This is a genomic window from Proteus sp. fly-1013, from assembly GCF_040140245.1.
GTDB lineage: Bacteria > Pseudomonadota > Gammaproteobacteria > Enterobacterales > Enterobacteriaceae > Proteus > Proteus mirabilis_B.
This window is the reverse complement of the sequence record NZ_JBEEWD010000001.1, coordinates 257177-372519: the sequence shown is the minus strand read 5'-3', so window position 1 is coordinate 372519 and position 115343 is coordinate 257177. Positions and strand designations below refer to the sequence as shown.

Below are 115343 nucleotides of genomic sequence, written 5' to 3'. Positions count from 1 at the left end.
GAAGGAATTCGCAACGAAGAGGTATCAGGGATAACGCTAAACGGTGAACTACTTAAAACTGCACTAACATAAATAGGTCTGTACTTCCAAACCAGTGACGCTATTAAGTCATATAATTCGTTTTATAGCAAATTATTTTCATCTTTATTTTAAAAAAATTTTTCACGCACCAAATTAGAAAATAATTATAAGTTAAAAATAATTATCTATTTTACCTATCTCATTATTTTAATTTAAAAACATGAATAAAAAAGTAGATACTGTTATTTTTTAAGATAACCAGTATCTACTCTATCATTAATGTACTACATCACCTTAATCAACTAGTTCTAATAAAATTTCTTCTGTTTTCGTCCACAGAAGTGAACCACCTTCTTCTGGCCATAAATGCCGCTCAGCGTTAGGAAAACGTTGAAATAATAAATCTCCAAAGTCCGGAGAATGAACGGTACTAGTATCCTTCATTCCGTACCATAAAGTTGTTGGTGTCTTTATTTCTTCAGGTGAAAATCCCCAAGGTTGCATCGCAATCAGCAAATCTTGAGTGTATCCATCATTGCCCTGTTTAAAAGCTTCTGCCATACATTCTTGATAAACAGGGAGAAAATCAACTGATTTATAAATAGCCAAATCAACATCAGCACTGTAATTTAAAATAAAATCTATTAGCCATTTAGCTGTTATATTTTGCTTAATCCAACTGGTTAACAGTTCTGGTGCTCCAACAGCTTGACGTTGCATATTAACAACATCATCTGTTAGCTTATTTTGTGTATCAGGATAATCAAATTGATCTTGCCCTGCGACAATCAGTAATTTATCAACATGACAGTAAACACAAAGAGCCATCGCAAAAACAGCCCCCTGTGAAAATCCCATTACATTAATATTTTTGATATGAAGATGATCTAATAAAAATAAAATATCTTCAGAAAAAGATTTTAACGATTTTTTAGAATCAAAAGTAGAATCGCCCAATCCTGGGCGAGTTGGCGTAATCAGCCGAATATTAAGTTTACTTAAGAGGTCAACGTCTACACCTAATAAACCACTCATACCTGCACCAGTGCAAAATAAGACTGGCTTACCTTGCTCTGGACCCGATTCATACCACGTTAAAATTCTATTATCTGGTAATGATACATTATATTTTCTTGAGTTTTTAATTTTCATTAGATTTTGTCTTTTATTAATTTTTGATAACACATTACCTGCCATATTGGATAGCAATGCCTATTTTAAAGTTCTTCTTTTAAAAATTAATATTGAGACTAGCTAAGGGTAAGACTTCATATAAACTCACAATAAATATTGTTTAGTTGCAGATAAGTGGATAAACCAAAAATTTATTTTTTGTTTTTTTTAAAATAAAAAAGAGTAGATTTCATACTACTCCTTATTAGTATAACCAAATTAGCTGTAATAAGTAAGGGCTCTACCACTGAGCACCACTACGAAAATCACAATATAACGATGAAGTTAAATCAATTTCATTTATAGTACTCAATGCCATAATTCCTTCATCATCACCCTCTGTTTGTTTATAAACACCTTGGTTTAATTCAAAGAGCTTACCTGTCCATTTACGCCATCCTAACAAAGAATATAACTGTATACCTTTCTCAGAAGCAGAGAGTAGTCCAAGCTGATAACAAGACTTGATAATATCATTCGCTTGAGTCATTAATTCTTTACCTATTCCTTGTCGACGATAATCCTTTAAAACAGCCATTGCCTCAACATATCCTACCGAAATAGGATTATTATCAATCGCCATATTTCTTTGAACAATAGCAACATGCCCTACCATCTTTTCTTGATAATAAGCAAAAATATGCATACCACCTAATGCATGCTGAAAGTCATCTAATGAAAAGTCATCACCAAAACTTTCTATTAACAAAAAATACAGTATTTCTTTCTCTATTTTGGATAAGTGACAAGTATGCTTGGATGTATATTTAATAATCATAAAAAACCATTTAGCAATCATAATAAGACTATCTTTATAACTGATTTGTTTTTTATGACCAACTTATTTGTGTGATAAAAAATGCGTTATTACTTTTCTATACTTATTTTTTTATTTTTAATTATTATATTTACTTAATCTTTTTCTTATAAAAAAAGAGGACAATAAATTGCCCTCTTTTTTATTTATAACTAGTTTCTACGTTATTTTACTAATTTACAGGTACGGCCCTTATCTTCAGCAATTCGCCCATTAACTGCATCATCTTCTGAAATCGTTGCTAAATTAAATTCACCTTTACCTTTGCCCCAAATTTGGAAGTTCTCACCAACATAACGAGCACCACTAGCCGCAACAGCCTCTTTTAAAACAATAATTTCATCGCTGTAATACATAACAGCTAACTGTTCAGTAGGGAAAGAAACTCTGATTTTTTGGCCTTCACAGTTATAAGTATCCGTTTTAGCTGCCAAAGCAGGAGCTGTTATTAATGAAGAAACTAAAGCAATAGCAGAAATAGAAAGTAACTTATTCATTTACATCTCCTAAAATAACTAAGTAAGATATTACTAATAAATTTAGACTAGGATTTATCTTTTAAAGATAAAATAGGATATCTCCGCATTTTATTAAAACCCCCAAATATATATGAATATTTTAATTTAAGATTAATTTTAATAAAAAATCATCAATCATTGATGACTGAGTTAAAATACAATTTTTTAATTAATGTCAATTTTGATTCAAATAAATTGCAATACATAACTTTACATTATTACCCGCCTATTTTACTTTATTCAATGTAACTATCACTATACGATATGCTATTATCCTAACACCTATAAATTTATTGTAGTTCAATAAATTAAGTCGATCTTGTTGAAAAATATCGATAGAAAAAAATAATAGGAATATTCATGCTACAAGAGAATGTTGTTAAAGATATCATCGTTTGGATTGAGCAAAATCTCGATTCACGTTTATCGTTAGATATTGTTGCTGAGAAATCAGGCTATACAAAATGGCATTTTCAGCGCTTATTTAAAGCGTATACAGGAATATCTTTAGGAAAATACATACTCGCTCGTCGTTTATCTTGCGGCGCCTACGCGTTAAGAGTAACACGTTGTAGCCTCTTAGATATTTCGTTGAAGTATCGCTTTGATTCCCAACAAACATTTTGCCGGGCCTTTAAAAAACAGTTTAATATTACGCCTTCGGAATATAGAAAAAAACCCGGTTGGGATATTAGTGAACTGATTTTTCCTGCATTAGAAACCGTTGAACTGAGTGCTAAATATGAGGTAGTTACATTCCCATCTCAAAAGTTAGTTGGCATGTCACATCATTACAATAAGCCTATTTCAACATGGGATTCAGACAAGAAAAAATTCAGAAAAGAATTTTGGCGTAAATTTTTAAAAGATGTACATACAATCCCTACAGAGTTATATGCAATGCACCGAGCATCTGCAAGTACATTAGAAGATACTATGTATATTTATAGCACTGCCGTTGATAAAGAAAAATTAGCAAAAACATCGAATGTTTCTGCCATGTCACAATTAGAATTGCCGAGTGGCAACTATCTGGCCATTACATTTCATATGAATGAAATCTTAGATTCATTAACGGGTTATGATGACATTATTTATACCGTCTATACCAAAGTGCTACCGAAAATGAATTTATTGCGCAGACCGGGTCCTGACATCGAACGATATACACTAAAAGAATCTGTAGATTACGATAAATTACTTGATCAAAGTAGCCATTACCTACAAAAAATTAGCTACTATATTCCTGTTCTTTAATGAGTTTTATCCACAAAAAAGATCCCAATTAAATTGGGATCTTTCTATTCAAATAAATATCTAAAATACTTCTTTTCTATCAATCCTTCTTAGACTTATTAGCAAAGAAAATATCGTCTTGAATGTCTTTTGTTCTTACTGTAAACAATTCATTCATTAAGTTTTCAGTTAATTTTTCAGCATCAGCCATGACTCGCAAATTAAATTCATTGAGCATTTTATCCGCACCGGCTTTATCCGTTTTCACCATAGTGAGATATTTAGCTTCCATTTCTTTTTGCTCTAATGCAGTTTTTGCTTCCCATTCTTGGTAAGCTTTTTTCACAATTGGTGCAAGTTTTGGATAATCTGTCATTACTAATGTTTGTAACTTACGATATTTCCAGTAAATAGAATCACTGTCTGCTTGATTTGTTCCTATTCCATAATGTTGTGGATAAGCTTTTAATCCACTGTAATACGGAACAAATGCAGTTAAATCCGCCATACCTAAACCGACATAAGTCACTTCACCTATTTCTTGAGGAAGTTCAGGGCGGACTTGCATAACATGCGCTTCATAAGTTCTAAATACACTAATTGGACGCCAAGATTCTTGACCATTTAATCCATTAGTATATGGGTCGTGCTCTGTTCCTTCAAAGTGATTACGTAACATCGCTTTAGCTTCTTCAACAGATACTTTTTTCTCTGGTGTTAATAAAGGTGCGAAATTACGACCATCATCCACCGCTTGTTTTAATGATGGATTAAATTGTTGCTGAATAACCCACACACGCGGATCATTATAAGTACGATCTCGTTCATCATCTCGTGTATAAGCTTTTGAAAAATTAAACGCCCCTTCTTTTTCAGGATTATAAAGCCCTTTCTCAACAGCAAATTCCACTAGATTTTTAGAGCCTAAAACATCATCACTGTTAATATCGTACTGTTGTAATCGGCCTTGGTTTCCTGTCGCAAAGTACTTATCTTTAGGTAATTTTTGTGCGATCCAATGATGCCCTGTTCCAGTTTCTAAATACCAAAGCTCATTTTTATCAACAACAGCAACACCAAATCCTTCACCAGCACCTTGTTTTTCAATAATACTTCCTAATAATTCCACTGCTTCACGAGCTGTTTTTGCTCTTGAGAGTAAGACATCTGGAATATCATCTTCAGTTATCCCAGTATCTTCAACATAGGGATCAAAAGAGAGCGCTTTAGGTGAAGCAAAAATAGATTCTGTACCACTAACCCCCACACCCAGTTCATTAAATCCGGTTGCACCATGGAGTTGTGTTTTCCAATTCGGTACAGTGGTATAACGTAATGAATTCTTAGGTAATGGATAAGTGAAATTATTAGCACCATTATGCTCTTTGGTACTGTAAATTCCCGTTTGATTCGTTTTAGCCGGATGAATAACAAAATGTTGTGCTTTTAATGCATCGCTATCTGCGCTACGAGCAATAATCAACGAACCATCATTTGTCGCTTCGCTTCCCGCTAATAGCGTTGTACAGGCTAAAGCTGAAGAAACTAATGCAATATTAACGGATAAAGCAATAATACCTTTTTTGAATAAAGACATAAAACTCCCCATTTGCTTGTTATTTATAATTTATAGATCAATTAAGTATCTTTTTAGAATCAAAATAAAAAACCAGATAGATAATTTGATGCGAAATATTAGCAATGAAAAAGCTTGAGTTTCCGTGATTTATATCTCAATGATCATTATATTTCGAAATAAAAATATTAATTTTACGCATCATATTAATATCAGAGCGCTTTATTGAAAGGTATATTTCGTATACAAATAAAACCAGATGAGTTTTGTTATTAACATTATTTTAATGTAATTGATAACAGTGTTATTTATATAAATAACCATTGATATTAAAGACGATAGCAATACATTAAATCTGATAATAACTTATGTTAATATTGTTGTGTTAACCTAAAAAAAGAGCTCCAATTTTATTTTTTGAAGCTCTTTTATTGAAATCTATTTTCTACTTTTTTCTTGTATAAATTCAAATAGTTGATTAAATTCTTTTATTGTTCCGACGGCTCTTATTGGAATTATTATATAATTATATCTTTCTAAATCTATAAAAATATATTTTTTATAGACAAAAGTATCTATAGCAGCAGACCAATAAGTTTTATAAGAAATATTTTCATATCTTTGCTCTATAAACTTTCTATTTATTCTTAAGTCAAAATTATGGCCAATTCCTTCAATTTCTCTTTTTTCATTTCTTTTGGTTAAATACTCATCTAGATAGGAAAAAAGTCCTAACATAATTAATAAAGAAGCAAAAATAATAAGAATATAAAGATTAAGATCTTTCAGTCTCTGTAACTCATCACTTACAATATCATTATTTAAATAAATATTAATCGCGTTTAAAATCAAGAAAAAAATAGACAAACCAGATAATATTAATAATAGAATTAATAAATTAGAAAGAAAAGCATAGCCTTTAATATATTTTTTCTCTCTTGATTTCATTTTTTTTTGGAGTTTTTTTAATTCATTTACTGATAATGAATATTTTAAAGAAAATCGGTTTTTCATATAATTAATCCTTTAATAACATTACTTTACAGGTTTTATAATATCACACCACCCACTTTATAATGAAAGTTATAAATCCTAAATAACATTTATAATCTACGTCTTTACTCTTAAAATATTCCTTATAAAAACCGTTTAAAATTTCCATCATCACTATTATTCAATAATCAATTCATTAACGGTATAATCGGACACAAGATAAACTGACTAAAATAAAAAACATAATGGCAATTAATATAAAAAGAACTTCTTGGTCAGGAGGATGGGCGACTTTGCGTGACCTTGAAATCATACAAACCGTGATCGATCAGGGAAGTGTCACTAATGCCGCAGAGCAGCTGGGTATTTCTCAACCAGCGGTAAGCCAGACATTAAATCAGATCGAGAAACGTTGTGGTAAAAAGCTATTCACTCGTGAAAATAATAAATTAATACCAAACTCTGATGCTTTATTGCTTTATGAAGAAATCGCCAATATCGCTGAATCTTTCAGCCGATTAAGCCATTTTCACCATCAAGAAAAAAAACGGAGTCTACGAATTCTAGTTCCACCAACATTAGCTTATGGTTTTATCAATCATGCCACCACTCTATTTATCAAAAAATATCAAGTTAATGTCCATTTAGAAATATCTAGAAGTGAACAGCTACTTTCTTTAATTGCAAAAGAACAAGCTGATATTGTTATTACTGATAATATGACTATTAATAGCAATTATAATTTGACTCAAATTCCGATGAGAGAAACTCAAATTATTTGTGCGATCCCTAAAATACATGAGTTATGTACAAAAAACACCATTACACCTGATGATTTACATGAACAACCTTTTATTGCTTTAGTTAAAAGTAATATTGGCCGTACTATTATTGATCGAGCACTCAATAAATCAAAATCTAAACCTAATATTATTGCTGAAGTTTCTGATCAAGATACAGCTATGACATTTGTAAAAAATGGGTTAGGAGTCAGTTTAATTAATTCATTTCCTATTATTGAAACAGATGATATTGTTTATAGAGAATTTACACCGACGATTATGAGTAATATCTGTTTTTTCACCTCGAAAAAAACAGAGCATGAAACACAACTCTATATCGAGTTTATTAAAGATCATCAACCGGATACTTCTTTATTTTCAACTCCAATCAAATAGCTATTAAGGTCTCATTCTATGAAATATCGATAAATAGAAGAGACCTTTCTCTTATTTATGCATATCAAGAATAGAGAGAATACCTTCAGTAAAAAGTGTTAAGCCAATAGAAAGCGCCTCTTCATCGATATCAAATTTTTCTTTATGATGTCCATCACGTTGATCTGCGCCGACTAAGAAGAATATCGCTTTCCCTTTTTTCTCTTGTACTCTTCTTACCATTAATGAGACATCCTCACTTCCTCCTAAAGGTAATACGACATTTAATAAATCTGGATGTGCATCAACAACACCTTGCATGATATCTATCATTTCTCGATCATTTCTAAAATTTGTCGCTTCACCCGTAATATCTATTTTTGTTTCTAGTTGGTAAGAAGTTGCAATACCATCGACATATTTTTTTATACTATTAAATAAGTATTGTGTTATTTCAGCATTCTGCCCACGAACTTCTAATTGCATTTTTGCAGAGCTAGGAATAAGGCTACGATTTTCGCCTACAATTAAGGTTCCAATGTTTACTCGTGTCATACCTTTACCATGCCTTGGTGTTGCTAATATCTCATTAGCTAAAAAACATGCTCCTGCTAATGCGTTATTTCCCTTTTCTGGTTCATCAATAGCATTAGCGGATTTTCCTTTTAAAAAAATATCTAATTTAGTGGTACAAAGAAAATCAAAAGGATCGAGTGCAATTTCACCTTTTTTCAAATTACATCCGATATGCATCCCCATAAAATAATCAGTATCATCTAATACTCCACTATCGCTTATTGCTCTTGCACCTCTCACTCCTTCTTCTGCGGGTTGGAATATTAATTTATATTTCCCACGTAAAGCGTGAATGTTTTGTTTTAACCAGTGAGCAAGACCAAGCCCTATTGCAGTGTGCCCATCATGACCACAAGCATGCATTAATCCAGAACGGCATGAAGCAAATCCCTGTTTATTAGGCAGATGAGTATCATCATTTGACTCTTGGACATAAACACAATCAATATCAAAACGAAAGGTAAAGGTAGGACCAGGAATTTCTGTATCAATAATAGCCATACACCCTGTTAAACCATCCATTTCAGCCAATAACTCAGCACTGATCCCTTTCTCTTCAGCTATTTGAATTGCCTCATTAACTAATTTTTCATCTCGACCTAAAATGCTTTCTCGACAAATAATATAAGGGCCTGTTTTCACTTCAATATTCATCTCTCGCAATATGTTTATTATCGTCCCTGTTGTCACAAATTCTGTCCAGCCAATTTCTGGAAACTGGTGAAACGTTCTACGCCATTCTATTAATTTATTGATTTGGATTGGCTTCATTATTTTTCCCTTACAAAAAATAAATCTCTTATTACTAAAAGAGAGAAATTGATAAATATAATATTATGGTTATCATAACTTAATACTTATGACTGTAGATGTGATCTCAACGCCATTTTGCTTATTTTTAAAGCAGGCATTTTAATCATGGAAATCAAGGAGAGTGATGAAAAATAATGTTTAAAATCAAGTAATAATAAATATAGAAATTTAAAGTATTAATAAAATTTAGGCATAAAAATAGCCACTAAAGTGTTTACTCTTATAGTAGCTATTTTATTAATGATTATTCATTTATAAATCGCATTAACTGCTGACGTAGTTGCTTATTTTCTTGTTTTAACTGTTCATTTTCATCTAATAAAGTCAGTGCTATAGCGATACCGTGCCAATCTAATGCTAGCTCTTTATGAAGTTTTAATGCACGATGTGTCACCACGATAGCATTATCATCGAAAAACCACTCCTGAGTTTCAATTTCTAACGGTTCAATCACACCAAGAGCTACAAATTCTTTGAGCTCATCATTTGATATTCCAGTGTGATGACAAAATTCAGTAACAGTAAATACAGTTGTTGTTAATTGACCCATTATTTATTCTCCCAGTCTTTACGTGGATTATAATCGGTCTGGCTATCTGCAATTTGTTGCCATAATTCGCGTGTCTTTTCATCAGGTTTAGGTGGCATAACAATTTTTAAAATTGCATATAAATCACCACTAACCTTTTTACTAACTAACCCTTTTCCTTTAATACGTAGTTTTTGTCCTGCCTGACTTCCCGCCGGAATAGTTAACAAGATTTTTTCTTTTATTGTAGGAATAGGAATTTTTGCACCTAATGCAGCTTCCCAAGGAGCCACAGGAACAACTATTTCTAAATCATGGCCTTTAATATCAAATAGAGGATGAGGTGCAATACGAATGGTTAACCATAAATCACCATTTTCGCCTCCATTCTCACCTATTGTACCCTGACCTTTTAAACGAATACGTTGTCCATCAATAACACCGGCTGGAATTTTAACATTTAAAGTTTTAGGGATCTCTTTTTCCAAAATTCCAAAAACATTATAAACAGGCAAGTGATAACTAATTGTACGCTTATGCTCTTCCTGCGATTCTTCCAGAAAAACAGCTAGTTCTATTTCTAAATCGTGTCCACGCTGTTTAGGTGCTTGTTGAGTTCGGCGACCTTCAAATGGAGAGTGTTGACCAAAAAATGAAGCGTAAAAATCATCAAAATCTTCTTGGCTAAAGCTTTCTTGATCCTTATTTGAATGTTGTTGTGTAAATTGCCTAAATTTAGGATCGTTACGATGAGCCCAAAGTTCATCATATTCGGCTCTACGTTGTTCATCACCTAATATTTCCCATGCTTGAGCAATTTCTTTAAAACGCTCTTCTGCATTTGGCTCTTTACTTACATCGGGATGATATTTTTTCGCTAAACGGCGATAAGCTGTTTTAATCGTTTTAGTATCATCAGTGGGTTTGACACCCATTATGGCGTAGTAATCCTTTAATTCCATAGTGACATCTCAATTATGTTAAATAATGAATTAAATATTAATACCCTAGACTTGATTAATTATAGAACAAACAAATTATGTTGATGAGTAAAAACCCTATAATAACACCAACCAAACGTCTAAAAAACGACCAGCACTTAAAAAATAATTTAACTTTTAAAAAATAATTTAATTAAGGAAAACAAGATATTAATTAACCCAGCATGACATTATTATTTTTTTCTTCAAAATTGCATTTGAAATACCTTATTAGAAGAGGTAGATTTTATTCGATAGCACAATAGTTTATTGCATTATTAACAATAATTTTTTTCTTAAATAAGATGAAAATAGAAAAATGAGACACTCATTTTTAGGGAGGTAAAATGGAACGAATTATAATTCCCACTCACTATATTCATGTGCGATCAACGCCACTTTGGACTAAAGATACTGCGCCTAAATCTATTTGGGAAAGACATTTAGATAAAGGAACTCGTCAAGGGGTTTATCCAAAGCTATCTGTTATGCAAGGAGTGATTGTTTATTACGCATATGCAGATGAATTTAGCCCAGAGCCTACGGAAACGTTAGTGATCCATGCCGGTGAATTTGGTGTATTTCCACCAGAGACATGGCACAAAATAGAAGCCCGAACTGAAGATACTGTTTTTAATGTCGATTTTTATGTCGATCCTAAAATACTTGCCGAAGGTTAAATAATAATATGGAAAATGAAAATAAAGGCTACTTATTAGAACTGATTAATACTCATGGCAAAGAGAAATCTCAAAAAATATTTCTAAATCCTAAAATTCTATATATTCCAGAAGTCGCTACTAAAGAAGTTTTATTTTTGGTTAATGAGCTGAAAAATAAGGTAAATATTGACTCACAAGAACTTACCTTAGTATTAACAAACAAAAATAACGGTGTTTCTGTTGATAAAGATAGCTTTTTAGCTGATTTATTAGACGCCGATATATCTAGTTTAATGGTAAAAGATCTTATCAATATTGTACGTGGCTATGATATGGATGAAGAAACCAATGTTTGTGGCTGGTGAAGTAGCACTGTCAAAAAATATAAATCACCTTCACTATGCCTACTAGTCATGAAGGTGATTTATTTTCTGTGCCTAAATAGGATGTGGAATATTATTTTTCAAAAGTTTATCAATCATCCAATATCCCGCTTTTCCGGGTGGATTGTTTCTTGACCATACTAAATCGATATCTATTTTTTTCGGAAACTGATCGTAATTTAGGCTAACCAATAATTTATGCCCAAATTGCTCGACTAGCCAAGTGGGTAATATTGCCCATCCCATTTCTTGCTCTGCCATTTCAAGCAATAACAAATAATTAGGGGCAAGCCAATTCTTTTCACTATTAATAATAAATTGAGCTCGACTACTTAGCCTTAATTGGCGATACATCGTTAAATGCTGATAGCTAATTTTATTTTCTTTCGCAAGAGGATGATTTTTATGTGCATATAATCCTAACTTACCACTTATCGGTAAACGAGCAAAAGCGATATCAGCGGGATATTCTATTCGTGATTCCATCATACCTATATGTGCCTGATTATTTTGTAGCATATCGATGACATCATCGTTTTCAGCAACAAGAAATTCAAACTCAATGTGAGGAAATTCTTTATCTAGAACCTTTAAAAGTTGTTCAGAATGAGGGGGTTGATACATATCAGAAAAAACACAGCTTAGCCGTGGCTCCATTTCTGGAGATAGTTCTATTCTTAATGCTTGTAAGCGTTCATCCGCTGCTAATATGTCTTCAACTAAACTTAATACCTTTTGCCCTGCAAAAGTCAGCGTTGATTCTCTTCCTTTACGTTCAAATAGCTCAAAGCCCATATCATCTTCAAATCCACTGATCGTACTACTGACGGTAGATTGACTTTTATTTAATTTTCGCGCAGCCGCAGAAAATGATTTTAACGAAGCTGCTTCAATGAATGTACGCAAGGTTTCTATGGAATAGTTCATTATGGTATCGGTTTTTTCGATGGCTCCTATTTTGTATATATACAAAATATCACCAATAATTGCACTCGTTTTTTGTTAAATAATTAATTTGAGGTGGGATATGAGCCAATATCAAAAAACATTTACTGAGCGCGTTTTTCACGCTGTTTCATTTGAAGTGATAGCCATCGCAATAACAGCGCCACTTAGTGCATGGATTTTGGGTCGCTCAATTTTTCAAATGGGAACGGTTGCTATTGTTTTATCAACATTAGCTATGTTATTGAATTTATTTTATAACATGATTTTTGACCGCTATTGGCCTTTAATCAAAGGGCCAAGACCAACAAAAATACGAGTCATGCATGCTATTGGTTTTGAATTAAGTTTTGTGATTATTGGTTTACCAATATTGGCATTTTTATTAAATATGTCGTTGTGGAGTGCATTCTTATTAGAAGTCGGCTTCTTTGCCTTTTTCCTTTTCTATACTTATGCATTTAATCTTAGTTACGACAAATTACGTGAAAATTGGTTTGATCGTAAAGAAAAACGGATAATTGCACGTAATTAACATGTAGCGACTAAATTTTTAAGCACCTAATAATGACTTATTAAGTGCTTTTTTATTAATAGTGATAATAAAAATAAATTAATCTCATTAGGTATTTCTACTCATCATCGAATAAATGAGTCAGTGTTTTTCTATACTGCGTTTTTGCCGTTAATATTTTAATACCACCAGCAGGCTGTAGTTGTTCTTTATCCCCTATTATTTTTCTCATTTCATCAACCCTTAATTCATCGTTAAGGAGATGTTCTAAAGTGCTCATATTAACGATTCTGTATATCGTTTGATAAATTCCTTGGGTTGTTCCTAACTTATCAAAATAATAATAGCTATTCCCTTTTTGCCACACTTCACCATAACGATGATAAGTAACATCTCCTAGCTTTTTCCACTCACCTACCGTATTTTCATCTAGAAGATAAAGGTGTGTACTACGAGAAATTAATCCTAGTGATTTATTTCCTCCCCAATTTTCTGATGTTTGTAAAAAATAAGTTTTACTATTATAAGAAAAAACTAACGGTGCTATCTCTTTCCAATGGCCTTTTAAGAACGGATTATCTCCAGCTCTACGAATTTTCTGTTGTTGAGTATCGTAGAAATAAACACCTTGATTAGACAAAAATAAGCCATGATAAACATGCCCACCATGATGACTTATTACTTTATAAGGTGCATTGTCTAAGGGGAAATCGATGTTGTTCATCGATATTTGCCCGGTGTTAGGCTCAAATAAGTAAGCATTTTGATATAAATTACCAATATAGAAACTATATAAATCAGGGCTATTATTTATACCTAACTTGTACTGTTTATAATAAACATTAAGTTTATCATGATGATAAAGATGACTTTTTCTTAAAGGCCCATCGTTATACAATATGTTAATTGCTTTTAACTGTTCAACGGATACATCAGGCATCAAGTTTCCTTCATAAAAAACTTGCTCTCCATTGCTGATTAAATCGGCATCAAGTATGGGTTGATAAGGTATTTTTGATAAAGGAAGCATTCTTATTGGATAGTAAAACGTCTGAGGCTTTTCGCCAAATGACCAACCATATAACCATGTTTGATATAATTCCTTAAGGTTAGATAATTCGACATTTTGTAACGTAAAAGGCGCACAATAAAGGGTGTGTTTGCCATCTGAAAAATAGCTGTGTCCTAATGCATCTACTTTATTAGGATCAAGATCAGGAATAATACGGTTACCGCAGTAACTATTATTCTTATCTATCGCAAATTGACGTTCTCGGTAATTAAACTTTTTTGATAGGGTTCTGAAACTGCTAGGGTCCGCAGATACAATGACATACTCTCCATTACTAGGCACAGTAGCATAAATTTTATCGTTATAAAGCGTAAAAATACTGTTTCCAATTTTTTTACCATTATTAATATCACTTCCGGATACTTTATAAAAAGAGAGTATTAAGCCTGACAAAAATACAATCGATGTCAGAATAATACCAATACTAATCATGACAATAAGTTTAGATATCTTCATAAAATGATATAAAGTCTCTTAAGATTCAGATAATAACGATAAATTTTAATACTGCATTTATGCTAACATGACTTAATAAATCTCAATAGTAAATTAAATTTATAATACTATGGTAATGCTCTGATAAACAATCATTTTTAGATTGAAGAATTAAATATATAACATTTAACAAGAAAGGAATTTAAGTATGATGCTTTTTATTAGCTATATGATTTTTGCTATATTTCTAATTGCAGCATTAGCATATTGGAGCTTTTCTGCATTATTTCCTAAAGCTCCACCAACCACGCTTTCATGCCTTTTTATAAGAGTACTTATTGGCGTATTACTTGTTATCGCTGATATTTTTTTTATTTTTATCCTACTAAGTCAATTACTTTGATTTGATTAAATTTTATATGAAAATACTATCGATATTATTTCTCTTTATCTTATATTAATTCTGAACTGAATATTTTTAATTTCAGGTAACGAATAGATGTTAGGCAATGGCGATAACACTAATATATCTTTATTGGTATTCTTTTTACGTTTTAGTGGATACCAAAAGCTATCAATTTCCTATCCATTCTCAGATATCCAATCATTTCAATGATGACAAAATCAAAAATCAGTAAATAATTTTTAATTATTTCATTACGATTTTAGATAATCAGCCAACGGTAAATAAACTGCGTTATCCACATATTTTTCTTAAAATTTATCTAAATGGACAGATAATTGTCCAATTACGAGCAAAAAACGTGACTACTCAAGCAGAATAAACTTAATTAACCTCTATTATCTTAACAAATGGTAAAACATTTTTTAACAAACGAGGGTGATATGAAAAAAAAGAGTAGTATTGCATTTATCAGAAAAAAATTAGTGAAAGATAATTCTATCTATGTAAAAGAGCTCAGTGCTCTACTTCATGTATCGGAAAGAACCGTAAGAAGATACATAGATGAATTACAGTTATTAGGTATAGCAACTAAATTTCATGGTGGAGTGAGATTACAAAAAATTGAATTAGAACCAATAATAAATAGAACCATTGATGAAACCAGAGTGCTTCAAATTGATTGCGAAGAACAAGGTAGAGATAAAAAAATTGCAGATAAATGCTCATTATATATTTTAGGATCTTTCAATTTAGATGTTGTCACAGAAGTTGAAAGATTTCCTTTTGTTGGAGAGACAATCAAAGCAATCTCTACAAACTTTTTCCCTGGTGGAAAAGGTGCTAATCAAGCGGTTGCGGCAGCTGAATTAAATGATCATGTGCATTTTTTTGTTAAAGTAGGCGACGATTCATTTGGCGCTACCGCAGAAAAATATTTTGGTACTACAAAGATAAATTCATATACCTTAATTAAGGATGCCAATGCAAAGACAGGAAATGCATTAGTTATGGTTGAGAACACCACGGGTAACAATAGTATTATTATTGATCTAGGGGCTAATGCAACAATCACTAAAGCTGAAATTCTTTCAGATATTAATAATCTACAATCTGCAAAGATTTTTCTTACTCAATTAGAAAATAATATAGATGCGACCAAGTTTGCGATTGAAATAGCAAAAAAATCGGGATGTTATGTCATTCTTAACCCAGCGCCCTATTCAGATCAAATTGTCTCACATTTGTCATCTATTGATTTATTAATACCAAATGGAACAGAAGCAGAATTAATATCAAACATTAAAATTGATAGCGTTATTTCAGCACAGGAAGCCATAAAAGCAATACACAACTTAGGTGTTAAAGAAATAGTAATGACACTTGGTGACAGTGGTGCACTTTATTTCAATGGCACCACAATGAAATATTACAAAGCAATGAGTGCTTCTGTTGTTGATACAAGCGGCGCTGGTGATGCATTCACAGGTGCTTTAGCTGCAAAATTAATAGAAGGTAAAAATATGGATGAAGCAATTAAGTTTTCTATTGCTTATGCATCATTGGCCGTTGAAAAAAAAGGGGCATCATCAATGCCATCTAAAACAAGTGTTGATGTCAGATTAAAAAAAGAGCGTATGTAAGGGAAGTGCATAAATAACCACCCCGTTAATAAATTATATAATCGAGGTCATTATGAAATATTTAATTTTCATTATTAGCCTTCTCTTAATTTTTATAGTGGCATCTTCAATTAGTTTCAATGCTAATAAAATAAAAAGAAAATTTATTCCTATTTTTATTCTTTTATTAATAGAGGCCACCGTTGCTTTTATACTTCTACACACATCTATTGGGATCACAATTCTTAATACGACGAATATAGGTATAGAATATTTAGTACATCATGCAAATAAAGGAATTGATTTTGTATTTGGAGATATAAGCACAAAAACACCTATTGTGTTCGTTATTGTTGCTCTAATGCCTTTAGTGTTTATTTGCTCAATTATTGGGATATTAAAATATTTTGGCATTCTCCGGCTGATTATTCTAACCATCGGATACCTTATTAATAAAGTTGCAAAAGTTGGTAAACTTGAATCTTTTTCAGCGGTTAGTGCTGTCGTTGTGGGTATGATGGCAGTGTATGTATCAATTAAAGAATACATACCCAATTTAACAAAACCACAAATGTACACAATAGCTGCATGCTCATTATCTACTGTCGATATCGCAATATTGGGTGCTTACACTCAAATGTTATCACCTCAATTTGTCTTTATCGGTGTTTGCCTAAACTTTTTTAGTACTTTCGTTATTGTTTCCATTATAAACCCTAACGATCCTATTGAGATATCTAACAATTTTTCTGGCCCTAAAAATGAACATCATAGTTTTTTTGAAATACTAACAGAGCATATGCTCGATGGTTTTAAATTAATTCTAGCGATAGTTCCAATGCTTCTTGGCTTTATTGCTCTAATTAGCATGTTGAATGATATTTTTTTACACCTCATAGGAATAAGTTTCCAAGGTCTTCTTGGTTATATTTTCTCTCCTATTGCATTTGTGCTTGGCGTCCCTTGGCAGGACAGTATTGAATTCGGGAAAATTATTGCCACAAAAATTTTAACGAATGAATTTGTTGCAATGATTGATTATATAAAATTAGAGGATCTGAGCCCAAGAACAGAAGCCATTATCTCTGTATTCCTAATTTCGTTCGCAAATTTTGGTTCAGTCGGAATGATTATTGCTTGTGTCGCCAGTATCAGTAAAGAACATGGAAAAATGATAGCGGCGAATAGTTTTAGACTGATCGTGGGTTCAACGTTGGTGAGTTGCTTATCTGCAACGATGGTCGGTATTTTTATTAACTGATATTTATTTCATGAGTATTTTTTAATTCTACTTTTTATTCAATGCGTTATGTAAGTTATCAAAGGAGAAGTATATGACTAAAATTATTATAGATTGTGATCCGGGTGTAGATGACGCTATTGCAATTTTACTCGCATTGGCATCACCTGAAATTAAAGTTATGGGAATTACAACCGTCGCAGGAAATGTTGAACTTGATAAAGTTCATGAGAATGCCCGCAATATTCTTTCGTTTGTGTCTCGCCCCGACATCCCTTTAGCCAGAGGGTGTGAACGGCCTTTGATTGCGCGTCGAGGGAGTAAAACTCAAGTGCACGGTAATAACGGTCTTGCGGGTGTAACGTTACCGAGATCCAATTACACTTATCCCGACATACATGCAGTGGATTTCATTATTGATACTGTGATGTCTAATCCTAAAGAAGTCACCCTTTGCCCGACAGCACCACTGACCAATATTGCCATGGCAATGCTAAAAGAACCAAGGCTTAAGGATAATGTGAAAGATATTGTTTTAATGGGAGGGGCTGCATTTTGTAATGGGAATATAACACCAGCAGCCGAATTCAATTTTTATGTCGATCCACACGCGGCACATATCGTCTTTGATACTGCAGAACACATTACTATGCTGGGGCTAGATGTCACCCATAAGGCTGATATTAGAGCAGGTTTATGCCAATCGTTAGACCAAGGTAACATTATTGCTAGAACAGCCGCAAAAATGTCTCGTGGATATGCCGCATTTGATCCTTTTTTACATGATCCTTGTGTAATCGGTTATTTAATCCGCCCAGATATTTTCACTGGTATAAATGGCCATATTGATATTGAATACGAATCACGCAAACTCGTTGGTTTAAGTTTTGCAACAATCCATGATGATTCAATGCCCCCTAAAAACAATAGCAATTCAAATGAATGTCGTATGAACACAATGATAATCACCGATGTTCAATCTGAAAAATTAATGTCTCTGATATCTGAACGAATTTTATCTTTGTAAACGGGAACAAATAGAAAACAATACAGAGAAGTATAACTTCTCTGTATCAAACTTTATTATATTACTTTTGAAACTTATTTTTATTTGGAAGTTAATATTATTCTTCCTCTCAATAATTGACAATATCTTGCCAAGAAAAAAACAAGAAATATCCTAATAATAATCCTGTACTCTATTTAAAAATAAATAAATCCATTATGATGACTAATGTCATATTAATGAAATTTTTTTACACAATTATTTATATAACAATATATTAGGATAAATAAACATGGCTAGTTATAAAAAGTTAATGGCTTTAATCGTTATATTATTTACCTGCATAATAGGGAGCGCACACGCAGAACAACGCCCTGATGTGGCAGATAATGTCATTGCCTATAAAGGTCAACAAGGAGTGATTGTTTGGACCCTACGTATTGGTGATCGTAATGCTAATGAAGCATTAGTGCAGCTTGAAGGTATTGACCATGACTGGAATTTAAAAATTCAGAAGATGCAAGTTGAAAAAACAAGTAAAGATACTCGATACTCAATAAATATTAATGGAAATAAATTTGTTGCTCTAATTATTGAGAATAAATGCTGCGGTAACCTTTATATCCCAGGAGAACCTCAGCCTATATCAGTAAATTACTCTGAAGGGATATCCCATGAAGGTAATGCACAAGCATTTCTTACTGATTATCTTCAAGCTAAAAATAATGAAAAATAATATTAGTGTCGATTTTGCTATAGTGTTGCATATAAAGAACGATAAAATATGCAAGTCATTATACGACAACACCTTATATATTTTTTTATTGGTGTGAATTCAATCAGATAATTATTGTTTTACATTATCCTTAGTCTTATCCCTTACTATTATCTAGCTTGAATCAGGAAATGCAAAAAACTCGCCCCCTTAAAATAAACTCCGTCCACTCCCCGCCATTCCCACCTCCAGCATAAGGTATTTTTATACCAATGCTGCTTATTCCCTTCCCAGCTGGTATTTTTACAACAAACTCATTGCAAACATATTCATCTTTTCTGGAATTTGATAGATTACTGTACTGAATTTCAGTTTTTAACGTATCACTGGTGTTTTCGCCAAATCCCCAACCTAACTTAATGCCGAATACTAATGGCGAGGCTCTAAAGTTAACTGGTTTTTGTGGGTTATCTGGTAATTTGAACAGTGATGAATAATAAAAACTGAACTTAGCGCTTTCAGAAAACAACAAAGGGCACGGATGCCCTTGTTTATGAATTAAGCTATATGAGTATGAACTGTACGATTAATAAGACAATTAACGCTTATTGACCAAGGCTACTAACGTACCTATCACTCGTACTCTGCTCCTGATAATATTCTATTGCCATCAATGCATTTAGTCATTACCACACCATCGTATGTCCATACTTTTATGGCGTATGTATCTGTACCATTTCCTGTTATCTCAACTGGGTATTCTCCATGCACTTTTTTATAAATGTTATTAATAGCTAATTTACAGGTTGGAAATGGTGCTGGTTTTATTTTATCAACTTGCTCAGGCATTTCTTTCGGTGGCGTTCCCGACTCTACAAGCCTATTTAATTCTTCATTTGTATAGGTTGTTCCTGCATAAGCACTAAAACCAATGCAAGACAGGACAATTACAATTATTGATTTATTCACGATCTCATTATTCCTTTAATTAGTTTTGTTAATGTTATCTTAATTGGAATGAGAGTTGAAGTTTAAATATATGAATCAATACACTATGAGTTTCTGATAATAAAAGACCCACCAGAGTGTTTTTTTGCGAACATCACAATAGAATATATTAAGCATGAGCGATACCTATTAAAGTTTAATAATTTAGCATTTACCCATCAAGCACCATTAGATTTATTGAAACTAAAAATTAATTTTCACTTTTCGTCTTATTTATTTATTTTTGAACTCTCAATTTTTTTAAAAATAGACTTTATAGTTTGACCTTCTGTTTTAAGGTCTAGAGATTCACTTTTTATTTTTTCATAAATTAAGTTTGCTTTTGATTCTTTGATAGCCCTTTCGATATTTTTTTTCATATCCTTTTCCATCATGGAAATTTTCTTACTTTCCCATGTTTCACTATTATGACCATAAACCATGATAAGCATCATATTCACCACAAAGAAAGAAAGTAAGGCTGATGACATATCAAAATCAATAGACTTGTCATTACTCAGTACTTCAATGCTTATTAAAACTATGGCACAAAGATCCATGAGTATCGTGAAAAAAAGCCACAAATCCCTTTTTTCTTTTGGCTTTTTATTATATATGATATTAAATATTTTAGATAAAATAAAAGAAGCACATCCAGCTACAGCAAAAATCAAATCAAACGTACACATTTTAATTTTATCTGGTGTCCATCCAAGTGCGACAGCAAAGCCAATACCAGCAGCTATAATAAGTGAATAAAGAGGAATAAGAAAAATAACAGCTAAATGAGAAAAAAAAGAAGAAAGAGATAATTTTATTTTACACTTTTTCATAATAATTCCATTTCATCTAAAATGATGTACCAATTAAGATACATTAACATTATTTATAATTCCACTTACTTTCCATTGTGTTAAATTCTTATTTTTATTAGCAACTAATCTACTACAACCTCTTATGCATCACCTCTAACGCCTTAACCTCCATGATGCGTAGATCACTAAACTCGGTCGCTCTATCTTTGATGTTGAGTAGGTCCATCACTTGGTTTAATGGGCTGTAATCCAAACCAGTGATACCATTCATGCCTACACGCCACTGTGTATTCATGGCTGAAAATACTTGATAAGAATCCCAAACATCAGGCCATATTTCAACATCATCAATATCTGGCGGAAATCCAAAAGCGCGCTCGAACTCAGCCGATTCTTTGGAACTCATTCCGCCATACATTGCTTCGGCGACCGTTAAGAGTTTTTTTCGCGATTGCCTAATAGTTCGTTGTAATACGTGGAAGCAATAGCACGAGATGCCGATGGATAGTTATCTAACAATAGATTTAAGTTTTCTTTGTTATATGGCTCTTCAATCGCCCAATCTTCAATAATTTGCTCAAAGAACTCTGTAGTTAGCTTTTCTCGCATCTCATCAAGCTGGCTCATTGGTTGATGCTTAAAGGTAAATGTCACCACTTCTAGCGTTTCTTTACCGACAAACCAGGAAATGGCTAGACCAAAGTGACCAAGACCGATACACGACGGAAGTGGTAGTTAATATTGGCGGTTCTATGCAGATGTTAGGTGGTAACGGTGATAATCAGGCAGGAAGCCAGAAGCCAGCGCAACAACCTCAGCAGACGCAGCAACACCGACAGCAACAGCCGCAAACTCATCAACCTGAGCCACCATTAGATTTTAATAATGACATTCCTTTTTAAATCAAGGTAATATAATGAATAATTTAATGCTAGATCTAGAAACGATGGCTAATACCCCTAACTCGCCAGTAATTTCAATTGGAGCTGTATTTTTTGACCACAAAACTGGTGATTTAGGCGCAAGTACCGAAATTAACATTTCTCTAGAATCATCCATGCAATATGGAGAAGAGCCTGATGCAAGCACAATCATGTGGTGGATGAAGCAAAGTAATGATGCTCAGACGGATCGGTTCCATTTGCAACTAATCTTCTAGCGTCATCTCTTTTTTCTCTGGCTTCATTTAATGTAATGACAGGGTATATACCAAGCGATATCATCTTTGATTTGCCATTGAACTGATATCTGAATCTCCACCCTTTTGATCCTTTAGGTTCAACAATTAAAGACAGTCCGTTGCCATCACCCAGTGAATAGACTTTTTCTCGTGGCTTGGCTTTTTTAATCACCATGTCCGTTAGCTTCATAAAATCACCAATATTGTATAGGAAAATTGTAGAGGGAATTTCTATACAAAAAACTATACAACAAATGATAGAGCTTTCAAGAGACGTTAAGAGACTTCAGGAGACAATGATTTTGTTGGAATGCTTGATTTACTTGGGATTAGGAGACTTCAGGAGACGCTAGGAGATAATGAAATGGCGGAGGAGGAGAGATTCGAACTCTCGGATGGTTTCCCATCGGCGGTTTTCAAGACCGCTGCCTTCAGCCGCTCGGCCACCCCTCCGCAATGGGGAGCAATATAAACACCTAAGCTTATGTTGTAAAGCCCTTATTGTACTGTTTGCCGTAAAATTAAACGCATTACAAGTCAATGGCTTAATTTATCAACGATTTATGGGTTCTACTTGGGTATTTTCCTTATTTTTGCTAAATTAGCGGTATTATTTTTGATTGGTTGCTACGCACATGTTTGTATTTAACGGAAAAGAAATCGAGACAGATAGTCACGGTTATTTAAAAAATAGCAATGAGTGGAATGAAGATATGGTTCCAACATTAGCTGAACTAGAAGAAATTGAGCTTACAGAACAACATTGGGAGATTATTCGTTTTGTTCGCCAGTTTTATTTAGAATTTAATACCTCCCCTGCTATTCGCATGCTAGTAAAAGCACTTGCACAAAAATATGGCGATGAAAAAGGAAATAGCCGTTATCTTTATCGTTTGTTTCCTAAAGGCCCGGCAAAACAAGCTACAAAGCTTGCCGGTTTACCAAAACCCGTCAAATGTATTTAATCTTATCTTTCGATAAAGATAATTAAAAATCATTAAAATAATATTACTCATAATGGTGGATTGAAAAATCTGCCATTTGTTCATATTCGCAAGATGTTGCAGACCAAAATGTAATTTTGGCACTTCTTGGGCCACCAGCTTCTAACCAATCCTCAAATTCTTTTAACGCATTTTCTTTCGCGAAAGCCTTTACTCCCACACTACCATCATCACGATTCCAAACATATCCTGTTATTGGTTGTTTTCTCATCCATTGATAAGTGAAAAAACGAAAACCAACACCTTGAACTCGCCCTTGAATAATATATTCTCTACCGATTTTCATATGCCCTTCTAATAGTGTTCTTCAAATAAAAATTCTGTCTTGGTTATTGTCTTTTCTTTATACAATAGATAATCTGATTTTGTGAGGTTCTTTATTCATAATGAAAGCAAAGGATTATATTTTTTTGAAATCCTTGAAATTTCACTTTATGCCCTCATATATATAACCAATAAGCAAGGCTCTATGGAGGTGATACTATGATGACCGCCAGCAAATTTGGGATAGGACAGCAAGTTAGACATAAATTACTCGGCTACTTAGGCGTTGTTGTCGATGTGGATGCTGAATATTCCCTTGATCAACCTAATGAGGATGATATTGCATCTAATGTGACCTTGCGAGCAGCACCTTGGTACCATGTTGTGATGGAAGATGATGAAGGACAACCCGTTCATACTTATCTTGCTGAAGCGCAGATAACCTATGAAGTTTCAGATGAACACTTAGATAATGACTCATTGGATGAGTTATCACAGTCAATTCGTAGCCAATTACAGGCACCACGATTAAGAAATTAACCCAATTAATCTACATAAGCAGTGATCTGAATGAAATGATAATCGCCGATTTGTTTTCGGCGATTTTATTTTGGTGTATTACCAAGGAAGACCATGTGCTTCAATTTCTTTTTTAGGGCAACGATCCATTACCACACGTAACCCTGCATCTTCAGCTAAATCTTTAGCATCTTCATTAATAACACCAATTTGCAACCATAATACTTTGGCATTAATTTCAATTGCTTCTTGTGCAATTTCTAATGCAACGTCAGATTGACGAAAAACATCAACCATATCAATAGCAACAGGGATATCTTTTAATGAAGCATAACATTGTTGCCCCAGTAAGGTTTGCCCTGACATACCTGGATTAACAGGAATAACATCATAGCCTTGTTCTAATAGGAATTTCATGACTTTATAGCTTGGGCGATCTTCTTTATTACTCGCACCAACAAGCGCAATGGTCTTAACGCTTCTTAAAATGTCATAAATGTCTGAATCCACCATTTATCTACTCCGTTCATCATGAAGATTGAAAATATTATGATACATCATAGTATCTTGATCTGTTCATAGCTTATAAGATAAAAAAAAGGTATTTTGAAAACTGGAACAATTACTATATTTATTTTTAAAGGTATCAAATGGAACAAATTGACCGCACGCTCTTAAAAGAAAAAAATATCGCGCTTGTTGCCCATGATCACTGTAAAAGCTCATTACTGGAATGGGTTGAAAATAATCGTGAACAACTGTCTCTACACAAGTTATTTGCAACAGGAACTACCGGTAATTTAATTAACCACCACACAGGTCTTACTGTTACTCAAATGCTAAGTGGCCCAATGGGTGGTGACCAACAAATTGGTGCAATGATCGCTGAAAAGAAAATTGATATTATGATTTTCTTTTGGGACCCATTAAATGCCGTTCCGCACGACCCAGATGTTAAAGCTCTTCTACGCTTAGCTACGGTCTGGAACATCCCAGTTGCAACAAATCGTGCAACTGCGAACTTTTTAATTTCATCACCTCTCTTTTCACAAGAATCTACAATTAAAATTCCAGATTATGAAGGTTATTTAAAAGAGAGATTAAAATAATCTAAGGTTTTCGTTGTATAGGAACACCTTGAGATTTTAGCTCTGAAACAAAACAGGATGGCTGTTGTTTATTAAATAATAGCCATACTTGTTTTTTTGCTCTTGTTAAAGCGACATACATTAAGCGTCGTTCTTCTGCATTAGGATAATCTTCAACACTAGGCAGTAATGCCAATTCAATAATCGATTCTCTTGCCGGCGCTGGAAAACCATCTTTACCTTCTTGTAAACCTAAAATAATAACGTAATCCGCTTGTTGTCCTTTTGAAGCGTGAAAAGTCATAAATTGTAGGTCTAATTTAGGCCAGCGTGTTTTTGCTTTTTTTAATAATTCTGGTTTTAAATAGTGATAACGAGCAAGTAAAAGAATAGTTTCATTTTCTTCTACATAACCACTCATTTTATTTAGTAAATTTTCAAGTTGATCGTCAGATAACAGTACAACTGACTTTTTATTACCTTTCACTAAACTATTTAAAGGCTTAGATAATTGAGTTGGGTTTTGCTGAATAAACGTATTGGCAACATTTCCTATCGTGTCATTAAAACGATAAGTCGTATCTAGTGCACATTCAGCCCCTTCGCCAAAAGAGTGATGGAAAGAAGTCGTTAATAATAATTCTGCACCACTAAAACGATAAATGGCTTGCCAATCATCGCCCACTGCAAATAGAGATGTTTGTTTATTCTGCTGTTTTAATGCAGTTAATAATGAAGCTCTTAATGGTGAAATATCTTGGAATTCATCAACAAGAATATGTTTCCATGGGCTAATAAAACGCCCTTTTTCAATCAGATTAATAGCTTGATGTAATAAGCCCGAAAAGTCGATCGCATCTTCTTCTTTTAATGCCGTTTTCCAAGCTTTTAATAATGGTGATAATAATTTTAAATACTTTTTAAAGGCTTCTGTATATTCAGGCTGTACACTTTCAATTAGAGATTTTTGGCTACCCCCTTGCATTCTTAATAAACCAACCCAGCGCTCTAATCTTACAGCAACTTGATTTTCTAATTTTTTATCATGCCAAAACTCACCATCAGGAATATCCCATTCAAATTCTTGAGATAACCACTCCCGCCACCCTTTTGCTTGTGCTTTTTTCTGTTGGCATTGCTCTCGCCATTCGCCTAATAATAGAGCTCTTCTTTTTTCACTGTTTATTTCAAGCTCACTAATTTTAGGTTGTTTTTTTGTCGCTTGTTGAATAATAGATAATGCCAGAGCATGAAATGTTTTTGCCATAATATCGGCATTTAAACGACTAGAAAGTCTTTCATTCATTTCTTGTGCGGCTTTACGCCCAAAAGCAAGTAATAAAATTTGATCGGGCTGCGCTAACTGACGGCGTAATAACCAACCCGCTCTCGCAACTAATACCGATGTTTTACCACTTCCCGCCCCCGCGAGAACAAGAATATTGTCTTCGCCATTAATTACGGCACGACATTGTGATTCATTTAATGGCGATGATTCAATCGTATTAAAAAACTCCTCATGCTCACTTAATATTTGAGTTACCCATGCAGAGTTTTCTTTATTAATAAGTGTTTCACCTTGCTTTAACCACTCTAAGCATTGAAGATAGAGCGCTTGGCAATTATCAAATTGAATAAGACGTTCGAGAGGAAGAGGAATAGCAGAAAAGCTTTCTTTGATAGACTGTTGAATTTCAATAAGTTTAGACTGTTTTATCCATCTATTTGATTGAGTGATTTCATTAATATTATGGAGTTGTTTCTCAAGAACCTGAGCACTTATTTCGCTCATTTCTTTGCTCCAGTTTTGCCATGTCTGATAAAGATAACGATAAAACTGCTGAGTTTCTTCCCAATCAGTTCCATGTAATCTAACAACTTTATCTTCAGGCAATAAAAATTCTAATTCCCCCCACACAATCCCTTTTTTACAAAAAATATTAATCAATTCGTTAAAAGGAATTAAATACTGATGTTTTTCACCACTGACCTCAATACCTGCATTTAACAATTTGACTCTATTATAAGGATGCTGTGCTAAACGTTGTCCCATCGGGGTGGATTTCAGTTCCATACGTAATTCCTGCAATAAATAACAAATAGTCTGTTGTTAAGCTCTTTTTAATCGGTGATAAACCCTATATTCTAAGAGGTAATTATCTTCATCTTGTTTATTTAAGGGCTTTTTGTGTTCACTTTGCTAAATGGCGCCCGCCGATTTATCTATAATAGCCACTTTTTATATTATATTCGCATAATAATCGCGCTTACAGGAACGACTTTGTTTCCTTGGATTTTAGGGCAAGAGCCTAAATATACAATTCCTCTAACTTTAGGCGTGGTAGCGGCTGCATTAACTGACTTAGATGATAGGCTTGTTGGTCGTTTAAAAAACCTCGTTATCACCTTATGCTGTTTTCTTCTTGCTTCAGCATCAATAGGGCTGCTTTATCCATATCCTATTTTATTCTTTTGTGGTTTAGCCATTTCCACTTGGGGATTTATTTTATTAGGTGCTTTAGGTCAACGTTACGCGACCATTGCCTTTGGCGCTTTATTAATCGCAATTTATACTATGCTGGGTATGCCTATTTTCCCTGAATGGTATGAACAACCCGTTTTATTACTGTTAGGAGCTATCTGGTATAACTCTTTAACATTAGTTGGTCACTTATTATTCCCAATTCGCCCAGTTCAGGACAATTTAACACGCTGCTACCAACAACTTGCAACTTACCTCGAAGCTAAAGCAACATTATTTGATCCTGATATCGAAGATGACTATCAACATTCGCTTTATAATTTAGCAATGGCAAATAGCCAATTAATTGACACGATGAACCAAACTAAAGTTACATTATTAAGTCGATTAAAAGGTGACAGGGGCCAACGTAGTAGTCGTTTCACACTTCACTACTATTTTGTTGCTCAAGATATTCATGAGCGAGCAAGTTCGTCGCATGTTCAATACCAACTATTAAGTAATGAATTGCGACATAGCGATGTGTTATTTCGTTTTCAACGCTTACTTTCTATGCAAGCACGAGCTTGCGAACAAGTTGCACAATCTATTCTTTGGCATAAAAAATATCAGCATAATCCTTCATTAGAACGCGCGATAAATTATTTAGAGAATGCATTAAGTCATTTAAAAAACACGACTTCAGAACCTCAATTAATAACACCTTTAAATAACTTACTGCAAAATCTTCAAGGTATTGATGCGCTTTTACGAAGTATTAGTACAGAGCAATACCAAATATCCCATGACCAAAAGGAAGAAACACAACTTTCTGATGATGGTTTAACTGGGTGGCGCGATATTGCTCTAAGAATAAAAGAACATCTCACGCCTAAATCAGCACTTTTTAGACATGCCGTTAGGATGTCACTCGTGTTATGTATTGGTTATGCCATTATTCAATTTTTCCAATTGGATAGAGGCTATTGGATATTATTGACCAGCCTATTTGTTTGCCAACCCAACTACAATGCCACTCGACGACGTCTTACCTTACGTGTGAGTGGTACTATTATTGGTATTTTAATCGGTTTCCCTATTTTATATTTTGTTCCTTCAATCGAAGGGCAGTTAGTTTTAATTGTGATAACTGGTACGCTCTTTTTCGCATTTAGAACCATACAATATGCACATGCCACACTATTTATTACTTTATTGGTTTTATTAAGCTTCAATTTACTGGGTGAAGGTTATGATGTTGCCCTCCCCCGTATTATTGATACCTTAATTGGCTGTGCCATAGCGTGGTTTGCTGTCAGCTTTATTTGGCCTGATTGGAAATTCCGCCAATTGCCTGTTGTTATTCAAAAAACAATGACAAATAACTGCTATTATCTTGATGCCATTCTTATTCAGTATTACCAAGGAAAAGATAATAGCTTGAGTTATCGAATTGCTCGTCGAAATGCCCATAGCAGTGATGGTGAGTTAGCATCACTGATCTCCAATATGTCATCAGAGCCAAAAAGTTATCAAGCCTCCCAAGAAGTAGCTTTCCAGTTGCTTTGCTTAAACCATACTTTACTCAGTTATATTTCTGCACTTGGCGTTCATCGTTCAAAAATAGAAGATGAGAATGTACTCACTTTGCTTAATGATACTGTTTGTTATATCGATTCTGCTTTACGTCGAAAAACGCCTCAAGATGAAGGATTTAAGCAATCTCATGTAGAATTAATTGAAAGGATCAATCTATTACCTAATGCAGATAATCCTCGCATTCAATTGGTACTCACTCAAATCCGATTACTATTAGATTTACTGCCACAAATTATTAGTTGTATCCAAATTATTGAGCAAAGCGAATCAAATAGCCTACCTCAACCCCATGCCTAATCTCTTATTGGCGTTATTTTCTCTAATTCCCATAAGCACATTAGAGAAAATAACGGTCATTACTTTTATCTTATTGAAAAGATAATTCGTTGTACCAATTTAATAACTCCATTTTAAGTTGACTAGGTAATACTGAACGATGACACCCAACGATTGCTCCTGCCAATGAAAGTAAAAGTTCACTATTTCTCAAATTGTGGCTATGCATTAGTTTTAGATAACACGCTTTAGCACCGATTAAGCGCAGCTCTTCAACTTGATTAATACCAATTTGATTCAATCTTTTTTCTAATATCACACCTAGATTAGGTAAGTCTTTTATTCTGCAAGGCTTCTTTCGTTGCCCCAAATATTCTTGAATGCTGTAGTGATATGACATATCAATATATTGATCTAATTTTTGCTGATTTTCCCATAACGAATCTGTTATGTGGTAATAACGCAATATGATAGGAATTCCTTTTTTCAAATAGGTATAGGAACTCATTTTTGTTGCCTTATAGAGAGTTTCTAAAAAGCCACTTCCTTTTAAATAAAACTCATTGTCAGACGTGATAGCAAACATAACATCATCAATCATTAAGCTAACACCACCAAATTGAGACTTTGTTGTTAACTCCCCATATTGCGCAATACGCGATAACAAATGAGCCTTCCTTTGCTCAGGTAAAAATAACATTGAAACTCCAACACAAATTTTAAGATTAAATTTTATCTTTGAATTCAAAAACATGCATAAGACATAACAAAAAAGACAATAAAGAATTTCCTTTTTATTGCCAATAGTTAACGACTTAAAAATAGAGATTTACATGAAATTTGAGAGGAACTTTCAAAAAAATGAGCTTGATTTAAGCGAAATATAGAGATACTGTATATTCATACAGTACACATGGAACGAGGTAAATATGAAACTCTCAACATCATCTCCGACAAGACAGAACGCCATTCTCCAAGAGATCTCAAATGAGGTATTGCCTCTATCTATCCCTTCAACAGTGGCGACTTACGATAGTAATAATAAACAAGGTATGGTGAGTGAACTTCTCTACCAAAATCCGCTCGTCATTAATCACATTCTTTTGCCACTACTAAAACAGTATAGCCATGAATCACGTTGGTTATTGTGGTTAAACCCACAACAAAAGCTAAATCGTACTTGGTTAAAAAATGCAGGATTACCACTTAACAAAATAATCCAATTAAATCATATAAATATGATAACCACTGTTGATTTAATGGAAAAAGCACTGGTGAGTGGTAATTACAGTGTAGTGCTCGGTTGGTTACCAGAAATATCGTCAGAAGAGATGAAACGGTTAGAATCTGCTGCCAGTAAAGGAAAAACCCTCGGGTTTATTATGCGACAGCAAATTAATGCAAATATCCATTTAGAAAGTAGTAATGCATCTAAACGACATTTGAATTCCGTAAAAATTCATTCAATTCACTACCATTAGTGAAATTTAAGAGTTTTCCTAATACTCAAAACACCCTGATATCATTTAAGATAAGTCAAATGTATTTATAACCTAAATCATATAGTTACAGTAAATTTAACAAAAATACAGAATCTTCCCCATTGTGGAATAAGGCGGATTTTTTTAAAATTTTAAGTCGAATTTTAAAGGATTACTTGTAACTTTTTAAGTTCATTGTAGACTTTATGTCGTTAAGGTTATGCTTTAAATCCCATTTTTGGGATCATCATTTGATGAAAGCATTGGATTCCTAACAATAATTTAACCAAGGGCAAATAATAAGGCTTAAAGCCAAATGCCTAACTTGGATGATAACGAGGCGTAAAATGAAAAAGACAGCTATCGCATTAGCAGTGGCAGTGGCAGCTTTCGCAACTGCAGCGCAAGCAGCTCCAAAAGACAATACCTGGTATACCGGTGGTAAATTAGGTTGGTCTCAATACCAAGGTACTAGTAACCATTTCGGTGAAACTTCTATCGGTAACGGTAACACTCACCGTGATCAGTTAGGTGCAGGTGCATTTGCTGGTTATCAGTACAACCAATACTTAGGTTTTGAACTGGGTTATGATTGGTTAGGTCGTATGACTTACAAAGGTTCATATGACAACGGTGCATTCCGTGCTCAAGGTATCCAATTAACCACTAAATTAAGCTATCCAGTAATGGAAGACTTAGACGTTTATACACGTTTAGGTGGTATGGTATGGCGTGCAGATTCTTCTGCAACAGTTGCAGCTACTTCTCCAGCTCCAACTCAGAAGAACTTCTCTAATAACGACACTGGTGTTTCTCCAGTATTCGCATTAGGTACTGAATACGCGATCACTCCAAACATCGCTACCCGTGTTGAATATCAGTGGATCAACAACATCGGTGATAAAGGTACTCTGAATGCACGTCCAGACAACGGCATGCTGAGTGTTGGTGTTGCTTACCGCTTCAACCAAGAAACTCCAGCTCCAGTTGTAGCTCCAGCTCCAGTTGTAGCTCCAGCTCCAGTTGTTGAGAACAAAACCTTTACTCTGCGTTCAGACGTTCTGTTCAACTTCAACAAATCTACTCTGAAAGCTGAAGGTCAAGAAGCTCTGAATGGTCTGTACGCTGAACTGGCTAACATCGACCCAACTCAAGGTCGTGTAGTAGTTATCGGTTACACTGACCGTATCGGTTCACAAAACTACAACCTGCCTCTGTCAGAAAAACGTGCTCAATCTGTAGTTGATTACCTGGTTTCTAAAGGTATCCCTGCAAACAGCATCTCTGCAGAAGGTCGTGGTAAAGAAAATCCAGTTACTGGCAACACATGTGACAACGTTAAAGCTCGTTCAGCTCTGATCGATTGCTTAGCGCCAGACCGTCGTGTTGAGATCGAAATCCAAGGTACAACTGAAGTTGTTGTTCCTGCTAAATAATTCAGATAGTAGAATAATCTACTGTTGATGAATTCAAAACCCTGCCAATGGCAGGGTTTTTCTTTATGAAGATAAAATAAGGTAGAAATATAAAGACAAAACGCTTTCGGGCAGGTATGAAATATCACAAGAAAAACAGAGAACGAAAATAGCTATAAAAATAAATTATTGAAGCCAGTAAGCCAAAATTAATGTAACTTATTTTTCTTTATCGCGTTCTAATAACTCAATCAGTCCATCTTTTAAACTATGCACTTTTAATGCGTATTGTTCTTTTCGCTCAGCGTCTTCAATTAATTGCACTATCGTTTCTGATAATGTTATTCCTCTTCGCTGTGACAATGCAGATAAGCGTTGCCAAACTTTAAACGTTAAATCGATTGATTTTTTACGTGTGTGTTGATGCTCAGCATTAAAATAACGTTTTCTACGAGCTCTAATAGTTTGCTTCATCCTATTAGATAAATCAGGATTCATATGCAAATCTATCCACTCTAAAACTTTTAATGGTTGTGATTCAAGAAGCAACAATTGCTCGACAACTTCATCAGCGGCACTTTTTTCTATATAACGGGTAATTAATTCACCTTCACGGTGTTTTTTTACTAGATATGCCCATTTCCAGCCACATTCTAGGTTCTCTAATTGTTGATATTTCATACAAAATCCCGTGACAACGTAACTATATAGTAGCATATCAACAATTTTACAAAAATACTGCCACTGAACCGAAATTTTTTGACTATTTTATAGGCGAAGTTATTTTAGATAATCTTTCTTATCAATTAATAACAAGCCTTGATAAGGGATAGTTTTCTGAGCACGTTATGATAGAATCGAGCGTCGCTATCATAAAACCTTGATGACCACTTATTAGCTCGTCATTATAAGGTCGTAGCGGTACATATTCCCTGCCTATGCAGTTGATGACAGTTAAAGAACCGTCTTATTGCAGGATAGATATCAACTTATACGATATCTAATTATCTCTTTTCACTAATCAATAATAAAAACGGTAACCTTGAAAAACAACGAATTAGAATGGCAGGCGTTACGTCCTGATTACGCCTCCTACCAAACTTTCTTTCAAACAGCATCTCAATTACCTGCATCTCTACTTCGTGAGGTTCAACCTCGCCTGTATGAAAGCCTGCAATGGTTAAATAATGCAGATTCAGGGCAGTTTATGCTGTTAAAAGTGGATGATTCTGCTGCTTACTTTGATATGCTGACAGACACGTTAACGCAATCAGGGATCAAAACTGATCCCGTTGTTGGCAGTTATCAAGCAGAAACCAATAAAATCGATTGGCAAGAAAATGTACACGGCGCATTTTCATCATCAGAATCTATTACTTGTTGCCAATGGATAGAGCCAGAACAACTCTTTGGTTCATTCTATTGCCATAAAGACGAAGTTACTCTTAGCCCAGGCTTATTGCATAAAGTAAATGGAGGCATCTTAGTCCTCTCTATAAAATCTTTACTTGCACAACCACTAATGTGGTTCCGCCTTAAAAAAATGGTTGAAGAGCAACGTTTTGAGTGGCTTGTCTGGAATGACAATCAATCTCTGCCTTTACCTATTGAGAGTATGCCGCTCAATCTTCGGGTGATTTTAGTTGGTGATAGGCTAAGCCTTGAAGAGCTTGAATTTATGGAGCCTGAGCTAAGTAGCACGGCTTTATATGGTGAATATGAATACGACATGTATTTAGAAGATGAAACCGCTCTTTCTCAATGGTGTGGCTTTGTAAATTCACTGTGCCAAAAATATCGCCTCCCTTCTCTATCTGCGGATGCTTGGGAAGTCTTGCTAACACAAGCCGCAAGACAACATGAAGATCAGCTAATGCTGAGCCTAGATTTAGAATGGATTTTACGCCAACTTCGTTATGCAATACGTTTTAATCATGAGGCTTCTCTAACTGCTGATGCATTGAAAAAAGCAGAAGAAAATCGCCTATGGCGACATAGTTATTTATTAGAGCGTAGTCGTGATGAGATTTTGCAAGACCAAGTCATGATACAAACAGAAGGTGAAGCTATTGGTCAAATCAATGGACTTTCTGTCTTAGATTACCCGGGATATCCTGATTTAATTGGAGAACCGACTCGCATTACCTGCGTTGCACATATAGGTGATGGTGAGTTTACGGATGTTGAGCGAAAAGCGGAGCTTGGTGGCAATCTTCATGCTAAAGGAATGATGATTATGCAAGCTTACTTAAACTCAGAATTACGTTTAGACCAACCACAGCCATTTAGCACCTCGATTGTTTTTGAGCAATCATATGGTGAGGTTGATGGTGATAGCGCTTCTTTGGCTGAATTGTGTGCATTTATTAGTACACTGGCACAACAACCTATTGATCAGCAAATTGCAGTTACAGGTGCTGTCGATCAATTTGGTCAAGTTCAACCGATTGGTGGCGTAAACCAGAAAATCGAAGGCTTCTTTGATATCTGCCAACAACGAGGATTAACAGGTACGCAAGGCGTGATTATTCCTCTTGCTAATATTCGTCATCTTGTACTTAACGAAAATGTGCAACAAGCGGTAAAAGAAGAGAAATTTCATATTTGGCCTGTCACTCATGTAGCAGAAGCAATAACATTACTGACTCGTCAGCCATATTATGAAGAGCAATGTGAACCAGAACAATCAGACTCACACTTGTTAGCTGTTATTCATGATCGTATAACACTCGCAAATAATCAGGATAGACCTAAATTACCTTGGTTCTTACGTCTATTCAGATAATTCTGTTTCAAGTGATCGGAGTTGTTCAGCGTACAAGTGTAAGCTATTCTGTTGTCTTACACTTGATAAAGGCTATATAGACAATGGTTGATAAACGCGAATCTTATTCTAAAGAAGACCTCATTGCTTCAGGCCGTGGTGAATTATTTGGCCAAGATGGCCCACCACTGCCATCTGGTAATATGCTAATGATGGATCGCATCATTAAAATGACAGAAGATGGCGGCACCCATAATAAAGGCTTTATCGAAGCAGAATTCGATATCAAGCCAGATTTATGGTTCTTTGATTGCCACTTCGTCAATGATCCTGTTATGCCAGGTTGCTTAGGCCTAGATGCCATGTGGCAACTTGTTGGCTTCTATCTTGGCTGGCTTGGTGGTGAAGGTAAAGGCCGTGCGCTTGGCGTTGGTGAAGTTAAATTTACCGGACAAATATTACCAACAGCAAAAAAAGTTACCTATAAAATTGATTTCAAACGTGTTATCAATCGTAAACTGATTATGGGTATTGCCGATGGTGAAGTGTATGTTGATGGTAAGCTGATTTATGAAGCAAAAGACTTAAAAGTTGGCTTATTTAAAGATACAACTGCATTCTAAGTTCGATAATAATCCGAATCTATTATAAAAATACCGTGTAACATAAAGTACACGGTATTTTTTTATCTACACTAACAGGGTATTTATTTTCTTTATAAAAAACAGATCATATTCAATTCAGTTTTTATCAACACATATCGTCGATTGCTTATCTTTTAGACACTGAAAATGATGCTTAATTTTAGCAGAGAAAAATAAGCTATATGTGAGATAAACAAATAAACCGGCTAAAAATAAAACACCTAATACTTCACCTGAATTTTCTGCTTGATTACTACCATTTGTATTATCAAATGCATTTTGAATTCCAATTACTATTGCGATAGTGATCGGAAACATTGATATACTCCAGAATATTTTCAGCATCATTGGTGCTATTTCTTTCTTCATAAAAACAACAAAAAGTGTAATAACATATAAAGTAGGGAGTGAAAAAGTTTGTATCATACTCCACAATATAGAAAGAGAAGCTATTAAATTAAAATTCGCACTATTTTTTATAAATACGCTCAATAAAGTCGAAACACTAGTAAATGAAGACATTAATTGCCCTAGTGTGAAAAAAGTAAAAGCAATTAATATTATCCATAATGAGATTGGTTTTTTCATTGAAGTCTTCCTTGTAAATAAAAGTCGCTATAATAAATTAATCTATGTATAGTGTCATTAAATTAGTAAATAAACTTTATATATAAAGATAAGTTTAAGTTAAGTGAGCTTTCTTATCCTAAATAAATATGACACTAGAAATTTATATCAACTTAGTACAAGTAGATTACGTTAAGGAATAATCGTATGGATATGATTATAAGCGCAATTGTAGAACTCTTTAGCTTTCTTATTGAACTTACTTTTTTTCTTTGTAAAGCAATTGGCTATCGTCTCACAATTTTATTGATTATATTTATTTGTATGTATGCTAGTCAATTCGATATAAAATGGATCTTAGGCTTTTCTATAACCTCATTATATTTATATAGCCCAAACTTATATAAATTATTTAAAAAATCAAAAGAAAACCTTTAAGTTAAATTAGTTTTTTATAAAAAGAAAATTTAAGGAAAATAAGTGATTAACAAAGGAAAAGTACCTAAAAAACAGGCAGACTTTATGTTTTATGGTGGCATATTTCTGATATTTACATCTTTTATAACTTGGTTTACTTCAGAAAAAATTGATTGGCTATATAATTCCATCAATACAATGCTTGCTATTTTTCTTACTGTTTATGGTTTTCGCTTACGCAAAAAATTTTCATGAAATAAAATTAAAAAAGTAATGATAATATAACGTAAAAAGGCTTACAAAATATGTAAGCCTTTTTTATATCCAAATTAATCGTTGTTATTTATACTCAAATTGTCCTATGCTCAATATGTACATAGGAATGTATATAAATAACCCTCGTTTTGATTGTCGGTAAAATCTTAGTGATAATATTTAATATAGCTAAAAATAAGCTATTATCTATTTCACTACGACGGGTTATTTATTTTACCAGACTCGGGCGATCTTCCATCGCCTGTCGCCAACCTCCAAGCCAATGTGAACGCGCATCAATGGCGAAATAAGGGCAAAGTTCTTTTGAACGACCTTGCATACCAGCTTGATAACCTTTCGATAATGCTCTTGCTAAACGATCTCGTTTCTGTCTTTTCATATCTAGACAACCCTCACGTTCTAAGTTTAAGCGGAAAGATAATGATTGTTTTTTCAACAACCACTATAAATTGATACGCTTTATTGAGCATTTAAGCAAGTAAAGAAGTTAATACAAATGTCATATTTGTGATGTTGAGCCAACCGCAAGTTTAATAACCACTGTTATCATTTATTTTATTTAATGTTTTTATTAAAACATTATCTAATTCTTTTAATAAGTTATATTGTAGATAAATATAACTTATTGATATTTTAAAACAATAAAGAAAAGAAAAAATAAATTTTTTATTTTTATCTCATAAAACAAATAAATCAAGTAAGACAAAATGATGTTTTTATTTAAATTTATGTCAATATAAGACTTGGTTTATAAATATAACTTTTTACTCTATTTTTATTTTTTTGTAGAAAACTCTTTTTAATTACCTTTGTTTTATTAAGGAATTAGCCATTATTGAAAATAAAATAGGCTATTAACACCTCTTACATACTTCTATTAATTCAAACTCTTCAAATACCAACTCCATATCTTCTGAAAAATGACCTTCTCGATTAAAGAAAGCTTTATGTCCTTCCTGCCAATATGCCAAACTTAAATCCCCTTCACCTTCTCTCTTAGCCAATTCTTCGGTGACTTCATTAAATCGGATTAGTTGCAAAGAACGTGTTCGAATAACACAAATAGGCTCATTTTTACTATTTAGAATAATGCTAAAGCCCCCAATAACAGGAATAACGCTGTCACTAAAAAAACCATTTAATGAGCTACACGTTGCCGTTTTTTTTCCTTCTACCACCAGCATAGCAAGCTCATCCGCTAACTGAGCATTATCCCCAAATGACCAACTGATCGCAGTGGGATATTTCTTTTTAAGGCTTTCTAACATTTTGTTTCCTTTTTTTGTTTTTTAAATAAACAAAACCCAATATTCAACTTAAATACAATTTAAGAGAATACTGGGTTTGAATAAACGTAATGCTAAGTCAGTTAGTATTGAGCTTGAATTGCTTTCGCTATATCAGAAACAACTTGCTCCCATCCCTGTCCTAATGTACGCACTAAAGCTGGATAACCATCTTCTGTTTGCGTTAAAACTAAAGAGAATGGCTGATTAATCACTTTATTGTTTTCAGTATAAATCCAGTCACCTGAGATAATTACCTGTCCATCATAACGACCTTGAAAGTAATTAACGGTGACCGTTAACTTTGCCAAGTTATCTTCAACAGGTTGATTAGCAACCACTGTACCCGGTAATGCTTTTGTTAAACCTGAAATAAGGTTCTGTTGTAATTGCTGATCAAGCGGATTAATCCATAAGTGCTGATTAGCCACGGTATAGTTAATATCCGTCGTTTGATAAACAATTCCAGCATTAACTAACATATTGGATAAACGGATCGGTTGAACCCAAATTTGAGGCTTCTTAGCTGACTGTGTTGCCGAGACTTGTTCTGGTACGCTACCTTGATAAACATCAGGTAACTGATAATACGTTTTATTAGTCTGGCTTGAACATGCCGTTAACATCAGTACAAATATCCCAATGATGTATTTCTTCATTTTTCAGCCCTCTTTGGTTCTGGATCTTTACCTTCCTTCGCTTCGAAAATCAATGCGTTGCTCTTATTGTTCAATGTTTTCAATAAAGGCTGCATCTCTCTTAACACCTGATCAAGCTGTTGCATATTATCAATCATTTTTCCGTATGCAGGAGAGCCCGGTTGGAAGCCTTGCATACTACGATTGATCTCTTTTAATGACTGCTGAATATCATTAGGAAGGTTTCTAAATTCATCACTACCAATCATGGCATTCAATGCTTTCAGTGTTTCTTTAGCCTCGCTGACTGCTTTTTGACTTTCAGATAATGTTGCTGTCATCTCTTTAAGCATTGGTTCAACAGGCAGATTGTTGATCTTATCCAGCGAAGTCATTACTTTTTGCTGAATTTGCGCTAAACCAGAGCCAACCGTTGGAATTTGTTGGAAACCCGCAACCTCTTGAGGACCTTCCCATTTAGCTTCATCAGGGTAGAAATCAAGGTCAATATAAAGTGCACCAGTTAATAGGTTACCTGATTTCAGTGATGCTCTTAATCCATTATTGGAAGCAAAAGTAATTTCTTTAACGAAGTCGAAACTCTCACCGACATCATTAGCAAAACGTTCTGGTTCAACATGAATAAGTACGGGAATACGAAAATCTTTATCCAGCGATTGTTGCATACCTTTAGTGTAATAAGGCACTTGTACAACCGTTCCCATGCGAATTCCACGGAATTCTACAGGAGCTCCGGCTTGCAATCCTCTTACAGAATCAGAGAAAAACATGATGTAGCTACGATAGTCAGTATATAGTGAGTTTTGAATACTCTTTTCATTATCGTAGAGCTTAAATTCTGTTTTAGGTGCAATAGGATCACCTGGGACCCATCCCGCTGGGACATCAAAACTAACACCACCACTAAAGAGTGTAGAAAGTGATGCCATTTCAACACGTACACCCGATGAAGACATATCAAAAGCGATACCGGAATCTTTCCAGAACCGAACATTTGATGTCACCATTTTGTCATAAGGTGCTTTGATAAAGAGTTGATAATGCATATCTCGGCTATCAATATTGAATTCACTCGTTTCAACAGAGCCGACTTGGTAACCTCTAAATAAAACAGGATCACCCGCATTTAATTGGCCAGCTGCTTCACTTACCAAATTGATGCGAATACCTTTTGCATCTGGCGAAGCTAACGGTGGCGAGTCAAGAAGATTAAATTCATCTTCTTCTTTGCCTTTCAATCCCGGCTGTAACTCTATGTAGGCACCAGAAAGCAAGGTTCCTAAACCCGTTACACCTTCTTTACCGACTTGAGGTCTTACAACCCAAAATGCAGTATCTGCGCGTAATAACTCTTTCATGTCTTTATCAAGGCGAGCCGTAATAATAACGCGACTAAAATTACTATCGAGTGTGACACTTTCAACTAGACCGATATCTACACTACGACTTTTAATTTTAGTTTTACCTGCTTCAATGCCATCCGCATTATAGGTAATTAATGTAACTTCTGGACCCTGATGGCTGAAATGATAATAAAGTATCCACGCACCAATCAGTAAGGTGACAAGTGGTATGATCCAAACTGGAGACCAGCTTTTTAGCTTGTTAATTTTTGCTTCAGTTAAAGCAGTTTCATTCTTTTCAGTCACCCTTAGGCTCCTTAATCGTGGGTTTATCATCATCAGTTGTACACTTATCCCACGTCAACCGAGGATCAAACATCATTGCAGAGAACATAGTTAACACTACAACCAATGCAAATAGCACCACACCAAAATCAGGATAGATGCTCATCAGACGTCCCATTCTGACTAATGAAGCTAAAACAGCAATGACGAAGACGTCAATCATCGACCAACGCCCTACATATTCAACAACTTCATAGAGAAAATGCATTCTAGCAGGATCTCTTTTTCCATTAGATTTGTGTGCATCCCAACACAACCAAGCAATTGCGAGCATTTTTAAACTTGGCACCATAATACTGGCAATAAATATCACCATTGCAACGGGGTAAGAGCCATCTTCCCATAGCAAAATAACCCCAGCCATAATGGTCGAATAAATGTTATTACCTAAAGATTCAGTGACCATAATGGGTAATAAATTAGCGGGGATATAAAGAATTAACGACGTAATCAACAAAGAGACCGTCCATTGTAAGCTTTTAGGTCTTCTTGCATGTCCTGTCACTTCACAACGGCTACATTCGTATTGATCTACTGGTAAAATTGCCGTACATGAACGACATAATCTAACTCCTTGTTTTAACCCAGACTTACCTGATTCGATATCAGGATAATTCGGGCGACGTTCTAATTTTTCCCATAAAGTATGTCTATCAAGGCACTGGAATGCTCGAATTTGAAACAAGCAATAAAGCACATAAGGCAGGAAACTAAGCCCTAGTCCAATATCACCATAAGCCATTAATTTTACAAAGCTAACTAAAATTCCCGCAAGAAAAATCTCTGCCATACACCACGATTTTAATTGGAATAAAATACGTGATAACCAAATTTGTAGCTTTCTAGGTAATTGAATAGGTGTGCAAAGAAGTAAGATTGCCACCATACAAAAAGCGGGCACTATTTGGACAAAGAGTAGGAAAAATGCGCCTAATTCAACGTAATTTTCGCTAAACATAACGGTTGGAATTTGCATCAGTGTGACATTGTTGGCGATACCCGCCACTTCCATACTCACGAAGGTAAACTGGCTTGCCATCAGCAACATAAATAATGCACTGATTGCTAATGCAACAGGTTGATAAAAAGGTTGACGCCAACGTGCAGTTAATACTGTATGGCAGCGAGGGCACGTTGCTTTTGTTCCTTGTGCTAATTGAGGAACACTGACCACCAGATCGCACTGCGGACATAATATTTGCTCATGTTTATGTTCATGTTCATGCCGATGTTGTTGACCAGAGCACACTGCGACACCTCTTATTTAGAATAATCAATAAAAGAATATTTAATCCAGAAAGTAAAACGGGGCGTGATGCCCCGTTTTCGGTTGGCTATTCGCCGTTTTGCATCAATTCTAGCTCTTGCCATCTATCAAAAGCAGTTTCAAGCTCTTGTTCTTTATCTGCAAGCGCCTTTAAAACTTTTTCTGTCTCTTCATGAGGACGAGTAAAGAAATCTGCCCCACTCACTTCTTCTTGTAACGCGCTTAACTGAGTTTCTAAGCTTTCTAATTTTGCAGGAAGTTGCTCGAGTTCTCGCGTCAAATGATAACTTAATTTGTTAGTGCGAGTGTTCTTTTTAGAGCTATCTTTCGCTTTTGCTTCTTTTTCAGCTTTTTCTGGTGCGTTACGTGATTTGTTTGCTTCACTTTTTAGTGAAACCGACTGTGCTCTTTGTTGCTGAGCATCGAAATATCCACCAACGTAGCTGTTAATAACACCATCGCCTTCAAAGATCCAACACTCTGTAACACTATTATCAACAAATTCACGATCATGGCTAACTAGTAAAACAGTGCCTTGGTAAGCATCAACTAGCTCTTCTAACAATTCCAATGTTTCAACATCGAGATCGTTGGTTGGTTCATCGAGAATAAGCAAGTTACTTGGTTTTAAGAATAAACGCGCCAGTAATAGACGATTTCTCTCACCTCCTGAAAGTGCACGAACGGGAGTCATTGCACGTTTAGGTGGGAATAAAAAGTCTTGCAAATAACCAAGTACGTGACGAGGGCGGCCATTTACCATGACTTCTTGCTTACCTTCAGCAAGGTTATCCATCACTGTTTTATCAGGATCAAGTGCCGCACGATGCTGATCAAAGTAAGCAACTTCAAGCTTAGTACCACAATGAACTCGCCCGCTGTCTGCTTTTAAATCGCCTAGCATAAGTTTCAATAAAGTGGTTTTACCGCAACCATTTGGCCCCACCAGCGCAATTTTATCGCCACGTTGTACTTTGGCGGAAAAATCACGAACTAACTTACGCATTCCAATGCTGTAATTAACATCTTCAAGTTCAAAAACAATTTTGCCTGAACGCGTAGCTTCTTCGACCTGCATACGAGCACTGCCTAACACTTCACGACGTTCACTGCGTTCAACACGCAATGCTTTTAATGCTCTTACGCGGCCTTCGTTACGAGTGCGTCGTGCTTTAATACCTTGGCGTATCCACGCTTCTTCTTGCGCTAATTTGCGATCAAACTCTGCGTTTTGTTGCTCTTCAACACGCAGTGCTTCTTCTTTACTTTCAAGATACTTATCGTAATTTCCCGGCCATGAAGAAAGTTTTCCACGATCAAGATCGATAATACGCGTTGCCATATTACGGATAAATGAACGGTCATGGGAAATAAACACGATACTTCCTTGGAAATCTTTTAAGAATTTCTCAAGCCAAAGGATCGTCTCAATATCAAGGTGGTTTGTTGGTTCATCTAAAAATAGCACTCTAGGTGCGCTGACTAATGCACGCCCTAAGGCTGCCTTTCTTAACCAACCACCCGATAAAGAAGAAAGCTCTGCTTCACCATCTAAACCAAGTTTTTCTAGCACTTCTGCAATTCGGCTATCAAGCAACCACAAGTTACGGCTATCAAGTACTTCTTGTAGCTCTGCCATTTTATTGAGATTTTTATCAGAAGGATCTGTCTCAATCAGTTTAGAAATATGGTGATAATCTGTTAGGTATTTAGCATCTTCTTCAACACCTTCTGCAACAAAGTCAAAGATAGTGCCTTCAATATCTCTAGGGGGATCTTGCTGTAAGCGAGCTGTCACAAGATCTTGTTCATAAACAACTTGACCATCATCTAAAGGTTGCTCTTTAGATAACACTCTTAATAATGTTGATTTACCCGCACCATTGCGCCCAACTAAACAAACGCGTTCATTTTCTTCAATAAATAAATCGGTGCTATCTAATAGTGGAGCATCACTGAAAGATAAATAAGCCCCAGTCAAACTAATTAACGGCATTGTAAATTATTCCTCACCAGCATGAGTTAGCAGCCAGCAATTGTGAATTTGGCGGTTACGTGCAAAGTCTTGTGATAATGTTTTCTGTGTTATCTCTTTTGCACACAACCCAATTTTTGCTAACTCGTCATGTTCCATTTTGAATCCACGTTTGTTATTTGAGAACATAATTGTTCCGCCTTTTCTCAACAAACGTTTCAGATGTTTCATTAATTCAATGTGATCACGCTGTACATCAAAGGTGTTTTCCATTCGTTTTGAGTTAGAAAACGTAGGCGGATCGATAAAAATCACATCAAATTGTTCATTGCTCTGCATTAGCCATTGAATACAATCTGCTTGCATTAAACGGTGTTGTCTACCTGACAGGCCATTCGCTTGGAAATTTTTCTCAGCCCATTCAAGATAAGTACGAGACATATCAACTGTTGTTGTGCTTTTCGCACCACCAATTCCCGCATGAACAGAAGCCGTACCGGTATAAGCAAAAAGATTTAAGAAGTCTTTTCCATTGCTCATTTCACCCAGCATTTTTCGTGCAATACGGTGATCTAAGAACAACCCTGTATCAAGATAATCTGTTAAATTTACCCAGAATTTTGCACCAAACTCGTCAACTAAGAAAAAATCACCCTTTTCGGCCATTTTTTCATACTGCTGTTTACCTTTTTGACGTTGGCGAGTTTTTAAAATCAGTTGATCAGAACGTAATGCCAGTACTTCCATTGTTGCACTAATCACATCGAATAAACGCTGACGAGCTTTGTGCTCATTAACTGTTTTAGGTGGTGCATACTCTTGGATAACCACCTTATCGCCATAGCGATCTACAGCAACATTATATTCAGGTAAATCAGCATCGTATAAGCGATAACATTCAATTTGCTGTTGTTTTGCCCATTTCGCGAGCTTTTTCTCATTTTTACGTAAACGGTTTGCAAAATCTTCAGCAAGTCCAGTGTTAATCGTTGACGGTGTATCAGAAAGCAAATAGTTCTTTTGTACACAATCTAGAGGACCATTTTTTGCTTTGAACTCTCGTTCAGCTCGCAATTGAATGCAGCTTAACAACTCAGGTGATGCACTAAATAGTGACAATCTCCAACCTGGGAAGTGTGCTTTTACTGCTCTTCCTAATTGGCTGTGAAGTGCAATTAATGCTGGTTCACTTTCCAAGCGTTCACCATACGGTGGGTTGCTGATAATTGTCCCTTTGATTTCCGCTGAAACAGGGTTTGTCAGTTTAGCCGCATCACCGTGAGCAAAGGTGATCAGTTCAGCAACATCAGCTCTGCGTGCGTTGGCTCTTGCCATATCCAACACGCGTTTATCAACATCAAAACCATAGAAACGCGCAGTAGTGTTCTTTTTACCTTCACGGAAACGGGTAAAAGCTTCATGGGTCACTTCTTTCCATAACGCTTCATCGTGACCTAACCAATGACGGAATCCCCAATGCACACGATTTAATGCTGGAGCACAATCAGTCGCCATCATGGCTGCTTCAATTAATAATGTACCGGAGCCACACATTGGGTCGATCAATGGTGTGTCAATTTTCCAGCCTGAACGCATGATAATAGCGGCAGCTAAGTTCTCTTTTAAAGGTGCTTGCCCTGTTAAATCACGGTAGCCACGTTGATGTAAACCATCACCACTTAAATCTAAAGATAGCGAAGCTTTTTCTTTATGAAGGTGAATGGTTAAGCGGATATCAGGGGACTGTTTAGCGACATCTGGACGTTGCCCTATTTTACGTTGGAAGGAGTCAACGATGGCATCTTTCGCTTTTAATGCACCATATTGGCTATTACGAATAACATCATTCGTGCCATTAAAATGGATAGCAAAAGTCTGATCAACAGTAAAAATCTCACTCCAATCAATTGCCTGCACACCAAGGTATAAGTCTAGATCACTATAAACATTGAATTCATTTAACGGCAACATAATGCGCGACGCTAAACGACTCCAGAGTAAAGACTGATACATGGTTTTATCATCAGCACGAAAATAAACACCGCCTTGAGTTATCTGGCAAGCCTGAGCACCAAGGTGTTCAAGTTCAGATTTTAATAGTTCTTCCAGACCTCGGCCTGTGCTGGCAAACAGAGAGCGCATAATATTGTTACCACCTAAAATAAAATTGTTGGGCATTATAGCTAATTGTATTACGTTGTCATAAAGTTACTGGCTATAAAAAATAATAATGTCTTTTGGGAGCACTGATGATCAACGTTTCACGCCTTTATATACACCCAGTTAAATCAATGAAGGGAATTCGACTTTCTCATGCATTTGCTCGTGAGAGCGGATTCACGTTTGATCGCGATTTTATGATAACCACCCCAGAAGGGACTTTTATCACGGCACGAAAATTTCCCGTTTTGCTGTGTTTTATTCCCACTGTCATGGCAAATGGTATCTATATTCAAGCACCTGATGGTGAAGGTATTGCTATCACCTATCAAGATTTTGAGACCACATTGCAACCGACAGAAGTTTGGGGCAACCATTTTACCGCGTATGTGGCTCCAGATGAAATAAATCAGTGGTTCAGTCGTTATTTAAAAATGGATGTTCAACTTCGTTGGACTGGCGAAAAATCGACACGCCGAGTGAAAAAAAATCCAGAAACCGCTGTTTCTTTCGCTGATGGCTACCCTTACTTATTAATTAATGAAGCCTCATTTCAATACTTACAACAGCGTTGCCCTGCTTCAATTAATATTGAGCAATTTCGAGGGAATATCCTCATAACAGGTGCAAAGCCTTTTGAAGAAGATACTTGGCAGACTATTCGTGTTGGCTCTGTTGTGATGGATCTGATGAAACCTTGTAGCCGTTGTATCATGACCACAATTAGTATCGATAAAGGCGTGAAACATCCTAACACAGAACCACTCGCAACACTGCAAACATTCCGTAGTGATGAAACGGGTGATGTCGATTTTGGTCAAAATGTCATCATTCGTCAAACTGGTATTATTCGTGTAGGAGATACTGTTGAAGTATTAGCTTATAAAGAAGCAAAACAGTATCTTGTAACAGCACCTGTTGAAACACAATCAGCACCTATCATTGAAAACACACAAGAACGGACTGTCAGCATTGAATTTAATGGCGAGGTTTTCGAAGGTAATAACCAAGAAGTTCTGTTAGAACAACTTGAAAATAATGGTTATACCATTCCTTATAGTTGCCGAGCTGGCCTTTGTGGCTCTTGTGTTATCCAATTAGATGAAGGTGATGTTAATGCATTAAAAGCTGGCGCAATTAAACGCTCAGGTAAAATCTTAGCCTGTAGCTGTGTTCCTAGCGGGAATGTGAAACTTTCGCTTAATAGAAAATAAAAATCAAATTGATATGAACAAATAAATTAAATAAAAAACTAAATATAAACACAGTTATGTATGATATATATCGTTATCGGTAAACATTAAATTGATTAATTGTACCTCACTCATATATAACTGAGTTTATTGAATTCTTAGGCCAAGTAAGCTTCCCCAATATTCATTGCATTGTCAGTCGTTATGGTTTGCCAGAAAAGCATTACCTTATTAAGTATAAAGATAATGGAAAGGATTTTATTGGGGATGAGTGAGTTAAACTCATTTCTTGCTAGGACGGGTCAGGCACAATAAAAAAGCCTCTGTTAAGAGGCTTTTAAAATGATGTAAGTGAATATTGTATATATTTACCATTTATCACGATAAGCAAAACTAATAAAATAGTCATATTTATCTTGTTCAATTTTATGAGTTATATATTTTTGAATATTGTTAACCCACTCTGTTTCCAAATCAAACTCACCATTATTGATAATATTTTCATCTTGGGGGTTAATAGTTTCATCAATTAGGAAGTCATCATCACCAAAATCTTTGGAATACTCTTCACCAATAAAATCATCAGTTTTTTTATCAAACCAATAAACTCTCAATTTTAATCCCATTATATTGCCCTTACAGATATTTTTTGATACTACGTTTTGGATCAGCAGGCTTTAATTGATTACCCGTTTTTGGATCAAATGCACCAATATGCTGTCCATCACTAGCGCGGTAACCTTCTATTTCCCCATGCTGATAATCCCATTCATAAATTTTACGCCCTTTGTCTCCAATCCAGCGAGTTCGTCTACCTGCACCGCCCTGTTTCGGTGTTTTAGGTTTACTTTCTTTTAATTCACCTAACCCTTTAATATCTTGAGTTTTAGGAGGTTCATGATAACTATGACCACGTTCTTTTACGCCTTGGCGGGGTTTATCCTTTTTCCCCGTTGATAAATAAATTGGTTTTATCCCTAATTCCCATGGAAACACCAAAATTATAGGCTCTTTCAGCGTGGACTGCTTTTTCTCACTTTCAGTAAAGAATGTTGGTTGCTGTAAAGGTAAGTTATTAAATCTAGGTATATCGAATACCTTACCTGATAGATATTTATGCCTTTCAGGTTGAGGTAAAGCCGTACCCGTTAATATCGCTACACTACCGATCTGAACTATTCTTTCTTGTTTCTCATTTGGTAAAGTATAAGCAAAAATACCTTTTTCAACTGTTTTTCTCGCTTCAACTACACGAGTTTTAACAGGTGCATCCGTTCTCACTAATTCAATTTGCTTCGTCCCATTAACTACCTGTTCGATTACAGTAGCTGAGGTATTAATTATCCCTTTTTGCTTTGCAATATCTCTCAACTGTGCTTCTTTAGGGATGTTTAATTTCAGCCCTGCCACAGTAAGTGCGGTTTCTTGGTTTTTAGGATACTCTTGGTAAATAACGGCAGGATATCTATCACTCCCTACCCCAACAGGAGGAGAATACAGCATAAGGCCAGCACCTAAACCTAATGCACGCCCTAAAATAGCCCCTAAAGTTTCTGTCACGGACGTTGCACTTGTCGTTGTTATTGCAGGAGTGAATATAGCGACTGGAGCTAATGTGGCTTTATTGATACTCTTTCCTGGTATTAACGTAGACTGTGCAGATATTATTGCTGTATTTAACTCAGCAGGAATACTGATTTGCTGTTTAGATGTCGATGTAAACATTTGAACAATAGAATCATATGATTCAACTGCTTTCTTTAGACTACCACTCATCAGCCCTGCATACGGTAAATAACGCTGAGAATAAATTTTTATTGCTTTGGGTATATCACCTTCCCTGAAAGCATCCATCATCTCTTTGCAATGCTTATCCTTTGTTAAAAATGGACAGTCCATTTTTGCGCATACAGGGCAAATGTTACGTCTCATTACTTCGATCGGTTTGACTCGTTCACTCATATAAATTCCTTTTTATATTCAATCATGCAATGACAATAGCGATCTAATATGAGCAACACACTATTATTTGACCATTCTGTTTTTTGATACGAGATTTATAAACCGCTTTATTCATAGTTCACATTCAACATTAAGCACGCCATAAGAAAATTTCTCTTATTCAAAGTGTCATATTAATAACCACACAAATTCTTGACCAATCATGTCCCCTTTCCATGAAAGAGTATTTTTAATAAAAAAGGGTTATCTTGGCTCAGCCATAACGCTCAGGGAAAATCTTAGCCTGTAGCTGTATTCCTAACGGTAATGTGAAACTTTCGCTTAATAGAAAATAACACTTATCTTTATCGCAAATTAAAAGAAGGTAATTTGTCCTTACCTTCTTTTTTATTTTAAATAAAACAGTTTGTTTAATAAGAATTATCTTATTAAAAACTTAATAATGAATTATCAATAAACCTATTTATTTGTTTCTAGGAAAAAGATACAGAAAAAAAGTAATGAAGATTTGATTTTGGGGAGTGTTGTTTAGGGTGAATTTGTTTTTAGAATGTTATAAATGATGAGTAACGATAAAAAGAGTAAGTCCTTTTTACTCTTTTTGTTAAATAACTTTCTCGTACAAAAATGATCCTGGCTCTGACTCTTTATGATAATCGCTTAACCTGTCATTCATAATTTTTATTGGGTCACAAAAATTAAGTGTTCTATCAAATAATGTTAACTGCGGTTGAGCTAATAAACATAAACAAGCTTGAGCCCCCACTTCAGTCACTAAAAAAAGAGCTGTTTCGCCTTCTTCTTTTAATGAAGCTTCTACCACTTGAGATAAATAAGGGTTGATTTGATTATTGTTAACTTCAAAATACCAACTCTTAGGCATCAGCGGCTTTAAAAAGCGATGGGCTATTAATGCATTTAAAGCTAATTCAGCTCTTGATTCTGATGGCATATCTATTTGTCGAATTTGCTCATCGTATCCATAATAAAGAGCCGCATCATCGACGGTAAAAGATGCTGATTGTCGAGCACTCTCACTCAACATTTTGCTTGGAAAGCGGGAACGAAAAACCATACCATTTGCTAAATCAAGCATTAATTTTTGTTGCTCAACATCAAAATACCAACGCCAGCGATCATCGGGTTTTATTATCACTAATTAATCCCCCTTCGATTCATTCCCTGTTTTATACTCTGATAAAAAATCAAAATTAAATGACCTAAATAAAATATTTAATATCACCTAACAAAAACAGGATTCATTTTACTATTAATTAAGCACAATCAGTGCAATTTAATAAAAAATAACCAACTAGGGGCAATATAAACGAGTTAGGGGCAGAAGAAAAGCCCCTAACTCATTATTAAATGTATTTAGATATGATTAATTATAGATTTGATAAGTGCAGGACCTTGATAAATGAATCCTGAATAGACTTGAATAAGAGAAGCGCCAGCGTCCATTTTTTCTCTTGCTGCTGTTAATGAATCAATTCCACCCACACCAATAATAGGTAATGCACCTTTTAATTCTTCATTTAATTGGCGAATTATTTGTGTACTTTTTGATTGTACCGGGCGACCACTTAATCCCCCAGCTTCATTACAGTGATCTAACCCGCTAACTAATGATTTATCTAATGTGGTATTTGTCGCAATAACACCATCAATATGATGACGGACTAAGCTATCTGCAACTTGAATTAATTCTTCATGAGTTAAATCAGGTGCAATTTTAACAGCGACAGGAACATATTTTTGATATTTTCCCTGCAACTCTAATTGTTTATTTTTAATTGCTGATAGTAGATCGTCTAATGCTTCACCGTATTGTAGAGTACGCAAACCTGGGGTATTTGGTGATGAAATGTTGATTGCGATATAACCGGCATGAGCATAGACTTTTTCCATACAAATCAGATAATCATCTTTACCTTGCTCTACTGGGGTATCTTTATTTTTACCGATATTAATACCCAGTACGCCACCATAACGAGATTGTTTTACATTTTCAATTAAGTTATCGACGCCAAGGTTATTAAAGCCCATTCGGTTAATTAAGCCTTCAGCTTCCACTAAGCGGAATAAACGAGGTTTATCATTTCCCACTTGAGGACGTGGCGTCACTGTACCTACTTCAATAAAGCCAAATCCCATTGCACCCAATGCATCTATACAATCACCGTTCTTATCAAGACCAGCGGCAAGACCAAGTGGATTTTTAAATGAGAGTCCCATACAGGAAACGGGTTTTGAAGGAAGTGACTGCTGAATAAGAAATTGAAATGGGGAATGAGATAAACGTTTTAACTGACGGAAGGTAAAATCATGGGCACGTTCAGGATCTAGCCGAAACAATGCCTTCCTTACTAAGGAATAATACATACGATCTCCATTGAGAATATCGGGTATTAGGAATGATATGTCTACGACAATTTAAGCGTCGAGCATCATATAGATAAAAGCACGAAAAGTAAACGCTTCAATTTCACAATTCGCCATAAAAAATCCCCAGACTATGCTGGGGATCTAATTATCATGCTGATTTTATACTATTTACTCACTCATAAAGTGATATAAAACGTAATATTAATCAGCTAACGCTTTGGTAATTTTCTCATATAAATCACCTGATAAATTCTCAAGTTCTTTCAGTTTTAATAACTCTGCACGCATTTTTTCTTGGCGTGTTGCATCATAACGCTTGAGACGAATAAACGGCTCGATAAGGCGTGATGCAACTTGTGGGTTACGGCTATTTAAATCAGTCAGAATTTCTGTCAATAATAAGTAACCAGAACCATCTTCAGCGTGGAAAGCGACTGGGTTATTATTTACAAAGGCACCAATTAACGCACGAGTGCGGTTAGGGTTTGCAAGTGTAAATGAGCGATGAGATAACAGACTACGTACTGTCTGTAACACATCTGCTGCTGGGCTCATGGCTTGTAAACTAAACCATTTATCCATCACTAAACCGTCTTGATGCCATTTATCATCGAATTCTTGTAATAACGCATCTTTGCAAGGTAACTGAGCCATTACAGCAGCATTAAGTGCGGCAAGTGCATCAGTCATGTTATCACTGTTGTGGTATTGCACATCAACAAGTTGATTACCTGTTTGCTCATTTTCAACTGCTAAATAAGCTAAACAAACATTACGCAAATCACGTTTTGCAATATCATCATGATTAACACGATAAGCACCAATATGCATTGAATGATAAACAGCAGAGAATTCATCTGCCATTTCAGTTGCCAGTGTTGTACGAATAAAACCAAGCGCTTTATGGATGGCAACAGGATCAATAATATTAAATGATTCACCCGCTTCGACATCTGTTGGTAATGTCAGAATAAGTGCAGCTAATGCAGGGTCAATATCTTTATCAAGTAATACTGCGCGGAATGCATCAACCACCATTTCAGGAAGAATACAGGTTTCGCCTTTTTGAACTCGAGCAACATTTTCTTTTATATAACGACCTAATAATGCTTGAGCTGCATCCCAACGTGAAAATGCATTGCGTGCATATTTCATTAGGAAAGAGAGTTGCTCATCCGTAAATGGATAATCAAGTTTTACAGGCGCAGAGAACTCTCGTAATAAAGATGGGATCGGTTGTTCTGGTACATCATCAAAGATAAACTGCTGCTCTTCACGTACCACATTTAATACATTAGAAATAGTTTGACCTTGTGAACGTAGTGGGATCACATTGCCTTTGCTATCATATAATTCAATATCTAATGGAATATGTAATGGCTGTTTCTCTGATTGATCGGCCGTCGGTGGTGTCATTTGGCTAACAGTTAAAGTGTATTGCTTTTTATTAGCATCATAACTATCACGAACTGTCAGTTGTGGCGTACCTGATTGGCTATACCAACGACGGAATAAGGTCAGATCAACATTAGAGGCATCTTCCATTGCTTGAATAAAATCGTCACAAGTTGCAGCACTACCATCATGACGATGAATATACATTTGAATGCCAGCTTGGAATTGCTCTTCGCCTAATAAGGTGTGGATCATTCGGATCACTTCTGAACCTTTTTCATATACTGTTAAAGTATAGAAGTTGTTCATTTCGATCACACTATCAGGACGAATTGGATGTGCCATAGGGCTTGCATCTTCTGCAAACTGTGCGGTACGCATCACTCGTACATTATTGATACGATTAACAGAGCGAGAGCCTAAGTCAGAGCTAAATTCTTGATCACGGAAAACGGTTAAACCTTCTTTTAGGCTTAATTGGAACCAATCACGGCAAGTGATGCGGTTACCTGTCCAGTTATGGAAATATTCATGACCAATAACAGACTCAATACCTAAGTAATCTTTGTCGGTTGCCGTTTCACTTTTTGCTAGCACATATTTAGAGTTAAAGACATTCAGTCCTTTATTCTCCATCGCACCCATATTAAAGAAATCAACAGCGACTATCATATAGATATCGAGATCGTATTCTAAATTAAAGCGAGATTGATCCCATGCCATCGCATTTTTCAATGATGTCATTGCCCAATCTGCACGATCTAAATTACCTTTATCAACAAAAAGCTCTAAAGCAACTTCACGACCGCTTTTGGTGGTAAAAGTATCTCGTAATACATCAAAGTCACCCGCCACTACCGCAAATAAATAACTTGGTTTTGGATGTGGATCTTCCCATGTTACCCAATGACGACCATCATCAAGTTCACCTTGTGCAATACGGTTACCATTCGACAATAAGTAAGGATACTGTTTTTTGTCTGCCGTAATTGTTGTGGTGTAACGAGCTAATACATCTGGTCTATCTAAATAGTAGGTAATATGGCGGAAGCCTTCTGCTTCGCACTGTGTACATAATGCATCACCAGAAACATACAGCCCTTCTAATGCTGTATTAGCTGATGGATTAATCTCATTAACAATTTTTAATGTAAATTGCTCTGGCAGTTGTTCAATGATGAGTTTGCCGTTTTCTTCTTTATAGTGTGTCCAAGCAACATCATTTACTGCAATTGATTTTAATGTTAAGTCTTCACCATCTAACACTAATGCCGTTGCATCTGAGTTTAGGCGTTTACACTGGCTTATCGCTGTAACCTGGGTATTTTCTTTATCTAAGATAAAATCAAGATGTAAATCGGTGATTGTGTAGTCAGGAGCACGATAATCTTTGCGAAATTTCGCGATTCTTTGTTGTGTCATAGAAAAAACCTTTTAGTTAACACGACTATTTAACGGTTATATTACCAAAGCTTACTCGTCAAAAATCTGTTTAGCCAGTCGAATATTCAATTGAAAACATTAAAAGTCAACAGAATGTTAATAGTTTATTAATACATGTAATCAATTTATTTGGTAAATGATGCTAATATACTCCCAAATTATGTTTAACGTGGTAAACTCATCTAAGTTTTACAGCTTGTTTTTATGTCGCAGAGAAATATTGTTGAATAGTGACGCTTTGTCGTCATATTCGGGTATACTCTCCAACCTTAACGATTTAGCAGACATAAAAACGCTCCGTGAGGATGCTTGACGCGCTATGATTTTAGACGCTACACCGATTATTACATCACTGTTGGATACCGATGCATATAAGCTCCACATGCAACAAGCGGTTTACCACCATTATAGTGATATTCCTGTCGTTGCTGAGTTCCGCTGTCGGAGTGATGAACGTCTAGGTGAATATGCAACAACCTTACGCCATCAAGTTAATATGATGGCAGACCTGTCATTAACGAATGAAGAATTTGACTATCTTCAGAGTCTCCCCTTTTTCAAAAATGACTATCTGCAATGGTTCAAACATTTCCGCTTTAAACCAGAACAAGTCCAAATTTCAGCGACACCTGAAAACCAACTGACGATCAGAATAACAGGCCCTTGGCGCGAAGTTATTTTATGGGAAGTTCCGTTGTTGGCTTTAGTGAGTGAAATTGTACATCGTGCCCGCTCGCCTCAAATCACACCAGATGATGCAGTTAATCAGCTACGTAAATTAATTGATATCTTCTACCGTGATGCTGCTGAGCAACAGATTGACTTAGCTGATTTTAAGTTGATGGATTTTGGTACTCGCCGCCGTTTTTCTTATGATGTGCAGTGTGCCATTGTGGATGAGCTGAAAAATCATTTTCCTTATCTTATTGGTACAAGTAATTATCATTTCGCTGAACGGATGCAATTAGCCCCAGTGGGAACACAAGCTCACGAGTGGTTTCAGGCTCATCAACAGATTAGCCCTGAATTGGCAAATAGTCAGCGCGCCGCCTTGCAGTCTTGGTTAGATGAATACCCTGATCAATTAGGTATCGCATTAACAGATTGCATTACAATGGATGCGTTTTTGCGTGATTTCGATAAAAACTTTGCAGAGAGCTACCAAGGTTTACGTCACGACTCTGGCGATCCTATTGAATGGGGTGAAAAAGCGATCGCGCATTATGAAAAATTGGGCATTGATCCAATGAGTAAAGTATTAGTCTTTTCTGATAGTCTTGATTTTCAAAAAGCGCTGGTACTTTATAAACATTTCCATAAGCGTATTCGTTTAATCTTTGGTATTGGTACTCGACTCACTTGCAACATTCCTGAAATCACACCGCTTAATATTGTGATTAAGCTGGTGGAATGTAATGGTAAGCCAGTTGCTAAATTATCAGATAGCCCAGGTAAAACCATTTGTGACGACAATGACTTTGTTGACAAGCTACGCAAAGCCTTTGACGTTCCTCTTGTTAAACAAGCCTGTTAATTAACGAAAAATCTTCATTAATAAAAGAAAGGGTAAAAATTGCCCTTTCTTTTGTCTTATCTCTGCCATAACCGCTACTTTTATCAATATTTCATCTATTTTAATCAATTTATTTTATACAAAAGCTTTTCTCTTCTTTATTGACTCTTTAAACTAAAATTTCCTACTTGTTTCCTGCGCTATTGCAAGTAACATAGAAAAACTGTCCGACAAGGGCAGAATGAATTAACCAAACAATTATTTTAATTAAACGAAGAGAGATTTATTTATGATCGTTGCGCCTGTAGTCGACGTACTGCAAGGCCGTATCGCGGTTGGCGAAGACGTCACCGTTCGCGGTTGGGTACGTACAAGAAGAGATTCAAAAGCTGGTATCTCATTCCTTACCGTCTATGACGGTTCCTGCTTTAATCCAGTACAGGCCATCATTAATAATAATTTACCGAATTATCAAGATGAAGTGCTGCACTTAACCACAGGCTGTTCTGTGGTAGTCACCGGTAAAATTGTTGAATCTCCGGGCCAGGGACAGAACTTTGAAATTCAAGCCACCAACGTTGTTGTGGTAGGAATGGTCGATGATCCGGAAACTTATCCGATGGCCGCCAAACGTCATAGTATTGAGTACCTACGTGAGGTTGCTCACCTTCGTCCTCGTACTAACTTAATTGGTGCAGTTGCTCGTGTTCGTCACACATTAGCACAAGCACTACATCGTTTCTTCGATGAACAAGGCTTCTTCTGGGTTTCTACGCCACTGATCACAGCGGCTGATACAGAAGGTGCAGGTGAAATGTTCCGTGTCTCTACATTAGATATGAACAATCTGCCACGTACAGATAAAGGCGAAGTCGATTTCAGTGAAGACTTTTTTGGCCGTGAAGCGTTTTTAACTGTTTCTGGTCAGCTAAATGGTGAAACTTACGCCTCTGCATTAAGCAAAGTGTATACTTTTGGTCCAACATTCCGTGCTGAAAACTCAAATACCAGCCGTCATCTCGCTGAATTCTGGATGGTTGAGCCTGAAGTGGCATTTGCTGATCTTAACGATATCGCAGCCCTTGCTGAAAAAATGTTGAAATACACCTTTGCAGCAGTGTTAGCAGAACGTAAAGATGATATGGAATTCTTTGCACAACGTGTCGATAAAGACGCTATCTCACGCTTAGAGAACTTTATCACCTCTGATTTTGCTCAAATCGATTATACCGATGCAGTCACTGTGCTTGAAAACTGTGGTGAGAAATTTGAAAACCCAGTTTATTGGGGTGTTGACCTCTCTTCTGAGCATGAGCGTTACCTTGCAGAGAAACACTTTAAAGCACCTGTTGTTGTGAAAAACTACCCGAAAGATATCAAAGCATTCTATATGCGTATGAATGAAGACGGTAAAACAGTTGCAGCAATGGACGTGTTAGCGCCGGGAATTGGTGAAATCATCGGTGGTTCTCAACGTGAAGAACGTTTAGATATGTTTGATAAACGTTTAGAAGAAATGGGAATGAACAAAGAAGACTACTGGTGGTATCGCGACCTGCGTCGTTATGGCACCGTGCCTCATTCAGGATTTGGTTTAGGTTTTGAACGTTTAGTTGCTTATGTGACCGGTGTCGCAAACGTTCGTGAAGTTATTCCATTCCCACGTACACCAAGAAATGCAGATTTTTAATTTAGTGATTAATTAGTATTCAACTGGAAATTTGCATTGCTGTTTTATTGTACTAGTTTTACTTAAGTGAAGAAGCCAACCTCAAGGTTGGCTTTTTTTATGCATGGCTGTTATTTAATTCAAAAGTTCCCCAAAATACATACTTTGAAATACATAGTTACAATTTGTTACACTTTTTTCGTTTTTGTAGCAAATTGGGGGTAGATAAAATTTTTTACCAATGGAACACTGTCACCCGACACAGACGACACTTAACTCTCATAAATAGTTCCATAAAAATTAAGAAACTATTTCTGGCAGTGGCAAAGGTGTCTGAATAACACCAATGAGGGTAATAATAATGATGAAGCGCAATCTTCTTGCAGTGGTAATCCCAGCTTTAATGTTTGCTGGTGCAGCAAACGCAGCTGAAATGTACAACAAAGACGGCAACAAAGTAGACATCTACGGTAAAGTTGACGTTCGTCATTACTTCGCTAACTCTGATAGAGATCGCGGTCAAGAAAGCGGTGACGCTTCTCGTGCTCGTATCGGTTTCAAAGGCGAAACTCAAATCAATAAAGATTTAGTTGGTTTCGGTCGTTTCGAATACGAAATCCGTACTAACAAAGCTGAAGGCGACACTGATTCACGTGCTCGTTTCGCTTACGCTGGTTTTAAATTCGCTGACTTTGGTTCAGTAGACTACGGTCGTAACTACGGTGTAATTTACGACACCAACGCATGGACAGACGTTCTGCCTTTATGGGGCGGCGACTCTATGTCACAAACTGACAACTTCATGACTGGTCGTACTACTGGCGTTCTGACTTACCGTAACACTGATATGTTCGGTTACGTTGATGGTCTGAACTTTGCTCTGCAATATCAAGGCAAAAACAACTCAGAAACTAACAACGACCGTACTGAAATCAAAAAACAGAATGGCGACGGCTTCGGTTTCTCTACAGCTTATAACTTAGGCTGGGGTGTAACTCTGGGTGGTGGTTATTCTAACGCTGCTCGTACTGCAGAACAAAAGTTAAGCACAGCTAAAGGTGAACGTGCAGAAGCATGGAACTTTGGTGGTAAATTTGCAGCTAACAATGTTTACTTAGCAGCTATGTACGGTGAAACTCGTAACATGACTGGTTTCAAAGGCAACATTGCTAACAAAACTCAAAACATCGAGTTAACTGCACAGTACGATTTCGCTGACTTAGGTCTGAAACCATCTTTAGGTTACGTTCAATCTAAAGGTAAAGACTTAGATGTTAACGGCGTAAACGACGAAGATTTAGTTAAATATATCTCTGTAGGTTCTTTCTACAAATTTAACAAAAATATGACTGCAGTTGTTGATTACAAAATCAACCTGATCAAATCTGATAATAAACTGGGCATCAACGACGACAACGTAGTTGGTTTAGGTCTGACTTATCAGTTCTAATTACCGCTTAGGTAATTATAAACAGTCAAGTTAATTGATTTGAAAAGCAACACTTCGGTGTTGCTTTTTTATTTGCATAATTTGGCACACCTGCTCTCTCCTTTCCCTTATCTTTTTATTTTATCCCTATATTAATCACGCTTGATTAGCGTCTCTCTTGTGATAGCACTCTCTGTAGTTTCTATTTTTGAAATATTCAAAAGTTTATCATACTAAACAATTCTGCCTTTTTAGTGATTATTTTTACATGTTAATGTAATCACAGGATATTCACTTATTTACATCTTGATTTGCTATTTATTCTCACTTAGTTCACAACTTCTTGTTAATTTCTCTACAAACAGTTGGCAAAAAGGCCTCATAGCGTTACTCTTGATACTCATATTTCGGCTTCGTTTTGAGCTTAGGGAACAATTACACTATGTTTGAGAAAATCATTGCTGCACCAGCCGATCCTATTCTGGGTTTAGCTGATAGTTTCCGTTCTGATCCTCGTGAAAACAAAATTAATTTAGGAATTGGTGTTTACAAAGATGAGACAGGTAAAACGCCTGTTTTAACCACCGTTAAGAAAGCAGAAAAATACCTGTTAGAAAACGAAACCACCAAAAACTACCTTCCTATTAGCGGTATTCCTGAATTTGGCAATGTGACCCAAGCACTTTTGTTTGGTGAACAACATCCTATTATCTCTGAAAAACGCGCACGTACAGCACAAGCTCCAGGTGGTACAGGTGCTTTACGTATTGCGGCTGATTTTATTGCTCAACAAACCACAGCAAAACGTGTTTGGATTAGTAACCCAACTTGGCCTAACCATAACAATATTTTCCAAACTGCAGGTCTTGAGATCTGCAATTATGATTATTACGATGCAAAAAATCGTGGGTTAGATTTTGAAGGCATGTTAGCAAGCCTTGCTAAAGCTCAAGCGGGTGATGTTGTTCTGTTCCACGGTTGCTGCCATAACCCAAGCGGTATTGATCCAACTGAAGAACAATGGCGTCAATTAGCTGAACTATCAGCAGAAAAAGGCTGGTTGCCTGTTTTTGACTTTGCATACCAAGGTTTTGCTCGCGGTCTTCAAGAAGATGCTCAAGGCTTACGTCTCTTTGCAGAAAAAAATCCTGAGCTTATTGTTGCTAGTTCATATTCTAAAAACTTCGGTCTTTACAATGAACGTGTAGGTGCATGTACCATTGTCACCAAAGACAGTGACACTGCTGAAAAAGCCTTTAGCCAAGCAAAAGCAATTATTCGTGCAAACTACTCAAATCCACCAGCACACGGCGCTTCAGTGGTAACAACTATTCTTTCTAACCCAGAGTTAAAAGAAGAGTGGATTGAAGAGCTAACAACTATGCGCGAACGTATTCAGCGTATGCGTCAACTGTTAGTGACTACGCTGCAAGAAAAAGGTGCTAAACAAGACTTTAGCTTTATTATCGACCAAAATGGTATGTTCTCATTTAGTGGTTTAAATAAAGAGCAAGTTGAGCGTTTACGTGCTGAATACGGTATTTATATCGTAGGATCTGGTCGTATTAACGTTGCAGGTTTAACTCTTGAGAATATGGTTCCACTTTGTGAAGCCATTGTTGCAGTACTCTAATTACCTTATCAAGTGTAATGAAGATAAATGCCACGTTGTTTAATAACGTGGCATTTTTATTCAGATCAATAAAAATATAAATCACATTTTTTACTGATAAAAAAGCTCTTTATAATAAAGAGCTTTCATTTGTTTATTTATATTCGTGCAAGATCACCAGATTGGCATTTTATCTTGTAAAAAAGGGTTATATTGGCGTTCATGCCCTAAATTAGACATAGGGCCGTGTCCCGGAATAAACAGATAATCATCGCCTAAAGGTAAGACTTTATTTTTGATTGAAGCAATAAGATCGGCATGGTTTCCACGCGGGAAATCGGTACGACCAATGCTTTCTTTGAATAACACATCTCCCATGGAGATAAGTTTATTCTGATGATTTACAAAAATAATATGTCCCGGTGTATGACCTGGGCAATGTAAAACAGATAACGAAACAGTGTTACCAATTGTGATGGTATCGCCTTCATTTAGCCAGCTATCTGGTGCAAATGACTTTCCGCAAGGGAAATTAAACATACGACACTGTTGTTCTAATTCCTCTAATAAGAAATTATCATCTTTATGAGGACCATAAACAGGAACATTAAAATGCTCAACAATTTGAGAGGTGCCTGCAATATGATCAAAGTGTCCGTGCGTTAATAATACTTTGGTTAATGTTAATTGGCGGGCTTCGATTTCTGCAATAAGCGTTTCGACATCTCCACCAGGATCAACAATTGCCGCTTCCTTCGTTTCATCACACCAAATAAGGGTGCAATTTTGCATATAGTTTGTCACAGGTACAATGTGATACATCATGAATCACTCCACTCTCTATTAACTAATTCTCAATAGATTACCATGAGCGAACAGGTCCTGTATCAATATGCACAAAATTACTTCTTGGATAATAACCTACACCGCCCGCTTTCATTCTTAATGCGACTTGACGAACTTTAGAAAGATCAGTGCCCACTAAACGAAAATCCATTGCTTGTCCGCGTGTATGATAACTTTTCTTTGCTACACCACTACTGCTTTGGCGCAAATTATTATTGGTTACTAATGAACGATAACCTGAAATAAGTTCAACAGGCTTATTGTTATTAAGCATCACTTGCAGTAAGTAAATTTGGTCAAACAGTGCGGGATCAATGGTTTTGATTTTGTTTTGACGATAATCTCTAAAAAGGTGATTTAATTTAGCAAGCTCATGTTTGTTATAGCGTTTTCCATCAAAAAACTCGGCTTTAATAGTTTCACCGGTATTTAAATTATTAAAGCGAAGGATTTTTGGACGAGGTGTTGCTAATGAAGCAAATGCATGAGAAGGCAATAACCCTAACCCCACTGCGGCCATACCAAGCCCCAGCCACTTACGGCGGTGTGAATCAATAATATCCATAGTATATGCACTCAAAAAATTATTTCAGGAGGAAGAACCTTTATTATGACAATATTTTTCTCGAATTGTTTCTTATAGTTTGTATAGTATTGTAAATAACACTTCATTTTAATTTATTAGCATTTCAAATCTTATTAATTTAGTTATTTATACTAAAGACTCTTTTTATCATTCTATTTTTAATAGAAATTTTAAAAATCTTTTGTATATTTATTATTCTTTTAGTTCTCTTATTAAAAAATACAATATATAAAAATATCTCATTGATTTATATATAAATAAAGGGTAGCCAATTTAGCCACCCTTTATTCAATTTATACTTTTTTATATTACAAGTATTTCTTAATATTCTCTAAATAGGGTTGTACATTGGTAGTAACTTTGTCATAACCATAAATATCTGCACGATATTGAGGTGCATTTTCCTGAGCCACCCATGCTGTTTGATAATATAAATAAACCGGAATACGTTCAGGAATTGGCGCATATTGTGTTGATCCACGTTTTAATGCCGCATCAATTCTATCTTGTTTCCATCCCGCATCACCCAATAAAATGGAAGCAAGCTCAGAGGCTTTATTTACACGAATACAACCTGAACTAATTGCTCTCATATTTTTTGAGAACAGTGAATGGTTTGGTGTGTCATGCAGATATATTGCATCTGAATTTGGCATATTAAATTTATAACGCCCTAATGAGTTTGTTGGCCCCGGCGCCTGCCAAATTCGGTAAGGGAAGTTATTTGCACTCATATTTTGCCAATCAATGTCATAAGGGTTAATAGGGTAAGCATCATTCCCCCACCCTGAATAAATGGTATATCCCTTACGACTAAAGTAACTAGGATCTGCCTTTCCTCTAGGTACAATATCTTTACGAGTCATACTTGTTGGCACATTCCAAGGTGGATTAACCACAACATTGTTAAGTGCGCTACTCATAATCGGTGTTTTTCTATCAGGACGCCCAACAATGACTTTTGAATCAAGAATAAGCTCGTTATTCGCATAAAAATAGAGTGAGAAATCAGGAATATTAACCCAAATTCCAGTATCACCAATGGCGGGTGTCAGGCGAAGACGTTGAATATTTAATGCCATAATACTCGCGCGTTGTGCTGGTGTTATATTTAACCATACTCGCGTTTGTCGCCCAATAATACCATCTGGCTCTAACCCATGCGCAGTTTGAAATAATTTAACAGCCGCAACTAAAGACGCATCATAAACAGTTGTCGCTATTTCCTGCTCATTCGCAGCCAGTTCAGGAATTAATTTTAAATTACGTAAAATCTGTCTTAGAGGTACAACTTCTTGTGACGATTGATTTGGCTTTAATGATGTTGTTCCTTGCATTTCTGGCCAAACAACTGAGCTATGTAACTGCTTACGCACTTCCTCTTTCATTAAGTTGTAATAGGGATGGGACGGTGCATAAGAAATAACAAAACTACCTAAGGTGTTATTTTGGATATTTTGCTGCAATTCCACGACTGATTTATCAGTTGGCGATGGTAATGTTTGCATCACATCACGATACAGTAAAGATATGCCTGATTTATTCACTTGCTCAACAAAACTGATATAGCCTAAAAAAGCATCTGATAAAATAAGATCACGTGCTTCTTTTGTTAATTCAGGCGCTCCTAATTGTATTAGCCATTGCCCGAATTGAGGTTGGATCCCTGACATAGCGGCTTCAGCAATTTGTTGCTGTAATTGCTGTACTATTTTTTCATCTTGCCAGATTAATGCTAAGTTATTCGCTTGGTAAACTTTCGCTAGCTGGGTTAAATATAACGGTTTATATCCCGTTGGACTCCACGATTGTAGTTTTGTTCTTGCTTCTAACTCGGTCACTTGTGGAACATTCATTGCCACAATTGCAGGTGCTGGCATAGCTTCATTATTTACAGGAACTAATGTCGCGTTTTCTGTTTCGGGTGTAGATAAAGTCACAGGCTCTGTTTCTGTAGCCATTGCATAATGGCCAGAAAGGAGTGTACCTATAACAACTGAATATGCGATTGCTCTTTTAATTGGTTGATGCGCCATAAATCCTCTACCCTCATCCCTTATTATTATTTTGGTATCCTAGAATATTAGATGAGCTTGGAAAAGAGTTTTATAGGAATAAACTAATATTTTTAAAGTTTTGTAAGCCCCTGATAGAAATTTGATTTTATTTCATCAAAAAAAGACTATTTAAGCGTTTTTATATTCAAAATATATAATTTAAATAAAGTCGCAATAAAAGAACAAAAAATAGACAAATTAAAAATAGCTATTAATGAATAATAAAGAATTGTGAATAGATAATAAGATTATTTAAATGGAAGGTGTCTTAAAATAGAAAATAGAAAAAGGCGTAGTTTCCTACGCCTTACAAATAAAGGTAAACAAAGGGTAAAGATTAGTACTCTGAATTGATAACCACTTCTTCACCAAACTGACCTGCTTTTGGCAGTGGTTGGTAAGAAGAGTTAGCAGCACGCAGAATACGAATACCACGGATGTTCAGCTCATCTGCTGCTGCGATATCTGCATCAGCATCACCGTAGTAAATTTTTAGTTTATGATCACGCATCCAGCTTACTTTGTTATTTGCACCTGGTTGGTCACCAGCAAAAATAACAGGCTGCATTTTATCAGCAGGAATGTTTAAGCCTTCTTGTACATATTTGGTCACAGTCTCAGTTTTAGTTTGAGTACGACCAGTAATGAAATAAACAGTATCTCCACGTTTTAAGTGCATCTGAACAAGATCGATACCGACTTGTTTAGGCATACTGAATTTATCCCACTCGTTATTCATTTTTTCCCAGAATTCTGGATTTTTCAGGTAGCTGAAATCGTTTGGAGAGTATTCCAGTTTACCACGGTAGAAACCTGGGCTTGAGAACAGAACGGTGTCATCAATATCAAAACCAACCGCCATCGGTGCTTGACCTGCAAGGCTTTTTTCAATATCAGCAACAGAAACCCAATGAATTGGTTGTTGTTGTGCAAGTTGTGCAACGGTAACGCCTGGGCTAACAACTTCTGGCAGATGTACTTTTGCCATTGCTGCGCCGTTTAAGCTTAACGCTAAAGCAATTGCACTAAAAGCTAACGTGACTTTACGCATTCTTTTTCCTTTAAATTTTTATATTAATCACATACGGGAACAATCATAAACATCATGATTACATTTAAATGAGATATGGCGCACGTTATGCCATTTAAAATTTCATTTTTTTGTTAATTTACTTTCATTTTTTGATCTATGTAACACTTTAAAAAAAGAAGGCGCTATAAGCATAAGCCCGTAGCGCCTTTATTCTTACCATCTTGAGGCTAATAATGGAATAAAATCATTCTGTTATTTCAGCAACATTTGATGATGCAATTTTATCTTTTTCAGCCTGTTGACCAAAACCTTTTAATCCAACAACGTGTACATGTTCAGTACCATTGAACACTTTACGTACTAATTTATAGGTTGTTCCTTTTTCTGGGCTGATATTTTCTGGTGCTGCAATAATTAGCTGCATATCAAGACGATCGCAAAGCTCAAATAACGTTGCAATAGATTTCGCATCTAAACGAGCCGCTTCATCAAGGAAGAGCAAACGACAAGGAGAGATATCTTTTCCTCTTAAGCGTCGTGATTCTTCTTCCCAGCTCTGTACGACCATTACCAGAATTGACATCCCCGTACCAATAGCTTCACCGGTTGATAAAGCGCCACTTTCTGCTTTTAACCAACCTTCTGGCCCACGATTAACCTCAACATCCATTTCAAGGTAATTACGGTAATCTAACAGCTCTTCACCCACAGTTTGTGGCATACGTTGACCAATATCCACTTGAGGGTTTAAACGTTGATAAAGTTTCGCCATTGCTTCGGAGAAAGTCAGGTTTTGGTTTTTAAATAGATCTTGATACTGGTTATCTTCTTCAGATAATACATCCAATAACACTTGATGACTTTCGCGGATATTGACGTTGAGTCGGACACCACGCACCTGACCAAATGAAACCGCTTGTAAACCTTGGTTTAGCATACGAATACGGTTTTGCTCACGCTGAATAGTTTTACGAATAATATTCGCTACACTTCGTGAACTAATCGCTAATTTTTGTTCACGGCTAGTTAACTCTTCAGTTAAGCGAGCAAGCTCGATTTCCATCTGTTCAATCGCATCAACTGGATCATCCGTTTTAATGATATCTTGGCGAATACGTTCTCTTAAATGCTGGTATACCGCAATAAAGAACTGAACTTTACGATCGGGGTACTTCGCATCTTCTGAGCGACGTAACGCATCACGTAAATATTCATTATCAGCAACCGCTTGGCGTAACGCACCTAACGCCTTATCCGACATTGAACGTAATTCATCAGCAGAAAGATAAGCAAAGTCTCGACGATGTAAACGACGCTCCATACCATTTTCTTTCACTAATCGCATAACTGCGCACCAACCCGCTTTTGCACTCACAACATGCTCACGAATTTGAATGTAGTCACGTTCAAGTTTACGAATTTTCTTGGTTAGATTATCTCGCTCAGCTTCACTTAGTGCGATATCTCGCTCAAGCTGGCTGATGCGTGTGCGGTTTGCACTTACCGCAGAATAACGTTGATCGCGCAACTCTTTGGCTCTTGCTTCTGCACCAATATCAATATGTATCCCTGTATCGCGCATCTCTTGCTCAAGCTCTCTGAGTAATTCAGATTTAGTGTCAAAGGAGCTTTTTAATGATGCGAGTACTTGATTAAATTGAGCACATTGCGCTTGCTGTTGACGATAAAGCTCTCTTGCCGTAGCGCGTTCTGTTTCAGCCATTTCTAAGCGGTGGCGTAGCTTCTCGTTAAGATCACTATTTTCACTGACAATCTCAACGGCATCGCTATAACTAAAGTGAGGGCGACGCTGTACCACTTCCACCAGCAAGAAAGCTTGTTGCTGATAACGTTGCTGTTCTGCTTTTGCTTGCTCGTAATCTTGTGCTAATTGCTCATGCGCTTGTGGATCACTTTGCAAGATTGAAGCGATAGGCTCTAATGTTGCTAATGCTTTTTCATGACGCTGTAAGTGGCGCATTGATTCTTCAGCGGCATACAGCTCTTCACGTAACTCTTCAACTCGATCAATCAGTGTTTCATCCATCAAGATATTAACTTGAGGAATAAGTTTATTAAGAAGATTTAGCGATTCTTTAGCACGCGCATAATGTTGACGCTGTTGCTGAGTACTCTCTTCATATTGTGTTAACGCTCTTTCTAGCTCATTACGTCTTTGGTTGAGCTGGCGAATATCCTCTTCTGGATCAGCCTCAAATGCCACAGAAATATGTTGTCCCACAAACTGGCTAAAGGCATGGTGAGCACGTTGGATCTTCTGTACATCAAAAGCTTGCGTTGCGTAAAGTTCAGAAAGCTCATCACGCTGGCGAGATAAAATTTCTAATTGATTCTCACGCGCCGCTCGACCAAACAGTGGAATTTCAGGGTAGCGAGAATAACGCCATTGTCTATCAGTGCTCTTGATAAGAACGGCTTTATCCATCTCTTGCGCATTAAATACACTATCATCGAAAGATTGTGGATCGCCTTCGATAAAATAGAGATCTTCAGGACAATCTTCTAACGTTTCTAATTGCGCCTGAACTTGAGATAAATCTTGTACAACAATCGCATGGCGTGCTGGACCATATAATGCAGAGAAATAAGGCGCATCGTCTAACGTAATATCATCATAAATTTCTGATAATAAAACACCATTAAAGCGTTCAGCTAAGGTAATTAATCGCCCATCTTCAGCACCACTTGGCTGACTTAAACGTTCAATTTGCGCTTCAATTTGCTGTTTGCGAGTTGCTGTTTCATCACGTAATACCGTTGCTTCGCGCTCTTTTTCAAGTAACTGTTGCATATATTCAGTTACTTGATGACCCGTTTCAAAAGATTGACGAGTCTGCTCACATAATTGTGTTAACGCATCTTGTGCTGCAAGCCATGCAGGTGCTTGTTTTTTCAGCTTTTCAATTTGTTGTTTAAGTTGATCTAACTCTTGGCGCATTTGCATGCGCTGCTCGCCAGACTCATTAACGTAATCGCTAAGCTCTTCAATTTTTGCTTCTAATTCATCTTGAAGAATTAACAGATCATCAGGCTCCATCGATTTACCATGATGTTTGTTAAATTCTTCAAGTTGACGTTCTGCATTGTTTCGCTGATGTAAACGCTGTTCTAATTCAGCTAATTGCATACGAATAGGATGAACCCTATCCGCTTGATGTCGATGAGAAGACCATTCACGTAATGCCGTTTTTGCAGCATCCCATGCATTTTGACGTTCAACTTCACCGACAATTGAACTCACCAGCTTATAGGCTTGATCGAATTGTGTTTTCGCAGCTTCAGAAACATTGAGTTTCTGCTCCATAGAAAGCAATGAATGCGTAATGGTTTGAATTTTTGCTTGGATCCGTTCAGCCCATTGCTCTGCATTGGTTTCGTCTAAATCAGCAATATCACATTGTGCTTTAGCACGCTCTAAAGCCTGCACCGCTTGGCGATATTGAATAGCGCGTGTTTGTTGTACGTCTAATGCCTGCTGATAGTCTGCTAACTGATTTTTCAGTTCATCGACTTCTTCTTCTGCCGATTCTACACGTGCTTCAAGTTCTTCTTTCTTAGATGCCGCTTCTTCAACTACTTCGCTTTGTTCTTCTAAGCGGAAAGTTATCTCTTCAACATCAGCGACATAACGGTCAATTTTTTCTTGTTGGCGAACTGCATTTTGTACTAAGTTTAATCGGTCACTTGCCGCTTGATAATCCGCTTCAAGATCAGAAGATAACGCTTGTTGTTCTTCTAACTCTTTACCCATCTCAACAAAACGATACGCTTCACTATTAATGGATTTACGCTGGCTCCATAACTCACGGCGCACGCTTAAAGCTTCATCAAGATGAACACGTCGTTCATTAGCATGACGCATATAGTCAGCAGCAACATAAGATGTCGCTTCTGTAATTAAGTGCTTAAATAAGTCACGATCAGATTGAGTGACACGAATAGCTTCAAGCGTCATTCGGTTTTCACGCAATGCGCCTTCCATATCTTGGAAAGCTTTTCTTACACCGCTATTTTCAGGTAGTAAATAATCACGTAAAGAGCGTGTAATTGCGCTTGAAATACCGCCATACAATGAGGCTTCAATTAAGCGATAGAATTTAGCGCGATCACTCGCTGAGCGTAAACGTTTAGGAATAACCCCTAAATCAAACATCACGGCATGGAAATCAGTAATAGAGTTAAATTGTCTGAAAACAACTCCATCAATGGCTTCAACTTTTTCTTTTAATTCATTTAGCGGTAAAACACGGGCTTGGCGATCCGCAACAGCTTGCGTCAAAATTTCTGTTGGGTTTTCTGCCATTGGCAGCCCTTGGATCATAAAGGGTTTGATATCAACTTTCTTATCACGTCCTGCAATTTGCTGTAAACGGACACCGACCACAGCACGTAAGTGACGCGAGTTAATCACATCCAATACGGCATAACACACACCAGGACGCAGTTTCCCGTATAACCCTTTATCGCGTGATCCGCTTGTCGACCCTGCTTCTGTGGTATTACGGAAGTGAAGTAAAGTAAGATCAGGGATCATAGCTGTGATAAATGCAGCCATCGTGGTTGATTTACCCGCACCATTACCACCTGATAACGTAGTCACCAACTCATCTAAATCAAAAGTACGAGCAAAAAACCCATTCCAGTTGATAAGTGTTAATGAGCGAAATTTTCCCCGTTCAATCATTTATTTTCTCCCTCCGCATCATCTTCACTGGATTGTAATTGCTCATCTTCATTTTCTTCATCATCGTTGAGAGCTTCTGAGCTATCTTCAAGCGCCATAGCTTCACCATCACGGATCATTCGCATTTGAGCCTCAAGTGGTGAATCGCCACTGCGCACATCGGCACCAAAGCGGAAAACAGATTCAGTAATAGAAAAACGCTGCATATCATTTAATAAGAATGAAATCATGCCTAAACGACGTAAACGATTTAGCGAGGTTCTCATTTTTTCTTGTAATTTTTGCAAATCAAGATCAGAACCCGTTGAGCGTTGATTCACTAAACGTAAAAGTTTGTTTTCATCTGCTAATGTTCTTAATTCATCGAATAGCTCTTGAACGGTGAATATTCCCTGATTTGCTAATCGTTCAGGGCTAAGATAGAGATAACAAAGAATTTTCCCCACCAGCATATCCATTTCAGAAAGAACAGAGCGTGGAATAAGTGTGGTTGAGCGAGGTCGCAAATAGAAGAAACCTTCTGGCGCTCGAATTAATTCGACGTTATAACGCGCATAAAAGTCTGATAACTCATCTTGAAAGTCCATCAAGAAAGCATGATTATCTAGAGAGTCTATACCGATATGTCGACCTGCACGTAACTGGCTATCCAGTTCAGGAAAAAGTGAGTTCGCTAATGCCTGCGCCAGTTTTGCTGGCATAAATTGTTCAGTATGTATCGATGACATGCGCTTGTACCTTAGCTCCATATTCGTTAATTTCTGACCATTTTGCAGGTAATCCTGCGAGCTCAGCTTTCGCCACACCTAATCGTACTGCTTGGTCAATAACAATACGTGCAACATCGAAATGTTTCTGTTGCGGATAACGATTAAGGTATTCAACTAACACTGAACTGAGATCTAATGCTCGTTGTTCTAATTTGTAAGAAGCAAGCTCTTGCTCTACCCATTGCGCTATTTGTTCGTTCACTTCACTGAACATTTGATATTCAAGCTCTTCAGGTAACTCACCTGTGACTTCTTCATCACGTAGGGTAAGCTCTTCGTCACGCATATCAAATAAACGATCAGCATTAGCGTAAGTTAATGCCCATGGGCTGTCGAAATAGTTTTGTACAGATTGACGTAAACGGCGAGAGAAAATACGGTTTTTATCCATATCAATCGCTGTACGAATAAATTTATGGACATGTCTATCGTATCCAATCCACAAATCAATGGATTGCTGACCCCAACTAATAATGCGGTCTAACTTACTTTGAAGTTCAAATACTAATGTATCGATTTGCTCAACATGACCAGAATTCATGTTTGCTTCTTGAATGCGTAAGAGATTGGCTTGAAGTTTGTCACCAGCAGCTTCAAGCGTATCTTGTAGCTCTCTTAATGTACCCGAAGTTTCAGATAGCAACTGTTCACAACTTGAAATAGCCGCTTGCCAATCTTGGTTTAATAGCGCAGCAATATCTTCTTTTACTGTATTTTGCTGCTCATCCATGATCCGCTGAGACAAATCAATGCTATCGAAAATTTCTGCCACTGAATATTTCAGAGGTGCAAAAACGTTACGATGCCAATGATATTCATCACCACCATCTTCAGCGGAACTAGCTGCTGAATCAAGCTCACCCGCCACAATGGAAAGTTGCATCGATAAGCGCAATGATGAAAACTCACGTTGGCGAATATAGTAATCACTAATCCCAATTCCCAACGGAGTTAAACGGTATATTGCATTACCTTCTACCAATTCACTGGTAAAACGGTTAAAAAGTCGCTGCTTTACCATGTCATTAATGGCATTATTTGCGCGAACTTGTATTGATTCTGCGGGTTGTTCGAAGCCTTTACATACTTCTCGAAAGGCATCAATTAACTCCCCTTCACTGATTTCGCCATCAAGACGCTCGCTGTTTAATACAGCAACAGCCATCAAAAAAGCTAATCTTTCTGGTGGCAGTGAGATTGAGAAGTCATTTTTTCTCGCCCAAGACACTAACTCAGGAACTGTCTGGGTAAAATCACTCATAGTACATCCTTAATTTACACGCTTTTGTGCCATGACATGAATGTAACGCCCCAGACTGATATAGGGCTCTTGCCGACAATATCGTTGCTCTAATGCAAGCAACGATGGAAAATCTTTATTTTGTAACTGACGACTTTGCAAATAATCATGGAAAACGCGGACACCCGTTTTTCCTAATATTGTCATTGAAAACTCATCTAACCATTGATAGACATCTTCTGGTTGCAATGGGTTTTGAGGTGATAGCGATTTTTTTCTTCTACGAGGGATCTCAGGATTTGCCAGATGAAAATTTCCTAAAATCGCATTTCTCATGACAATGCCATTCGCGTTGTAAAACATTAGCGATAAGATACCATTAGGTAACAACATATCGGTAAGAACATTTACAGCGTCTTTCTGATCCGTGATCCATTCCAATACTGCATGAAATAGAATTAAGTCAACCCTTTCATCTATATGCTCTTTGATCTCTTGAGCTGCACAACAAATAAACGTCATGTTCTCGACAACACCCTCTTCAACCGCAGCCTCTTGTGCACGATTAAGCATCTCTTGTGATAAATCACATAAGATAATTTGGTGTCCTAATTTAGCAAGCTGACGAGAGAAATAACCTTCACCCCCACCTGCATCTAAAATACGCAAACTTCGGTTAGGTAAAAGGGTCAATAATTGTTGTAAATCTTCCCAAATCACTGCTTGACGTATTTTACCCTTTGTTGTGCCATAGATATTGCGGGAGAATTTATCTGCAATATCGTCAAAATTACGATCTGACATTAAAACGCCTCATGATAACAACTTACTACTTGCGCTCTTTGCGTTCTGATAAATTCAAAAATATGAGACACTGTACATAAATAAAGACGGCAATTTTACCAGTGTTCTATGATACTGACTGTTTTCTCTAAAGAAATAAGTCATGAATCAGATTATTCGCAAAGCGCAGTATAAATATAACGCTTATTAATGAAAAAATTAACGTTCAAACGTTTATCGTTTTATAAATAATTAAACGGTTCTTTATTTCTATTGATAAAAACTTAGTGAAACGTTGTTGATGAGCTATTTTGACACAATGTCTTGGAATTCCCCTAGTTTTCACTAAGCTTTCGCTATCAATTGCATGTATTTCACTCAATCTAGGATGATTTATGCTGTTTTTGCTCAAAAAATATGTTGCAGGCTTTCTGATGCCCCTGCCTTTGCTCTTATTAATCGCCTTTTTTGCATTAGCACTACTTTGGTTTACTCGTTGGCAAAAAACAGGAAAAAGCCTACTCACTGTTGTGCTTGTTCTGCTAACTATTTTAGGCATACAACCTGTTGCTGATACACTATTAATGCCAAGTGAAAAAGAGTATCAAGCTCGTTATGAATTACGAGAAAATTCGCAACAAGATGTGAACTACATTGTTGTTTTAGGTGGTGGATTTACTTATAACCCAGATTGGGCACCCAGTTCTAATCTTCTTAACAATAGTTTATTTCGTGTTGCTGAAGGTGTAAGGCTTTATTATCGCAATCCTAATGCGATAATGATTTTTACAGGTGGTGCTGGTGTTAACCAGATAAGTAGTGCAGAGGTAGCGGCTCAGGTGGCGCAATCTTTGGGTGTACCTGCCGAGAGAACTATCGCATTATCAACACCAAAAGATACTGAAGAAGAAGCCTATGAAGTTGATAAATTAATTGGTAAGAAACCATTTTTACTTGTAACGTCTGCCAATCATTTAGCACGTGCGGAACGTTTCTTTTTAGCACGAGGAATGAAACCAATCGTTGCACCAGCTAACCAATTGGCTATCTCTTCACCATTACATCCTTGGGAAAAATATTTTCCTTCCGCGACTTATTTTCAACACAGTGAACGTGCATGGTATGAGTTTTTGGGGTCGGTGTGGCAATCAGTAAAACCTGCCGGACAACCCGCCACTATTCCTGAAAATGAAAGTCATCAGTCTGATAAAGAAGAAAACCAATAATTAGAAATATTTTTGCTGGCTAATACAAAAACGGCACTTAAATTAAGTGCCGTTAGAATTTATTTATTTTTTACTGTACGAGAAGAGATCAAATTACTTTTGTTTGCCTGATCATAGGAAGACTTAAGCTGACGCATCGCTTCTATTTTACGTTCCATTACACTCATTTTTTTCAATTTAGAAATATCGTGTTTTGATAGCATATCCTCTCCCCGTTTCTCCAATATCATTAGTAATAATTGTTACTACTTCAACAGACAAAGCCTGTAAAATTCTATCATAATAGCGCTTCAATTTATGATTTTCTGCAATAAACAAATATGCTTTAGAAGCATATATCTTACAATGAAGAGTAATTATCATTTCTAATGCTTCAGTTAATTCTTTTTGAAAATGAAATTTCCGTGAACACATTCCTTTTTCTGGTGGCTTATAATATGTTTCATTAAGAAAATTTTCTTTTCTATCAAATTTTAAATCATAACAGTTATCTATAATTTCAAACCCAGCTTCTTCACTTCGATAACAAAGATATTCTTTATCCATAATGTTAATTTGAGTAAAAAACAAAATAAAATTAAATTCATCAATAAAGAAATCATATGTATGCGCAATAAAATTATCGTTGGGGAATTCTTGAAACCTACCTGAATATCGTATCGTCATATAAAAACTAAGTTAATAAACCTAACGACACACTAGCATAAATAACGCTTACTACAGATAGCAGGTCTCACTTTTCAGACAAACTTTATTTATCATAGGGTTAGTTAACTTAATAAGTAAGAATTGCTGTAAAATGTAGATTGCATAAATACAAAAACGGCACTTAATTTAAGTGCCGTTAGAATTTATTTGTCACTGTTAACAAATCAGAACTCTTGGTTAAGTGCTCGATATGCAGCTCTGGCTGCAATAAGATCATCTTGAGTATCTACACCTACACCCGGAACTTCTAATGCTTTTGCAACATGGATTTTTTCGCCATACCACAGCACCCGCAGCTGCTCTAACATTTCAATAGATTCTAATGGGCTTGGCTCCCAAGTAATATATCGACGTATAAAGCCTGCACGATAAGCATAAATGCCAATATGGCGAAGATAATGTTCACCAATTTCATCATGTGATAAATTAAAACGGTCTCTTTCCCAAGGAATGGTTGCACGAGAAAAATAAAGTGCGAAACCTTTTGCATCCATCACGACTTTCACCGCATTAGGATTAAAAGCTTCTTTTGAGTCAACAATAGGCACTGCTAATGTTGCCATTCCTGCACCACAACTCGCCAAATTTTCGGCTACTTGAGTAATAATCGCAGGTGGAATAAGAGGCTCATCACCTTGTACGTTAACGATTATCTCATCATCCGCAAATTTGTATTTTTCAATGACTTCCGCTAAACGCTCTGTACCCGAATGGTGATCTTCGCGAGTCATACAGGCTTCTCCGCCTGCTTTTTCAACTGCTGCAACAACATCTAAATTATCAGTTGCAACAATGACACGGTTTGCACCAGAGCGCATAGCCTGTTCCATTACACGAACAATCATAGGTTTGCCATGAATATCCGCGAGGGGTTTACCCGGTAAACGGGTCGATGCATATCGACCAGGGATAATGACCGTGAACATGAAGTTACTTTTCCTCTTCTAGTGATAATTCTCTTGCTTCATTCTCCAGAAGAACGGGGATATTGTCACGAACAGGATAAGCTAAATGATCAATTTTGCAGATAAGCTCTGAATTTTCTTTATCAAAGATAAGTTTGCCGTGGCAAACTGGGCAAGCAATAATTTCGAGTAAGCGGTGATCCATTTTGTCCCTCTCAAGGGTTAATCATTTTATATGGCAAAAGGATATCATAAGGAATGATCAGCGTTAATACTCAAAACCTCTCGTTTAGTGATAATTCGAAAATTATTTTAGTTATTAATAAATTTATTATTTTCTCTTTTACTATAAGCAACAAAAAAGCCACATTAATGTGGCTTTTTATCGTTGAGTCTGCAACATCATTAATAAAGAATTACATTCAGCTTTTATTGATAATAATTTAACCTTTTTATTATCTTTATTGCATTCTAATTAACGAAACGACTCTTTTATATTACTTATTCGACTTGGTGGTAAACTATTGTGGCTTACCTACCTCAAAATAGGCATAAACGATAATTTAATCTTAATGCTAAACTATCGTTTTATCTACATCTTTAACAAGGCTAAGCCTTATTTAAAATCCGATAACATCAGCGGCTTCTAAACCTGCTGCTGTTCTGATAACAGAAAACTCAACGTCTTGACCTTCTGTTAATGCTTTATTTTTTGTATTGGCAATCGCTTTTTTATTGACATAAACTTCTTGTTCAATATCTCTTGCAACAATAAGACCATAACCCTTGTTATTGTCGAACCATTTTACGCGACCCATTCTTAATTGTAATGTCATGATAGATAAACTCCTTTTGTTCTTTGTATAGTTTTATTTTCCTATACAAATGCATCCTACTTTTTATTAAGTCTTCTTATATAAAACCCCAATTAAATTCTGAACACATTAATTTAAGTAGTGCATTTTATTATTCAATATAAATGTTCAAAATCGTGATAGCCAAGCTTAATAAATATCGCTTAATAAATATCATAAAGCTCAATAAATATTTACAGTATCAATATGACAAAAAGATGACATGCTGATATTTATTGCGCACTGATAAAAAAGATAACCGAATATAGAGATAATTAGTTACCATTAAAAATGGTTTCTACCATCCATTGTGCACAAAAGCTGATGCTATTCACTGCACAAAATATTAATCCTACATTCAAGATCCACAAACTCTCCACACAAGGCTTTTGAGTAGATAGGGTAGTGGCGAATTAAATTGAACTACGACAAAAGCGATATGCGACTGTAGGTAGGTAATCTTTTATGTAACGCTATCCTGATTTCCACTATAAATATCATTGTTTCAGATCAGATACAAGTTTTTTTCGAGCCGTAAATTAAATTGCTGACTTGTTTTAGCACAGATTGACTATTTAATTCAGCGCTAACGGGTAAATACCACCAATTATCTTGTGCAAAATGCTGACATTTCACAGCATCCTTTTCTGTCATAATAAGGGGCTCTAAGTCAGGTGTTAAATCCTGTAATTCTTGAGCACTATAATCACTATGATCACTAAATGCTTTTGTTGTGATTAACTCTATCCCTTTTTCATGTAAAGAGTTAAAAAACCGAGGAGGATGACCAATTCCAGCGATAGCAACAGCCTTTTTAATTTGCTGAACTGGTTTTTTTTCTCCTGTTTTAAGATTAACTGCAGTATCACCTTCCAGCGCCATGCCAATTTCATTATTCTGGCTTATTCCACCATTAACGATAATTGCATCCACAGAATCTAAGCGCCCTGCACGCTCTCGCATAGGGCCTGCTGGTAACCACCAACCATTGCCGAATCGGCGCTGACCATCAATGACAACTATTTCATAATCACGCTGTAATGCGTAATGCTGCAAACCATCATCAGTGATGATCACATCAAGCTCATGTTGAGCTAATAGCGCTTTTACTGCATCTCGTCGATTAGGTGCAACCGCAACGGGAGCACCTGTTCGATGATAAATCAACACAGGTTCATCACCTGCCATGGCAGGTGTTGTATCGGATGTTAAAAGTAATGGATAATGGTCTGATTTCCCGCCGTAACCACGAGAGACAACACCTGGTTTAAATCCCTGCTGTATTAATTGCTCAACAAGCCATATCACAACAGGCGTTTTACCATTCCCGCCAGCAGTTAAATTGCCAACAATCACAACAGGAACAGGCGCTTTCCATGATGCTAACCATCCTTTCTGATATGCAAAACGCCTTAACAGTGTTATCGCACCATACAACCATGAAAATGGAAGTAATAGGATATAAAACCAAGATTTACCAGACCAAATCCGTTCAATCATTTGCCAAATTGCATCCTGTGAAGTTGTGCATAAATACCTTGTTTCTCAATCAAATCAAGGTGTGCGCCACGTTCAACAATTTCACCGTCTTCAATAACTAATATTTCATCCGCTTTTTCAATAGTTGATAAACGGTGAGCAATCACTAAAGAGGTTCTGTTTTTCTGTAATTCATCAAGTGCTGACTGGATAGCACGCTCTGATTCTGTATCTAGCGCTGATGTTGCTTCATCAAGAATAAGGATCGGTGAATCTCGTAATAACGCTCTTGCAATTGCAATGCGCTGACGTTGTCCACCTGAAAGTAACACACCATTTTCACCAATTTCAGTATCTAAGCCTTTATCCATTTTTTGGATAAAATCCATCGCATGTGCCATCTTCGCTGCTTTTTCAATATCTTCGCGGGTATACAAATCTTCACATGCGTAGACGATATTGTTTGCCACGGTTTCATTAAAAAGATGCACATTTTGAGAAACCAACGCGACTTGATTACGCAAAGATTTCAATGTGTATTCACGAATATCATGACCATTAATTAATATTTCGCCTTCATTAATGTCATAAAAACGTGTGATCAAGTTTGCAATCGTAGACTTACCAGAGCCTGAGCGTCCAACTAATGCAACAGTTTTACCCGCTGGGATAGTAAATGACATATTTTTCAGTGCTGGTGTATCTTTTGTAACATATTGGAAAGTCACATTACGAAACTCAATATCGCCAGTTGGTTTTTTCAGTTCAAGCTTACCAGTGTCTTTTTCTTGCTCCATATCGAGGATAGCAAAGAGAGTCTGACAAGCAGCCATACCGCGCTGAAATTGAGCATTCACATTAGTCAGTGATTTCAATGGACGCATTAATGCAACCATCGAGGAGAAGACAACTGTAATTGTACCTGCTGTTAATGTATCCATTATCTCAGGGAAACTTGCTGCATACAGGACAAATGCTAACGCAAGAGAAGCGATTATCTGAATAATAGGATCTGAAATTGATGATGCGACAACCATACGCATACCTTGACGGCGAATATGATTGCTTACATGGTTAAAGCGTTTATTTTCAACTTCTTGGCCATTAAAAATCAGAACTTCTTTATGCCCTTTTAGCATTTGTTCTGCACTAGTTGTCACTTGTCCCATGCTATTTTGGATACGTTTACTGATCGTTCTAAAACGAGTCGATACTATACGAATAACAACAGCAACAATAGGTGCGATAACGATAAGGATCAGGGATAATTGCCAGCTATAATAAAACATCAAACAAAATAGTCCGATGATATAGGCACCTTCACGTACAACAGTAATTAATGCACCTGATGATGAAGAGGCAACTTGTTCTGAATCGTATGTGATACGAGAGAGTAAAGTCCCTGTTGATTGCTGATCAAAAAAGCTCACCGGCATTCCCATAATATGAGAAAACAGTCGGCGACGCATATTCATTACAACTTTCCCAGAGACCCAAGAAAGACAGTAACTTGAAATAAAGTTAGATATACCACGCAGAGCTATCAGTCCAATAACGGCAAAAGGCATCCATTTTAATACGTCATTACTGGCTTTACCAAAACCTTCATCAAGAAGTGGTTTTAATAAAGAAATCATAAATGCATCCACGCCCGCATTGATGATTAATGCAATTGCAGCAGTGATCAAACCCGCTTTGAAAAGCCGGATCATTGGCCATAGGCGGCGGAATGTTTGCCACGTTGATAGATCTATATCATTCATATATATTACCAAACTTTTAATAATTAGCCGGTCATTCTACTCGGGAAACGTCAAAACACCAAACCACTGATGATACCAACGAGGCAAAATATCTCGCCTATAGGTAAATACATCAATATTATCTTGATTAAACTCGATAGAAATTTGCCCACTAATAGAGGTTGTTAGCCAATTAATAGCTTCTTTTTTATAACGATGATGTACTTTATCAGAAGGCAAACGCCAAGGGCTATAACGAGCAGCAGAAACAAGTGCAAATTTTGGTGATACTGCTTGAATAAACATCAATGTGGATGATGTTTGACTACCATGATGAGGAACTTGTAAGACATCTGCTTTTAGTTGTTCTTTTTTTACTCTTACTAATTGAGCTTCAGCTTCTTTTTCTATATCTCCAGTTAGTAGAATATTGTTTTTCCCATCACTAACATTAATCACACAGGATTGATTGTTTTTCGGAGAGCTTAATTTATTCGGCGGCCACAATGCATCAAATTGCAGACCTTTCCACTGCCATGATTTATCACTTAAGCAAGGTAAATGCGAAGGATCGTCAAAACTACTACGAATACTTAAATTAGGATAAGTTTTTATTAAATCTTCCATTCCCCCTGTATGATCAAGATGATCATGACTAATGATCAATGCAACTGGCGTGAGTCGGTGATGTCTTAAATAAGGAATGATGACACTCTTTGCAATCGAACCTCCATTTTTCCAACGCATTCCCGTATCATAAATAATCACCTCCCCTTCTTTTTCAAGAATAACCGCCAACCCATGTCCAACATCTAACATAGATATTCGCCATTGATAACGTGAAGAGACGACGAATTCACAATATAAAATAGCACCAATAACCACAATGCAAATAAAATGATGACGCCACCATGACATTTTTATAATTAAAATAATTCCAATCCCCAAAAATCCTAATAATAAAGGAATGGCACCACTATTTTGCCAATATGGTAAAAATAAGGAAGCACAGCCAAAAGCAAGGTTAATAGAAAGATCAACCCAGTGCCAAATGATTGGTTGTAAAAATGAGAGAGAGGATGTCAATAATCCGAGCATTATTAATGGCACGGTAATAAAAGAAATAATAGGAACCGCCCATAAGTTAACGATAAAACTAAAAAAATTAGCACCATTAAATAAATATAATTGAAATGGTAATAAAATAATTAATAAACCAAATTGTAAATGTACCAACCTTAAAATAAACCACCGTTTTTGATGGTTATATTTAGCTTTTAATGGGTACATCCAATACCAAAAGATAATGGCAAATACAGCAGAAAATGAAAGCCAAAAACTGGCTGAAAGTATAGAAAGAGGCTCAACAATAAGAATAAGTGCAGCACTCCACAGTGCCCATTGCCAAGGTAAAAATAATCGACTCCCCCAATGTAAAATCACCCAAACTGTTAATCCAATAACGGCTCTTATTGCTGGTATTCCCCAACCTGATAACGCAGCATAGAAAACACCACATAGCCAAGCTATAACTAATGGAAATCTTGGATTAATCCATCTGATAGGGAAAAAAAATTGAATGCCTCTTGCAATAACCCAACCAAAAAAGGCAGCTAAACCTATATGTAAACCCGATATCACAATTAAATGTGCAACCCCTGTTTTCATATAGAGATCTTTTTTCTCAGGTTCGAGATATCGCTTATCACCTAAGACTAAAGCAATAATTTCACCTTTATTTTTTGCAGTTTGCCAATGAGCTGAGATTGTCTGAATAAGTTGAGTACGTAGTGATATATCATCTCGGATAAACTTTGCTGTCATCACCTTACCCGTTAATGTTTCCTTCATAGAAACGGCATATTTTTGGCTATCAAACCCACCTTCATTTAAATAACTATGTACAGCTCTAAATTGAATTTTAAACTTCCAATATTGTCCCACAGCTATATTTTTAGGCGGATTTCGCCAATACACGTTTGTATAAACAGATGATGAAAAGAGCGTCTTCTTCGTAATTGGTATTTTGATAATAATATTGCCATCTGTTAATTGGCGATACTCCATAATCGTGGTTTCAAATGTTGCCATATTATCAGCAAACTGCTCTGTTCTCGTCATTAACGATGACGCGACCATATTTGAATAAACCCAAAAAAACAGAACTATCGCTGAAAAGCGAAGTGAACAAAAAGGAATAAATAATAGAAATAGTGCAACAAGAATAATAATAGAATAAATAGTCTGACTAAAAAGTGTATGTTGAACTAATAAAGGTAAGCAGCCTAATATCATTGCCAAAGCAATATTATCTAAAGTTAACTTTGTGAAATAGAGCCTTTGAAAATAAGCTGAATGAAAGCACCTATGTTTTATTGATACCATCTTTAATTCAAAAAATTTTATCACCCGATTCAATAAAATCATTTCTAGCATCCTTTCCAACAATCATTCTTTAAATATCATGATGTTATCATTTAGCTAAAGATAGGCTTTTAGGTCGTTTTTTAGTGATGCTTTATAAAAAGAAAAAGATCTCTTGTTACATACAATAAGTTTTGAGAAGAAACTCGTAAAAAGCAAAACAACTAAGTGATATAGGTAATTAAATAGAGAAATTAAAATCAAAGCAGAATAAAGTAATAAAAAAGAAAGGGGCTAGCGAGATAAAATTAATAGAACGAATCATTCAATCCAGAATTGAGATTGAAGATTGAAAAATTAGGGAGCAGAAAAATAAACTAAAAATGATAATAAGTGATAATAATAGGTAATAAAAAAACGGCACCTAAGTACCGTTTTTGAGAAAGTTAACTAACATCGTGCCATTTCGACAGGAGTTATTATTCCGTATAAATATTTACACGGTCACGTAACTCTTTACCTGGCTTAAAGTGTGGAACGTATTTACCTTCCAGATCTACTTTATCACCAGTTTTCGGGTTACGACCCGTACGCGGCGCACGGTAGTGTAGAGAAAAACTGCCGAATCCGCGGACTTCGATACGCTCACCATCAGCTAAAGTATCAGCCATATGATCAAGCATTTCTTTTACAGCTTCTTCAACCGTCTTAGCCGAAAGATGAGATTGTAGGCCTGCAAGTCTCTCGATTAACTCAGACTTGGTCATATTACCTCCCTAAACTACCGATAAATAGGCAACGATTAACGTTGCCTTCCGTTAATAACTTAAATTATTCGCCTTTAGCTGCTTTGAAAGCTTCAGCCATAGCGTTGTTTGAAAAACCAACTTCTTCTTTGTTGTTTACAGAAGCGATAGCGTCTTTCTCATCTGCTTCGTCCTTAGCACGAACAGATAAGTTGATAACGCGGTTTTTACGGTCAACGCCAGTGTATTTAGCTTCTACAGCTTCGCCAACATTCAGAACCAGAGTTGCATCTTCAACGCGGTCACGTGAAGCTTCTGAAGCACGCAGGTAACCTTCAACACCGTCAGCTAATTCTACAGTTGCGCCTTTAGCGTCAACAGCAGTTACTTTACCAGAAACAATAGCACCTTTTTTGTGAGCAGACAGGTAATTATTGAATGGATCTTCTGATAATTGTTTAACGCCCAGTGAGATACGTTCACGTTCAGCATCAACTTGCAGAACTACAGCAGCGATTTCGTCGCCTTTTTTGTATTCACGAACTGCTTCTTCACCTGCAACATTCCAAGAAATGTCAGATAAATGAACCAGACCGTCGATACCGCCGTCTAAACCGATGAAGATACCGAAGTCAGTGATAGACTTGATTTTACCTTCAACACGGTCGTTCTTGTTGTGAGTTTCTGCGAACTGCTGCCATGGGTTAGATTTGCACTGTTTCAGACCCAGTGAAATACGGCGACGTTCTTCATCGATGTCAAGAACCATAACTTCAACAACATCACCAACGTTAACAACTTTAGATGGGTGAATGTTTTTGTTAGTCCAATCCATTTCAGAAACGTGTACCAGACCTTCAACGCCTTCTTCGATTTCTACGAAGCAGCCGTAATCAGTCAGGTTAGTTACACGACCAGTCAGTTTAGTACCTTCTGGATAACGTTTAGCGATAGCTACCCATGGATCTTCGCCCAGTTGTTTCAGACCTAATGATACGCGAGTACGTTCACGGTCGAATTTCAGGACTTTAACAGTGATTTCGTCGCCAACATTGACAATTTCGCTTGGGTGTTTAACACGTTTCCAAGCCATGTCAGTGATGTGCAGTAAGCCGTCAACACCGCCCAGATCAACGAATGCACCGTAGTCAGTAAGGTTCTTAACGATACCTTTAACTTCCATGCCTTCTTGCAGGTTTTCTAATAACTGATCGCGTTCTGCGCTGTTTTCAGATTCGATAACCGCACGACGAGACACAACAACGTTGTTACGTTTTTGGTCTAATTTGATGACTTTGAACTCAAGCTCTTTGTTTTCCAGATGAGTTGTATCGCGAACTGGGCGAACGTCTACCAGTGAACCTGGTAAGAACGCACGAATGCCGTTCAGTTCAACAGTGAAACCACCTTTAACTTTACCGTTGATGATACCAACAACAGTTTCGTTTTCTTCGTAAGCTTTTTCCAGCATCAGCCACGCTTCGTGACGTTTAGCTTTCTCACGAGACAGAACGGTTTCACCGAAGCCATCTTCAACCGCGTCCAGAGCAACATCAATTTCGTCGCCCACTTGGATTTCTAATTCGCCTTGAGCGTTTTTGAATTGTTCTACAGGAATAGCAGATTCTGATTTCAGACCTGCATCAACCAGAACAACGTCTTTATCGATAGCAACTACAACGCCGCGAACGATAGCGCCAGGACGAGTTTCGATTGTTTTTAGGGATTCTTCAAAGAGTTGAGCAAAAGATTCTGTCATGTTAATGATCTTCAAGTAAATTTAATTAACGTCCATTTAGCATCCGGCCGAATGGGGTTGTTTCACATACCTCGTTACATCCTTTGTGACAAGGTCATCGGGCATTGTTGTGTTTTCATTAACACGTCAACCCGATTTTGATAATTACCTAGTATAAACGAAATAAAAATTAATTACGCTGATAATTGCAGATTTTTTTTAGCATAAGTCAACGATTTTTCAATGACTTCGTCAATAGACAAGCTTGTAGAATCGAGAATTAATGCATCTTTCGCCGCAACAAGTGGCGCAACAGCGCGATTCCGGTCACGGTAATCGCGTTCTTTTATCTCGGATAAAAGGCGCTCAAAGTTAACATTAAAGCCCTTTTCCTGCAACTGTAACATGCGACGACGCGCGCGCTCTTCAGCACTCGCTTCTAAAAATATTTTCACTTGAGCGTCAGGAAAAACAATTGTGCCCATATCTCGACCATCAGCAATTAAGCCCGGTGCTGTACGAAATGCGCGTTGGCGACGTAATAATGCTTCTCTTACTCGAGGAAAAGTTGCAGCTTGTGATGCCGTATTCCCAACTGTTTCTGTTCGAATTTCAGTTGAAACATCTTCACCTTCAAGAATGACATTTAAGCCATTCTCATTAGGAATAAAACGCACATCCAAATTTGCCGCCAAAGGTACTAAAGCATCTTCGGAGGTGATATCTACATGATGATGTAAAGCTGCTAATGCCAATACACGATAAATAGCGCCAGAATCGAGTAAATGCCAGCCAAATGCTTTCGCTAATGCTTGGCATAATGTTCCTTTACCTGCTCCGCTAGGCCCATCAACAGTTATAACAGGGACGATAACCGCCATGAGTTTCTCCTTTTCGTGGGCACTGCATTTCTGTGTTTGTTGCTCTATTACATTGATATAATAGGCATAGTATTCAAACAGAGAAAAACAGTATTAATATATGCGCGTCATTATACGCATACAATGTATAGGAAGAAACAAGCAGTTAAGCACTAAAGAGTCTTATTTAAGATTATTTTTTCGAGATGGATATTTTTGAGAAAAAATTAGCCTAATTATAATAAAAAATCAGCAGAATTGTTCTTCAAAAAGCCCAATACTGCCGATTTAACTGATTTAATTTTGACTCATTTTAATTAGTGATTTTCATATTAATTATTACGTTGAGAAAGTGTTTCTAATTTCTCGAAATAATCAGGGAAGGTTTTTGCGGTACATCCCGGATCAAGAATAGTAATTGGTGTATCAGAAAGTGCCACCAGCGAAAAGCACATCGCAATACGATGATCGTTATAAGTCTCAATATCCGCAGTGGTTAACTGTTTTGGTGGTGTTACTTTTAGGTAGTCGTGCCCTTCTTCAACAATCGCACCCACTTTTTGTAACTCGGCAGCCATTGCCGCTAATCGGTCAGTTTCTTTTACACGCCAGTTGTAAATATTGCGGATCACCGTTTCGCCTTCAGCAAAAAGAGCCGTGGTAGCAATGGTCATTGCTGCATCAGGGATAGTATTCATATCCATATCAATGCCTTTTAACGTTCCACGCTCACACTCAATATAGTCCTCACCCCAGCGTACTTTGGCGCCCATTTTTTCAAGCACAGAAGCAAAATGAATATCCCCTTGTAAGCTGTTTTTGCCAATACCTGTAACTCGTACAGTGCCACCTTTAATGGCAGCCGCAGCTAAAAAGTAAGAAGCAGATGAAGCATCGCCTTCTACAAGATACTTTTCTGGTGATTGATATTGCTGGCCACCTTTTATAACAAAGCGCTGGTAGTCTTGGTTTTCAATTTTCCCACCAAAGGTATTAATTAACGCTAAGGTAATATCAATATAAGGTTTTGATACTAATTCACCTTTAATGGTGATGATCGTATCTTGCTCTGCTAAAGGTGCCATCATTAATAAAGCAGTCAAAAACTGGCTAGAAACACTACCATCAACCTCAACATTGCCACCTAAAAAACCACCACGTAAGCGAATTGGTGGATAATCAGTCTGTTCAAGGTAGTCAATTTTTGCGCCACCTTGACGTAAAGCGTCAACTAAATGCCCAATTGGACGCTCTTTCATACGAGGCTCGCCAGTAAGAATAATATCATGCTGACCGAGATTTAATGCGGCCGCCAATGGTCTCATTGCTGTACCTGCGTTACCTAAGAAGAGTTCTAACGGGGAATTTGTTTTAAATTCGCCACCTAGTCCTTCAATATCACATACCGTATTGTTATTTGATAATTGATATTGCACACCTAAGGCTTTTAATGCATTAAGCATATGGCGAATATCATCACTATCTAATAAGTTGGTTAGACGAGTTTTACCTTTGGCTAAAGCCGCTAATAACAACGCACGGTTAGAGACACTTTTTGATCCTGGTAAATTAATAACACCTTCGATATGAGCGATAGGTTGTAATGTTAACGATTCCATAAACAGGTAAAAACTCCAATAAACAAGTAAATTAAGCGAGGATGTTATTTAATTAAATATAAAATTATTTAGGTACTTATATTTTTATTTATTAATTCTGTACTCGGTAATTCAATTTTAATTATTAACATCTTAAAGATTGAATAAATAAGAAAACCTGTATTTTAAGCAGGCTTTCTTATTCTAAATTTTATTGATTACGCATGGCGTCGTTCAAAATCAGCCATAAAGTCGACTAATGCTTGAACACCTTCCAATGGCATTGCGTTATAAATTGAAGCACGCATACCACCTGATACACGGTGACCTTTTAATGCGACTAAACCTTGTGCTTCCGCCTCTTTTAAGAATACTGAATCCAGTTCAGGAGAAGACATTTGGAAAGGCACATTCATTAGTGAACGATTCTCTGTGGCAATACGATTGATATAAAAATCACTATTATCAATTGCACTATAAAGAAGTGCTGCTTTTTCATAGTTACGTTTTGCCATCTCTTGCAAACCACCTTGCTCTTTCAGCCACTTAAAGACCATACCTGATAAATACCAAGCAAAAGTAGGTGGTGTATTAAACATAGAATCATTTTCAGCAAGCACTGTGTAATCAAATACTGAAGGTGTTTCTTTGCGTGCTTTACCTAATAGATCTTCACGAATAATGACAATAGTTAAACCCGCAGGACCAATATTCTTTTGTGCACCCGCATAGATAACACCAAAACGGCTAACATCTATCGGTTGAGATAAAATAGAAGATGAATAGTCAGCAACAACAATTTTGCTGTCATCAAAATCAGGCTCTTCATGAATGGCAATACCATCAATGGTTTCATTTGGGCAATAATGCACATAAGCTGCATCAGCGCTTAATTGCCACTCTTTCATTGGTTTAACACCAATTTTGCCATCAACTTCTGTTTTAATTTTAATAATATTTGGCGAACAATATTTTTCAGCTTCTTCGGCTGCACTTTTAGCCCAATAACCACCATCAATATAATCAGCGCTTGCTTTATCGCCTAATAAATTGAGAGGTAAAGCAGCAAAATGACCTCGAGCACCACCGTGGCAAAAAAGAATTTTGTAGTTTTCTGGCACATTAAGAAGATCACGAAGATCTTGCTCTGCCTGATGAGCAACTTCAAGAAACTCTTTACTGCGGTGGCTAATTTCCATAACCGAACGCCCAAGCTCATGCCAGTTGCATAATTCTAATTCTGCACGACGAAGGACTTCTGCCGGTAACATAGCCGGACCTGCACTAAAGTTATATACCTGACTCATTCAAATTCACCCTATCTGAATATGTTTTTACAAAATGACCTTTATCGGTTGTATCATTCCCGTTAAATTGGCGCAATGATTATTGTGAACTAACGCATAATATGCAGCGCGTAAAAATAATGGTTAGGAGTGTTTTATGTCGGGGAGTGTAAATAAAAAAGAAGAAGCGAGCTGGGGAATGCTTCTTCATGGAAAAAATAGTCTAAAATCGCTCGCTTTAGCAGGAGGCGTCGCATTACACGCAATTAATGTCTATATTACGATCACAACACTACCTTCAATTGTACGTGATATTGGTGGGCTTAATTTATATGCATGGAACACCACTGTTTTTATTCTGGCTTCAATTCTTTCTTCTGCATTAACTTCACGATTACTGAGTGCATTTGCACCTCGCAATAGTTATCTTTTTGCCACCATTTGCTTTTTAGCTGGCTCTGTTATTTGTGCAACAGCACCCTCAATGCAGATATTGCTTTTAGGGCGATTTATTCAAGGCGCTGGTGGAGGAATGTTGCTGGCACTTGCTTACTCTTTAGTTCGAGTCATGTTTCCTCAACCACTTTGGTCCAGAGCCATGGCGTTAATGTCTAGTATGTGGGGAATATCGACACTATTAGGTCCCGCACTGGGTGGAATATTTGCTGAATATGATGTTTGGCGTGGCGCATTTTGGTCTATTTTATTTGTAGGCATTCCTTACGCTATTTTATTATTTACTATTCTTCCTACCGAAAATAATGCTGATAATATTGTCGCCAAAGCGCCGTTACCTTATCAACAGCTTATTTTATTAATGCTCGCTGTATTATCTATTTCTATTGGTAGTCTTTATAACGTTATTTTATATAACGCCTTATCCTTTATATTTGCTTTGATCTTTATTTTACTGTTAGTCAATATTGATAAAAAATCAAATAATGGCTTATTTCCTAAAGGAACATTTTCTTTTTCTGCACCATTAGCACCAATATATCTCACCATGGCTTTATTAGGGATCAGCGTACAAACAGAAGTCTTTGTGCCCTATTTCTTGCAAATTATCCATAACATTACTCCTCTACTTTCGGGTTATTTAGCGGCATTAGTTGGTGCGGGTTGGTCTTTCTCTGCCATTATGTCTTCATCAAGTAAACAATCTACCGCTCAGAGATTAATGCGTTTTGGCCCAATGATTAATTTTTCAGCCATTGTGATCCTTGGTTTATTTATCTCTAATGTTTTAACCATACCTTATGGGCAAATTATCATTATTTGTATAGCCCTCTTTTTTACAGGTGCCGGAATTGGTATGGCATGGCCCCATTATTTAACTCGTGTATTGCATGTCTCTCAAGGGCAAGAAGCTCAAAAAGCAGCGACATCTATTACGACTATCCAATTATTTTCAACGGCTGTTGGAGCCTCTATTTCAGGGACGGTGGTTAATATGGCAGGGTTAACAGATCCGGGTGGAATGATAGGCGCTCAAAATGCTGCACATTGGCTCTTTATTGTTTTTGCAATAACGCCATTAATTGCTTTCTTTACAGCAAGAGTTGTTGTCTCTCGAGCTAAAACAAATTAGCCATTTCACTCTTTACAAATAACAAAGCCTCATTAATGAGGCCTTGTTATTATTCAAACTCTTTTAAATTAATACTTTTCGAAATTCTCTTGGATTTTCGCAGGCTCTTGCGTTTGTGTTAAAGATAATTGTAATAACACTCTCGCTTTTTGTGGGTTTAAGCGCTCTGATGCAACAAAGCCATATTTTGCATCATCAACTTCACCATTTTGTGTAGTAAAGCCTACTGGTACACGGCTTGCACGCACAATAACCACACCTTTTTTGGCACCATCGGCTAAGGTATCAAAAATATCAGTATATAAGTTGCCGTTACCAACACCCGCGCTGACAATACCTTTATAGCCATTATCAATAAAGGCTTTTGCTGGTAAATTAGAAGCATTGGAGTAGTTATAAACAATACCAACTTTTGGTAATTCAGTCAGTTTACTGACATCAAATACAGGTTTATCTGCACAAGGTAATGCGGCAGTGTAATAATGAACCTTACCGTTATGTACGTAACCTTGAGCACCTGCGTTAACGGGCTGGAATGCCTGAACTTCAGTCGTGTTCATTTTCACAACATCTTTACCACTGATAACTGCATTATTCATGGTTACTAATACACCACGATCTTCAGAGGCTTTATCGCTCGCAATCACAACAGCATTAAATAGATTTAAAGGGCCTTCGGCACCTAATGCTGTTGCAGGACGCATTGCACCCACCATAACGACAGGTTTTTTACATGCAGTGGTTAAATCAAGGAAATAGGCTGTTTCTTCCATGGTATCTGTACCATGAGTGATCACAAAGCCATCTGTTTTATCGCAGTCTGCATTAATTTTATTAGCCAGCTTAAGCCATACTTGGTCATTCATATCTTGAGAGCCGATATTCACGACTTGCTCGCCTTTTAAATTAGCGACTTTTTTAGCCTCAGGCACTGCATTAATTAATGTATCAATGCCTAATTTACCTGCTGTATAGCTTGATGTTGTTGCTGAATCGCCGCCACCAGCAATTGTGCCACCTGTTGCTAAAATGGTGACATTAGGTAAGGCAAAAGCAGAACCACTGATTACAGCTAACAGGCTGGCGAGCAATGTTTTTTTCATCATCGAACTGATCCCTTATGAGTTTATAAATAAATCCAATTATGATGATTTAAAATTATTAATTCCGTGATAAATCAAACGAATTTATTAAAAAAATTCATATATCAAATAAATTATGAGTGATAAATATAGTTAGCCTTGGGTAAATGAGAGAAATTATTAGTGCATTACAGGGGATTTCAGTATCATGTGCCCCTAACTATCACCAGCAAAATATTGATGAAACCTGCCATGTCACAAACATTTATTCCTGGCAAAGATGCCGCACTGGAAGATTCTATCGCTAGCTTTCAGCAAAAATTAACCGACTTAGGATTTAACATTGAAGAAGCTTCATGGTTAAACCCTGTTCCTAACGTTTGGTCTGTTCATATTCGCGATAAAGATTGCCCTTTATGTTTTACTAACGGTAAAGGTGCTAGCAAAAAAGCAGCATTAGCTTCCGCATTAGGCGAATACTTTGAGCGTCTTTCGACCAATTATTTCTTCTCTGATTTCTGGCTAGGTGCTGATATTGCAGAAGGTGAATTTGTTCACTATCCAAGTGAAAAATGGTTCCCACTAACAGAAGATGATTCTGTTCCTGCGGGCTTATTAGATGCACGTTTACGTGAATTTTATGATCCTGAAGGTGAGTTATGCGGTAGTGAGTTAGTTGATTTACAATCAAGTAATCATGATCGCGGAATTTGCGCACTACCATTTATACGTCAGTCTGATGAAAAGCCTGTTTATATTCCTGTAAACATTATTGCTAACTTATATGCATCTAATGGTATGTCAGCTGGGAATACAAAGAATGAAGCGCGTGTTCAAGGACTGTCTGAAGTTTTTGAACGTTATGTAAAAAATCGCATTATCACCGAAAGAATTAGCTTACCTGAAATTCCTAAAGAAGTTTTAGCTCGCTACCCTGCTGTTATTGAAGCAATTGAAACATTAGAGCAAGAAGGTTTCCCAATCTTTAGCTTTGACGCATCTTTAGGGGGGCAATTCCCTGTTATTTGTGTCGTGTTATTCAATCCACAAAATGGTACATGCTTTGCCTCTTTTGGTGCTCACCCTGATTTTGGTGTGGCTTTAGAGCGTACTGTCACTGAACTATTACAAGGCCGTAGTCTTAAAGATCTCGATGTCTTTAATCCGCCAAGCTTTGATGATGAAGAAGTCGGTGATCACACTAATCTTGAAACACACTTTATTGATTCAAGCGGTTTAATTAGTTGGGATCTCTTTAAGAAAGATGCTGATTACGCATTTGCTGATTGGAACTTCAGTGGTACAACAGAAGAAGAGTTCCATACCTTAATGTCACTTTGCCAACAGTGCGATGCAGAAGTCTATATCATGGACTACTCACACTTAGGAGTTTACGCTTGCCGTATTTTAGTGCCTGGTTTATCAGATATTTATCCTGCTGAAGATTTACAATTAGCCAATAACATCATGGGTGTACATTGGCGCGACACTATTCTTTCGCTACCAACAAGCCAAGGCACTCAAGAAGAGTACCTTTCACTTATTGGTCAGTTTGATGAAGATGGCTTAGACGACTTTACACGTATCAGAGAGATGATTGGTATTGCTCCGGGTAAAGATAATGGTTGGAGCCATTTACGTGTAGGCGAATTAAAATCAATGTTAGCGCTTGCAGGCGGCGATCTTGATCAAGCGCTTGTTTGGGTTGAATGGACTCAAGATTTTAATGCTTCTTTATTTACGCCGGATCGTCAAAACTATTATCGCTGTTTACATAATCTCTTATTATTACAACAAGAGACTGAACGTGAACCAGCACAATATATGCACGCATTTTCCCGTATGTATGGCGAAAAAACATTACAAGCGGCCTTAAACGCAATGCAAGGTAAACAAGCATTTTACGGATTACAAACTATTGATCCTGACTTAGCTAATTTACCTGTTCATCAGTCGTTACTGGCAGCCTATGAGAAATTACAGAAAGCAAAACGTCAATCGACTAAATAAGCCTATTTTGTTTAAGGTTATTTATTAAATAATAATTAATTTTAATTGAATAATAAGCGCGTATTTAAATTGAAACACTCTATTGAAAAGTAGAGTGTTTTATTTTGCTAAAAATAAAATATTGACAGATTTGTCAATATGACAAATTTGCCACCTGACAAAATTGTCAAAATATGGCAAAAGTGACGATTTAAGGCATTTAATATGACACTATAAATACATATTGAACTTTTGCACTAAGAATAGCACTTAATTCTAGTTTAAATTGCTATTTGTTTAACCAGATCCCAAAAATTAAAAAACCTTATTTTTATAATGGATATATGTCTGGAGTAATCAATAAAGATTAACCACAAATAAAGTAATGTTTATATTTATAGCAAAAGTAAATAAGGCGTTAAATTTGATTTTTAATTCTTAACATACGGGGTTTAAATAATACTTTATATTTACTTTTTACTTTATTTATCCAGCTAGTCTAAAATTTTTTGATAATTTTTAAAAAATTTTTTTATTCTATTAATCAAATAGTTATAGCTAAAATAGCGGGTTTTTACGCACTAAAAACGGGATTCTAATGAGCGACCATGATCCATATCAATTTTAGAAGTAAGCCCCTTTGCTACTATTATTGCGTGCTATAATTATTCCAACATATAAGAGAGTGTTAGTATGAAAGCTGACAGCCCTTTTAATTTATTATCACCTGCTGATATGGCAAAAGTTGCCGATGACGCATGTTGTTATAAAGCAAATAAACAGATCCCAATGACTTACTTATCTGCATTTACTGCGGGAATGTTTATATCCATTGCTTTTGTTTTTTATATTACTGCTACTACAGGTACCGCATCTGTTCCTTTTGGGCTGGCTAAATTAGTCGGTGGGATCTGCTTCTCTCTGGGGTTAATGCTCGTTGTCGTTTGTGGCGCGGACTTATTCACCTCAACTGTTCTTACTATTATACCTAAAGCAACCGGACGTATATCTTGGGGCAAAATGTTTGCTAACTGGATAAATGTCTATCTTGGTAACTTTGTTGGCGCACTCTTTTTTGTCGCCTTAATGTGGTTTGCTGGTCAACATATGGCTGCAAATGGGCTTTGGGGGCTGAATGTTTTACAAACTGCACAACATAAACTAGAGCACACGTTTATTGAAGCTGTTTGTTTAGGTATTCTAGCTAACTTAATGGTTTGTCTTGCAGTATGGATGAGCTATGCAGGTCGTACACTGATTGACAAGCTTTTTGCACTGATTTTACCTATCGGTATGTTCGTTGCTAGTGGTTTTGAGCACAGTATCGCTAACATGTTCCTTATTCCTTTAGGTATTGTTATTAAGAATTTTGCACCAGCAGAATTCTGGACTAAAGTAGGTGCATCATCCGAACAATTTTCAAATTTAACTGTATCAAATTTTCTCTCTAATAATTTATTACCTGTCACTATCGGTAACATTATTGGCGGGGCAGTCCTAGTCGGTCTGGTATACTGGTTAATGCATCTGCGCGGTGACAAACATTAATCCGTGCAGGTATGACTGATTTCTTAAGTTCCATTGTAAAAAGGTAGAAGTATCATGTCTGATTTAAATGAAAAATTTGCTGAAGCATGGAAAGGTTTTTCTGAAGGTGAATGGCAGAACGGTGTTAACGTTCGTGACTTTATTCAAAAAAACTATACTCCATATGAAGGCGACGAATCTTTCCTAGCAGGTTCCACTAAAGCAACTGATACACTTTGGGAACAAGTTATGGAAGGCATCAAAATCGAAAACCGCACGCATGCGCCGGTTGATTTTGATACTTCTGTTGCTTCAACTATCACATCTCACGATGCGGGTTACATCACTAAAGATTTAGAACAAATCGTAGGTTTACAGACTGATGCACCTCTGAAACGTGCGATCATCCCATTCGGTGGTATCCGTATGGTTGAAAGTTCTTGCCAAGCTTACAACCGTGAGCTGGATCCAGAACTGAAAAAAATCTTTACTGATTACCGTAAAACTCACAACCAAGGCGTTTTCGATGTTTATACTCCAGACATCATGAAATGCCGTAAATCTGGTATCTTAACAGGTTTACCAGATGCATATGGTCGTGGCCGTATCATCGGTGACTACCGTCGTGTTGCACTGTACGGTATTGAGTTCCTGCGTAAAGATAAATTTGCCCAATTCACCTCTTTACAAGAAAGAATGGAAAAAGGCGAAGATCTGGAAATGACTATCCAACTGCGTGAAGAAATCGCAGAGCAGCACGCTGCTTTAGGTCAAATCCAAGAAATGGCTGCGAAATACGGTTACGATATTTCTCGTCCAGCTCAAAACGCTAAAGAAGCAGTACAATGGACTTACTTCGGTTACTTAGCCGCTGTTAAATCTCAAAACGGTGCTGCAATGTCATTTGGTCGTGTATCTACTTTCTTAGATATCTACATCCAACGTGATATTGATGCAGGTTTACTGACAGAAGAACAAGCTCAGGAATTAATTGACCACTTAGTCATGAAATTACGTATGGTTCGTTTCTTACGTACTCCTGAATATGATGAGCTGTTCTCTGGTGACCCAATCTGGGCAACAGAATCTTTAGCAGGTATGGGTTTAGATGGTCGTACTCTGGTAACTAAGAATACTTTCCGTTTCTTAAATACCCTGTACACAATGGGTCCATCACCAGAACCAAATATGACCATCCTGTGGTCAGAACAACTGCCTATCAACTTTAAAAAATACGCAGCGAAAGTCTCAATCGATACTTCTTCAATCCAGTACGAAAATGATGACTTAATGCGTCCTGACTTCGACAGCGATGACTATGCAATCGCATGTTGTGTTAGCCCAATGGTTGTTGGTAAACAAATGCAGTTCTTCGGTGCTCGTGCAAACTTAGCGAAAACCTTACTGTATACCATCAATGGTGGTGTTGATGAAAAACTGAAAATCCAAGTAGGTCCAAAACATGCGCCAATCATGGACGAAGTATTAAACTTCGATACCGTGATGAACCAAATGGATCACTTTATGGATTGGTTAGCAACTCAGTACGTCACTGCGCTGAACGTTATCCACTACATGCACGATAAATACAGCTATGAAGCAGCTCTGATGGCACTTCATGACCGTGATGTATATCGTACAATGGCATGTGGTATCGCAGGTCTGTCTGTTGCTGCTGACTCACTGTCTGCAATCAAATATGCAAAAGTTTCTCCAATCCGTGATGAAAACGGCTTAGCGGTTGACTTCAAAATTGATGGCGAATACCCACAATTCGGTAACAACGATTCTCGTGTAGATGACATCGCTTGTGACTTAGTTGAACGTTTCATGAAGAAAATTCAGAAACTGCGTACATACCGTAATGCGGTACCTACACAGTCAATCCTGACTATTACTTCAAACGTTGTTTACGGTAAGAAAACAGGTAACACTCCAGACGGTCGTCGTGCAGGCGCACCATTCGGACCAGGTGCTAACCCAATGCACGGTCGTGACCAAAAAGGTGCGGTAGCTTCTCTGACTTCTGTTGCGAAACTGCCATTTGCTTATGCGAAAGATGGTATTTCTTACACCTTCTCAATCGTACCTAATGCATTAGGTAAAGATGATGATGTTCGTAAAGCGAACCTTGCTGGTCTGATGGATGGTTACTTCCACCACGAAGCTGGCATCGAAGGTGGTCAACACCTGAACGTCAACGTGATGAACCGTGAAATGCTGTTAGAAGCAATGGAAGATCCTGAGAAATATCCTCAGTTAACTATCCGTGTTTCTGGTTATGCAGTTCGCTTTAACTCACTGACTAAAGAGCAACAGCAAGACGTTATCACCCGTACATTTACACAAACAATGTAATAAAGATAACTATATGCATTTATTTACTGAGAAAGTAGATAAAATCGCTTAGAATAAAGGCCCCTACTTTGGGGCCTTTTTATTAGACAGTTTTGGAGTAACCCTGTTATGTCCGTACTTGGTCGTATCCACTCATTTGAATCCTGCGGTACTGTTGACGGTCCCGGAATACGTTTCATTGTTTTCTTTCAAGGATGCCTAATGAGATGCCTCTATTGTCACAATCGTGACACATGGGATACTCATGGTGGGCAAATCGTCACAGTTGATGAACTAATGAAAGAGGCGGTTACCTATCGTCATTTTATGAATGCTTCTGGCGGCGGTGTTACTGCTTCAGGCGGCGAAGCAATTTTGCAAGCAGAGTTTGTACGTGATTGGTTCCGTGCTTGCCAGAAAGAAAATATCCATACCTGTTTAGATACTAACGGCTTTGTTCGTCGTTATGATCCCGTTATTGATGAATTAATGGATGCCACTGACTTAGTGATGCTCGACCTAAAACAAGTCAATGATGAGATCCACCAGAAACTGGTTGGTGTATCAAACCAGCGTACACTTGAATTCGCACGTTATTTAGCAAAACGAGGCCAAAAAACATGGGTTCGTTATGTTGTTGTACCGGGTTGGTCTGATGATGATGATTCAGCTCATCGTTTAGGCGAATTTATTAAAGATATGAAAAATATCGAAAAAGTAGAACTTCTTCCTTACCACGAACTCGGCAAACATAAATGGGTAGCTTTAGGAGAAGAATACAAACTAGATGGTATTCATCCACCGTCAAAAGAGACGATGGAAAATGTAAAATCAATTCTTGAATCTTACGGCCATAAAGTTATCTATTAAGTTATTCTACTTAATATTAATTTAAGAAGCAGCGGTTTTAAGCGCTGCTTTTTTGTTTAATGTTTACTTATTAGCCATAATGTTTTTCTCGATGGCAATTTGGACAAAGAGCTTCAGCATTTTCAACGGTATCATTCCCTCCTTGTGATAAGAATATTTTATGATGTACTTCAAGATAACCTTCTAATTTATCTTTATTCTGCTTTTTTTTTCGTTTAAATGGCGCAGGTTTTTTACAACATTCACAAATCCCGTTTGCTCTCTCTAAAACTTCTGCAACAACATCTGGATTACGTGGATAAACCAATACTTCTCTCGAAATATATTCAAGCCTAGCAGGCGCTTTTTTTAATCTTTCCTGGCGAGCTTCTTTTGAAGATCCTCTTGATTGCTTAACCGCATCTTCAAATTCTTCATTGAGTTTTTCTAAAGTCCGATCTTTACTTTGAATCTCTGTGCTTTGAATCTCTGTATTTAAGTTATTCTTTAAAACGTCAAGTAAAACCCTAGATACTTTCTCTGAAAGAGGTTTTTTTAATGATTGTCCTTGTTTACAAAAATGACGTTTAAAATTATTCCAATTATAAGGAGTATCTAGCTTAGGTAAGCTTTTACTTAAAACATCCTCATCTAACTCAATAAATTTATTTAAATGTTCATCATCAGGTGCTCTAAATTTTAACCTATTAGGTGATTTGGTGTTTTTTTCATCTATATAGTGACCAATAACCTCAAATAATCCGCATAATTTATAATTTTCATTAGTTTTTATTCTTTGAATAATAAAAACTTTATCTCCTTTTTCAATATTATAAAGGTCATCTACTCGAGCACCTGATAATCCATAACCACTTTTGTAATCAAAATCCTTCTTATTTTTATCACCATGTAATGCATAATAATATTTCATTTTTATTCCTATTTATTATCGTGCATTCATTTTACTTAAGACACATCCCCTCTTATCAAAGAAAAGGCTGCAAATAAGCTATCTAATACTCCTATTGCTATAACTGAATAATATTGCTTTTTTACTATAAGATTATCCTTAACCTATATTAGCTTTAATACAGTTGATTAATAACAAAACAAAAAGATATTATAGAGCGCTTATATTTATAAACAAAAATATCGGGATTAAGGTACAGGAAATGGAACAAGACAACAATTCATCGCTAACAGAGCCACAAGAGGTATTTACGCCTATTCCTCAAGCGCGAGGCGCCTCAGGCGGTGTTCGCTGGTTAGGACTGGGATGGGATTTAATAAAAGAACGTTTTTGGATGTGGATAGGCGTTATTATTATCTACTTTATCGTTAGTCTTATTATATCAACCATTCTTGGATTTATTCCGCTATTGGGTCCAATCATTTCACCTTTTGTTACTACTGTATTAGCTGCAGGTGTCGTGGCTATTGCTCATCAGCAGTATGAAACCCAACGTATTGATGTTGATACCTTATTTGTTGGTTTCTATAATAAACGCTATCTTAGTTTGATGGGTGCTTACGGTATTAGTTTTCTCATTTTACTAGCTGGTATTATTCTGGCTATTTTAGTCAGCAGTGCCGCTATGATGGATATTTTTTATGCTATCAATAGCGATTATCCTGAAGAAATCATTGCTGAAATGATGGTGGATAACTCATCTGGATTTACATTATTTTTTATTATTATCGCTATTTTTGGTGCGCTAAGTACTGCAGCCTATTGGTTTGTTCCTGCACTTGTATTAGTTAATGGTTATAAAGCATTCCCTGCAGTTAAAGCAAGCCTTGCAGCAGTAAAAATAAATTTAGCGGGCGGTTTCTTCTTCTTTATTTTGCTGTTCTTTATTATCGCGATTAGTGTTATTCCATTTGGCTTAGGGTTATTAATTACCATTCCTCTTTCTTACACTGCGATGTATGGCTCTTATCGTGACGTTTTTTATCACCATAATGTAGGAAATCAAGGAAATAACGGTGGAATTGGCGGAAGTGGCGGAAATGGAACAATTTCTCTAAATAAAACCGCTGAATCTAATATTGGTAAATTAGTTAGTTAATTCTTAGCATTAACTTGCTTAAATAAAAAAGCAGTAGAGCGTAAATTCTACTGCTTTTTATTGTCTAGAATAAATAGCTATTATCATTAACCCGCAAACGGATTTTTATTATCATAAGATTTATTATAAAGCGCGTCAGAGATCAAATAGTTATAAATTTCATCAACAATTTCAATGCCTTCTTTCTCGCTTCTCTGTTCTTCTATTTGGCTATTCTCACCAGGATAAAGCACTTTCTCTACATCAGGAGCTGGTTTAATTGCATTTAATTCACCCATAACCTGTGAGATATGTTCTCTAAATAGAGTGGCATCAGTAAAGAAAGCAGGATTGATAACAATATGTAATTGGCCTAATTCTCGCCCTTGTGTTAAATCGTGATACATTGAACTGACATGCTTTCCAAAAGGAAGCCCAAGTAAAATACCAGACAACACATCAACCATCATCATCAAGCCATAGCCTTTAGGTCCTGCAATAGGCAATAAACCTTTTACTGCAAAGGGATCGGTTGTAGGTTTACCACTTTCATCGACAGCCCAAGTATCGGGAATATCGACATGGCGTGAACGCGCATCTAACACTTTGCCCCATGCTTGTACGGTTGTTGCCATATCAAATGTAATATGTTTATCGCCTACTCCGGGAGCCGAAAAAGCGATAGGATTAGTGCCGTAATAAACTTCGGAGCCGCCAAAAGGAACAACCATTGGATCAGATTGACACAGCGAAATACCTATCATACCCGCTTGTGATGCTTGTTCAACAAAGTAGGACAATGCGCCACTATGACCAATTCGTCTTACACCAACAACAGCAACCCCTTTCTCTTGTGCCATTTTAATTGCGCGTTCCATTGCGTCTTTCGCTGCAACATGCCCAGCACCATTATCACCATCAAATACAGCGCTACAAGGTCCCGTTTCTGTATAAGTAAAATCAGGAGCTGTATTTGTACCGCCTTTACTGATCCGTTCTGCATAATACTCTACACGCACAGCACCATGAGAATGAATACCTTTAGCATCAGCATGGACTAAGACATCAGCCACCGTATCTGCATGAGACTCACTCAATCCTGCATGATGTAATTTGTTTTTTATTAATTGATGTAACTGCTGTTTAGAAACTATCATAGAATATGCTCTTTTGTAGGGTTCTAATTAAATAGAAACGTCATAAAATAACTGAGGTAAATTCGAGCGATAGGTCTAATTTAACAGCATAAATAGGATCTGCCGTGATCGGTTTAACCAATGACGGATTGCGTTATATTTTTGTTAAATAGTCATTTCTTTATTAAAAACCTTTTTATAATCCCCCTTATAATAAACAAAAAAGTGGCATAATTTCTTACACCACTCTTTTACACATTAATTTAAAAATAGATTGATTATGGAACAGGAACAGCTTCACCTTTAAAATTATCCAAAATAAACTTTTTGGTTTCAGGTGCTTTTAACTGTGCCATTAATTTAGCAATGCGTGGATCATTTTTATCTTCCTCTCTTATGACAATCACATTGGCAAACTTACTGTTAGCAGCAGGCTCTGTATAAATGACTTCTTTGGTTAAATCGAGCCCTGCATTAATGGCAAAGTGTCCATCAATAGAAGCGACATCCGCTTCTCCATTTTTATAAATTTGTGGCAATAATGGGCCATCATAGGTAAATAAAAACTTAATGTTACGAGGATTCTCAACAATATCATCAATTGTAGAGTCGTCAGGATCAATACCATCTCGTAATTTAATTATACCTTCATCTTGGAAAAGTTTTAATATATGTCCATGTTGAGCTAGATTATTACTGCTTATCATTTTTGCACCATTAGGTAAATCTTGTAAGCTTTTATATTTCTGTGAAAAAAAACGATATGGGTGCATATGTACTGCACCTGCTGATACTAATTTCCAATCAGGATGATCGGCAAGTGTTTTATTTAAATAAGGGACATGTTGAAAGAAGTTTGCATCTAATTCTTTTTCCGCTAATGCCTGATTAGGAATAATATAATCATTAAAAATTCGAATATCTAACTCTAATCCTTCTTTTGCTAATTGTGGTTTAATAAATTCCAGAATTTCCGCGTGAGGTGTACTTGATGCACCGATAATTAATTTATTTTCTGATTTTTCATCTGATGGTTTACAAGCAGAGAGTGCGAGGCTAATAAGTAGCAGTGATCCCAGCTTTTTAAATACTGTTAATTTCATTGTTATAACCTTATTTTTAAATTTGATTTTTAATTGAAATATTTTTTAATTAGCGTTTATCTATATTTCTTACAACACTATCTCCCAATAACTGAATACATAACACAATAAATAAAATCACTAATGTTGCAATCCAAACTACATCAAGATGGTTGCGCTGAAACCCTTCTAAATAAGCCAAATTACCTAATCCTCCCGCACCTATTGCGCCGGCAACAGCTGTTCCACCCACTAAAGAAATCAATGTTACCGTTAAACCAGAAACAAGAGCTGGCGAAGATTCAGGTAATAACACCTTAAATATTAGTGTTGGTAAATTAGCGCCCATTGAGAGGCTTGCTTCTATTACACCTTTATCAACTTCACGTAATGCTAATTCAACCAACCTAGCATAAAAAGCAGCAGCTGAAATCACTAATGCAGGTAGTGCTGCATTAACACCTAATATGGTTCCCACAATTAATTTAGTAAATGGAAACAATAAGATAATTAAAATAATAAAAGGAACCGCTCTAAAAATATTTACAATAAATGAGAGTATTCTATATATAGAAACCTGCTCTTTATATCCCTCTTTTTCCGTTAGAAATAATGCAACACCAATTAAGATCCCTAATAAGCAAGATAATGCACCAGAAACAAGTGTCATATATAATGTATTTAATGTTTCTTCACCTAATACATTGAGTTTTAAATGAGGTAAATAACTATTAATCCAACTTTGTATTTCATCCATATCACACGACCGCTATATCAAATTTATTATTCTCAAGATATTGGATGATTTCATCCGATTTATTATTTAACTGTAAATAAATAAACCCACTCTCTTTCGAAAAACTACCTTTTATTAAATTAATAGGTTCATTAAAATTAGAAATTAAATCATAAAGTAAACAGTCATATTTTTTACCCTCTTGCAGTAACAGTTTTATTACTGTACTTTGCTGTTTTATATTATCAATATCATCACTGTTATCTGTTACATGTATTGATTGTGATAAAAACTGTTGTGTCACTTTATGTTTTGGCTGGTTAAAGATTTTTACTACTTCACCTTGTTCAATTATTTTTCCTTGCTCGATAACCGCTACTTTATTACATATTGCTTTTACAACTTGCATTTCATGTGTGATCAATACAATCGTAATATTCATTTTTTTATTAATTTCAGCGAGCAGAGCTAAAATTGTTTGTGTTGTTTTCGGATCTAATGCAGATGTTGCTTCATCACATAATAAAACATCAGGATTATTTGCTAATGCCCTAGCAATACCAACACGTTGTTTTTGTCCACCACTTAATGTTGATGGATATTCATCGGCTTTATCAGCAAGCCCAACTAACTCCATTAATTCGCCCGCACGTTGAAAACGTTGTTTCTTATCTAACCCTGAAATTTCGAGCGGAAATTCAATATTCTCTCTAACAGTGCGTGACCACAGTAAATTGAAATGTTGAAAGATCATACCAATTGAGTGACGGATTTTACGGATCTCACGTTCACTGCTAGTGGTAATATTGTATTTACCAACAATCACTTCCCCTTTTGTTACAGGCTCTAAGCGATTCAATAAACGAATTAAGCTACTTTTCCCAGCACCACTATAACCAATGATGCCAAAGATATCTCCCTGCTCAATATTCAAATTAATATCATCAACAGCAACAGTTTGCTTTTTCCCTCGCTGGTAAATTTTGCTGACATTTTTTAGTGTTATCATTTTAATCAACTCACTTATTAAATGGAAATCTAGACGGCTAAACATCTAGAAACCCAAATTAATGTTAATGAGAGGAATTGTCAAGCAAGGAATGAAAATGCGATAAACAAAAATGACATACCTTAGAATTAAATTATTTCTATTGCTTCTATTATTGAATCTTTACTTTGAAAATAATTTATTTTATGAATTTAATCGCCAATATAAGATAAATTAATGGTGATATATATTTATTGCGGATAATAAAAAACCCCCTGCCTAAACAGAGGGTTAAATTATTAATACTCAATTAATTAGAGAATAATTAACCGATATATTCTAAACCGTTCATGTATGGACGTAACACTTCTGGAATTTCAATACGACCATCAGCCATTTGATAGTTTTCCATAATTGCAACTAAAGTACGACCTACTGCTAAACCAGAGCCATTTAAGGTATGAACAAGTTGAATTTTCTTGTCACCTTTAGAACGGAAGCGTGCTTGCATACGACGTGCTTGGAAATCCCACATATTTGAGCATGAAGAAATTTCACGGTAAGTATTTTGAGCCGGAACCCAAACTTCTAAGTCATAAGTTTTGCGTGAACCAAAACCGATATCACCGGTGCAAAGCACAACTTTGCGATATGGCAGATTCAGTAATTGCAGTACTTTTTCAGCATGACCCGTTAGCTCTTCTAATGCTTCCATTGATTTTTCAGGATGAGCAATTTGAACCAGCTCAACTTTATCAAATTGGTGCATACGAATAAGGCCACGAGTATCACGACCATAAGAGCCTGCTTCTGAACGGAAACATGGCGTATGAGCCGTCATTTTCAATGGTAAGTCGTCTTCTTCAAGAATAACGTCTCTTACCATATTTGTCACAGGCACTTCTGCTGTTGGAATAAGCGCGTATTGGCTTTCTGCTTCTTCTTCTAACGGTTTAGTGTGGAATAAGTCTTCACTAAATTTAGGTAACTGACCTGTACCGTACAGAGTTGCGTGGTTGACCAAGTAAGGAACATACATTTCTTGGTAGCCGTGCTCTTCTGTATGCAAATTCAGCATAAATTGTGTGATAGCACGATGTAAACGTGCAACTTGACCTTTCATCACAACAAAACGTGAACCAGTGATTTTCACCGCAGAAGCAAAATCTAAACCATCTGTTAGTTCACCTAAAGTCACATGATCTTTTAATTCAAAATCATAAGTCTTTGGTGTTCCCCAACGAGAAACTTCAACGTTTTCACTGTCATCTTTGCCATTTGGAACAGCATCATCTGGCATGTTAGGGATCGTTAAAACGTAATCACGAATTTCCGCTTGAAGCACTTCAAGTTCGGCTTTTGCAGCTTCAAGTTTTTCACCTAACAGGTTAACTTCTTGACGAAGTGGCTCAATATCTTCACCACGCGCTTTTGCCGCACCAATGGACTTCGATCGAGAATTACGTTCTGCTTGCAGGGATTCAGTTTCAACTTGTAACACCTTACGGCGTTCTTCTTGTTGACGGATTTTTTCCACATCGAGGGTGAACCCCCTGCGAGCCAGTTTTTCGGCGACCGCGTCTAGCTCATTACGCAGTAGATTTGGATCGAGCATGCTTATCCTGTGCTTATTGATAGATTAATAAAAACCTTCTCTCCTATCTTATAAAAAAGATATCTGAGACAAGGCATAGTTAAGAAATTAATGATAATTTAATAACCTTACCGCATCTTTACATTTTGCGATAGCGTTTTGTAACACTATTTTGATCTTGTTGAGAAAGCCAGTCTAATTTCTCTGCAACCTTGATCTCTAACCCTCTTTTTACTGGGTAATAGTACTGCGTATTTGCCATTTCTTTAGGGAAATAGACCTCTCCAGCTGCATAAGCATTAGGCTCATCATGAGCATAACGATATTCAGCACCCAGTCCCATTTCTTTCATTAATTTTGTTGGTGCATTACGCAAATGCTCAGGCACATCATAATCAGGCTTACTTTTGGCATCAGCAATAGCTGCTTTAAATGCGGTATAAACAGCATTACTTTTTGGTGCGCAAGCCAGATACACAATTGCTTGAGCAATAGCGCGCTCACCTTCTGCGGGACCAACACGAGTAAAGCAATCCCACGCAGCAATTGCCACTTGCATGGCGCGAGGATCGGCATTCCCCACATCTTCTGACGCAATCGCCAATAAACGACGAGCCACATAAAGCGGATCACCGCCTGCTGTTATGATCCGTGCATACCAATAAAGAGCGGCATCAGGTGCAGATCCCCTTACTGACTTATGTAATGCAGAGATAAGATCGTAAAAACGATCACCTTTATTATCAAAACGAGCACTACGCTCACCACTGATTTCTGTCAGTAATGCCGGCGTTAATACTCGTTTTCCTTGATTATCAACCTCGGCAATATCCGACATCATTTCAAGCAAATTTAGTGAACGACGGGCATCACCATTAACCAGTTGTGCAATCATTTTGCGCGTATCATCTGGCAGGATAATATTGCGTCCGCCTAAACCTCGTTCTGGATCGTCTAGTGCTTGTTGTAGCACTTGCTCAATATCAGCTTCAGTTAACGAACGTAATAGATAAACTCTTGCTCTGGATAGCAACGCGGAATTTAATTCAAAAGAGGGATTTTCGGTTGTTGCACCAATAAAAGTGATCGTACCATCTTCAATATGAGGCAAAAATGCATCTTGTTGACTCTTATTAAAGCGGTGAACTTCATCAACAAACAGGATCGTTCTACGTCCTGCATTGCGATTTTGGCGCGCAATTTCAATAGATTCTCTGATTTCTTTAATACCCGAAGTCACCGCAGATAAGCGTTCTATATCGGCTTGCGCATAGCGACCAATGATCTCGGCAAGGGTAGTTTTACCCGTACCAGGAGGTCCCCATAAGATCATGGAATGCAATTGACCTGCTTTAATTGCTCGAGGTAATGGCTTACCTTCAGCAAGTAAATGCGTTTGTCCGATATATTGTTCCAACGTTTCAGGTCGCATTCTTGCGGCTAAAGGTTGGAACTCATTGCGTGAAAAATCGAGTGATAAATTACTCAAAATATCCTCACTGACGTTGGTCGTCCACAGTCACACCCGCAGGAGGTGTAAAACGAAACGCGGATGCATCGATTGGCGCAGCAGTCTGTGCAGTCAATTGATAATTGCTTACTTGACCGTCTTGTTCTGTGGCGGCAAATTGCTGAATTTGTCCGTTAGGTAATACAGTTATTGTGAAATGTTTTAAGTTATTTTCTACTTTAGGTGTTAACTCAAAACGATCACCAGACTGTTTTACATCATAATTTTGCCACTCTTTGCTGTCATTACGGGCGATCAGCATAAAAGGCGTATTGGTTGTAGAACGCTCAAGCCAAGTTGCAGTGACTTGCTCGACAAAAGGATTGTAAAACCACAATGTTTTGCCATCAGAGATAAGTGTACTCTCATCCGGTGCTGTCATTTGCCAATTAAACAAATCAGGGCGTTGTACTTTTAAACTTCCTTCCCCTTTTTGGATAAGTGAGCCTTCATTGCTGGTCACGGTTTGACTAAAGTTCGCTTGAAAACTATTTACTTTATTTAATCGTTGTTGCAAATCCTGACGTGCATCAGCCCAAGCGGCTTGGCTACTTATTAATGTCATCGCACACACTGCAAATAATACTTTTTTCATTCTACAAGCCTCGGCATGAGATAACGCCGACATAATGTCGGCGTGTAAATTATTGATGATGTTATGCAGATTATCATGCTATCTCATTAGCTGATAACTGTGTTTTCAAGATATTACATATCTGAAGGTGGTGGTGAAAGTACATCACGTGTATTGTTGTGGTTTGGCGAACTCACAATACCTTGCATTTCCATCTGTTCCACAATTCTTGCCGCGCGGTTATAACCAATTCTAAATTGGCGTTGCACACCAGAAATAGAAACTCGCTGTTTTTCAACCACAAATTCTACGGCTTGGTCAAATAACGGATCAAGCTCTTCACCATCATCATATCCACCGCCACTATTACCTTCACCTTCTTCGCCACATTTTGTGATGGCTTCAATATATTGAGGACGACCTCGAGCTTTCCAGTCAGTTGCCACGGCATGGACTTCATCATCACTAACAAAAGCACCGTGAACACGTTCAGGCACAAAACCATTCGGTGCATAAAGCATATCACCCATACCTAGTAATGACTCTGCACCACCTTGGTCTAAAATAGTTCGAGAGTCGATTTTACTCGATACAGTAAATGCGATACGGCTCGGAATATTGGCTTTAATTAAGCCTGTAATAATATCAACAGAAGGTCTTTGTGTCGCAAGCACAAGGTGAATACCCGCAGCACGTGCTTTTTGCGCTAAGCGAGCAATCAGCTCTTCAACTTTTTTACCCGCCGTCATCATCAAATCAGCAAATTCATCAACGACAACAACAATATAAGGTTCTTTTCCTAACGTCGGTATTTCTGTTGCCATACTGTCGCTTGGCTTCCAGAAAGGATCAGGAATAGGACGTGCCATTGCTTCAGCTTCTTTAATTTTTTCGTTATAACCGGCAAGATTACGCACACCTAATGCTGACATTAGTTTATAACGGCGTTCCATTTCAGCCACGCTCCAGCGCAGAGCGCTTGCGGCATCTTTCATATCGGTAACAACTTCTGTTAGAAGATGTGGAATACCTTCATAAACCGAAAGCTCAAGCATTTTAGGGTCAATCATAATAAAGCGAACATCTTCTGGTTTCGCTTTATAGAGAATGCTGATAATCATCGCATTCACACCGACAGATTTACCTGAACCTGTTGTACCAGCAACAAGTAAGTGAGGCATTTTAGCTAGATTGGCAACAACTGGCTGACCGCCGATATCTTTACCTAAAACAACGGTTAGTGGAGAACGGCTATCTCGGAATGCATCACTATCAAGTAACTCACGCATATATACGGTTTGGCGTTTTTTGTTAGGTAATTCCAGTCCTACATAAGGTTTTCCTGGAATAACTTCAACAATACGTACCGCAATAGCAGACAATGAACGTGCTAAGTCGCGAGATAAATTTGATATACGTGCAGCTTTTACACCCGGAGCAAGTTCAAGTTCAAAACGAGTGATAACAGGCCCCGGTGAAATACCAACAACCTTGGCTTTAACACGATAATCATTAAGACGCGCTTCAATAAGTGTACCAATACGTTCAAGCTCAAACATATCAACAGGCTCATCTTCTACTGGGGGTGTTGTTAGTAAATCCAGAGAAGGCATTGGTGTTGTTGGCTTTTGCAACGGCCTATCATTACGCATCAACAATGGATGAATTAAAGATTGCTGCTGTTGCTGTTGCTGTTGCTGTTGCTGTTGCTGTTGCTGTTGCTGTTGCTGTTGCTGTTGCTGTTGCTGTTGCTGTGCAAAATGCTGCGCCATATTAGGCTGTGGCTCAATACGTGATTGAGGTGCAACTTGTGGTGTAACAGGTTCAGAAACAATCGGTGTAAATACTGGCTCTATCGGATCTTCATCCAATAGATCATCAATTGGCGAGAATGCCTCTAATGCAGTGAGCTCTCTTTCTAGCTCAATTTTAGGGCTGTACTCTTCCTCTTCTTCATCACGAGGTGAAATTTGTAGGAATGCATTGCTGGCTGGGTATTCAACTTTTTTCTCAATAGTTTGTGTCGGTTGTGCTGATTGTGAGGCAAACGAATGTTGAATATGAGGTTGATAACCCGTTGTTGCTTGCAATGAAGGAGCAGGTGTTGACAGTTGAGGTAAAACCTCATCTTCGTCATCATCTAACGAAACATCATCACCATAACGATCCTGCAATTGTTGCTTAAATTGTGCTGCCAACTGTTGCTGATATTGCTCATCTTCATCAATATCGTTGTTATTTTCTTCTGTAGAAGAGAATGTATTCGCGGTAACTGTTGGCTCATCACGATAATCATCTTGTTGATGACTAAATGAAGATATTGGTGTTGTGATACTTGGCTGATGAGGCTCAATAATATCTTCAGGATCAGTACTATCGTTCTCACCATAACGTTCACGTTGCTGTTCGAGAAATTGCTGGCGCAACTCTTGTTCAAAATTCGCTTGTTCTTGAATATCAGCTAACTCATCTTCAGGTTCAGATTGAACAGCTTCTTCACGACGACGTAATTCAGCTTCGCGTTGTGAAGGAATATGAATACCATAAAGCTCACGACGTGTTGGTAATCGCACTGGATTTGGGCGCGGTAATTCAGGACCTAATCCTTGTTTAACTTGAGAGCCATGACTAACAAGAGCACTCGTTGCCACTCCTGCTGCCACCGTAGCTGCTTGCGTTAAAGAGTCTGTATCAGGTGCTAGCGAGAATGTAGGTTCCGCTCTACCAGCAGGCATAAAACTATCTGTTGATGTTGATGTTGATAAGGACGATGGCTGTGCCATAGGTTCATTTTCAACATATGGCATTACAGAAGGTGTACTCTCTTCTGGTATTGAGGGATCAGTAGAACATTGAGAAGCATTGGCTTCTGATTGAGCTTCTTTTTTCAAGAATGCTTCTGGAATATCAAAACGATAATGTTCTGGTTCTTCTGTATGAGTTGGTTGCGAAACTGGTGCTGACACAAGAGGAGCTGTTTGTGACAATGTTTGCGCATGTTCATCTGTTATGTCATTTGTTGCAGAGAAAGACGGCAAATCATCTTCTTGTTCTGCTTTAGATTGCAACGTGTCTATCTCTTGCTCTTGCTGACGAGCAAGTTCAAGTGCTGAAGGCGCAGAAAATAGAATATCATCACTCTCTTCTGTTGCTAATTCAGATTGCTGATTTTCTTTTTGATTTGAATTTTCAGCTATTTCTGTAACAACATCTTGAGTGTCATCTTCCTCTTCTTCATCTTCGTAATCAGCTTCATTTTGGCCTCTGTTGGTAATAAAACCAACACCTCCCAAAATAACGGCACCAATTTTTTCTGTGATTGTTAACCAAGACCAACCAGTAAACAGAGTAAAGCCAATTGCCCAAACAGATAACAGGGCAAGAGTAGCACCTAAAACATTAAACCACGGCAATAGAGCTTTGCTAAACAAGCTTCCAATAACACCACCAGAGCTGAAATTATAGATATCATCAAAATTAAGATCAGCTAATGCACAAGAGGTAAAGATCAGAGCCAAGGCACCAATCGTGCGAAGTGCAAGGGAAAAGAAGTCGGTATATTCACGGTTTTGTTGGTAGCGTAGAGAATTCCAGCACCCAAAAACCACAACGACAGGAATTGCATAGGCAAGTAAACCAAATGCAGAAAATAGAATATCAGCTAACCATGCTCCGATACTGCCGCCTAAATTCTGGATAGGCTCATTCCAAGTGGTTTGTGACCAGCTAGGATCAGAGGGATGAAAGCTAAGTAATGAAACCATTAAAAAGACAGCACCAATACCGATAAGGATGAGAATAGCCTCCCAAATACGGCGACGGTTGCTTATCTTTGTTAAACGAATATTTTTATCTTCTGTATATTCCTGGCTCAAAGAGGGCTCTCCAGGTTTAACTTAGGGTGAATTAAAACGGAACAACGCTGAGATATCCCAGCGTTGAAACTGTATGCATAAACAGGAGTGTACCTAACTTTTTCCTGCTTTGCACCAACCTATTAAGTTGGCTTAGCGAGTTTTAATTACAAGGCGGTTGCTTTGTTTAACTTCTTCCATAACCACGTATGTACGTGTGTCATTAACACCTGGAAGACGTAACAGTGTTTCACCTAGTAATTTACGGTAAGCGGACATATCAGGTACACGAGTTTTCAACAGATAGTCAAAATCACCAGAAACTAAATGACATTCTTGGATTTCTTCAAGTTTCTGAACAGCCATATTGAATTGTTCAAAAACATCTGGTGCACCACGGTTTAGTGTGATTTCCACAAATACTAATAATGATGCATCTAAGTAATGTGGGTTTAACAGTGCTGTATAACCAGAAATAAATCCTTGGCGCTCTAAACGACGTACACGCTCTAAACAAGGCGTTGGTGATAAACCTACACGTTTAGATAGCTCAACGTTTGAAATACGACCATCTTTTTGAAGCTCATTTAGAATATTCCGGTCTATTCTATCAAGATCTTTACCCGGACGTTTTTTATTATCAATCATCTCTATACTCTCTTTCTCTTTTTCTCTTACTTTATTTTCCTATACCCATACCTGTACACCATCAGCATCACTGTCGAAACTTCGGTATCAAACGGTCAGAGCAAACTACCAATCTATTTTCTTTTAATGCCAGATAAAAGTTCTATTTTATCCAAATACTCATTAGCAAATATCGTAAAGTAACTATCCTATACCCTGTCTGTCTAAAAATATTACGTATAACATCCGAGGATAATTATCTTTAACAATCATGTTTTCGCAAATGTACAGCGGATTGTCAAAGCAAATGAGTAAAAATCAGAACAAGGCGCTATGTTATTCTCTATATACGCAAGATAAACATCAATTGTAAAGCAAAATGTTTCAGGTTAATTCGATGATGTTAGCCCAATATAACTCTATAATTATTAAACTATATTAGTATTAACTATTGCTAAAATAGCTAAAATATTATGTCTATTTCTCGTCATTGGCTTTTTTTAACGTCTTATTTCTCCTACAATCCCTCAATTCGCATCACGCCTAATCAGAGATGAGGTATACATGAGCACCATCAAACATAGCAAACTTATTATTTTAGGTTCAGGTCCTGCGGGTTATACCGCTGCCGTTTATGCTGCAAGAGCAAACTTAGAACCAGTACTGATTACGGGTGTTGAAAAAGGCGGTCAGCTGACAACAACAACAGAAGTCGAAAACTGGCCCGGAGACCCTGAGGGGCTAACAGGTCCTGGCTTAATGGACCGCATGTTTCAGCACGCTGAAAAATTTAATACAGAGATTATCCCTGACCATATTAATAAAGTCGATCTGAAAAACCGCCCATTCCGCCTATTTGGTGATGAACAAGAATATACTTGTGACGCATTAATTATCGCAACAGGTGCTTCTGCACGCTATATCGGTTTACCTTCAGAAGAATCTTTTAAAGGCCGAGGCGTTTCTGCTTGTGCAACCTGTGACGGATTTTTCTATCGTAACCAAAAAGTCGCTGTTGTCGGTGGCGGAAATACCGCGGTAGAAGAAGCTCTTTATTTAGCTAATATTGCATCTGAAGTTCATTTGATCCACCGTCGTGATTCTTTCCGTTCTGAAAAGATCTTAATTAACCGTTTAATGGATAAAGTAAACAGTGGCAATATTATTTTGCATACTGATCGTACCTTAGACGAAGTTCTTGGCGACGATATGGGTGTAACGAAAGTTCGCTTAAAAGACACTAAGAGTGATAAAACCGAAGAATTAGATGTTATGGGCGTCTTTATTGCGATTGGACATAGCCCTAATACCGCTATTTTTGATGGTCAATTAGAATTAGACAACGGTTACATCAAAGTACAATCAGGTACTCAAGGTAATGCAACACAAACCTCTATCGAGGGTGTTTTTGCAGCTGGTGACGTAATGGATCACATTTATCGTCAAGCAATTACCTCCGCTGGCACAGGTTGTATGGCTGCTTTAGATGCAGAACGTTACTTAGACGCACTAAAATCCAACTAAAATCATCACTTCCTTTCAAGGCGCTATTTCAGTAGCGCCTTTTACCATGTAACATACAGTCTGGTTGCCAAAGCGTATAACTACTTACCCTTGGCCTTTCTGATACTTTGTATCTCACCTGCAGATTTGAATCTTTTCTTATGGATAAAACAAAACAAAGTGAATTGGTTCGATGGCTGAAACAGCAAAGTGCTCCAGCCCGTCGATGGCTGCGGCTATCAATGATCCTAGGTGTTGTAAGCGGTCTATTAATTATCGCGCAAGCATGGTTATTAGCTGTTTTACTTCAAGCATTTATCATGGACAGTCTAAGTCGTGATACGCATATACCTACCTTTCTCACCCTTATTGGTATTTTTATCTTACGCGCTGTGGTGATGGCAATACGAGAGCGTGTAGGTTATCGCTGTGGTATGGCGGTCAGGCAACAAATTCGTAAAATTGTTCTTGATAGACTTGAAGAGCTAGGCCCTGTTTGGGTTAAAGGCAAACCCGCAGGAAGTTGGGCAACAATTATTCTAGAACAAATAGAAGATATGCAAGATTACTATGCGCGTTATATTCCGCAAATGTATCTTTCCACTATTGTGCCTATTCTTATCCTTATCACCATCTTTCCTGTTAACTGGGCTGCTGGCTTGATCCTATTTTTCACGGCTCCACTGATCCCGCTATTTATGGCATTAGTTGGATTAGGTGCAGCAGATGCTAACCGTAGAAACTTCCTCGCATTAGGTCGTTTAAGTGGTAACTTCCTCGATAGATTAAGAGGATTAGATACATTACGGTTATTTAACCGTGGTAATGCAGAAGTTAAACAGATTACTGAAGCAACAGAAGATTTCCGCAAACGGACAATGGAAGTGCTAAGAATGGCATTCCTTTCATCAGGCGTATTGGAATTCTTTACTGCTGTTTCTATCGCTGTTGTGGCTGTTTACTTTGGTTTTTCTTACTTAGGCGAACTTAATTTTGGTAGTTATGGTTTAGGCGTCACTCTTTTCTCAGGCTTTTTAGCATTGATCTTAGCCCCTGAATTTTTCCAACCGTTGCGTGATTTAGGAACTTACTATCATGCAAAAGCACAAGCGATTGGTGCGGCTGAATCTCTGGTTGAATTTTTAGAAGCTGAAGGTGAAAAACCGCAATTCACAGGCAATGAGCGTATCAATACAACGGAGAGTATTGAGATAACAGCTCATGAGCTAGAAATTCTATCTCATCAAGGTGTCAAACTAGCAGGACCATTAAACTTTACCATTAACCCCAATCAGCGGATTGCGATTGTGGGTCAAAGTGGTGCTGGCAAAAGCTCGTTATTAAATGCGCTACTCGGTTTTTTACCTTATCGTGGCTCATTAAAAGTTAATGGTATTGAATTAACACAGCTCTCACCTGAAGCATGGCGTCAATGTTTAAGCTGGGTTGGTCAAAATCCTAATTTACCCGAACAAAGCTTGCTAGATAATATTCGCTTAAGCAATCCTAATGCTAGCGATGAACAAATCAATCTTGCTATTGAAAAAGCCTATGTCAGCGATTTTATTAATGAATTACCTGACGGCTTAGATACGATTATTGGCGATAGTGCCGCACGCCTTTCTGTTGGTCAGGCTCAACGTGTTGCTGTTGCTCGAGCTTTATTATCACCTTGTCAATTTTTGTTATTAGATGAACCCGCAGCAAGCCTTGATTCTCATAGCGAACAACGTGTGATGCATGCGCTTAATAACGCCTCATTAAATCAAACGACCTTGCTTATTACTCATCTACTCGAAGAGACTTTGGGTTATGACCAAATTTGGGTAATGGAAAAAGGTCAAATTATTGAAACAGGCACTTATGCATCGTTAAGCCAACAGAACGGCACTTTTGCTCGCCTTCTTGCTCATCGTAAAGAGGAACTTTAATCATGAGAGTATTGCTTCCTTTTCTTGCGCTCTATCGCCGTCACTGGTTTATGTTATTGCTGGGGATTATTCTTGCTATT

At 36.8% G+C, this 115343-nt stretch carries 97 protein-coding genes, 1 tRNA gene and 2 pseudogenes (1 of these 100 cut by a window edge); 34 read left to right on the top strand and 66 right to left on the bottom strand.

The features are described from left to right. Window positions 1-315 precede the first annotated feature (315 nt). From ABN236_RS01665 to ABN236_RS01655, 3 genes are all read right to left on the bottom strand, one after another. A complete protein-coding gene (locus tag ABN236_RS01665; protein ID WP_349473414.1) occupies window positions 316-1173 on the bottom strand; it encodes an alpha/beta fold hydrolase in 858 nt (285 codons plus the stop codon). 262 nt (window positions 1174-1435) lie between these two features. After that, window positions 1436-1972: a GNAT family N-acetyltransferase gene (locus ABN236_RS01660; RefSeq protein WP_349473413.1), complete on the bottom strand. Its 537-nt coding sequence runs from the start codon at window positions 1970-1972 to the stop codon at window positions 1436-1438. 203 nt (window positions 1973-2175) lie between these two features. Next, complete coding sequence (locus tag ABN236_RS01655; protein ID WP_088493241.1) at window positions 2176-2508, bottom strand: MliC family protein; 333 nt, start codon at window positions 2506-2508, stop codon at window positions 2176-2178. A gap of 381 nt (window positions 2509-2889) precedes the next feature. Here ABN236_RS01655 and ABN236_RS01650 point away from each other — a divergent pair, with 381 nt between their 5' ends. After that, window positions 2890-3786, top strand: a complete 897-nt coding sequence (locus tag ABN236_RS01650; RefSeq protein WP_088493242.1) for an AraC family transcriptional regulator — start codon at window positions 2890-2892, stop codon at window positions 3784-3786. Between the two features lie 79 nt (window positions 3787-3865). Here ABN236_RS01650 and ABN236_RS01645 read toward each other — a convergent pair whose 3' ends face one another. Then, on the bottom strand, window positions 3866-5362 hold the full coding sequence (locus ABN236_RS01645; protein ID WP_088493243.1) for a C69 family dipeptidase: 1497 nt from the start codon (window positions 5360-5362) through the stop codon (window positions 3866-3868). A gap of 417 nt (window positions 5363-5779) precedes the next feature. Continuing rightward, window positions 5780-6355, bottom strand: coding sequence for a hypothetical protein (locus ABN236_RS01640; protein WP_349473229.1), 576 nt, complete (start codon window positions 6353-6355; stop codon window positions 5780-5782). Between the two features lie 224 nt (window positions 6356-6579). Between ABN236_RS01640 and ABN236_RS01635 the strand changes: the two genes are divergently transcribed. Further along, window positions 6580-7512, top strand: coding sequence for a LysR family transcriptional regulator (locus ABN236_RS01635; RefSeq protein ID WP_349473228.1), 933 nt, complete (start codon window positions 6580-6582; stop codon window positions 7510-7512). Between the two features lie 51 nt (window positions 7513-7563). Here ABN236_RS01635 and ABN236_RS01630 read toward each other — a convergent pair whose 3' ends face one another. From ABN236_RS01630 to cbpA, 3 genes are all read right to left on the bottom strand, one after another. Further along, on the bottom strand, window positions 7564-8838 hold the full coding sequence (locus tag ABN236_RS01630; protein WP_349473227.1) for an amidohydrolase: 1275 nt from the start codon (window positions 8836-8838) through the stop codon (window positions 7564-7566). Window positions 8839-9124: 286 nt separating this feature from the next. Beyond that, window positions 9125-9430 (bottom strand): chaperone modulator CbpM, encoded by a 306-nt coding sequence (gene cbpM / locus ABN236_RS01625; protein WP_023581369.1) that lies wholly within the window; start codon window positions 9428-9430, stop codon window positions 9125-9127. After that, window positions 9430-10371 (bottom strand): curved DNA-binding protein, encoded by a 942-nt coding sequence (cbpA, locus tag ABN236_RS01620; protein WP_088493247.1) that lies wholly within the window; start codon window positions 10369-10371, stop codon window positions 9430-9432. Before cbpA ends, cbpM begins: the two co-directional genes overlap by 1 nt. A 365-nt stretch (window positions 10372-10736) precedes the next feature. Between cbpA and ABN236_RS01615 the strand changes: the two genes are divergently transcribed. Together ABN236_RS01615 and ABN236_RS01610 are read left to right on the top strand one after the other, a co-directional pair. Continuing rightward, entirely contained in the window at window positions 10737-11069 is a 333-nt protein-coding gene (locus ABN236_RS01615; protein WP_088493248.1) for a TehB family protein, read from the top strand. An 8-nt stretch (window positions 11070-11077) separates the two neighbouring features. After that, window positions 11078-11416 (top strand): DUF1869 domain-containing protein, encoded by a 339-nt coding sequence (locus tag ABN236_RS01610; RefSeq protein WP_349473226.1) that lies wholly within the window; start codon window positions 11078-11080, stop codon window positions 11414-11416. Between the two features lie 72 nt (window positions 11417-11488). Here the strand turns inward: ABN236_RS01610 and ABN236_RS01605 are convergent, their stop codons facing one another. After that, complete coding sequence (locus tag ABN236_RS01605) at window positions 11489-12361, bottom strand: LysR family transcriptional regulator (protein ID WP_270755797.1); 873 nt, start codon at window positions 12359-12361, stop codon at window positions 11489-11491. 100 nt (window positions 12362-12461) lie between these two features. Between ABN236_RS01605 and ABN236_RS01600 the strand changes: the two genes are divergently transcribed. Beyond that, window positions 12462-12914, top strand: coding sequence for a multidrug/biocide efflux PACE transporter (locus ABN236_RS01600; protein WP_349473225.1), 453 nt, complete (start codon window positions 12462-12464; stop codon window positions 12912-12914). 97 nt (window positions 12915-13011) lie between these two features. Here ABN236_RS01600 and ABN236_RS01595 read toward each other — a convergent pair whose 3' ends face one another. Beyond that, on the bottom strand, window positions 13012-14421 hold the full coding sequence (locus ABN236_RS01595) for a DKNYY domain-containing protein (protein ID WP_349473224.1): 1410 nt from the start codon (window positions 14419-14421) through the stop codon (window positions 13012-13014). An 825-nt stretch (window positions 14422-15246) separates the two neighbouring features. Between ABN236_RS01595 and ABN236_RS01590 the strand changes: the two genes are divergently transcribed. The 4 genes from ABN236_RS01590 (at window position 15247) to ABN236_RS01575 (ending at window position 19407) form a co-directional block, all read left to right on the top strand. Then, window positions 15247-16446 (top strand): ribokinase, encoded by a 1200-nt coding sequence (locus tag ABN236_RS01590; RefSeq protein WP_194952186.1) that lies wholly within the window; start codon window positions 15247-15249, stop codon window positions 16444-16446. Between the two features lie 52 nt (window positions 16447-16498). Further along, window positions 16499-17686 carry a NupC/NupG family nucleoside CNT transporter gene (locus tag ABN236_RS01585; RefSeq protein WP_349473223.1) on the top strand — a complete coding sequence of 396 codons (1188 nt, stop codon included), beginning with the start codon at window positions 16499-16501 and terminating at the stop codon, window positions 17684-17686. Between the two features lie 73 nt (window positions 17687-17759). Next, complete coding sequence (locus tag ABN236_RS01580; protein WP_349473222.1) at window positions 17760-18692, top strand: nucleoside hydrolase; 933 nt, start codon at window positions 17760-17762, stop codon at window positions 18690-18692. A 271-nt stretch (window positions 18693-18963) separates the two neighbouring features. Continuing rightward, entirely contained in the window at window positions 18964-19407 is a 444-nt protein-coding gene (locus ABN236_RS01575) for a hypothetical protein (protein WP_088493257.1), read from the top strand. 163 nt (window positions 19408-19570) lie between these two features. On the opposite strand, the gene ABN236_RS01570 is transcribed toward ABN236_RS01575, so the two are convergent. From ABN236_RS01570 to ABN236_RS01550, 5 genes are all read right to left on the bottom strand, one after another. Further along, window positions 19571-19918, bottom strand: coding sequence for a hypothetical protein (locus ABN236_RS01570; RefSeq protein ID WP_349473221.1), 348 nt, complete (start codon window positions 19916-19918; stop codon window positions 19571-19573). Between the two features lie 101 nt (window positions 19919-20019). After that, a complete protein-coding gene (locus ABN236_RS01565) occupies window positions 20020-20355 on the bottom strand; it encodes a hypothetical protein (RefSeq protein ID WP_349473220.1) in 336 nt (111 codons plus the stop codon). A gap of 248 nt (window positions 20356-20603) precedes the next feature. Next, the gene (locus tag ABN236_RS01560; RefSeq protein ID WP_349473219.1) at window positions 20604-21206 is read right to left on the bottom strand and encodes a hypothetical protein; all 603 of its coding nucleotides are present in this window, start codon (window positions 21204-21206) and stop codon (window positions 20604-20606) included. A gap of 112 nt (window positions 21207-21318) precedes the next feature. Beyond that, complete coding sequence (locus ABN236_RS01555; protein WP_311755180.1) at window positions 21319-21594, bottom strand: DUF1799 domain-containing protein; 276 nt, start codon at window positions 21592-21594, stop codon at window positions 21319-21321. Between the two features lie 26 nt (window positions 21595-21620). Beyond that, entirely contained in the window at window positions 21621-21815 is a 195-nt protein-coding gene (locus ABN236_RS01550) for a phage tail assembly chaperone (protein WP_311755179.1), read from the bottom strand. 50 nt (window positions 21816-21865) lie between these two features. On the opposite strand from ABN236_RS01550, the pseudogene ABN236_RS01545 reads away from it, so the two are divergent. Together ABN236_RS01545 and ABN236_RS01540 are read left to right on the top strand one after the other, a co-directional pair. Next, window positions 21866-22090: pseudogene (locus tag ABN236_RS01545) on the top strand (single-stranded DNA-binding protein); the annotation flags it as partial. 14 nt (window positions 22091-22104) lie between these two features. Next, window positions 22105-22347 (top strand): 3'-5' exonuclease, encoded by a 243-nt coding sequence (locus ABN236_RS01540; protein ID WP_311755178.1) that lies wholly within the window; start codon window positions 22105-22107, stop codon window positions 22345-22347. On the opposite strand, the pseudogene ABN236_RS01535 reads toward ABN236_RS01540, so the two are convergent. After that, window positions 22310-22558: pseudogene (locus ABN236_RS01535) on the bottom strand (Arm DNA-binding domain-containing protein); the annotation flags it as partial. The gene ABN236_RS01540 and the pseudogene ABN236_RS01535 sit on opposite strands and share 38 nt — an antisense overlap. Before the next feature lie 175 nt (window positions 22559-22733). After that, a tRNA-Ser gene (locus tag ABN236_RS01530) sits at window positions 22734-22821 on the bottom strand. A 182-nt stretch (window positions 22822-23003) separates the two neighbouring features. On the opposite strand from ABN236_RS01530, the gene tusE reads away from it, so the two are divergent. After that, the gene (gene tusE / locus ABN236_RS01525; protein ID WP_023581360.1) at window positions 23004-23333 is read left to right on the top strand and encodes a sulfurtransferase TusE; all 330 of its coding nucleotides are present in this window, start codon (window positions 23004-23006) and stop codon (window positions 23331-23333) included. A gap of 43 nt (window positions 23334-23376) precedes the next feature. On the opposite strand, the gene ABN236_RS01520 is transcribed toward tusE, so the two are convergent. Next, complete coding sequence (locus ABN236_RS01520) at window positions 23377-23658, bottom strand: acylphosphatase (protein ID WP_349473218.1); 282 nt, start codon at window positions 23656-23658, stop codon at window positions 23377-23379. A gap of 197 nt (window positions 23659-23855) precedes the next feature. On the opposite strand from ABN236_RS01520, the gene hspQ reads away from it, so the two are divergent. Then, a complete protein-coding gene (gene hspQ / locus ABN236_RS01515) occupies window positions 23856-24176 on the top strand; it encodes a heat shock protein HspQ (protein WP_006537351.1) in 321 nt (106 codons plus the stop codon). 78 nt (window positions 24177-24254) lie between these two features. Here the strand turns inward: hspQ and ABN236_RS01510 are convergent, their stop codons facing one another. After that, entirely contained in the window at window positions 24255-24668 is a 414-nt protein-coding gene (locus tag ABN236_RS01510) for a CoA-binding protein (RefSeq protein WP_088493259.1), read from the bottom strand. A 137-nt stretch (window positions 24669-24805) separates the two neighbouring features. Here ABN236_RS01510 and ABN236_RS01505 point away from each other — a divergent pair, with 137 nt between their 5' ends. Further along, window positions 24806-25264 carry a methylglyoxal synthase gene (locus tag ABN236_RS01505; RefSeq protein ID WP_075673145.1) on the top strand — a complete coding sequence of 153 codons (459 nt, stop codon included), beginning with the start codon at window positions 24806-24808 and terminating at the stop codon, window positions 25262-25264. 1 nt (window position 25265) lies between these two features. Here ABN236_RS01505 and helD read toward each other — a convergent pair whose 3' ends face one another. Beyond that, entirely contained in the window at window positions 25266-27317 is a 2052-nt protein-coding gene (gene helD, locus ABN236_RS01500; protein WP_349473217.1) for a DNA helicase IV, read from the bottom strand. A 114-nt stretch (window positions 27318-27431) separates the two neighbouring features. Between helD and yccS the strand changes: the two genes are divergently transcribed. Then, window positions 27432-29600: a YccS family putative transporter gene (gene yccS, locus ABN236_RS01495; RefSeq protein WP_349473216.1), complete on the top strand. Its 2169-nt coding sequence runs from the start codon at window positions 27432-27434 to the stop codon at window positions 29598-29600. Window positions 29601-29670: 70 nt separating this feature from the next. On the opposite strand, the gene ABN236_RS01490 is transcribed toward yccS, so the two are convergent. Beyond that, on the bottom strand, window positions 29671-30279 hold the full coding sequence (locus ABN236_RS01490; RefSeq protein ID WP_311755175.1) for a TfoX/Sxy family DNA transformation protein: 609 nt from the start codon (window positions 30277-30279) through the stop codon (window positions 29671-29673). A 229-nt stretch (window positions 30280-30508) separates the two neighbouring features. On the opposite strand from ABN236_RS01490, the gene sulA reads away from it, so the two are divergent. Together sulA and ompA are read left to right on the top strand one after the other, a co-directional pair. Further along, complete coding sequence (gene sulA, locus ABN236_RS01485) at window positions 30509-31060, top strand: SOS-induced cell division inhibitor SulA (RefSeq protein WP_349473215.1); 552 nt, start codon at window positions 30509-30511, stop codon at window positions 31058-31060. Between the two features lie 347 nt (window positions 31061-31407). Then, window positions 31408-32496, top strand: a complete 1089-nt coding sequence (ompA, locus tag ABN236_RS01480; protein ID WP_088493263.1) for a porin OmpA — start codon at window positions 31408-31410, stop codon at window positions 32494-32496. A gap of 198 nt (window positions 32497-32694) precedes the next feature. Here the strand turns inward: ompA and matP are convergent, their stop codons facing one another. Beyond that, complete coding sequence (gene matP, locus ABN236_RS01475) at window positions 32695-33156, bottom strand: macrodomain Ter protein MatP (protein ID WP_088493264.1); 462 nt, start codon at window positions 33154-33156, stop codon at window positions 32695-32697. A 361-nt stretch (window positions 33157-33517) separates the two neighbouring features. Between matP and ABN236_RS01470 the strand changes: the two genes are divergently transcribed. Next, window positions 33518-35260, top strand: coding sequence for an AAA family ATPase (locus tag ABN236_RS01470; RefSeq protein WP_311755174.1), 1743 nt, complete (start codon window positions 33518-33520; stop codon window positions 35258-35260). Window positions 35261-35343: 83 nt separating this feature from the next. Further along, complete coding sequence (fabA, locus tag ABN236_RS01465; protein ID WP_023581351.1) at window positions 35344-35862, top strand: bifunctional 3-hydroxydecanoyl-ACP dehydratase/trans-2-decenoyl-ACP isomerase; 519 nt, start codon at window positions 35344-35346, stop codon at window positions 35860-35862. A 117-nt stretch (window positions 35863-35979) separates the two neighbouring features. On the opposite strand, the gene ABN236_RS01460 is transcribed toward fabA, so the two are convergent. From ABN236_RS01460 to rlmKL, 8 genes are all read right to left on the bottom strand, one after another. Continuing rightward, window positions 35980-36471: a hypothetical protein gene (locus tag ABN236_RS01460; RefSeq protein ID WP_349473214.1), complete on the bottom strand. Its 492-nt coding sequence runs from the start codon at window positions 36469-36471 to the stop codon at window positions 35980-35982. Between the two features lie 880 nt (window positions 36472-37351). Beyond that, on the bottom strand, window positions 37352-37522 hold the full coding sequence (gene rmf, locus ABN236_RS01455; RefSeq protein WP_023581348.1) for a ribosome modulation factor: 171 nt from the start codon (window positions 37520-37522) through the stop codon (window positions 37352-37354). 475 nt (window positions 37523-37997) lie between these two features. Further along, window positions 37998-38411 (bottom strand): ASCH domain-containing protein, encoded by a 414-nt coding sequence (locus ABN236_RS01450; protein ID WP_088493269.1) that lies wholly within the window; start codon window positions 38409-38411, stop codon window positions 37998-38000. A gap of 101 nt (window positions 38412-38512) precedes the next feature. Next, the gene (gene pqiC, locus ABN236_RS01445; protein WP_349473213.1) at window positions 38513-39088 is read right to left on the bottom strand and encodes a membrane integrity-associated transporter subunit PqiC; all 576 of its coding nucleotides are present in this window, start codon (window positions 39086-39088) and stop codon (window positions 38513-38515) included. Continuing rightward, window positions 39085-40737 (bottom strand): intermembrane transport protein PqiB, encoded by a 1653-nt coding sequence (gene pqiB / locus ABN236_RS01440; RefSeq protein WP_088493271.1) that lies wholly within the window; start codon window positions 40735-40737, stop codon window positions 39085-39087. The genes pqiC and pqiB overlap by 4 nt, the downstream gene beginning before the upstream one ends. Beyond that, window positions 40730-42025, bottom strand: a complete 1296-nt coding sequence (gene pqiA, locus ABN236_RS01435) for a membrane integrity-associated transporter subunit PqiA (protein ID WP_349473211.1) — start codon at window positions 42023-42025, stop codon at window positions 40730-40732. Before pqiA ends, pqiB begins: the two co-directional genes overlap by 8 nt. An 85-nt stretch (window positions 42026-42110) precedes the next feature. Continuing rightward, entirely contained in the window at window positions 42111-44039 is a 1929-nt protein-coding gene (locus ABN236_RS01430; protein ID WP_088493273.1) for an ABC transporter ATP-binding protein, read from the bottom strand. Between the two features lie 6 nt (window positions 44040-44045). Next, window positions 44046-46160, bottom strand: a complete 2115-nt coding sequence (gene rlmKL, locus ABN236_RS01425; protein ID WP_088493274.1) for a bifunctional 23S rRNA (guanine(2069)-N(7))-methyltransferase RlmK/23S rRNA (guanine(2445)-N(2))-methyltransferase RlmL — start codon at window positions 46158-46160, stop codon at window positions 44046-44048. A gap of 107 nt (window positions 46161-46267) precedes the next feature. On the opposite strand from rlmKL, the gene ABN236_RS01420 reads away from it, so the two are divergent. Beyond that, a complete protein-coding gene (locus tag ABN236_RS01420; RefSeq protein WP_349473210.1) occupies window positions 46268-47392 on the top strand; it encodes a YcbX family protein in 1125 nt (374 codons plus the stop codon). Between the two features lie 347 nt (window positions 47393-47739). Here ABN236_RS01420 and ABN236_RS01415 read toward each other — a convergent pair whose 3' ends face one another. The 5 genes from ABN236_RS01415 to pepN form a co-directional block, all read right to left on the bottom strand. Continuing rightward, window positions 47740-47997 carry a colicin E3-like toxin immunity protein gene (locus ABN236_RS01415; RefSeq protein WP_349473209.1) on the bottom strand — a complete coding sequence of 86 codons (258 nt, stop codon included), beginning with the start codon at window positions 47995-47997 and terminating at the stop codon, window positions 47740-47742. A gap of 10 nt (window positions 47998-48007) precedes the next feature. Then, window positions 48008-49333 carry a colicin E3/pyocin S6 family cytotoxin gene (locus tag ABN236_RS01410; protein ID WP_349473208.1) on the bottom strand — a complete coding sequence of 442 codons (1326 nt, stop codon included), beginning with the start codon at window positions 49331-49333 and terminating at the stop codon, window positions 48008-48010. 604 nt (window positions 49334-49937) lie between these two features. After that, a complete protein-coding gene (locus ABN236_RS01405; RefSeq protein ID WP_194952162.1) occupies window positions 49938-50489 on the bottom strand; it encodes a cell division protein ZapC in 552 nt (183 codons plus the stop codon). A gap of 218 nt (window positions 50490-50707) precedes the next feature. Continuing rightward, window positions 50708-51718: a quinone-dependent dihydroorotate dehydrogenase gene (gene pyrD, locus ABN236_RS01400; RefSeq protein ID WP_036912193.1), complete on the bottom strand. Its 1011-nt coding sequence runs from the start codon at window positions 51716-51718 to the stop codon at window positions 50708-50710. Between the two features lie 204 nt (window positions 51719-51922). Then, window positions 51923-54538, bottom strand: a complete 2616-nt coding sequence (pepN, locus tag ABN236_RS01395) for an aminopeptidase N (protein ID WP_349473207.1) — start codon at window positions 54536-54538, stop codon at window positions 51923-51925. A 340-nt stretch (window positions 54539-54878) separates the two neighbouring features. Here pepN and pncB point away from each other — a divergent pair, with 340 nt between their 5' ends. The 4 genes from pncB to ABN236_RS01375 all read left to right on the top strand — a co-directional run bounded on the left by pncB (window position 54879) and on the right by ABN236_RS01375 (window position 60803). Then, a complete protein-coding gene (pncB, locus tag ABN236_RS01390; RefSeq protein WP_349473206.1) occupies window positions 54879-56093 on the top strand; it encodes a nicotinate phosphoribosyltransferase in 1215 nt (404 codons plus the stop codon). A gap of 268 nt (window positions 56094-56361) precedes the next feature. After that, window positions 56362-57762, top strand: a complete 1401-nt coding sequence (gene asnS, locus ABN236_RS01385; RefSeq protein WP_349473205.1) for an asparagine--tRNA ligase — start codon at window positions 56362-56364, stop codon at window positions 57760-57762. Window positions 57763-58102: 340 nt separating this feature from the next. Next, window positions 58103-59191 (top strand): porin, encoded by a 1089-nt coding sequence (locus ABN236_RS01380; RefSeq protein ID WP_310989923.1) that lies wholly within the window; start codon window positions 58103-58105, stop codon window positions 59189-59191. 421 nt (window positions 59192-59612) lie between these two features. Further along, window positions 59613-60803: an amino acid aminotransferase gene (locus tag ABN236_RS01375; RefSeq protein WP_349473204.1), complete on the top strand. Its 1191-nt coding sequence runs from the start codon at window positions 59613-59615 to the stop codon at window positions 60801-60803. A 153-nt stretch (window positions 60804-60956) separates the two neighbouring features. On the opposite strand, the gene ABN236_RS01370 is transcribed toward ABN236_RS01375, so the two are convergent. From ABN236_RS01370 to cmoM, 8 genes are all read right to left on the bottom strand, one after another. Then, window positions 60957-61607, bottom strand: a complete 651-nt coding sequence (locus ABN236_RS01370) for an MBL fold metallo-hydrolase (RefSeq protein ID WP_349473203.1) — start codon at window positions 61605-61607, stop codon at window positions 60957-60959. Window positions 61608-61644: 37 nt separating this feature from the next. After that, window positions 61645-62193 (bottom strand): peptidoglycan L,D-endopeptidase MepK, encoded by a 549-nt coding sequence (gene mepK, locus ABN236_RS01365; RefSeq protein ID WP_075673124.1) that lies wholly within the window; start codon window positions 62191-62193, stop codon window positions 61645-61647. 329 nt (window positions 62194-62522) lie between these two features. Further along, window positions 62523-64250, bottom strand: a complete 1728-nt coding sequence (gene ldtD, locus ABN236_RS01360) for a L,D-transpeptidase (protein ID WP_349473202.1) — start codon at window positions 64248-64250, stop codon at window positions 62523-62525. 358 nt (window positions 64251-64608) lie between these two features. After that, complete coding sequence (gene aphA / locus ABN236_RS01355) at window positions 64609-65322, bottom strand: acid phosphatase AphA (RefSeq protein WP_088493285.1); 714 nt, start codon at window positions 65320-65322, stop codon at window positions 64609-64611. Window positions 65323-65548: 226 nt separating this feature from the next. Further along, entirely contained in the window at window positions 65549-70009 is a 4461-nt protein-coding gene (mukB, locus tag ABN236_RS01350; RefSeq protein WP_349473201.1) for a chromosome partition protein MukB, read from the bottom strand. Then, the gene (gene mukE / locus ABN236_RS01345) at window positions 70006-70737 is read right to left on the bottom strand and encodes a chromosome partition protein MukE (RefSeq protein ID WP_211838953.1); all 732 of its coding nucleotides are present in this window, start codon (window positions 70735-70737) and stop codon (window positions 70006-70008) included. The genes mukB and mukE overlap by 4 nt, the downstream gene beginning before the upstream one ends. Next, on the bottom strand, window positions 70718-72040 hold the full coding sequence (mukF, locus tag ABN236_RS01340; RefSeq protein ID WP_349473200.1) for a chromosome partition protein MukF: 1323 nt from the start codon (window positions 72038-72040) through the stop codon (window positions 70718-70720). The genes mukE and mukF overlap by 20 nt, the downstream gene beginning before the upstream one ends. A gap of 9 nt (window positions 72041-72049) precedes the next feature. Next, complete coding sequence (cmoM, locus tag ABN236_RS01335; RefSeq protein WP_088493288.1) at window positions 72050-72823, bottom strand: tRNA uridine 5-oxyacetic acid(34) methyltransferase CmoM; 774 nt, start codon at window positions 72821-72823, stop codon at window positions 72050-72052. A 374-nt stretch (window positions 72824-73197) separates the two neighbouring features. Here cmoM and elyC point away from each other — a divergent pair, with 374 nt between their 5' ends. Beyond that, on the top strand, window positions 73198-74028 hold the full coding sequence (gene elyC, locus ABN236_RS01330; protein WP_194952151.1) for an envelope biogenesis factor ElyC: 831 nt from the start codon (window positions 73198-73200) through the stop codon (window positions 74026-74028). A gap of 177 nt (window positions 74029-74205) precedes the next feature. On the opposite strand, the gene ABN236_RS01325 is transcribed toward elyC, so the two are convergent. From ABN236_RS01325 to serC, 12 genes are all read right to left on the bottom strand, one after another. Then, on the bottom strand, window positions 74206-74694 hold the full coding sequence (locus tag ABN236_RS01325; protein ID WP_349473199.1) for a hypothetical protein: 489 nt from the start codon (window positions 74692-74694) through the stop codon (window positions 74206-74208). Between the two features lie 206 nt (window positions 74695-74900). Further along, entirely contained in the window at window positions 74901-75662 is a 762-nt protein-coding gene (gene kdsB, locus ABN236_RS01320) for a 3-deoxy-manno-octulosonate cytidylyltransferase (RefSeq protein ID WP_088493290.1), read from the bottom strand. A gap of 4 nt (window positions 75663-75666) precedes the next feature. Further along, the gene (locus ABN236_RS01315; protein WP_004244593.1) at window positions 75667-75846 is read right to left on the bottom strand and encodes a Trm112 family protein; all 180 of its coding nucleotides are present in this window, start codon (window positions 75844-75846) and stop codon (window positions 75667-75669) included. A gap of 415 nt (window positions 75847-76261) precedes the next feature. Then, entirely contained in the window at window positions 76262-76477 is a 216-nt protein-coding gene (locus ABN236_RS01310) for a cold-shock protein (protein ID WP_023581324.1), read from the bottom strand. A 528-nt stretch (window positions 76478-77005) separates the two neighbouring features. Next, window positions 77006-77995 (bottom strand): tetraacyldisaccharide 4'-kinase, encoded by a 990-nt coding sequence (gene lpxK, locus ABN236_RS01305; protein WP_318619656.1) that lies wholly within the window; start codon window positions 77993-77995, stop codon window positions 77006-77008. Then, on the bottom strand, window positions 77992-79737 hold the full coding sequence (gene msbA, locus ABN236_RS01300; RefSeq protein ID WP_088493292.1) for a lipid A ABC transporter ATP-binding protein/permease MsbA: 1746 nt from the start codon (window positions 79735-79737) through the stop codon (window positions 77992-77994). Before msbA ends, lpxK begins: the two co-directional genes overlap by 4 nt. A gap of 36 nt (window positions 79738-79773) precedes the next feature. Beyond that, window positions 79774-82011, bottom strand: a complete 2238-nt coding sequence (locus tag ABN236_RS01295; protein WP_349473412.1) for a DNA internalization-related competence protein ComEC/Rec2 — start codon at window positions 82009-82011, stop codon at window positions 79774-79776. 548 nt (window positions 82012-82559) lie between these two features. Then, window positions 82560-82847, bottom strand: a complete 288-nt coding sequence (ihfB, locus tag ABN236_RS01290) for an integration host factor subunit beta (RefSeq protein ID WP_006537420.1) — start codon at window positions 82845-82847, stop codon at window positions 82560-82562. A 64-nt stretch (window positions 82848-82911) separates the two neighbouring features. Beyond that, complete coding sequence (gene rpsA / locus ABN236_RS01285) at window positions 82912-84585, bottom strand: 30S ribosomal protein S1 (RefSeq protein ID WP_006537421.1); 1674 nt, start codon at window positions 84583-84585, stop codon at window positions 82912-82914. A 173-nt stretch (window positions 84586-84758) separates the two neighbouring features. Next, the gene (gene cmk / locus ABN236_RS01280; RefSeq protein ID WP_100159572.1) at window positions 84759-85445 is read right to left on the bottom strand and encodes a (d)CMP kinase; all 687 of its coding nucleotides are present in this window, start codon (window positions 85443-85445) and stop codon (window positions 84759-84761) included. A gap of 311 nt (window positions 85446-85756) precedes the next feature. Next, complete coding sequence (gene aroA / locus ABN236_RS01275; RefSeq protein ID WP_088493294.1) at window positions 85757-87043, bottom strand: 3-phosphoshikimate 1-carboxyvinyltransferase; 1287 nt, start codon at window positions 87041-87043, stop codon at window positions 85757-85759. Between the two features lie 197 nt (window positions 87044-87240). Beyond that, window positions 87241-88329 carry a 3-phosphoserine/phosphohydroxythreonine transaminase gene (serC, locus tag ABN236_RS01270; protein WP_349473198.1) on the bottom strand — a complete coding sequence of 363 codons (1089 nt, stop codon included), beginning with the start codon at window positions 88327-88329 and terminating at the stop codon, window positions 87241-87243. Window positions 88330-88465: 136 nt separating this feature from the next. Here serC and ABN236_RS01265 point away from each other — a divergent pair, with 136 nt between their 5' ends. After that, window positions 88466-89896 (top strand): MFS transporter, encoded by a 1431-nt coding sequence (locus ABN236_RS01265; protein ID WP_349473197.1) that lies wholly within the window; start codon window positions 88466-88468, stop codon window positions 89894-89896. A 68-nt stretch (window positions 89897-89964) separates the two neighbouring features. Here ABN236_RS01265 and ansB read toward each other — a convergent pair whose 3' ends face one another. After that, window positions 89965-91002, bottom strand: a complete 1038-nt coding sequence (ansB, locus tag ABN236_RS01260; protein ID WP_349473196.1) for an L-asparaginase 2 — start codon at window positions 91000-91002, stop codon at window positions 89965-89967. A gap of 228 nt (window positions 91003-91230) precedes the next feature. On the opposite strand from ansB, the gene ycaO reads away from it, so the two are divergent. The 4 genes from ycaO (at window position 91231) to pflA (ending at window position 97701) form a co-directional block, all read left to right on the top strand. Next, window positions 91231-92988 carry a 30S ribosomal protein S12 methylthiotransferase accessory factor YcaO gene (gene ycaO, locus ABN236_RS01255; RefSeq protein WP_349473195.1) on the top strand — a complete coding sequence of 586 codons (1758 nt, stop codon included), beginning with the start codon at window positions 91231-91233 and terminating at the stop codon, window positions 92986-92988. A gap of 672 nt (window positions 92989-93660) precedes the next feature. Further along, on the top strand, window positions 93661-94515 hold the full coding sequence (gene focA, locus ABN236_RS01250) for a formate transporter FocA (protein ID WP_075673549.1): 855 nt from the start codon (window positions 93661-93663) through the stop codon (window positions 94513-94515). A gap of 54 nt (window positions 94516-94569) precedes the next feature. Then, complete coding sequence (gene pflB / locus ABN236_RS01245) at window positions 94570-96852, top strand: formate C-acetyltransferase (protein ID WP_088493299.1); 2283 nt, start codon at window positions 94570-94572, stop codon at window positions 96850-96852. Between the two features lie 108 nt (window positions 96853-96960). Next, on the top strand, window positions 96961-97701 hold the full coding sequence (gene pflA, locus ABN236_RS01240) for a pyruvate formate lyase 1-activating protein (protein ID WP_023581312.1): 741 nt from the start codon (window positions 96961-96963) through the stop codon (window positions 97699-97701). Between the two features lie 70 nt (window positions 97702-97771). Here the strand turns inward: pflA and ABN236_RS01235 are convergent, their stop codons facing one another. After that, on the bottom strand, window positions 97772-98611 hold the full coding sequence (locus ABN236_RS01235) for an HNH endonuclease (protein WP_349473194.1): 840 nt from the start codon (window positions 98609-98611) through the stop codon (window positions 97772-97774). Window positions 98612-98852: 241 nt separating this feature from the next. On the opposite strand from ABN236_RS01235, the gene ABN236_RS01230 reads away from it, so the two are divergent. After that, a complete protein-coding gene (locus ABN236_RS01230; RefSeq protein WP_349473193.1) occupies window positions 98853-99749 on the top strand; it encodes a BPSS1780 family membrane protein in 897 nt (298 codons plus the stop codon). An 86-nt stretch (window positions 99750-99835) separates the two neighbouring features. On the opposite strand, the gene allD is transcribed toward ABN236_RS01230, so the two are convergent. From allD to lrp, 9 genes are all read right to left on the bottom strand, one after another. Further along, window positions 99836-100885 carry an ureidoglycolate dehydrogenase gene (gene allD, locus ABN236_RS01225; RefSeq protein WP_088493301.1) on the bottom strand — a complete coding sequence of 350 codons (1050 nt, stop codon included), beginning with the start codon at window positions 100883-100885 and terminating at the stop codon, window positions 99836-99838. A 257-nt stretch (window positions 100886-101142) separates the two neighbouring features. Continuing rightward, window positions 101143-101967, bottom strand: coding sequence for a MetQ/NlpA family ABC transporter substrate-binding protein (locus tag ABN236_RS01220; protein ID WP_088493302.1), 825 nt, complete (start codon window positions 101965-101967; stop codon window positions 101143-101145). Between the two features lie 49 nt (window positions 101968-102016). After that, entirely contained in the window at window positions 102017-102703 is a 687-nt protein-coding gene (locus ABN236_RS01215; RefSeq protein WP_349473192.1) for a methionine ABC transporter permease, read from the bottom strand. A gap of 1 nt (window position 102704) precedes the next feature. Continuing rightward, entirely contained in the window at window positions 102705-103691 is a 987-nt protein-coding gene (locus ABN236_RS01210) for a methionine ABC transporter ATP-binding protein (RefSeq protein ID WP_349473191.1), read from the bottom strand. Window positions 103692-103995: 304 nt separating this feature from the next. After that, window positions 103996-105285, bottom strand: a complete 1290-nt coding sequence (gene serS / locus ABN236_RS01205; protein ID WP_088493304.1) for a serine--tRNA ligase — start codon at window positions 105283-105285, stop codon at window positions 103996-103998. Between the two features lie 118 nt (window positions 105286-105403). Beyond that, window positions 105404-106753: a replication-associated recombination protein A gene (locus tag ABN236_RS01200; protein WP_349473190.1), complete on the bottom strand. Its 1350-nt coding sequence runs from the start codon at window positions 106751-106753 to the stop codon at window positions 105404-105406. Between the two features lie 7 nt (window positions 106754-106760). Then, complete coding sequence (lolA, locus tag ABN236_RS01195; RefSeq protein WP_088493306.1) at window positions 106761-107369, bottom strand: outer membrane lipoprotein periplasmic chaperone LolA; 609 nt, start codon at window positions 107367-107369, stop codon at window positions 106761-106763. A gap of 113 nt (window positions 107370-107482) precedes the next feature. Next, complete coding sequence (locus ABN236_RS01190; RefSeq protein WP_349473189.1) at window positions 107483-111223, bottom strand: DNA translocase FtsK 4TM domain-containing protein; 3741 nt, start codon at window positions 111221-111223, stop codon at window positions 107483-107485. Window positions 111224-111355: 132 nt separating this feature from the next. Next, entirely contained in the window at window positions 111356-111850 is a 495-nt protein-coding gene (lrp, locus tag ABN236_RS01185; RefSeq protein ID WP_004244566.1) for a leucine-responsive transcriptional regulator Lrp, read from the bottom strand. 543 nt (window positions 111851-112393) lie between these two features. On the opposite strand from lrp, the gene trxB reads away from it, so the two are divergent. The 3 genes from trxB to cydC form a co-directional block, all read left to right on the top strand. After that, window positions 112394-113353, top strand: coding sequence for a thioredoxin-disulfide reductase (gene trxB, locus ABN236_RS01180; RefSeq protein WP_349473188.1), 960 nt, complete (start codon window positions 112394-112396; stop codon window positions 113351-113353). Between the two features lie 140 nt (window positions 113354-113493). Then, entirely contained in the window at window positions 113494-115263 is a 1770-nt protein-coding gene (cydD, locus tag ABN236_RS01175) for a heme ABC transporter permease/ATP-binding protein CydD (RefSeq protein ID WP_349473187.1), read from the top strand. 2 nt (window positions 115264-115265) lie between these two features. Further along, on the top strand, window positions 115266-115343 hold the start of the coding sequence (gene cydC / locus ABN236_RS01170; RefSeq protein ID WP_311755159.1) for a heme ABC transporter ATP-binding protein/permease CydC. Its footprint extends 1674 nt past the window's final position; the window shows 78 of its 1752 coding nt (coding positions 1-78); its start codon is at window positions 115266-115268; the stop codon falls past the right edge of the window.

Coding starts and splice junctions, on each gene's coding strand:
- ABN236_RS01595 (WP_349473224.1), bottom strand. CDS start 14,421: ATGAAGATATCTAAACTTATTGTCATGATTAGTATTGGTATTATTCTG.
- ABN236_RS01430 (WP_088493273.1), bottom strand. CDS start 44,039: ATGCCGTTAATTAGTTTGACTGGGGCTTATTTATCTTTCAGTGATGCT.
- allD (WP_088493301.1), bottom strand. CDS start 100,885: ATGATAGTTTCTAAACAGCAGTTACATCAATTAATAAAAAACAAATTA.
- ABN236_RS01540 (WP_311755178.1), top strand. CDS start 22,105: ATGAATAATTTAATGCTAGATCTAGAAACGATGGCTAATACCCCTAAC.
- ABN236_RS01325 (WP_349473199.1), bottom strand. CDS start 74,694: ATGACGATACGATATTCAGGTAGGTTTCAAGAATTCCCCAACGATAAT.
- ABN236_RS01235 (WP_349473194.1), bottom strand. CDS start 98,611: ATGAAATATTATTATGCATTACATGGTGATAAAAATAAGAAGGATTTT.
- focA (WP_075673549.1), top strand. CDS start 93,661: ATGAAAGCTGACAGCCCTTTTAATTTATTATCACCTGCTGATATGGCA.
- ABN236_RS01460 (WP_349473214.1), bottom strand. CDS start 36,471: ATGAAAAAACCAATCTCATTATGGATAATATTAATTGCTTTTACTTTT.
- ABN236_RS01610 (WP_349473226.1), top strand. CDS start 11,078: ATGGAAAATGAAAATAAAGGCTACTTATTAGAACTGATTAATACTCAT.
- kdsB (WP_088493290.1), bottom strand. CDS start 75,662: ATGTTCACGGTCATTATCCCTGGTCGATATGCATCGACCCGTTTACCG.
- msbA (WP_088493292.1), bottom strand. CDS start 79,737: ATGAATGATATAGATCTATCAACGTGGCAAACATTCCGCCGCCTATGG.
- ABN236_RS01505 (WP_075673145.1), top strand. CDS start 24,806: ATGGAACAAATTGACCGCACGCTCTTAAAAGAAAAAAATATCGCGCTT.
- ABN236_RS01370 (WP_349473203.1), bottom strand. CDS start 61,607: ATGATGTATCACATTGTACCTGTGACAAACTATATGCAAAATTGCACC.
- ABN236_RS01220 (WP_088493302.1), bottom strand. CDS start 101,967: ATGAAATTAACAGTATTTAAAAAGCTGGGATCACTGCTACTTATTAGC.
- pflA (WP_023581312.1), top strand. CDS start 96,961: ATGTCCGTACTTGGTCGTATCCACTCATTTGAATCCTGCGGTACTGTT.
- elyC (WP_194952151.1), top strand. CDS start 73,198: ATGCTGTTTTTGCTCAAAAAATATGTTGCAGGCTTTCTGATGCCCCTG.
- ABN236_RS01645 (WP_088493243.1), bottom strand. CDS start 5,362: ATGTCTTTATTCAAAAAAGGTATTATTGCTTTATCCGTTAATATTGCA.
- rlmKL (WP_088493274.1), bottom strand. CDS start 46,160: ATGCGCTCTCTGTTTGCCAGCACAGGCCGAGGTCTGGAAGAACTATTA.
- ansB (WP_349473196.1), bottom strand. CDS start 91,002: ATGATGAAAAAAACATTGCTCGCCAGCCTGTTAGCTGTAATCAGTGGT.
- ABN236_RS01265 (WP_349473197.1), top strand. CDS start 88,466: ATGTCGGGGAGTGTAAATAAAAAAGAAGAAGCGAGCTGGGGAATGCTT.
- ABN236_RS01375 (WP_349473204.1), top strand. CDS start 59,613: ATGTTTGAGAAAATCATTGCTGCACCAGCCGATCCTATTCTGGGTTTA.
- pqiC (WP_349473213.1), bottom strand. CDS start 39,088: ATGAAGAAATACATCATTGGGATATTTGTACTGATGTTAACGGCATGT.
- aroA (WP_088493294.1), bottom strand. CDS start 87,043: ATGGAATCGTTAACATTACAACCTATCGCTCATATCGAAGGTGTTATT.
- mukB (WP_349473201.1), bottom strand. CDS start 70,009: ATGATTGAACGGGGAAAATTTCGCTCATTAACACTTATCAACTGGAAT.
- ABN236_RS01660 (WP_349473413.1), bottom strand. CDS start 1,972: ATGATTATTAAATATACATCCAAGCATACTTGTCACTTATCCAAAATA.
- ihfB (WP_006537420.1), bottom strand. CDS start 82,847: ATGACCAAGTCTGAGTTAATCGAGAGACTTGCAGGCCTACAATCTCAT.
- cmk (WP_100159572.1), bottom strand. CDS start 85,445: ATGGCGGTTATCGTCCCTGTTATAACTGTTGATGGGCCTAGCGGAGCA.
- pflB (WP_088493299.1), top strand. CDS start 94,570: ATGTCTGATTTAAATGAAAAATTTGCTGAAGCATGGAAAGGTTTTTCT.
- ABN236_RS01590 (WP_194952186.1), top strand. CDS start 15,247: ATGAAAAAAAAGAGTAGTATTGCATTTATCAGAAAAAAATTAGTGAAA.
- ABN236_RS01665 (WP_349473414.1), bottom strand. CDS start 1,173: ATGAAAATTAAAAACTCAAGAAAATATAATGTATCATTACCAGATAAT.
- cbpA (WP_088493247.1), bottom strand. CDS start 10,371: ATGGAATTAAAGGATTACTACGCCATAATGGGTGTCAAACCCACTGAT.
- ABN236_RS01555 (WP_311755180.1), bottom strand. CDS start 21,594: ATGAGTTCCAAAGAATCGGCTGAGTTCGAGCGCGCTTTTGGATTTCCG.
- ABN236_RS01550 (WP_311755179.1), bottom strand. CDS start 21,815: ATGAGCCAGCTTGATGAGATGCGAGAAAAGCTAACTACAGAGTTCTTT.
- ABN236_RS01230 (WP_349473193.1), top strand. CDS start 98,853: ATGGAACAAGACAACAATTCATCGCTAACAGAGCCACAAGAGGTATTT.
- pepN (WP_349473207.1), bottom strand. CDS start 54,538: ATGACACAACAAAGAATCGCGAAATTTCGCAAAGATTATCGTGCTCCT.
- mukE (WP_211838953.1), bottom strand. CDS start 70,737: ATGTCATCGATACATACTGAACAATTTATGCCAGCAAAACTGGCGCAG.
- ABN236_RS01215 (WP_349473192.1), bottom strand. CDS start 102,703: ATGGATGAAATACAAAGTTGGATTAATAGTTATTTACCTCATTTAAAA.
- ABN236_RS01580 (WP_349473222.1), top strand. CDS start 17,760: ATGACTAAAATTATTATAGATTGTGATCCGGGTGTAGATGACGCTATT.
- ABN236_RS01655 (WP_088493241.1), bottom strand. CDS start 2,508: ATGAATAAGTTACTTTCTATTTCTGCTATTGCTTTAGTTTCTTCATTA.
- tusE (WP_023581360.1), top strand. CDS start 23,004: ATGTTTGTATTTAACGGAAAAGAAATCGAGACAGATAGTCACGGTTAT.
- ABN236_RS01210 (WP_349473191.1), bottom strand. CDS start 103,691: ATGATAACACTAAAAAATGTCAGCAAAATTTACCAGCGAGGGAAAAAG.
- ycaO (WP_349473195.1), top strand. CDS start 91,231: ATGTCACAAACATTTATTCCTGGCAAAGATGCCGCACTGGAAGATTCT.
- ABN236_RS01450 (WP_088493269.1), bottom strand. CDS start 38,411: ATGTTAGAAAGCCTTAAAAAGAAATATCCCACTGCGATCAGTTGGTCA.
- ABN236_RS01520 (WP_349473218.1), bottom strand. CDS start 23,658: ATGAAAATCGGTAGAGAATATATTATTCAAGGGCGAGTTCAAGGTGTT.
- ABN236_RS01575 (WP_088493257.1), top strand. CDS start 18,964: ATGGCTAGTTATAAAAAGTTAATGGCTTTAATCGTTATATTATTTACC.
- ABN236_RS01605 (WP_270755797.1), bottom strand. CDS start 12,361: ATGAACTATTCCATAGAAACCTTGCGTACATTCATTGAAGCAGCTTCG.
- rmf (WP_023581348.1), bottom strand. CDS start 37,522: ATGAAAAGACAGAAACGAGATCGTTTAGCAAGAGCATTATCGAAAGGT.
- ABN236_RS01650 (WP_088493242.1), top strand. CDS start 2,890: ATGCTACAAGAGAATGTTGTTAAAGATATCATCGTTTGGATTGAGCAA.
- cydD (WP_349473187.1), top strand. CDS start 113,494: ATGGATAAAACAAAACAAAGTGAATTGGTTCGATGGCTGAAACAGCAA.
- ABN236_RS01420 (WP_349473210.1), top strand. CDS start 46,268: ATGATCAACGTTTCACGCCTTTATATACACCCAGTTAAATCAATGAAG.
- matP (WP_088493264.1), bottom strand. CDS start 33,156: ATGAAATATCAACAATTAGAGAACCTAGAATGTGGCTGGAAATGGGCA.
- sulA (WP_349473215.1), top strand. CDS start 30,509: ATGAAACTCTCAACATCATCTCCGACAAGACAGAACGCCATTCTCCAA.
- serC (WP_349473198.1), bottom strand. CDS start 88,329: ATGAGTCAGGTATATAACTTTAGTGCAGGTCCGGCTATGTTACCGGCA.
- ABN236_RS01615 (WP_088493248.1), top strand. CDS start 10,737: ATGGAACGAATTATAATTCCCACTCACTATATTCATGTGCGATCAACG.
- trxB (WP_349473188.1), top strand. CDS start 112,394: ATGAGCACCATCAAACATAGCAAACTTATTATTTTAGGTTCAGGTCCT.
- asnS (WP_349473205.1), top strand. CDS start 56,362: ATGATCGTTGCGCCTGTAGTCGACGTACTGCAAGGCCGTATCGCGGTT.
- ABN236_RS01635 (WP_349473228.1), top strand. CDS start 6,580: ATGGCAATTAATATAAAAAGAACTTCTTGGTCAGGAGGATGGGCGACT.
- ABN236_RS01310 (WP_023581324.1), bottom strand. CDS start 76,477: ATGACATTACAATTAAGAATGGGTCGCGTAAAATGGTTCGACAATAAC.
- pncB (WP_349473206.1), top strand. CDS start 54,879: ATGATTTTAGACGCTACACCGATTATTACATCACTGTTGGATACCGAT.
- ABN236_RS01640 (WP_349473229.1), bottom strand. CDS start 6,355: ATGAAAAACCGATTTTCTTTAAAATATTCATTATCAGTAAATGAATTA.
- aphA (WP_088493285.1), bottom strand. CDS start 65,322: ATGCGTAAAGTCACGTTAGCTTTTAGTGCAATTGCTTTAGCGTTAAGC.
- ABN236_RS01315 (WP_004244593.1), bottom strand. CDS start 75,846: ATGGATCACCGCTTACTCGAAATTATTGCTTGCCCAGTTTGCCACGGC.
- ABN236_RS01600 (WP_349473225.1), top strand. CDS start 12,462: ATGAGCCAATATCAAAAAACATTTACTGAGCGCGTTTTTCACGCTGTT.
- lrp (WP_004244566.1), bottom strand. CDS start 111,850: ATGATTGATAATAAAAAACGTCCGGGTAAAGATCTTGATAGAATAGAC.
- lpxK (WP_318619656.1), bottom strand. CDS start 77,995: ATGATTGAACGGATTTGGTCTGGTAAATCTTGGTTTTATATCCTATTA.
- cmoM (WP_088493288.1), bottom strand. CDS start 72,823: ATGTCAGATCGTAATTTTGACGATATTGCAGATAAATTCTCCCGCAAT.
- ABN236_RS01585 (WP_349473223.1), top strand. CDS start 16,499: ATGAAATATTTAATTTTCATTATTAGCCTTCTCTTAATTTTTATAGTG.
- serS (WP_088493304.1), bottom strand. CDS start 105,285: ATGCTCGATCCAAATCTACTGCGTAATGAGCTAGACGCGGTCGCCGAA.
- ABN236_RS01410 (WP_349473208.1), bottom strand. CDS start 49,333: ATGAGTGAACGAGTCAAACCGATCGAAGTAATGAGACGTAACATTTGC.
- lolA (WP_088493306.1), bottom strand. CDS start 107,369: ATGAAAAAAGTATTATTTGCAGTGTGTGCGATGACATTAATAAGTAGC.
- ABN236_RS01295 (WP_349473412.1), bottom strand. CDS start 82,011: ATGATATTAGGCTGCTTACCTTTATTAGTTCAACATACACTTTTTAGT.
- ABN236_RS01490 (WP_311755175.1), bottom strand. CDS start 30,279: ATGTTATTTTTACCTGAGCAAAGGAAGGCTCATTTGTTATCGCGTATT.
- fabA (WP_023581351.1), top strand. CDS start 35,344: ATGGTTGATAAACGCGAATCTTATTCTAAAGAAGACCTCATTGCTTCA.
- ABN236_RS01415 (WP_349473209.1), bottom strand. CDS start 47,997: ATGGGATTAAAATTGAGAGTTTATTGGTTTGATAAAAAAACTGATGAT.
- ABN236_RS01510 (WP_088493259.1), bottom strand. CDS start 24,668: ATGGTGGATTCAGACATTTATGACATTTTAAGAAGCGTTAAGACCATT.
- ABN236_RS01560 (WP_349473219.1), bottom strand. CDS start 21,206: ATGAAAAAGTGTAAAATAAAATTATCTCTTTCTTCTTTTTTTTCTCAT.
- rpsA (WP_006537421.1), bottom strand. CDS start 84,585: ATGACAGAATCTTTTGCTCAACTCTTTGAAGAATCCCTAAAAACAATC.
- helD (WP_349473217.1), bottom strand. CDS start 27,317: ATGGAACTGAAATCCACCCCGATGGGACAACGTTTAGCACAGCATCCT.
- mepK (WP_075673124.1), bottom strand. CDS start 62,193: ATGGATATTATTGATTCACACCGCCGTAAGTGGCTGGGGCTTGGTATG.
- pyrD (WP_036912193.1), bottom strand. CDS start 51,718: ATGTATTATTCCTTAGTAAGGAAGGCATTGTTTCGGCTAGATCCTGAA.
- cbpM (WP_023581369.1), bottom strand. CDS start 9,430: ATGGGTCAATTAACAACAACTGTATTTACTGTTACTGAATTTTGTCAT.
- ompA (WP_088493263.1), top strand. CDS start 31,408: ATGAAAAAGACAGCTATCGCATTAGCAGTGGCAGTGGCAGCTTTCGCA.
- ldtD (WP_349473202.1), bottom strand. CDS start 64,250: ATGGCGCATCAACCAATTAAAAGAGCAATCGCATATTCAGTTGTTATA.
- ABN236_RS01380 (WP_310989923.1), top strand. CDS start 58,103: ATGATGAAGCGCAATCTTCTTGCAGTGGTAATCCCAGCTTTAATGTTT.
- mukF (WP_349473200.1), bottom strand. CDS start 72,040: ATGAGTGATTTTACCCAGACAGTTCCTGAGTTAGTGTCTTGGGCGAGA.
- hspQ (WP_006537351.1), top strand. CDS start 23,856: ATGATGACCGCCAGCAAATTTGGGATAGGACAGCAAGTTAGACATAAA.
- ABN236_RS01630 (WP_349473227.1), bottom strand. CDS start 8,838: ATGAAGCCAATCCAAATCAATAAATTAATAGAATGGCGTAGAACGTTT.